Origin of the sequence: Hyalangium sp., from assembly GCF_045802625.1 — a bacterium.
Classification (GTDB): domain Bacteria; phylum Myxococcota; class Myxococcia; order Myxococcales; family Myxococcaceae; genus Hyalangium.
The window spans coordinates 1-85,855 of record NZ_JBJMQP010000157.1; the positions used below are offsets into that span (position 1 = coordinate 1).

Genomic DNA, 85,855 nt, shown 5'->3' on the forward strand with positions numbered 1-85,855 from the left:
CGAGACATTCCTACGGACGCTGGCGCGCGTGCAGCGGCTCTCCTCGGGGCTGGTGCACGAGTTCGCGCTCTGCTTCGAGGGACGGCTGAGCCGGGAGCTTCGCGAGGCGGGAGCCACGGTGCACCTGCTGGGCGAGGTGAGGGTGAGCCGCCCGTGGACTCTGTGGCGCGCCCGAGGCGAGCTGTCGCGGCTGCTGGAGCGGGGCGGGTACGCGGCGGTGGTCTGTCACGCGGCGTGGCCCCAGGCGCTCTTCGGCCCGGTGGTGCGTTCGAGCCAGGTGCCGCTCATCTTCTGCCAGCACGATGCGATGGCCGGGCGCCATTGGCTGGAGCGCTGGGCCCGAGTCACCGAACCAGATCTGGTCATCACCAACAGTCACTTCTCGGCGGGGACGCTGGCGAATGTCTACCCACGGGCCCGATACAAGGTGAGGTATCCCCCGGTGCCCGCGCCTGAGCCCGTTGCCGCGAGCGAACGGGCCCGGGTTCGCGCCGAGCTGGGCGCGGGGGAGCGGGACGTTGTCATCGTGCAGTGCTGTCGGATGGAGGCGTGGAAGGGGCACCGCCTGCTGCTGGAGTCGCTCGGGCGGTTGAGGAGTCTGCCGGGCTGGGTGCTCTGGGTGGCCGGAGGCGCGCAGCGCCCGATGGAGGTGCGCTACCTGGCGGAGCTGGAGGCGCTGGCCTCCAGGCTGGGCATCCGCCAGCGCGTGCGGTTCCTCGGTCAGCGCGCGGATGTGCCGCGCCTGTTGGCAGCGGGGGACATCCACTGTCAGCCCAACACGAGCCCCGAGCCGTTCGGCCTGGCGTTCATCGAGGCACTGCATGCGGGACTGCCCGTGGTCACCACTGCCATGGGCGCGCCGCTGGAGACGATTGACAGCTCGTGCGGCGTCCTCGTGCCGCCAGAGCCTGAGCGGCTGGCCGAGGCGCTTCAGCGGCTGATCCAGGATGGAGAGGAGCGGCGTCGGCTGGGGGCGGGAGGTCCCTCGCGCGCCGCGGCGCTGTGTGGTCCCGCGGTCTTCCTGCGCGGGCTGGCCGAGGACATCCGTGTCTTCACGTCGAAGGAGCACGCATGAGAGGCCCCAGGCCCGGAGTGCCCTCGGTATTGGCGCGCCCACTCCAGGGGCCGGGCGTCCTACGACAGCGCTATACACGCTCCAGGCTGTCTCGAGCGGAGCAGCCGGCCGCTGGCGAGGATTACACCTCTGCCCCCGTGGGGCCGGTGGCCGCCAGCAGCGAGGCGCCCTCCGGCGCTCCGGCGCGCCAGCGCTTCTTGGGCTCGAGCCACATGGTCACTGGCTTCCTCTGCCTCCAGATCGTCTGCCAGCTCGCGCTGCTGGTGGAGGCCATCTCGGCGATCCGCGTAGTTGTACGCATCCTCATGTTCGGCGTGAGCCTGGCGCTGCTCGTGCTCGTACCTGGCCGACGCCTGCGGCACCCGGCGACGCCGTTCCTGATCGCCTCGATGAGCATCACCGCGCTGAACATGTTCAACCCGGGGACCAACAGCGTCCTGGCCGGGGCGGCGCAGCTCGGCATCCAGCTCGCCATCCTCGGGCCGCTCTTCTGGGTGACACGGTTGCGCATCGACGCGGCGACGTTCAGGCGCACGCTGGCGCTGCTGTTCCTCTTCAACGCGGCAAACGCCGCCACGGGTGTGCTCCAAGTGTACTTCCCCGGGCGCTTCCAGCCGGCGCTGTCCACGGCGATCGGGAACATGGGGGAGGAGTACACCAACAGCCTCCAGTTCGAGACGGCTACCGGCGAGCGCGTCTTCCGGCCCTTCGGGCTCACGGATGCGCCCGGTGGGGCCGCCACGGGAGCCTTCTACGCGGTGCTGCTCGGCGCCGGCTTCCTGATCAGCTCGCGGGGTGGGCTCGTCAGGGCACTGAGCGTGGGGGGCATCTTCCTGGGAGTGGTCAGCCTCTACCTCTGCCAGGTGCGCGCCATCGCGCTGATGCTCCTGGTGTGCCTGCTGGCCATCGCGGCGGTGCTCGCGCTCAGTGGCCGGCTGCTGCGGCTGACGAAGCTGCTGGCCGTGGTAGGTGGACTGGCCGTGTTGGGCATCGGCTGGGCCACCAGCGTCGGAGGTGACGCCGCCATGGCCCGCTGGAACAGCCTCGTCGAGAAGGACGCGGCCGACGTCTACTACAACAACCGCGGCTACTTCCTCGAAGGCACCCTCAACTACTTCGTCCCCGAGTACCCGCTGGGCGCGGGGCTGGGGCGCTACGGGATGGCGAACGCCTACTTCGGCGACAACAGCGATCCCTCGCGCAGCTCACTCTGGGCGGAGATCCAGTGGACGGCGTGGGTCTTCGACGGCGGGGTGCTGGTGCTGTTGCTCTACCCGCTGGCGTTGCTGGCCACGGCCCTCTGGACGTTCCGGCTCGCGCTGCGCAGAGAGGAACTCGGCGAGTTGTGGCTGTGGGGCACCCTCATCTTCGCATATGACCTGGGGGCCATTGCCCTCACCTTTAGCTACCCCTTCTTCATGAGCCAGGCGGGCATGGAGTTCTGGCTCCTCAACGCCGCGCTCTTCGGCGCCTTCTTCCACGCGGCCCGGCAGGCTCCGCGTCCCCAACCGCATGAGACCCTACACCCTGATCGCCGGTGACTTCGTCGCCACCGGAGGAATGGATCGGGCCAACCTCGCGCTGGCGAGCTATCTGGCGCGCCAGGGAGTGCCTCTGCGCCTGGTTGCGCACCGAGTGGCGGACGAGCTGCTGGGCTTCCCGAACGTGCGCTTCGTGCGCGTGCCCAAGCCCGCGGGGGCGTACATGCTGGGCGAGCCGCTGCTGGATGTGGCGGGGCGGCTCTGGGCGCGGCGCACGCTGGCCGAGGGCGGACAGGTGCTGGCCAATGGAGGCAACTGCGCGGTGCCCGCAGCCAACTGGGTCCACTACGTCCATGGGGCCTATGCCTCTCAGGGCACCGGCTCCATGCTCCGCCGCCTCAAGGGCCAGGTGAGCCACCGGCTGTACCTGCGCGGCGAGCGCCAGGCGCTGCGGCGCGCGCGAGTCATTATCGCCAACTCGGAGCGGACCAAGGCGGACCTGGTGGCTGCCACGGGCGCGCCGCCCGAGCGGGTCCATGTCATCTATTACGGCATCGACCCGGAGCGCTTCCGCCCGCGCGCGCCCGAGGAGCGGCGGGAGGCGCGCGCGGCGCTGGGGTGGCCCGAGGGGCGGAGGGTGGCGCTCTTCGTCGGCGCGCTCGGGGACAAGCGCAAGGGGTTCGACACGGTCTTCCCAGCGTGGGCGCGGCTGTGCTCGCGCGGGGACTGGAATGTGGACTTGAAGGTGGTGGGCGTGGGGGCCCAGCGCGAGGTGTGGGAGCGCGAGGCCCGGCAGCGCGGGCTGGGCGAGCGCATCCAGTTCCTGGGCTTCCGCAAGGACGTGCCCGAGCTGATGGCCGCCGCGGACCTGCTGATCTCTCCCACGCGCTACGAGGCATATGGGCTGGGCGTCCACGAGGCGCTGTGCACCGGGCTGCCCGCGCTGGTGAGCCGCACGGCCGGCGTCGCTGAGCGCTACCCCGCCGAGCTGAGGGTGCTGTTGATCGATGATCCGGATGACGCCGAGGAGCTGGTGAGGCGCCTGGAGACGTGGAGAGCGCACGAGGCGGAGTTGCTCCCTCACACCACTCGGCTGGCGGGGGAGCTGCGCTCGCAGACGTGGGATGGCATGGCCGCCGCCATCGTGGACCTGCTCGAGCGCGAGCGAGCCAGGTAGGCCCGTCAGCCGAGCACCGACTCGAAGAAGTCGAGGTGCTCTCGGGCAACCACGGGCCAGGCGAACCGAGTCACCGCGCGCTCGCGGCCTCGCTCGGACAGCTCTCGGCGGCGGTCCGGGCTCTCCAGCAACTCCGACAGCGCCGCGGCCCAGGCCGAGTCGTCCGCCTCCGGCAGCACCCGCCCCGCGTCCCCCGCGGTGTGAGGGATTTCTCCGGAGTCGCTCGTCAGCACTGGCACTCCGCACGCGAACCCTTCCGCCAGCATCCGGCCAAACTGCTCCTTCCACCGGGGCGTCGTCTGGCTCGGCGCGCAGAGCACATCCATCGCGTTGAGCACTTGGGGCACCCGGGCGTGCGGCACGCCGGTGATGACTCGAACCCGGTGGCCTTGGCGTTCGGCCCAGGCGCGCAGGCTCGGCTCCAGCGGGCCTCCTCCCACGAAGAGCGCTCGCCAGGGCGTGGTGAGCCGCTCCAGCACGCGGCGCAGCAGCTCCACACCCTTCTCCGGCACGAAGCGCCCGAGGTACCCCACCACGGGTGGACCCTCCGCTTCCCACCCGAGCTCCCGCAGGAACTCCGCGCCCGCCGCCCGATTCGGTTGGAAGAGCTCCACATCCACGCCCATGGGGATATAGCGCGCCGGCCGCTGCGCATACCCGGGCCTGCCGAGCAGGTTCTGCTTCACCGTCTCCCCGAAGGCCACCCAGCCCGCCGAGCGCGACACCACGAAGCGCTCGAGCTGGGCGAACGGCGGCGGGTAGCGCTTGAACAGGTTCTGCGCCGTGGAGAACACGAGCGGCACGCGCCGGGGCGTCAGCAGCGCCACCTCCGCGCCCGCGAAGACGTAGGGCTCCTCCCACGAGTGCACCAGGTCCGCTCCGCTCGCCAGTTTCCGCCGCAGCTCCGGACCATAGAGGAACATGTGCGCCGAGCGGCTGAAGAGCGCCCGCACGGCCTCGATCTGGCTCGCCTCGCTGGCCTCGGGCTGGAGCGTGATGGGGCTGAGATCTCCATGGAAGAAGCGCGGCGCCACCGCCGTCACCTCCCAGCGCCCCGCGCCCACCCGCGCCATCTCGTTGGCCAGGCGCCGGTTGAGGGTGACCACGTACGAGTGCGAGACGCTGATCAGCCGGCGTGGCCGCTTCACGACGAGCCCTCGGTGCGCGGGAGCGCGCGGTAGATGTTCAGGATCTCCCGGGCGTAGCGCTCTCGGGAAAACCGCTCGGCCGCCGTCCGTCGCGCCGCCTGCCCCAGCCGCTCGCGCAGCCCCGCATCCCCCACCAAGGTCCGCATCGCCGCCGCCAGCGCTTCCGCGTCCCCCGAGGACAGCGTCAGCGCATCCACGCCCTCGGTGAGCTGCTCCGCGGCGCCGCTCGCGCGAGAGATGATCGCCGGCCTGCCGCACGCCAGCGCCTCCGCGATGGTGAGGCCGAAGGGCTCTCGGCGGGTGCTCGCGTGCACGAAGATGTCCAGCGCCCGGTACACCGCCGCGGGCTCGCGCTGGAACGGCACGAGCCCCACTCGCCCGCTCAGCCCCAGTTGCTCCACGAGCCCGCGCAGCTCCTCCTCGGAGAACTGGGAGTCCGGCGTGCGGTAGAGCGGCGCGCCCACGAGGTAGAAGCGCACGGGCCGGGTGGGCCGCTCTCGAACCAGGCGGGCCGCGGCCTGGAGAAAGAGGTCGTGGCCCTTCCAGCGCGCATAGGTGGCCACCAACCCGAGTCGCAGCGTACCCTCCGGCGCCGGTGGCAGCCCCGCCAGCGCATCCAGCCGTGAGCCCTCGCCCGGCCCCGGCGCGAAGCGCTCCACATCCACGCCGTTGTAGACGACATGGATGGGGACGGAGCCCAGCACCTCGCCAGCGTCCGTGCCCACCGCGCGAGAGTTGGCGATCGCCGCCGTCGCCAGGGCCCGCAGGCCCCGCAGGGCCCGGCGCACCAGCGGGCGCTCACCGATGAAGTCGTGGATGTGCCACACCCTCGCCACCGGCAGGCCCATCGTGGCGGGGCTCAGCAGGTGGGTCTTGATGCCATTGGAGTGGAGCAGCTGGGGCCGCAGCGAGCGGACCTCGCGACGCAGCGCATGCAGGTACCCCGCGAGCAGTCCCGGCACAGGCGCGAGGCCGCGAGCCAGTCCCCAGAGGGCCCCAGCTCCCTGCCCGCGAAGGCCACTGTCTCCCAGGGCCGAGAGCCGCTCGGGCAGCGGCAGCAGCCGCGAGTCCACCCCGAGCGCCCGCGCTTCATCCAACAGCGGCCCCTCGGTGCCGGCGAGCAGGTGCAGCGACAGCGCCGGATCAAGCCGGCGCAGGCACGCGAGCAGATCCAACAGCGCGCGCTCGGCCCCGCCCAGCACTCCCACGGGATTGAGGAAGAGGATGCGCAAGGCCCGGTGACCGAATCAGAGCGGCACCGGGCGGTCAAGCGGGACGCTAGTTGCAGTCCACGTCATTGTTGGAGTTGAACGGCTCGCCCGCGGCGATGTGCTCCATGACACCGCCCGTGCTCGGGCAGGCGGGCTCGAGATCGCCATCCGACGAGGAGATCAACCAGGTGTCCGCCGAGTCGCCCAGGTTGTTGTCCACGTCACCGGCGGCGTACACCAGGAAGGACCAGGTCTGCTCGTCACCGAAGAGGCCCGCGTTCACGTTCATGCCGTTGGCCATGCCCTTCGCGTCCCACCCAGTGCTGGTGGGGGGCACCACGGCAAACGTCACCGGGAAGTCCGAGAAGCGGAAGGTGTCCACGCCGACGCACTTGTCCACGGGGTGCAGCACCGCATCCACCTTGCTTCGGTCCTCGCTGGAGGAGCAGTTGTTCTCCAGGTGGTAGCTGTAGCGGTTGCCGCGCTCGGCGGCGAAGCCCGTGGAGTGGATGTCATCCGTGGGCTTCTTCTGCAGCGTGCGCATGCTGGTGAAGAGACTCTTGAGGTTGGTGGCCACCTCGGACTGCCGCGCGCGCGCCTGGAGTCGCAGGAAGCTCGGGATTGCGATGCTCGCCAGGATTCCGATGATCGCCACGACGATCATCAGCTCGATGAGGGTGAATCCACGGTGGGAGTGGCGGGTCGCCATGGGGGCTCCTTGAGAGGGACAAAGAACGTCGTGCCCTGTCGAGGGAGCAAGCGCCGAGCCATACGCTTTGTGTCAGCGGCCCGCGCGCGGTGGCGGAAACAGGCGATTTTCCGCGTCCAGCGCGCTTGTGTGAGATCCAACTGCCTTGCACGGATGATCCGATCGCGCGCCGCCGGATCCGTGGGGGCTGTCGTATGCACACTGGCTCTGCACAGTGCGTCGGAGCCGTTGTGTGTTCACCGTGGACTCAGACCCGCGTCGCACGCCGATGAGTGCCAGTGAACGACATGACCAAATTTGTCAGGAGGTGACACTTTTTGTCGGCGCCTCCAGGAGCGTGGCTCCACTGGAGGGCAATCTTTCCACTCGCGCCGCACGAGATGATCCGCGAGTGGATCCGCGCGGCGCGCTGGTGAGAACCGTATTACCCGATGGCCGCGCTTTTCGCAACAGCGCGGGGAGCCTTGCGTAGCCAGTGTCGAGCAGGCTCCTCGACGCGGTGGAAGAGCAGGAGGGAGAGGGCCACGGCGAGGGGCGCCACGAGCAGCGCGACGAGGTTGTGAGGCAGCGCCAGCGTGCGGGTGTTGAGGGCGAGCGCGTAGTTCATCATCGAGCCGTGGAGCAGATAGAGCGCGTAGCTGGCGCCGCCGAGCCGCACGAGCAGCCGCGTCCCCAGCGTCAACCCGTTGCCGGAGACGCCGCACGCCAGCAGCCAGATGCACACGGCGAACAGCGGGACGAGCACCCCCATCTGCACTCCCGCCGAGGGCTTGGGCGGCAGCCAGATGATCACCGCGGCGATGACCGCGCACGTGGCGAGCAGCCCCACGGTTCGCCAGCCCTGGCTGCCCTGGGAGGTGCGGCGGCAGAACAACAGCCCGAGGCAGATGCCCATGACGAACTCGTGCAGCCGGCCTACCGGCAGGGCGGACTCGGGCAGCAGGCTCCACACGCGCAGCGCCTGGACCACGAGCTGTGGAGCGCCGTGTGTGGAGAGCATCGAGGCGAGCTCTCCCGAGATGAAGTTCATCGTCCCCACGAGCCAGGCGCCCACGGCCACGCCCAGCAGCCGGCGTGAGCTCTGCCGCGCGAGCCAGGGGCCCAGGAAGGGGAACACCGCGTAGAAGAACGCTTCAATCGAGAGCGTCCACGCCAGGATGTTCCAGGTGGGGCGGCTCAGATCGAACCAGGACTGCGTCAAGGTGAGCGTGGTGACGGAGATGCGAGCCGCCTCCGTGGGGGTGGCGGCGGGCTGGGCCAGGTGCAGGAAGTGGATGAACAAGGGAAGGTCCACCACGAGCGCCAGGAGGTAGATGGGATAGATGCGCGCGAAGCGGGCCCGGTAGAAGTCCCACGCGGTGCCCATGAAGCCGCCCCGCTCGCCCAGGTAGTTGTAGGCGAGGATGAAGCCAGACAGGACGAAGAACAGGCTGACCGTGGTGAAGCCCGCCTCGAGCAAGCGCCCGAGGAACACCGGCGCGCTGGGCTCACAGGGAGGGCAGTAGAAGTGGTAGCCGACCACGCTCAACGCGGCGAAGAAGCGCAGCCCGGTACAGGCATCGAGCGCGGGGCGTCGGAGGGTGGGAGAGGGCGAGGAGGCCATGAATGAAAGCGGGCGCATCGTAGCAGCCCCGTGCCATCAGCGCGGGACGAGCCGCTGATATGCCTCAAGCACCGTGCGCGCGTGTGCCTGCCAGGTGAACCGACGAGCGCGCTCGAGCCGGACCTCGCGAGCGGGTGGGAGCTGCCGCTCGGAGAGCAGCGCGTCCAGGGTCGCCACCCACGCCTCCACATCACCGGCAGGACAGTAGAGGCAGGCGGTGTCTCCCACTTCGCGCAGGACGGGGAGCGCGCTGGCCACCACGGGAGCGCCACACGCGAGCGCCTCGATGACAGGCAGCCCGAAGCCCTCCGCCTCGCTGGTGACGAGCACGGCGCGCGCCCCGCGGTAGAGCCCCGCCAGCGTCGCCCGGTCCAGCTTCGGCGGCTGTAGCAGCGCATCGCTCATGCCCAGCCGTGCGACCTGCTCGCGCTGCGCGGGAGTCAGAGCACCGCCCTGCTGGACGAGCCGCAGCTCCGGGTGCCGGGCGCGCAGCGCGGCGAATACGGCGAAGAGCACATCCAGGCGCTTGCGCGGAATGGAGCTGCCCACGTGCAGCAGGTAGGGCCGTCCCCCAAGCGGTGCGAGGACGGTGCTGCTCGTGTCTCCTGGAGCGGGGTCGGGGCGGTACTCCGGAGACACTCCAGGCGGAGCCCAGACGAGCCGGCTCGGATCCACCACGCCGTGGGTGAGCAGCTCCGCGCGCACGGCCTGCGTGCCGTGGAAGACGACGGCCGCGCGCTCCAGGCCGAGGAGGGTTGCGCGAGCCATGAGCCGGAACCAGGCGGGGCGCGGCTCGCGATGCGGCTCGAGCACTGAGCGGAAGGTATCCAGGTCGTGGCAATAGACACCGGTGCGCCGCGCGGGCAGGGCGTGGACGAGCTGCGCGTATGAGTGATCCACCACGTGGAAGGCGTCATACCGGCCTCGCTCCAGCAGGGCGCGTGCGGGGTACGCACCGAAGCGCGTGAGCAGCCGATCCGCGTTGAAGGCCGTACGCCCGGGGAGTCTTGGCAGGCGCTGGATGAGGCGCGGGATGGGCGGGCGCACTGCCGCTACCTCCACCTCCGAGCGCAGCGCGGACAGCTCTTCCTCCAGCGCTTCGCCCACGAGGTCCATGCTGGGCCAGCCCTCCTCGCGCGGATCCATCAGCAGCGCGAGCTTCAGCGGAGCACCGGACCTCATGGGCGCCCACCTCCCTCAGGTGGCGCGGAGCCCAGCAGCGCCTCCATCGTGCGCTCCAGGGAGAAGCGCTCCCGGTACACCTCGGCCGCGCGAGAGCCCAGCGCCGCACGCTCCTCGGGCCTAGCCAGCAGTCGCTCGGCGGCCTCAATCAACGGCGCGGGATCCGTTCCCTCCACGAGGGCGACGGCGCCTAGCTCTCGCCAGAGGGGCTCGGTGAGGTGCCCGGTGTTGGTGACGAGCGGGCGGCCCAGGCCCAGGCTCGCCATGGTGGTGCCGCGCCGCGTGCTCACGCCATCCACATAGGGCTGGACGAGCAGCTCACAGGCCATCAGGTGCGCCGCGAGCGCATCGGACGCCAGGGAATCGCGGGAGAGGAGTTGGCGAGCCAGCTCGGGGTGGCGCTGAGCCAGTCCCTCCCGCCAGGCGTGGCTGCCCCGGCCCAGCAGCAGCACGCGGCGGCGCGGATCCGCGCGCAGCAGCGGGACGAGCACGCGCTCCAGCGGCCCCGAGAGCAGGGCGCCGTAGGTGCCGAAGTGTCCGAGGAGCAGCCCCTCGCCCAGCTCCGCGCGCACGCGAGCGGCAGCCTCGGCGGGCACCTGCGTGGGGAAGTTGCTGGGTACGGGGCGCCACTCGGCGCGGCGGCGGATCCGCGCGGGCAGGTGCTCGGCCCAGCTGGGAATGGACACGAACAACCGGTCCGCCGCTTGGGCCACCAGCCGCACCATCACCCGCGTGGTGCCCGCGAGCACCTGGTGGCGCAGCGGAGCGCGCGGGCTCCACGGGTACACCACCTCGTGGAAGAAGACCCAGCGCTCATCCTTGCGGCGCGCGGCGAACCACGCGCAGAAGGGCACGTTCATCGCCTTCAGTCCAAACGCGTGCGGCACGTACTGGAGCAGCAGCCGCCTCGGCGCCCGGCAGCGCTCCAACCCCCGCGACAGCCGGATCAGCCCCGCGGGCGTGAAGAGGCCCGGCGCGCGGTGCACGGTGACACCTTCCTCCCGCGTCTCCCCGGCCTTGCCGGGAGCCCACACGTGGACCTCCAGGCCTCGGCACGCCAGCTCCCGCGCGATCAGCCGCGTGTAGTCGCTGACGCCACCGGGCTCGGGTGGGTACTCGCCCGTGAGCAGGTGCCAGGCGACCTCCGAGGCAGGCGGGGGGGGACGGCTCAGGAAGCCTCCATGTCCCGGATGGCCAGGAGCTGGAAGGCATGTCTCGGGAATCGGGTGGCAAACGGCTCGGTGAGGCGTGACAGCAGGCCCCCCAGCCGGTGCGGGCGGATCCGGGGCAGGGCGTAGTCGCCGCGCAGGGGCTTCCACCCGCTCATGCCGATGACGCGGTAGCCGCGCAGCTCGAAGTCATACACCTCCCAGCCCGAGCGGTGGTGCTGGTGCACGTTGCCGTCCCACTCGTCCTGCGGCAGGAAGCCGTTGGGCGTGAAGAGGATGACCCGCTTGCGGGCGATGGACTCAAGCGTCTCCAGCAGGCGATAGCCGTCCGGCTTGTCGAAGTGCTCGATGACATCGAGCGCGATCGCCGCATCGAAGCTCTTCGGCCCGAAGAACTCCCCCACCTTCAGCAGATCCATGCAGTGGTACTCCTGGTGGATCCCCGCGGCACGGCTGCGCTCGATGGCCTTGTCGTAGCCATCCACGCCCACCGTGCGCGGGATGAGGTGCGAGAAGTGCTGGAGCGGCGAGTTGAACCCACACCCCACGTCCAGCACGCTGTCACACGTCCCCACGAGCGCGTCGCGCAGGGTGCGGTGAAACACCTCGTGCTCACCTACCAGCACCTCGCTCCGGAGGAAGTTCAGGATGGGGCCCGGTTGCATGCGGCGCGGGACCGTAGTCCTCGCGCTCCGGGAGTGTCAAAAGACTCGAACGGCTCTGGGGCGCGCCTCGCTCGGAAGGGGAGCGGGCACGCCGGCCCGTGCTTGAGAGCAGCGCCAGCCGCCGGTAGCATTCGAGGCTCGCGCGCGCTTCAGGCCTCGGCGGGCGCGGCCTGTCTCCGGATGAACGCCACCGCCGCCCCAGAAGTCGCAGTCACCGCCGCCGAGGTGAAGGCCCGCGCTCAGAAGGGAGTGTTCGTCCTCGTCGCGCGGACTCTGGCTTCCCAGGGCCTGCGCGTGGTCAGCGCCCTGGTCCTGTCGCGCCTGCTCTTCCCCAAGGACTATGGCGTCTTCGGCATCGTCTCCTATGCGGCCAACCTGGGCGTCTTCCTCGGAGACCTGGGGCTGAGCGCCGCCCTCGTGCACCAGTCCCACGAACCCACCCCGGAAGAGACCTCCACCATCTTCTGGGGCCACCAGCTGCTGACGGCGCTCCTCGTCGCCATCGTCGTCGCGCTGGCCCCCGGCCTCGTCGCGGGGTACGCCCTGGGGGCCCAGGCGCTCCCCATGGTCTACGTCCTGGCCGCGAGCCTGTTCTTCTTCTCCCTGCGCATCATCCCCCTCATGGCGCTGGAGCGGAGGCTGGCCTTCCCCGTCATCGCCCGCGCCGAGCTCATCGAGAACGTGGCGCAGGTGGTCACTACCCTCTCCCTGGCGGCGCTGGGGTGTGGGGCCTGGTCGCTGGTGGGCGGAGGTCTGGTGCGCGGCACCGTCGGCCTGCTGTGTATCTGGCAGGCCTCTCCCTGGCGGCCCCGGCTCACCTTTCATGGCTCCATCATCCGGCGGCTGCTGAGCATGGGACTGGCGTTCCAGCTCCCACCTTTGGTGGCCGCTTTCACCGCGGGCTGGGTGCCCCTCGTGGTGGGGCGCTACCTGGGCAAGGACGCGGTGGGCCTCGTCAATTGGGCCTGGGCCCTGGCCTCCACGCCGATGCTGATCAGCGTCATCCTCAACCGCGTGGCCTTCCCCGCCTACTGCCGCCTGCAGGAGGACCCTGTGGGCTTCGCCGAGTATCTGCGCACCTCGCTGCGGCGCCTGTCCGCCGCCTTGTGCCTGCTCATCCCCTTGGCTGTGCTCGCCGTGCCCGTGGCCGTGCCCCTGTTCTTCGGTGAGCGCTGGGTGCCCGCCGTCCCTCTGGTGCAGTGGTTCAGCATGGAGTGCATCCTCACCACGCTCATCGGCTTGCTCGCCACGGCGCAGAATGCCGGAGGCCAGCCCTGGCAGCGGCTTGCTGTCACCGTGGGAGTGGGCGTGTCCAAGTGGGCGCTGGCACTCTGGCTCGTTCAGCGCTTCGGGCTGATGGGCGTCGGACCCCTGGGGAGCATCGTCAGCCTGGGCGAGCTGGCCGCCACCGCCTGGCTCGTCACAGGGCTCAACCCCGCGCTCCGGGGACTCGTGGTGGAGGTGGTGGAGCCCGTTGTCACCGTGGGCCTGCTGCTGCTGGGAGTGCTGCTCGGCACGCCGTATCTCGTCCGCGAGGGAGTGTGGGCCCAGGGCTTCGCCGGCGGGGCGCTGTTCTGCGGCCTGGTCCTCGTGCGCGAGCGTTTGCCTGGGCCGCTGCCGCTGGTGGCCGAGCTGCGTACCATTGTCGCCCTCGTGCGGGCCCGGTTCCGGGGCGCGGTGCCTCGGGAGTCTTCGCCATGACGAAGCCCGATCTCGCCATCTCCATCGTCAACCACAGCAACCCGGAGCTGCTGCACGACTGTCTGCGCACGCTGTTCGCGACGACGAAGCAGTGCTCCTTCGAGGTGTGGGTGGTGGACAACGCCACCGATGGGCGCGGCGTGGAGGCCATGCGGCGCGACTTTCCCCAGGTGCGCTGGCTCTTCAACACGGAGCGCAAGGGCTTCTCCGCCAACCACAACCAAGTGCTGTCCCAGGCGCGGGCTCGTTACATCTGCGTCTTCAATGACGACACGATTGTCCACGAGGGGGCGTTCGACTCACTGGTGCGCTTCATGGACGCGAACCCCCGCGTGGGCATGGCCGGGGCCAAGCTGCTCAACGCGGACGGCACCGTGCAGAACTGCGCCTTCCGGGAGATGACGCTCGCCTCGGCGCTCTGGGACATCTGCTTCCTGCCGCGCCCGCTGCACTTCCTCAAGGTGCGGCACATCCACCCGGCGCAGTACGGCTACGAGCAGGCGCGCGTGAGCTGGGTGCTGGGCGCCTGCATCGTCGTGCGCGCGGAGTGTCTGCGCGAGGTGGGCCTGCTGGACGAGCAGCTCTCGCCGCTGGGCAACACCGAGGACACGGACTGGTGTGTGCGAGCGGGGAAGGCCGGCTGGGAGGTGGCCTTCTGCCCAGATGCCGTCATCACCCACCTCACGAGCCGCTCCTTCCGGCCTTCGGCCTCGGGCCCGGACAAGATCCGCGTGGAGCTGTGGCGCACGCGCCTGGCCTTCTTCCGCAAGCACCACGGCCGGCTCCACGAGCAGCTCTTGCGCTTCATCCTCGTGGGCACGCTGCCGTGGAACGCGTTCGTGCTGACGCAGACGTTGCTGCGGCGGCGCGTGAGCCTGAGCGATTACAAGCGGCAACTCTCCACCTTTGTGCGCATCTCCGAGATGGGGCTGCGCGCGCGCGTGGGGTAGGCGGCCATGCCCTTCTTCTCGATCGTCATCCCCACCTACAACCGGGCCCGGCTGCTCGAGGAGTCGCTGGCATCCGTCTTCGCTCAGGAGCTCACCGACTTCGAAGTGCTCGTGGTGGATGACGGCTCCACGGATGACACGCAGGCGGTGCTCGCGCGGTACGGCGAGCGCGTGCGCGCGCTGCGCCAGACGAACCAGGGGCAGGGCGCCGCGCGGAACCTGGGCATTCAGCACGCCACGGGCCGGTACATCGTCTTTCTGGACAGCGACGACTTGTGGTTCCCGTGGACGCTGGAGACGTACAAGCAAGCCATCGGCATGTACGGGGAGCCCTCGGTGGTGATGGGCACTCCCGCGCCCTTCCATCACCCGGAGGAACTGGGCCGGGTGCGCCGCGAGACACTCCGTGCTCATGCGTTCGCGGACTACTTCGCCACCGCGGAGGAGTCCTTCGTCCGCACCGCGTGTGTCATCGCCGTGCGCGCCGAGGCGCTGCGCCGGGTAGAAGGGTTCACGGCACGGCGCATCAGCGGCGAGGATCATGATCTGCTCTACCGCCTGGGCACGGAGCGTGGCTTCGTCTGCGTGGAGGCGCCGCTGGCGGTGGGCTACCGCCAGCACGGAGGTTCCTCCTCGAGGGAGCTCGAGCGGGGCTTCGAGGGGCTGTGCTACCTGCTCGAGCAGGAGCGGCTCGGCGGCTATCCAGGAGGAGCGGCTCGCAAGCGGGAGCGGCTGATGCTGATCCTCCACAATGCGCGGCACGTGACGCGGTGGCTGGTCGAGGGCGGGCGGCCGGAACTGGCGCTGGAGCTGTATCGCCGGAGCTTGCGAGGGCACCTCTCCGTGCCTCGCTGGCGTTACATGCTAGGCTTTCCACCGTGGATGGTCGCGTCGGTCCTGCGGCAACTCCGGCGTTGATGCCGCGCGGGTCTCAGAATGGATCTCTACTCTCTCTATGAAAGAGCCCAGTCCCGGCTGCGCGTCCAGGCGCTGGTGCTGCGCGGCTACCGCGGCTCCCGGCGCCTCCACGTAGGGCCAGGAGTCCGTATCAGCCGGCCGGATCTCCTGGAGATCGCCGACCGTTGCATCCTGGGCGCTCATGTCTCACTCCACATATCCGCGCTCTCGGCTCAGCACTCCCTGGGCCGTATCCAACTCGGCGCGCACGTCTTTCTGGGCGCCCAATCCATCATCGAGAGCACGAGCTCCGTCCAGATTGGCGCGGACACGATGCTCGGGCCCAATTGCTACGTCACCGACACCAACCACGGCATGAGCCTGGGCACCCCCATGCGCCTCCAACTGGGAACCACCAGTCCCGTGGTCATTGGAGAGGACTGTTGGTTGGGCGCGGGGGTCATCGTCCTCAAGGGAGTCACCATTGGCCGGGGGACGGTGGTCGCCGCCGGCAGTGTGGTGACCCGGAGCCTGCCGGAGAATGTCGTGGCCGCTGGCACTCCCGCGCGTGTGGTCCGGGCCAGGACGTGAAGTATTGGGCCGCTCAGCGGTTCGTCCCGAGCAGCCAGCGCCTCAGCCTCAGCCCCGGCTTCTCCACCAGCCGGTACGTGAGCGCCGACACCAGCAGCGTCGCCCCGATGAATGCCAGCAGATTCAGCCCCCAGCCGCCCAGCGTGAAGTGGCTTCGCTCGAAGACTCGCACCACCAGACCGTGCCAGAGGTACGCCCCGTAGGACGTCACCGCCACTGCGTAGACGGCTCGCCTCACGGGGGCCGGCAGCCGCACGGACTCCATTCCCACCAGCACCAGCCCGAAGCCCACGCTGAGCCCCGTGAAGACCCACAGCCGTGCAGCTCCCAGCAGCGTTGGGCCGCACAGCGCCAGCGTCATCGCCAGCACTCCAAGCCCCATGGCGGCGCTCGCCACCTTCCGCCACACGGCCCAGCCTTGCCAGCGTGGCGCCGTGCACGCCAGGAAGACGCCCACGGCCAGTCCGTCCAGGTGCAAGTGCGTGGGCCACTGGAGCACGGGGATCAGCTCCAGCACCGGCGTGTCCATGGGCAGCGTCCGCGAGACGAGCACCCGCCCCGCCAGGCTCGCTATGGCCGGCACCAGCCAGACCCACGCCGGCCACGCTCGGGCGCGCAGGCCGAACGCCAGCAGCGGGAGCACCAGGTAGAAGTGCTCCTCTACGCACAGCGACCAGCTCTGCACGAAGTCCCGCAGCGGGCGGTAGTTCTGCAGGAAGAGCGCGTAGTGCCAGCCGCCTCCCACGAAGGGCGCTCCGAGCAGCCGCGGCTTGATGAACGCGTAGGTGCCCAGCACCAGGAAGTACAGCGGCAGGGTGCGCGTCCAGCGCTTCACCCAGAAGTGACGGAGCTGCGTCCCCAGTGGCGCATCCGCCCTTGCTGAGAACACCTGCCGCCCGATGAGGTACCCCGACAGCACGAAGAAGAGATCCACCCCCACCCAGCCGAACCGGGTGGCGCGTTGCAGAAGCGGGGGCAGCGCCTGGTAGATCTGCTCGGGAGCGTGGAAGAACAGCACCGGTAGGATCGCCAGCGCTCGCAGGACATCCAGCCCGTCCTGGCGCGCCTCGGCGGGCACGGAGGGCACCTCAGCCGATGCCCGCACGAGAGCAGGCGCTTGAGGAGGCGCATCTGAGTCCAGCGCCGGAGCCGGGCCGTCACTCCGCACGGGCTTCTCCCGGAAGCAACCGAACCAGCAGTGCCGGCGGCGAGTGCTTCAGCTGAAGCGCTCGCTTCTCCACAAGGTGCCACGACAGCGCCGCGAGAGCCACCACCACCGGTAGCGACACCGCCGCATTCACCCACCACACTACGTGGCCACCCATCAGCGCAGTGACCAGTTGCTGCACCGGGAACGCGTAGATGTACACGCCGTAGGACAAGTCCCCACGACGCGCGAAGCCCGCGAGCCGGCTTGGTAGGAAGGCCAGATACAGCACCAGGTACGCGCCGCAGCACCCCAGCGCGTGCTGGAACCCCACTCCCAGCCGCGCAGTCACCAGCAGCGCCACCCCGCACCCCAGTGCTACCCACGGGCTCAGCCTCACTCGCTCCCTGAACAAGTACAGCAGCAGGCCTCCGCCGAAGTAGAGGTACAGCTCCGGCCACAGGTTCAACCGGGGCCCCACATGCGGCACGAAGGGCACCAGCGCCGCTGCCACCCAGCCCGCCAGTGCCACCTGGCGCCGCAGCAGTCTCGCGGCTCCCAGGCCCGCCACGAGCAGGTAGAAGCCCACCTCGTACTTCAGTGTCCACAGCGAGCCATTCACTGCGCCAGGGTACGCATTCCCCTGGAACACCCCGGGCAGGTTCCACTGCGGCGCGTAGAGCGTGAAGTTACGCAACAGGTACAGGTACGTCTCCGGCGCTTGGAAGTATGTCCCCAGGGGCAGCCTCGTCAGCGCAGGCCCGAGCAGCAACGCACTTGCCAGGAGCACCACCCCCAGCCCCGGGAAGATGCGCAGTACTCGCGCCCACGAGTAGCGCGCCAGGTTCGGCGAGCGCTCATAGCTTTGAGTGATGAGCAGCCCGCTGATCACCAGGAACACCGCCACGCACAGCCGCCCCAGCGTCACTTGCCCCCGCGTGAAGTCCTCCAGCGGCTCTCGTGTCCCCAGGCCCTGGCCCAGTGGAAACGCATGCGAGAAGATCACCCCCGCCGCCGCCACGAACCGGATGAAGTCCAGGTTGTTACGCTTCCCGTCCAGACACTGCCGCAGGGTGGGGTAGGGAGACGAGGGGAGCATAGGACGGTGCAGTGCGCCGCGGCGCATTCTGGCCCGGTCTCCCTGCCCCTCAAAGCATCCAGGGAGCCGACCCCTCGATTTCAAGTGCCACCCCTCGAGAACCCTCCGTGCTATCCAGCACCTGGGCTGTCTTCTCCTCGGTGACGGCGTGTCTGGCCTTCGAGTCCTCCTCGGTATCCATCACCAGCTTGATCCGAACCTCGGCGCTCCCGGCGTCACCCTGGCCCTGGGGAGCGCGCTCGCCGAGCTCGGCTGCAACGTCTTCTACTACGGCTTTGATCAGGCCTTCCCGGGCGTCACTGCGTACTCCGCCTGGCACAACGTGCGCTTCCCCTGGGCGCTGTCCGCGTGGCTCGCGCGCAACGCCGGGCGCTTCGATGTGCTCGACATCACCACCGGCGACAACTGGCCCTGGGCGCGCCTGGGCCGTCCCGGTGCCCGGCGCCGCCACGCCCTCCTCACCCGCAGCCATGGCCTGGAGCAGGTTGTCTCCGAGCAGCTCCGCGCGGACGCTCGCGCGGGCCTGGCGCGCCTGAGCTGGAAGTACCCGCTGTACCACGGCGGCTTCCGGCTCTGGGAGGTGCGCCAGTCGCTCCTGCTCGCGGATCATGTGGTGCTCCTCAACCCCATGGACCGCGACTACGCGCATGAGCGCCTGGGCGTCCCCGGTGGCCGCATCTCTCTCATCCCCCACGGGCTGCCCGAGTCCTTCCGCGCGCTCCCGCCGCCCGAGCCCTTCGACGAGAGCCCCTTGCGCCTTGCCTTCGTGGGCTCGTGGATTCAGCGCAAGGGCCGGGAGGATGTCGTCGCCGTGGCGCAGGCGCTGGTGGAGCAGGGTGTGGCCTTCTCGCTCACGCTGCTGGGTACAGGCATGAGCGAGGCAGAGGTGCTCGCGGCCTTCCCCGCTCCCGTGCGCGAGCGCCTCCGCGTGCTACCTCGCTACCGCCACGCGGAGCTGCCGGAGCTGCTGCGCGCGCAGGAGGTGCTGCTCTTCCCCAGCCACGCCGAGGGTTATGGCATGGCGCTCGTCGAGGCCATGGCCTGCGGGCTCGCGCCCCTCTCGACGCCCGTGGGCGTGGCGCCGGAAGTCATCCGCGACGGAGAGACCGGGCGGCTGCTGTCCATCGGCGATGTGCCTGGCTTCACCTCCGCCGTGCGCGCCTGCGCCGAGGACCGGCGCTGGCTGCTCGAGGTGCGGCGGGCGGCGCAGGTCGCCGTACAGGGGATGACATGGAGGGAGGTGGCTCTGCGAACCCTGCGAGTCTACGAGTCGGTCCTCCGAGGCGAGGGGGAGCAGGCAAGCGAGCCACGCGCAGCCGGGTAATTTTCTGGAGCGAACATTGACGCGCCACGCCGCCCGCCGTCACCATGGCGATTGGCTCGGCCTCGATGATCACCTTCTTCGTCACCTTCCTCCTCTCGCTGATGGTTGCGCTGGTGCTCACGCTCGTCGTGCGCAACCGGGCCCTGGCGTGGGGCTGGGTGGATCAGGCCAACTCCAGCCGCAAGGTGCACGTCCGCCCCATTCCCCGTCTGGGCGGCATCGCCATCGTCGCCGGCTTCTTCGCGCCCTTGTGCGCGTTGTTCCTCGTCGACTCAGGCGTGGGCTACCTGTTCCGCTCCTACGAGACGCTCGTCTGGGGCCTGTTCTGTGGTGGCACCGCCATCGCCATGCTCGGCCTGTATGACGACCTGCATGGGGCGGGCGCCCGGCTCAAGTTCGGCGTCCAGTTCGGCGTGGCCATCGCCCTCTACATGCTGGGCTTCCGCGTCGAGCTGATCGCCAACCCGTTCGGGGCGGAGTTCTCCCTGGGCGTCCTCAGCCTGCCGTTCACGCTGCTGTGGATCGTCGGGGTCATCAACGCACTCAACCTGATCGACGGGCTGGATGGGCTGGCCGGAGGCGTGGCCTTCTTCGGCGTGGGCACCAACTTCATCCTCTCGCTGGTGCGCGGGGATGTCGTCATGTGCCTGCTGATGGCGGCGCTGGCCGGCGCCATCCTCGGGTTCCTCGTCTTCAACTTCAACCCGGCCTCCATCTTCATGGGCGACACCGGGAGCATGTTCCTCGGCTTCGTGCTCGCTGCCGTCTCCCTGAAGACGTCCACCAAGAGCGGCACCGCAGTGGCCATGCTCGTGCCCGTCATCGCTCTGGGCCTTCCCATCATGGACACGCTGCTGGCGATGATCCGCCGCTCCATCATGGGCCGACCCATGTTCAGCGCGGACAAGGAGCACATCCACCACCGCCTCATGAGCCGGCTGGTGCTCAGCCACCGCTCGGCCGTGCTGGTGCTCTATGGCCTGTGCGCCCTGTTCACCCTCACCGCGCTGGGCCTCAATTTCGCCAACAGCGCCCAGAGCGCCATGCTCCTGGTGGGCATGGCCGTGGTCATCTTCGTGCTCATGCGCAAGCTGGGGTACCTGGACCTGCGCCGGGCCGGTGCGGTGGGAGAGGCGCGGCGCAAGAACATCCGCCTGCGCTCGCTGGTGAAGGAGTACTCCCGGGCGATCCGCGCCGCCCCGTCGCTCCCGGCGGTGTGGGACGCCGTGCGCCCGCTCGCGGAGGCGCTGGATGTGGCCCGGCTGGAGCTGCGCCTCCAGCACCAGCGCGACGGGCACACCGAGGGCATCGTCTTCGAGACTCTGCGTCCCGCGGGCTCCGCCCTGTCGCTGGACATGCGGGTGGAGATCAAGGAGGCGGAGCAGCCGCTCGGTTGGCTCAGCCTGTCCTGGAGAGATGGGCGCGCGGAGCTGAGCCGGGATGAAGAGCTAGCCGTGGAGCTCGTCGCCGATGCCGTGGCCGAGCGCGCCGCCAGCCTCATGGCCCTCGCCGAGGCCGAGCCGGGCCGTGTCGTAGCGCTGAGGCGGTGACGCGCGTGGGCGCGCGGGACTTCCTGGCGCTGCTCCACGCGTGGCCGGAGGCTCCGGCGGGCACTCCTCCAGTGGAGGCCGAGGCCTTCGTTCGAGCCGCCGCGCGTCACGGGCTCGCGGGCTTCGCCGTGCATGCCTCGGAGCGGGCGGGGTGGGTGTTGCCAGCGGGCGCCCGCGAGCTGCTGCGCCGCGAGTCCCAGAGCAGCGCCGCGCGTGCCATCCGGGTCCATGCGCTCCTGCTGCGCTCGCTGGATGCGCTCGCCGCGGTGGGGGTGGTGCCCGTGGTGCTCAAGGGCACGGCGTTGGCGCGGCGGCTGTACCCGGAGCCCTTCCACCGGGCCACCACGGATGTGGATCTGCTCGTGGCCGGAGCGCAGGTGGAGACGTCCTCGCGCGCCTTGGAAGGCCTGGGGTTGAGGCGGGCGCCTGAGAAGCCAGGGCATGGGGGAGAGCACTCGCATCACCTCGAGTTCGAGGGCCCCGCCGGGCTCGTGGAGCTGCACTTCCGAGCGCTCGTGGGGTACGGACAGGCGCTGGAGGCCGATGCGCTGCTCGCCCAGGCCGAGGAGGGTGAGCTGGAAGGGCGGCGCGTGCGCTACCTGCGCGCGGAGGAGGAGTTGGTGTACCTGTCGCTCCATGCGAGCAACCACCTGCTCCAGCGGCTCGCGTGGCTGTTCGATTTGAAGCTGCTGGTGCTAGCGAACCCGCGGCTGAGCTGGCCCCGCGTGGTGGAGGTGGCGCGTGCCACGGCGCTGCCGCAGCTGGCGTGGTACGCGTTGGAGGCCGCGAGCCGGCTGCTGGGAGCGCCTCTTCCGCCGGAGGTGCTCGCGGAGCTGGCCCCCCCGCGCTGGCAGCGGCTGCTGGCCTCCCGGTTCTTCTCCGAGGAGCAGTTGCTGGGCACCTCGCTCGTCGAGCACCGGGCGGGGTGGGCCGCCGCGAAGCTCCTGCTCGCGCCTCGTGCAGGCCCGATGGCTCGCTACGCGCTGTGGCGGCTCGGGGAGGCCCTCCGCGCGCGGCTCCCGAGGGCGCCGCGACGGTGAGGCCTCAGCTCACTGCTTCTTCAAGACGAAGATGTGGCAGTCCCCGCCCTTGAGGCCGCGCAGCAGGGGGCCCACGAGGCGGGTGATGAGCTGGTAGAGCGGGCGGCTGCCCGTGGGATGGGGCTGGTTGAAGGTGTGCTCGACGAGCTGGAACCCCGTGTCACGCAGCATGCGCTCGAGCATGAAGGTGTGGATCGGGGTGATGTGGGTCGGGTCGTTGAAGCGCGGGTTCCGGCCGAACATCCGCAGGTTGCCGGTGGCGAGGAACTGCAGGCGCGCGGGCACGTTCTCGATGTTGGGCGTGGTGAGCACCATCACCCCGTGGGGCGCGAGCAGCTTGTGACACTCGCGCAGGAAGGCGCGCGGGTTCTCCAGGTGCTCGATGACCTCGATGGCGGTGATGCCCTCGAAGGGGCCTGGGACATGGGCGCTGAAGGGCTCGTTGAGATCCGCGACGCTGAGGGGCGCGCCGCTGAAGCGGTAGAAGGAGGTGTCCCGCTCCACGGCGGTGACGCTGTAGCCCAGGGAGACGAGGCGCGAGGCCCAGGCACCCGAGCCGGCACCGAGATCCACCACCCGCGCAGGGGCGGGCAGGTGGCGCTGGAAGACAGCCGTCACGGCCTCGTGCATTCCGGGGACGGTGCGGGCCTGGAGTTCCGAGTGATTCTCCGGAGCCTGGGCAGAGGATGTGCTCATGGAGCCTCCTGCGGCGGGGAGCATTGGGCGGTGGATGAAACCATGGCTCAGCGGCATGTCCAACCCAGCTCCGCCAGGACGCGCGAGCGCTCTTCGGGCGGGCGCTCCCGAGCGCGAGTGTCACCTGCCGAGGAAGGGAGCGCACGCACGCATTGCGCCCTGGGAGGTGTCTCGCTAAAGGTCTGCCACCATGGCTCCGAGCCTGTTCGATACCTTTCGCACCCTGGCCTCCTTCGATCCTCCGCGCCGGTCGCTGAAAGGCGCGCCGTGGGAGGAGTACACGGATTGGGCCATTGCCCAGGGGCTGGCGCCGCTGGCGGCCTACAACCTCGAGTACCGGCTGGGCGGTGCGGACTCGCCGGAGTGGGTGCGCGATCGCCTGCTCTCCATCTACCAGGGCTCCGTCAACGACAACGTGATGAAGCTCGTCAACTTCAAGCAGATCGTCGACGAGCTGGAGGGCCGCAAGCTGCTGGTCATGGGCGGGGCCGCCTTCGCCGAGGCCATGTATCCGCACGTGGGCTTCCGGCCGGTGCTGGACATCCACGTGCTGCTCAAGCGCGTGGATGTGGACGGCTTCTCCGGCTACCTCTCCCAGCACCACTTCAAGCCGGAGAAGGATGAGACCCACAGCGGCGCAACCCGCCTGCTGTCGGACGGGCGCACCGCGATTTATCTCTTCGCGGACGTGCTCGGCCCCAACCGGCGCGAGGAGTTCCAGGGCATCTTCGACCGGGCCAGGCCGTGGAAGGTGTACGGCCCCTCCATCTACCGGCCGGACCTGGAGGACGCGCTGCTGCTGCTCTGCCTGGAGCACGCGCGCCAGGGCTACCAGGTGCCGTGGCTGTCCTTCGTGGACCTGCGGGAGCTCGCCACCGGCGCCACCTCCATGGGCGGCCTCTACTCGCGGCCGCTGGATCTGGCGGCGCTCCAGGAGCGGGCTCGGGCCTGGCGGCTGGAGCGAGCGCTCTACACCTCGCTGTCCATCGTCGCGCGGCTCTTCCCCGAGACGGCGGGGGCGGTGGAGGCGGCTCGTCCGCAGCTGCGCCGCGCCACGCAGCAGCTGCTGAACCGGCTCGTGGTGGAGCCCGTGAGCGTGCCGGGCAGCCTAGGGGTGCTCCGTGGCGCGGATCGCCTCCGCCGCCTGCTCACCGGGCAATGAGCCCTCGCCCGCCTTCCTGACAGGCGCTGGAGGCGGTCACTGGCTTTCCCTGGTCGCGCGCTCGTCGTAAGAGACGGGGGCGCCAGTTGCCACGGGAGTCTCATGCGCATCGCCATCATCGGAACGGGTTATGTCGGGCTCGTCGCGGGTACCTGCTTCGCGGACTCGGGCAATGACGTCACCTGCGTGGACATCGACGAGCGGAAGATCCGCGCGCTCCAGGCGGGCGAGGTGCCCATCTACGAGCCGGGCCTGGAGGAGCTCATCCGCAAGAACGTGCGCGAGCGGCGGCTCTCCTTCACCACGGAGCTGGCGCCCGCGGTGGGGCCGGCGCAGGTGGTGTTCATCGCCGTGGGCACTCCCGAGGGCGAGAGCGGGGACGCGGATCTTCAGTACGTGCTGGCCGCCGCGGAGCAGATTGGCCGGGCCCTGCGCCAGTACACGGTGGTGGTGGACAAGAGCACCGTGCCGGTGGGCACCGCGGACAAGGTCCGAGAGGCCATCTCCCAGGTGACGAAGGTGGAGTTCGACGTGGTCTCCAACCCCGAGTTCCTCAAGGAGGGCGCGGCGCTGGAGGACTTCCTCAAGCCGGACCGGGTGGTCATCGGCGCGGACTCCGAGCGGGCGCGCCGCCTCATGGGCGAGCTGTACGCGCCCTTCGTGCGCACGGAGAACCCCATCTTCTACATGGACACGCGCTCGGCCGAGCTGACGAAGTACGCAGCCAACGCGATGCTGAGCACGCGCATCTCCTTCATGAACGACATGGCCGCGCTCTGCGAGAAGGTAGGCGCGGACGTGGACTTCGTGCGCAAGGCGCTGGGGGCGGACCGCCGCATCGGCTACCCGTTTCTGTTCCCGGGCGTGGGCTACGGCGGCTCGTGCTTCCCCAAGGACGTGAAGGCGCTGGTGGCCACCGCTCGCGAGCATGGGCTGGAGCTGGATCTGCTGCGCGCCGTGGAGCGCACCAACGAGCGGCAGAAGAAGCTGCTGGTGAACAAGGCGCTCAAGCACTTCGGCGGCTCGTTGGCGGGGCGCACCTTCGGCGTGTGGGGCCTGGCCTTCAAGCCGAAGACGGACGACATGCGCGAGGCGCCCTCCATCGAGGTGATCGAAGGGCTGCTGGGCAAGGGCGCCCAGGTGGTGGCGCATGACCCGGTGGCCGAGCGCACCGCGCGGCGCTACTTCGGAGACCGGATCCGCTACGCCTCGTTTCCCTACGAGGCGCTGGAGGGTGTGGACGCGCTCTTCATCGTCACCGAGTGGAACGAGTTCCGCCACCCGGACTTCGAGCGGATGAAGGCGCTGATGAAGGCGCCCATCATCTTCGATGGCCGCAACATCTACGATCCGGCCCGGATGCGCGAGCTGGGCTTCACCTACCAGACCATCGGCCGCCGATGAGGCGAGGCGAGACACGAGGGCCGCGCCAGGTTTCGCGGGCCTGAGGGCTCAGCGGGCCAGGCCGCAGGCCACCTTGCCCTCGTCGGTCTGGTAGTTGTCGCAGGTGCACTGATTCGCGTTCAGCAGCTCGTCGCACTTGTCCTCGTCCGAGGAGGTGGGCTCGATGACGGCCTCGTCGTTGGCGGCGCGGCGGACACACAGCTCACGCTCGACGGAGTTGGTGTTGCAGTCGCACAGCTTCTCGGACAGCTGGCGGCAGGCGCTCTTGCAGCCAGTGAGGCCAAGGAGGGCGAGGGAGAGCACGGCGATGGCGACAGGACGGCGCATGGGTGGGCGGAACATGCCAGATGGGACCCGGGATGCAAGCCGAGTCCCACGCGAAGCGTCAGCCACCAGCCCAGGTTGCCTGCCTGCTCCTGTCCTGGGGTGAAGGCGGTTTTCCCTCGCTCCGTGCGATAGTTCCGGGGCGTTCATGGCCCCAGCCTCTCGCCTCACCTCCCGGTACATCCTTGGCGCCGAAGCAGTGCTGGCGGGGCTCGTCGTGTTCTGTCCGCTCGCGTTGGGCGGAGCGCCCTCGTGGGTGCTCGGGCCAGTGGTGGGGATGGCGACGCTGGCCTTCGTGCTGGCCGCGGTGGGCGCACGGCGGCAGGGCCACGCGCTGCATGTGCCGTGGCTGGCGCTCCCGTTGGGGGTGGGCGCGGCGCTGTGCCTCGTGCAGCTCCTCCCGTTGCCCGCGGGCCTGCTCGGGAGGGTGAGCCCGGAGGCTGCCTCGTTGCGCGAGTTCGCGCTGGTGCCTCTGGGCCTGTCATCCGCGCGTCCTGTCTCGCTGGATCCGCCGGCCACCTGGCGCGAGCTGGCCCGCTCCCTGGCGTACGCGCTGCTCTTCATCGCGGCGGTGGAGGTGTCACGCTCCCGGCGCTCGCGGCGCAGGCTGTTGGCCACGCTGGCCCTCACGGGAGCCTCGGTGGCGTTGATCGGAGTGCTGCACGAGCTGCTGAACCTCACGCTCCTGTTCGGCGTTCTTCCCTTTGCCTACGCGCGGCCCCCGCTGGTGACGCCCTTCGGCAATCCCAACCACCTGGCGGGCTTCCTGGGGCTGTCCTCCACGGTGGCGCTGGGCCTGGCGCTCACCAGCGAGCGGCGAGGGCGCGCGGTGCTCTTCGCGGCGATGGCGTTGCTCTCCGGCGCGGGAGTGCTCCTGTCCCTGTCACGAGCGGGGATCCTCTTCTTCCTGCTGGGGCAGGGAGTGCTGGCGGTATGGGCGCTGCGCGAGCGCCAGGGCTCGCGGAGAGGGGAGCGCGGGCCGCGGGCGTGGGGCCGGGGAGCCGCCGCGCTGCTCGTGCTCGGCGCGACGCTGGCGGTGGGGGGCTACGTGGCGTGGGAGAAGCTGGTGGAGGAGGCCGCCAGCGCGGACAGCGTGGAGAAGCTGCGCCAGAGCAAGGTGGACCTCTGGCCGATGATGGCCGGCGCGGCGCGCGCCTTCCCGGTGCTGGGCATGGGACGCGGCGCCTTCGAGGCTGCCTTCCCGCGCTACCAGACCGAGCCCAATCCGAACACGCTGACACACCCGGAGAACGCGGTGCTGCAGCTCGGGGCGGAGTTCGGAGTGCCGGGGCTGGTGCTGCTGGCCGGGCTGGTGTGGGGCTTCGTGCGGCTGCTGCGCCGGGAGCGGCTGGGGCGCTCGGACGTGGCGGTGCTCGCGGGAGTGGCGGCGCTGGGGCTCCACAACCTCTTCGATTTCAGCCTGGAGCTGCCCGCCTGCGCGGTGGCGGTGTGGGTGTCGCTCGCGACGGTGGCCCGGCCGGAGGAGCGCGAGGGCGCTGAGGCGTCCGGGGGAACGTGGCGGCTGTCTCCCATGAGGGGGCTGGGCATCGCCGCGGTGCTCGCGGTACTGGCCGCGGTGGCGCTGGGGCCCGGGCGGTACACGCTCTCGGCGGCGGAGGAGGAGCTGGCAGGGCTCATCCGGGCCCGCGCGCCGCTGGCCGATGTTCGGGCGCGGGCGCTGGTGCTGATGGATCGGCACCCAGCGGACTATCTGCTCTATGGCCTCGTGGGCTCGGCGTATTCGACGGGAGGGAAGGCCACCGCGGGGGATGCATTGGCCTTCGTGAACCGCGCGCTCTACCTGAGGCCGATGGATGCCGCCGCGCACCGCGCGGCCGGGCGGGCACTGCTGACGCTGGGGCGTCGGGGGCAGGCCTTCCTGGAGTACCGGCTGGCCTACGAGTCCGGAAACTCCGAGGTGTTGGGCCGCGAGGCCTTGGATCAGTCGCGCACGTTGGAGGAGTTGCAGGTACTCAGTCCCGCTCAGCCCCGAGAGGTGGCCTCGCTGGCCGCGGCGCTGATGGCGCGCCCGGGACGCCAGGAGCAGGCACTGGCCTGGCTCGAATGGGCGCGCGAGCACTTCGAGACGATGCTGAGCGACCACTCGCCAGAGGCCCCGCGCCTGCGCTTCGGCGAGCGGGACCTGGATGTTCTGTGGGACCAGGAAGCGCGGCTGCGAGTGGCGCGCGGTGAGCTGAGCGAGGCGGAGGCCCTGTGCGCCGAGCTGGAGCGCCGGGCCCCCGACGCTCTCGAGCCTTCGTTGCTGCGGGCCGAGGTCCTCCGGGCTCAGGGCCGGCGAGAGGAGGCGATCCAGCTGCTGGAGCGGCTTGCGCCTCGGTTCCCGGGGAAGGTGGAGCTGTCCTTCCAGCTGGCGAATCAGCTCCTCGATGCGGGGCTGACGCGGCGGGCGAGGGAGGTGCTCCAGCAGGCCAGCCCCTTTGTCGCGGACTCCGCGCGGCGGGCGCGGCTGCTGTACCTGGAGGGCTTGAGCTACGAGCGGGAGGGACTGTTCTCACGCGCGCTGGAGCGCTACCAGACGGTGGCGAGGCTCATGCCCGCGCCGGAGACACACTTCACGGTGGCGCGGCTGCACGAGTCCCTCCATCACTACGGAGAAGCGGCCCGAGAGGTGAGAGAGGGCTTGCACCTGCTCCCAGCGGGAGCGCACCAGGACGAGGAGACATGGGTGGCGCGGCTGGAGACGGAGGAGCGCAAGCTGCTGGAGACCCAGCGGCAGGAGTTGCTGGAGGATCCGCACAAGCAGGACATGGTGGAGCACCTGCTGGAGACGACCTCCGACACGCCTTGAGGGTGACGCTGAAGGCTCGTCATTGATCAACTCTGCCGGTCATGGGTGAGCTCGGTCCGTCATCCCTCACCCAAGCTCGAGGGCCTGGCTCGAAGCATGTCTCGCCAAGCGGGCCTCACTGCTGGAAGTCGTAGACGCTGCCGAGCTGGAGGAGGCGGGTCAGCTCATCGAGCGCCGTCATCGTCTCGCGCACGAGCTTCGGATCCTGCAGATCCTTCGGGTACAGCGTCTCGCGGTAGTGCTTCTTCACCCAGGTGGCGAGCGACTCGTGGAGCGCCTGAGAATAGAAGACGTTGGCCTTCACCGCGGCGCGCTCGGCGTCCGTGAGCCAGATGCGCTGGCGCAGGCAGGCCGGGCCACCGCCGTTGTTCATGGACTGGCGCACGTCCAGGTAGTGCACCGCCTTGACCGGGTTCTCCTCGGCCACCACGCGCTCCAGGAAGCGCCGCGCTGTCTCCAGCTCCCGGCTCTCGATGGGTGCCACGATGGCCATCGTGCCGTCCGGCAGCGTGAGCACCTGCGAGTTGAACGGGTACGCCTTCACCGCGTCCTTCACCGGCAGCTCCGCCTGCGTGGCGACGATGGAGGTGAAGCCAGAGCCCAGCTTCTCCCGCAGCGTGTTCAGCAGGCCGGGGACGTCCACGAACGCCAGCTCATGGAGCATCAGGAAGCTGCCATTGCCCACGCCCAGCACATCCGTGTGGAACGCGCCCGAGTCGATGCCCTCCGGGTGCTGCTGCGGGAAGAGGGCGCGCTCCGGCTCGATCTTGTGCAGCCGGGCCAGCGCCTGGCTGGCCTCCAGCGTCTGCCGGGCGGGGAAGCGCTTGGGTCCGGCAATGTCCTTCCATGCACTGCGCCCCCAGGCGAGCAGGTGCACCGCCGCATGGCCAGGCGTCGCGAGCCGGGTATGGTTGGCGGCGCCCTCGTCCGCGAAGTGGCCGCCGCCGGGCAGGGGCGCGTGCACGGCGAACCGCGCCTCGTCCGCGAAGATGGACCGCAGCACCGAGTACGTCGTCTCCGCCTCGATGGCCCGGTGGAACATCTGCTGGAGGTTGGCGGGCGTCAGGTGCATCCGGTGGTCCGCCGTGTCCTCGGAGGGCGCACACGTGGCGGCGTTGGCCGTCCACATGGCCGCGGCGCTGGAGGTGAGGCGCAGCAGGTGCTCGCCCTCGCGGGCGGCGCGGGTGATGACCTCCTCGTCCGTGCCGGTGAAGCCCAAGAGCCGCAGCGCCCTCAGCGAGGGACGCGGCTGGGGCGGCAGCACCGCCTGGCCCACCCCCAGGCCCGAGACGAAGCGCATCTTCTCCAGGCCCTGGAGGGCTGCCTCGCGGGGGTAGCTCGCCTCGCCGCTGTGGGAGGTGGAGGCCAGGTTGCCGACCGAGAGGCCGCCGTAATTGTGGGTGGGACCGACGAGACCGTCGAAGTTGTACTCGCGCATTGGGATATAGAACCGCGGCTGTGGAGCACCCACCCTTAGCAAAGCGGCTGAAGCGTTTCCTCCGCTACCTGCTCGTCCGGGCCGCGTTGGCCCTGGTCCACCCCATTCCCCTCGGGGTGGCGCGGTGGCTGGGTGTGCGCTTCGGGACACTCGCCTTCCTCGTGGCCGGGGGCGAGCGCCGCAAGGCCCTCAAGTCCCTGGCTCGGGCCTTCCCCGAGAAGACCGAGGCGGAGCGGCTCGCCCTGGCCCGCGCCAGCTTCCGCCACCTGGGCGCCGCCATGTTCGAGGTGGGCTGCACCGCCGCGCTCGATCGGGAGCTGAAGCAGTTCGTGGCGTGGCCAGAGGCGGACCGGAGGGTGCTGGAGGCGGCGCTCGCCCGGGGCAAGGGCGTGGTGTTCGTCTCCGGGCATGTGGGCAACTGGGAGCTGCTGGCCCGCCGCGTGGCCTGCGAGGGCTTCCCCTGCCAGAGCATCGCCAAGGAGACCTCGGATCCGCGGCTCACGGCGCTCGTGGAGCGCTTCCGGGAGCGCGGCAAGGTGCGCAGCATCTGGCGCGGGCAGGACGGCGCGGCGCGGCACATGCTCCGAGCCCTGAAGAACGGCGAGATCCTGGGGCTGCTCATCGATCAGGACACGAAGGTGCAGTCCTTCTTCGTGCCCTTCTTCGGAGAGCTGGCGGCCACGCCTCGGGCTGCGGCGGATCTGGCCATCCGCACCGGAGCGGCGGTGGTGGTGGGCTTCTGCCAGCGCGGGGACGCGGGCTATCGGCTGACGATGGAGGAGGTGCCCCTGCCCGCCGAGCAAGACCGGGAGGCCGCGGCGCTGGCGCTCACGGCCGCGCTCTCCCAGCGGATTGAAGCGGCCATCCGCCGCGCCCCCGAGCAGTGGGTGTGGATGCACCAGCGGTGGAAGACCCGGCCCGAAGGTCAACCCGCGACACTGCCCACGGGAGCGGCAGCGCCCGCTGCGGCCCGGTGATAGGAAGAGCCCTGTGCCGCGCCTCCTGCTCCCCAGCCTCCTGGTTCTCCTGGCCGCCTGTGGCCCGCGCCACGAGCCGGCCGGCACGGCCGAGGCTCCACCTCAGGTGGTGCTCCACGGTGTTCAGCTCCAATCCTTCGAGGGCGATCAGCTCGTCCTCGCGGGCCGGGCGGCGAGCCTCACCTACCAGCGCACCGAAGGGGCGGTGTCGGCCACCGACACGCTGCTGCGCATCCCCGGCCAGCGAGGCGCCGAGCAGCGCGCTCCCGCGGGCCCGCGAGGTGGCATGGAGATCCGCGCCCCGCTGATGGAGGGCAGCCTCTCCTCGCACCAGCTCACCGCCTCCGGAGGCGTGGTCATCCGCACCGCCGAGGGCATGGTGGCGCGCACGCCCCAGGCCACCTATGACGCCCCCGCCAGGCGAGCCCGAGGCAAGGATGGTGTGGCGGTGCAGGGGCCGGACTACGCCCTGCGGGCGGACAGCTTTGATCTGTCCTTCGCGGACGGGACGTTCACCTTCGAAGGCTCCACGCGGACCGTGGTGGGAGGGGCCCAGTGATCTCGTTCCTGGCGATGGCGTTCTTCCTCGCGCAGCCCACGGCCCCAACGGGCGCGACGGACGGCGGGACGCGGCCTCCCATGCTCGGCAACGTGGCGTTGAACAACCCGGTGGAGATCACCGCGAAGCTCATCACCGGGGAGCGCAGCTCGGCCACCTTCACCGGGGACGTGCACGTGAAGCACCGCACCCTGGATCTGCACTGCGACAAGATGGTGGCCTACTACACCGCCTCCCGCGAGGTGACTCGCGTGGAGTGCACCGGCAACGTGCAGGCTCAGGACGGCGACCGCCTCGCCAAGGGCGAGCGCGCCGACTACGACGTGCCCAGCGGTGTGCTCGTGGTGACAGGCTCGCCCGAGGCCCGCCAGGGCACCACGTACCTGTCGGGCACGAAGGTGCGGCTCACGCTGGGCAGCGAGCGGCTCGAGGTGGAGAACGCGCGCATCATCGTCGAGACGGCCCCCACGGGCGCCCTGAAGAAGGGCGGCAAGACAGGCGCGAAGAAGCCATGAGCGGCGCGCGGCTGTGGGCCGAGGGCCTCCAGAAGAGCTACCGCAAGCGCCAGGTGGTGCGCGGCGTCTCCTTCAACGTGGCCCAGGGCGAGGTGGTGGGCCTGCTGGGCCCCAACGGCGCCGGGAAGACGACGAGCTTCAACATGGTGGTGGGGCTCGTCACCCCGGATGCCGGCCGCGTGCGCGTAGAGGACGAGGAACTCACGCACCTGCCCATGCACCGGCGCGCCCGCCGCGGCCTCGGCTACCTGCCGCAGGAGGCCTCCATCTTCCGCAAGCTCTCGGTGCGCCGGAACTTCCTGGCCGTGCTGGAGCTCCAGAAGGGGCTGGACCGCAAGGCCCGCGAGGCGCGCGCCCAGGAGCTGATCGACGAGTTCGGCCTGGGCCACGTGGCGGACGCGCTGGGAGAGACGCTCTCGGGCGGCGAGCGGCGGCGCGCGGAGATCGCCCGCTCGCTCATCCCCAACCCCCGCTTCATCCTCTTCGACGAGCCCTTCGCCGGCGTGGACCCCATCAACGTGGGAGACCTCCAGCGGCAGATCGCCCTGCTCAAGCAGCGCGGCCTGGGCGTGCTGATCACCGACCACAACGTGCAGGACACGCTCGGCATCTGCGACCGCGCCTACATCATCGCCCAGGGGCAGATCCTCGAAGAGGGCACCCCCACCGCCATCGCCGAGTCCCCTCGGGCGCGCGCCGTCTACCTCGGCGAGCGCTTCCGCCTGCAAGCGCCGTGAAACCTGGCCCGAAGGGGAGCCGAGCCCCAGCCCCAGAGCGGGCGTGCGCGCCTCGCCACACCGCCTCTGCGCAGGTTGGCCTACCCTTTGCGTCGACGGTTGAACACCTTCGGGAAGACCCCAAAGGTCCGCTAAATCCATGATTCGATTGTGGAAATCCGTCAATGCAAGCAAGGGGCCATGTTCTTGGGCACTAGACGAATGGAGGGGGTCTTGCTAGGTTGGCACGGTCCTTGATGGAAGCTACGTCAAGGCCATGTTTCGTTTGGCTGGGAGCCCTAGTCCATGGCGATGGAACTCAAGCAAAGCCTGAAACTCTCGCAGCAGCTGGTGATGACACCGCAGCTGCAGCAGGCGATCAAGCTCCTGCAGCTGTCGAGGATGGAGCTGCTGGAGCAAGTCCGCGAGGAGATGGAGCAGAACCCGCTCCTGGAGCAGCCAGACGAGCAGGCGCCGCTGGATGTAGCCGAGAAGGAGCCGGGCGAGGCCTCGCTCGAGGCGGCCAACGTCGAGGTTCCCCGGGATCCCGAAGCGTCGATGGTGGGCGACAGCACCCCCGAGTTCAAGGGCGACTCGGACAACCCGCCGGAGATCGACTGGGAGGCCTACCTCAACAGCTACCAGTTCAGCGAGCAGACCACCGCCTCCAACAAGGGCAACGTGGCCACGGAGGACATGCCGTCCTTCGAAGCCAACATGGTGAAGAAGGAGGACCTGGTCGATCATCTCCAGGCGCAGCTCGGCATGTTGAAGCTGAACGAGGCCGAGCGCCGGGTGGCGATGCTCATCACCGGCAACCTGGATGATGACGGCTACCTGAAGCTGCCGGACGTGGAGGGAGATCCGCTGATCCGCCTGTGCAACGAGGCGGATGTGCCCATGCACGTGGCGGAGCGGACGCTGCGGCGCATCCAGAGCCTGGACCCGAAGGGCTGCGGCGCTCGGGACTTGCAGGAGTGCCTGCTGATTCAAGTGCGGGCGCTGAAGGAGAAGCACGCCTCGCTGCTGGGGATGATGATCAAGCGGTACATGAAGTACCTGGAGAGCAAGAACCTGCCGGCCATCGCCAAGGAGCTGAAGATCACCCTGGAGGAGGTGGTGGAGGCGACCCGGCTGCTGCCCAAGCTGGATCCGAAGCCGGGGCGCAACTTCAGCGGGGATGACGCGCCGTACATCACCCCGGACGTGTTCGTGTACAAGATGGGGGACGAGTACACGGTGGTGCTGAACGATGACGGCCTGTCCAAGCTGCGCATCTCCAGCACGTACCGGAACGCGCTGAGGAACGGCGCGGTGTCGCCGGGGCAGACCAAGGAGTTCATCCAGGACAAGCTGCGCAGCGCGCAGTGGCTGATCCGCTCCATCCACCAGCGGCAGCGGACCATCTACAAAGTCACCGAGAGCATCATCAAGTTCCAGCGGGACTTCCTGGACAAGGGCATCGCCCACCTCAAGCCGCTGATCCTCCGGGACGTGGCGGAGGACATCGGGATGCACGAGTCCACGGTGTCGCGCGTGACGACGAGCAAGTACGTGCATACCCCGCAGGGCATCTTCGAGCTGAAGTACTTCTTCAACTCGTCCATCGCTCGCGTGTCGGGCGAGGACACCGCGAGCGAGGCGGTGAAGCACCACATCAAGCAGCTCGTGTCGCAGGAAGATCCGCGCAACCCGTACTCGGATCAGAAGATCGTCGAGCTGCTCAAGGCGCAGGGCACCGAGATCGCGCGGCGCACGGTGGCCAAGTACCGCGAGGTGCTCGGCATCCTCCCGAGCAGCAAGCGCAAGCGCTACTTCTGACCGGGTGCGGCCAGGGACGTGGTAGACAGCGTCTCGCCTGGTGCGTGCGCTGAAGCGGCAGGCGCGTCCTGGAGAAAGCGATGCTCACCCGCCTCTACATCGACAACTACAAGTGCCTGGTGAACTTCGACCTGCGCCTGGGCCGAGAGCACCTGCTGATGGGAGGCAACGGGTCGGGCAAGTCCACGGTGCTGGAGGTGCTCTCCGCACTTCGCCGGCTGCTCCAGGGTGGGGGCATGGTGAAAGAGTTCTTCCCCGCCACGACCTTGACGCGCTGGCAGCAGAGAACCCGGCAGACCTTCGAGCTCGAAGTCTCGCTCGACGCGCAGTCACAGTATCGCTACCGGCTGGAGGTTGAGCACGACCTGGAATGGAGCAGCAGCCGAGTCGCTCGGGAAGAACTGCACCTGAACGGATCGCCTTTGTACGCGAGCGATCGAGAAGGAGCGGTGCAGCTCTATCAGGCCGCTCACCCAGACGCGCTGTTTCTCAGAAGCGCTTTCGAGCCGGTGCTGCCCTACATTCCTGAGTCGTACCAGGACATCAGACGCTTCCAACGCTGGCTCAGCCGCCTCTTCGTGGTGCGCATCGACCCGAAGCGGATGACGGGACGGAGCGAGAGGGAGGAGACCGCCCCTGCGGAGGATCTCTCCAACTTCGCCTCCTGGTACCGCCAGCTCACGCAAGAGCGTCTCGACGCAGTGGTGAGCTTGCGCGACAGCCTGCGAGAAATCTTCGACGGCTTTGATGGACTGGTCCTCAAGTCGGCAGGCGAGGGAATCCGGACCCTGCGCTCGCTCTGGAAGCGGAGCGAGGGAGGCTCTGGCTCCCATGCCACCGATGAATACGCCTTCGAGGAGCTCTCCGACGGGCAGCGGGCGCTGATCGGGCTCTACACGCTGCTCCAGGCCCTCTCAGAGGGGGGCGGGACACTCTGCATCGACGAGCCCGACAACTTCGTGGCGCTTCGGGAGATCCAGCCGTTTCTCCAGGCCCTGCGCGAACAGGAACGCACCCAGACGCTGGTGATCTCCCACCACCCGGAGATCATCAACCTGCTCGCAACCGGTGCAGGACTTCGCTTCGAGCGAATCTCGGGAGGCCCTGTCCGCATCAACCCGTTCAAGGCACCATCCGGCGCGGCTGTGACGCCTGCGGAGCTCGTTGCCCGAGGCTGGGAAGATGGGCAATAGCGCGCAGGTCGTGGTGCTCGCGGAGGACCAACAGCACCAGACCTTTATCGGTCGGTGGCTTCGACAGCGGGGTTTTGGGCACCGTCAGATCCGGCTGCTTCCGGTCGTCGCGGGCCGTGGCGCGGGCGAGCAGGACGTCCGCGAGCGCTACCCTCAGGAAGTCTCCACGCATCGGCAGCGTGTGCACCGGATGAGCTGCTGGCTTGTCGTGCTCATCGACGCGGATCTCCTTTCGACTCAAAAGCGGAGCGAGCAGCTTGATCAGGCGCTCGTCGCCGCGGGGTTGGCCCGGCGTGCGCCAGACGAATCCATCTGCGTACTCCTCCCCAGGCGCAACATCGAGACGTGGATCCACTTCTTTGTCACGGGCCCCGTGGATGAAGAGGCGGATTACAAGCGGCCGGAGAAGACGCCGGACGAGTGCAAACAGGCTGCGGACAAGCTGGCGGACACCTGGCCTCGAGAGTCGCCGCCCGTGGAGTTTCCACCTGCGCTTCGGGAAGGCTGGCAGGAACTGAAGAAGACCTTCGCTCCGACGTGATGCACGGGACCCGAGCTGGTCCATCCGATTTGTGAAAACCGGCCCTGTCGGCTGGACCAGCGTGCGGGCACGATGAGCCCATGAGCACGTACGCGACGGACTCGCAGCTTCCCCACCGAGACCTCATCCCGCTGGTCGTCCCGCCCGTCACCTTGGAGGGGCGAGCGGTGCGGCTGGAGCCGCTGCGCCTGGAGCACGCCGCGGCGCTGGCCTCCGTCTGCGAGGAGCCGGTCTTCGAGTTCCTCTCCGTGGTGCTGCGCACGCAGGCCGACGTAGAGGCGTACATCTCCGCGGCGCTGGAGGCCGCCAGTCGCGGCACCGAGCAGCCGTTCTTCATCCGAGACCGGGAGACGGGCGCGCCCCTGGGCACCACGCGCTACATGACGATCTCCCGCAACGATCGGAACCTGGAGATCGGCCACACGTGGCTCGGGCGGCGGGCCTGGCGCACGCGCGTCAACACCGAGTGCAAGTTCCTCCTGCTGCGCCACGCCTTCGAGCAGCTCCACGTCATGCGCGTCCAGCTCAAGACGGACCGGCGCAACGCCCGCTCGCGGGCCGCCATCGAGCGGATCGGCGCCAAGTTCGAGGGCATCCTGCGCAACCACATGCTCGTGCGCGGTGGCGTGGTCCGGGACTCCGCGTACTACAGCATCCTCGACACCGAATGGCCCGAGGTGAAGGAGCGGCTGGAAGAGCGTCTGACGCGGGAGTGATAGGGTCGCGGGACGTATGTTCCGCTCCCCTCGCCCCCTGCGTTCCCTTCCTGTCGTGCCATCTCTCGCCGTGCTCGGGCTGCTCGCTGGCTGCGGGCGCACCCCGACCACTCCTGTCTCCCTCGGAGATCTCTCCACCCGGACGATCACCTATGCGCTCGTGGACATCGACTCGCTGGAGAGCCCGGATGCGGCCGGCTCGCACCGCTTCACCGTGACGCTCTCGCAGGCGGATGACGGCTGCACGCGGCTCGTCGATGGCGTGACGGCCACCTTCAATGGCCAGCCCATGAAGCTGGAGCCCGGCGGTGTCTCGGACTCGGGCGGGCGCGAGACGTGCGATCCGACTCGCGCGTGGTTCGACTTCGATCCCGCCGTCTGGGACTCCGAGCCCATCGAGGACGCTCGGATCTTCTTCCAGGGGCAGGACGGCAGCCGCAGCCTGTCGCTGATCGTCCAGAGCGCCAAGGCCAAGCGCCACTTCACGTTCCAGGGCGCGGGCACCGGGGCGACTCTGCGCCAGGGCCAGACGTACACGTACCGCTGGGAGCCGGTGGAGGAGACTCCCGACACGGTCAACGCCAGCTTGTTGCGCGAGGGCGGCCGGGCGCCTGGGACCCTCCAACTCACCCAGGATGGCAGCAACGTGAGCTTCACGCTGCCCCAGGCCACGCCCGTGGCCAACCACCTGCTCACGCTCAGCGGCAGCCTGCCGGGCCTGGCGCTCGAGTGCGTGGGCGTAGCCGGTTGCGAGGGGACGATCTTCCACTCCACCGACTTCCAGGTGGCCGTGGCGCCGTGAGGTAATGGCTGCTCGGCCTGACGGCTCGGCTGTGGGGGGCTCCTGGGACAGCCCCTGTCTGCTTGTCTGGGCTTCCTGGCTCGCTCGCCTGATGTTCGGGCGATAGAGCCCTTGAACCTGGGGGTAGCCAGCGCCCCTGACAGTTGCCACGCCCGGAGGCCGAACCCACCGTGCCTGGGTACCTCACGGAGGACCCATGCCGCGCAATCCTGATCCCCGCAAGACTGGCCAGAAGACGCCGTTCAACGAGCAGCCGCAGCCGCATCCCGGCATCGAGGAGCGGATGCAGGAGGCGCCGGACTATGGCGAGGGCTCCTACAAGGGGCTCGGCCGGCTGAAGGAGCGGGTGGCGCTCGTCACCGGCGGCGACAGCGGCATCGGCCGAGCTGTCTGCCTGGCCTTCGCCCGTGAGGGCGCCGACGTGGCCTTCGCCTACCTCAACGAGTACGAGGACGCGGAGAAGACGCGCCGGCTCATCGAGAACGAGGCACGTCAGGCGCTGGCCATGGCGGGGGATCTCGCCATCGAGGCGCAGTGCCGCAAGGTGGTCGAGGACACGGTGAAGCGCTTCGGCCGCATCGACGTGCTGGTGAACAACGCCGCCTTCCAGGGCAAGGAGGTGGAGAAGTTCGAGGACCTCGATCCGGAGCGCATCGAGCGCACCTTCCGCGTCAACATCCTCGCCATGTTCCACCTGGTGCGGTTGGCGCTGCCGCACATGAAGCCGGGCAGCGCCATCATCAACACCGCCTCCATCCAGGCGTATCAACCCTCGGCGTCCATCCTCGACTACGCGAGCACCAAGGGCGCCATCGTCACCTTCACCAAGGGCCTGGCGCAGTCGCTCATCGAGCGCGGCATCCGCGTCAACTGCGTGGCGCCAGGGCCCGTGTGGACGCCGCTCATTCCGCAGTCCTTCAGCGGCGAGCACCTCAAGAAGTTCGGCGAGAGCAACCCCATGGGCCGGCCCGCGCAGCCCGCGGAGCTGGCGCCCTCGTACGTGTTCCTCGCCTGCGACGAGTCCCGCTACGTCAACGGAGAGATCCTCGGCGTCACCGGAGGCAAGGTCCTCGCGTGAGCCGTTGTCCAGGGTGCTGATCATCGCGGCCGCCAGGAGTGCCCGGGCGGCCGCGGCTTCCCCACGTCTCCGCGCGTCGGGAACTGTGCAGGACCCAACCCATCACGTGGCTCTCCTGTCTCGGGCCGCGAGCGCGTGGAAGTGGCTGAATCCTCTGAGGATTAGAGCGGGAATAGCGCGGCGTGTCCACCTGTCGGAACCACAGTGCTCCCAGGCTCTGGGAGTGCTCTCGACAGGACATTCCGGGGGCCGGGTTGCTTTTGTCCCCCCAGACCGTTTCTGATCGGGAATGCAGCACCGTCCTACCCACAGAGGAGGCAGCTACACATGCAGATGAACATCACCTTCCGCCAGTTCGGCACGTCGGATTCCCTCAAGGAGTACGCGAAAGAGAAGGTCGAACGGGTGAATCGGTTGCTGGACCGGGCAGGTGAAGCGCATGTGGTGCTCTCGCTCGAACGCCATCTGCACCACGCGGACATCACCATCCACTCGGGTTCATGGGTGCTGCGAGGCCGGGAGAAGAGCGAGGACATGTACGCGTCCATCGATCTCGCGATGGACAAGATCGAGCGGCAGCTGCGCCGCTACAAGGACAAGCTCAAGAGCCACCACGGCCGTGAGCGCGTGCACCACCGGCAGGAGCTGGTGAACCAGCTGTCGCGCGTGCGCCACGCCGTCTTCGAGATGCCCGGGGAGATGGAGGAGGCCGCGTCCGAGGCTCAGGCCGCCAGCTCCGCTCCGGCGCCCGAGTCCGCCAAGCCGCAGACGGCTGACGCCTCGCCGCGCATGCTCCGCACCACGCACCTCACCGTGAAGCAGCTGAAGGTGGAGGATGCGGTGATGCAGATGAACCTGATGAACAACGACTTCTACGTCTTCCACAACGTGGAGACGAACGCGATGAACGTGCTCTACCGCCGCAAGGATGGGCAGTACGGCCTCATCGAGCCGCACGAGCCCGAGGCTCAGGGCACGAAGTAGCGGACGGCTGAAACACGAGCGCTCCGCCTCCCGGAGGGGTGAGGCGGAGCGCGGTGGATGCGCCTTGTGAGAACCTCCGAGGCTGCTCCGCTACTGGCTCCTGCGGCAGTTGGACAGCGGCACACGCTGGGTGCGCTCGCGCACGGCGGTGAAGCGGGCCGGAGAGAGGGCCGGAGAGTAGGTGTCCGTGTAGCTCACGAGCGTCAGGGTGAGCAGCGTGGCCATCTGGCCCAGCGGGCGTGCCTGGAGGCTCTCGGGGAAGTCCACGTAGAACTGCTCCTCGAGCGGACCCGCGCAGTCCCGCTTGCCGGAGAAGCCCCCGTCCACCTTCTTCATGTAGTACGAGCAGGCGCCCACGCGCGCTAGCAGCAAGTCATCCTTCAGGAGCATGTCCACGCGGGCGCCGCCGAAGCTGCCGGAGGCGCGGGTGTCATCTCCCTCGGAGAGCTCCAGCTTCGTCGGCTGCGCGCCGAACACGCCCGTCACCCGCTGGTAGTCCCACCGCAGATCCACGGGCTGATCCCGGAAGCGACCGCGCATTCCACTCTCGCTCAGCGCCAGCGACGAGGAGGGGCCAGTGACGGAGTGAGCCGAGACCACCATGGGCTCGGCGGAGCGCTGGCCCATGCGAGCACCTCCGCTCTCCGCGCGCAGGCCATTGCCAGCACCCGCACACCCCACGGCGAGGACCAGAAGAGACGACAGCACCAGTGAGCGCGACATGACTTCCTCCGTTCGTTCGATGGCGTTGACGAGAGGAAGAACGAGGCGCTGGAGAAGACATATCGCGCCCGTCTTGCGTGGCGGGCTCGCACAGCAGGGCGCGTGTGAATCAGCGCGCGGCGCCCTGGAGGGCGTGAGCGGACTTGCCCAGGCTCATCGAGCCCCCCGAGGCGGCGGCATGCTGCTCCCCCACGGGATCCAATCCGTAGCCGAAGGTGAGCGTGCGCAGGTTCACGGGCAGCCGCCCCGGCGTGCCGATCTCCCCGAAGAGGGCGGCGGCCGCGGCGGCGGTGGAGGCGGGCTGGTACGAGTAGACGGCGAGCACCACGCGGGCCTCTTCCACCGTCTCGGCCAGGTACGGCAGCCCCATGGACACCACCACCACGGGCTTGCCGGTGGCGGCGGCCATGGTGACGAGCTCCAGCTGGCGCGAGTTGATCATCCCCACCACCACCACGTCCGCGGCGAGCGCGGCCTGCCGGGCCTTCTGGCGCAGCGCGAAACGGCGGGCCTCCGAGGGGTAGGCCGGCACCGAGAGCACGGAGGTCCTCGGAACGCGAGCGCGGATGGCCTCGCCCAGCGAGGGCTCGGCGGTGATGACGGCGATGCGCTCGTGCCCGGTGAGGGGGAAGTGCCGGCCATCGGTGCGCAGCAGGGTGACGGAGGCGCGGGCGATGAGGTGGGCCACCTCGCCATTGCCGGGCGGGGGCGGGGTGGCCAGCCGCTCCTCGAGCACCGGCGGAGTCTCGAAGAGGCCCCGGCGCAGCTTGGCGATGAGGATGCGGCGCACGGCCTGCTCCAGCCGGGCGGGCGGCAGCTCCCCGCTGCGCGCGGCGGCGAGCAGGGCCTCGTACACCTCCGTCTTCTTCTCCGCCCGCCAGGGCACCAGCACCATGTCCGCGCCGGCCTTCATCGCCAGCACGGCGGCGCGGCCCACGCCGTAGCGCTGGGCAATGGCGTCCATCTCCATCTCGTCGGTGAGCACCAGCCCGTCAAAGCCCAGCTCCTTGCGCAGCAGCCCGTCCAGCACCTGGGGGTTGAGGGTGGCCGGCACGTTGTCCCCGGTCAGCCGGGGAATGGCCACGTGCGCCGTCATCAGCCCGTCCAGCCCGTCCTGGATGGCGGCGCGGAAGGGCTCCATCTGCGCGAGCACCTCCTCGCGCGTCGAGCGCATCACCGGCAGCGCCGTGTGGCTGTCCGCGTCCGTGGCGCCATGGCCGGGGAAGTGCTTGGCCACCGTCACCATCCCCGAGTCCTGCTGCCCCCGGACGAAGGCCCGGCCCAGCTCGGAGACCAGCGGCACGCTGTCCCCATAGGAGCGCACGCCGATCACCGGGTTGTGCGGGTTGAGGTTCACATCCAGCACGGGCGCCAGGTTCATGTTGAAGCCCAGCCGCCTCAGGTCCTCTCCCTGAGCCCTACCCGCCGCGTAGGCCAGCTCGGCCGAGCGGGTGGCTCCCAGGGCCATGTTGCTGGGCAGCACCACCACCTGATCCCGGACGCGGACCACGTTGCCCCCCTCTTGATCCACCGCGAGGAAGGGGGGGATGTGGTCGATCAGCAGCCGGCGCAGCCCGTCGTTGAGGCGCGCCACCTGCTCGGCGTCCTGGATGTTGTGCTTGAAGAGACACACCCCACCCACCTGGTGGCCTCGGACCAGGGCCTCCACGCCCTCGTCCACCTCGGTGCCGATGAAGCCCACCATCATCAGCTGGCCCACCCGGGCCTCCAGGGGGAGGCTGGCGAGCAGGCCGTCCACGCGATCCGCCGACACCGGGGGCAGGCCCACGGTGGGGGAGGGCGGCGCGGACACCGCTCTCGGAGCGGGCGCGGAGGCGCACACTCCCAGGGCCAGCAGCAGGGTGAGGGGGGTAAGAGGACGGGCGGACACGCTGGCCCCGAATGCTAGTCGAGAGACGGAACCCCCTCCACCTTGCTACCTGGTGAGCGAAGCCGTCCGGAAGCTGCTCAAGGCGGGCAAGCGACCCTTGCGCTAAACAGAGTCGAGGAGTAATTGCCCCTCGACGTCGAGCGCCACTGCGGGAGCGCCAGTGAGAATCTCCGAGTTCCTCAGCCCCCAAGCCGTCATCGCGGACATGCAGGCGCGCACCAAGCCCGAGGTGCTGCGCGAACTGAGCACTGCGCTCGTGCGCGCCCACCCCCAGCTCCACGAGGAGCGGCTGGTGGAGGTGCTGCGCGAGCGCGAGAAGCTGGGCTCCACGGGCATCGGCGAGGGGGTGGCCATTCCCCACGGCAAGCTGCCGGGGATGACGCAGCTGCTGGCCACCTTCGGGGTGTCCCGCCAGGGCCTGGACTTCGAGGCAATTGACGGCAAGCCCACCCACCTCTTCTTCGCCCTGGTCGCCCCGGAGAACAGCGCCGGTGTGCACCTGAAGGCCCTGGCCCGCATCTCCCGGCTCTTCAAGAACCCGCGCTTCCGGGCCGCCATCCTCGAGGCGTCCACCGCCGCGGACATCCACGCGCTCATCGTCCAGGAAGACGCTCGGCCCTGAACGAGGGCCCGGCCCGGGGGGGCGCATGGAGATTGTCCTTCGTCCTGTCCATGATCGGTTCTTCCAGGAGGCGGTGCTGCCGTTCTTCTCGCGCGCCATGGGTGATGCGCCCGGAGCGCTGGAAGGGCTGGCGGGGCTGCTGGGAGACGAGCAGGCCCGCTTCCTCTGTGAGCAGCTGGGAGGCTCGGCTTCCCGGGGCGGGCTGAGCGGGCTCGAGCCCGAATCCTGGGCGGAGCTGGTGGATCGGCTCGTGTTCCAGCAGTGGCGCGAGGGCGAGGCGGGGTGGGAGATCGAAGGCCAGCGGGCCGGCTACGCCGGAGACTGGGACGAGGCGCTGCACCTGGCGCTCATGGTGGAGCAGCCGGACTACTCCTATGCGAACGCTCGGGAGGCGCGGGCGGCTCGGGACGCGTTCCGGCTCAAGCCCCGGGCGGAGCTGGGGCTGGCGTCGCTGGTGGCCGGGGTGTGGGAGCCCTTCCCGGCGTTCCCTCCGGATCAGATCTTCTCCACCCAGGGCCGGGGCGCCTACGTGCCTCGGGGCAGCTTTGCCTTCGCGGACTGGGCCTGGCGGTCGGCGCGCGAGGTGGCGCTCTGGAACGCGGGCCTGTCGCGCAAGCTGGATCGGCTGCTGACGCGGGAGCAGGAGCGGCTGAAGCTGTCCTCCCTGCCGGAGCGGGACGAGCTGCTGGCCTGGTGGGCGGGCAAGGCCTCCCAGCCCCCTCCGCTGGCGGTGGTCTTCTCCGGGCTGGGGCCTCGCGCTCCCAGCTGGATCCAGGAGCTGGGCGTGCTCTGCGCTCACGTGCGCGAGGCGACCCGGGAGCACGCGGCCCTGGTGTCCCTGGTGACCAAGGGCGTGGAAGTCCGCATCTGAGTCCGCTCAGGCGCTCGGCCGGGCCGCGCCGCCCGAGGGGCCCGGGCTCTCGAGCAGGATGGTGACGGGCCCGTCATTGATCAGCGCCACCTTCATGTCCGCCGCGAACACGCCGGTGCCCACCGTGAGGCCCCGGGCGCGGAGCTGCTCGCAGACGCGCTCGTAGAGCGCCTTGGCCGCCGCGGGCTCCATGGCGTCGATGAAGCTGGGGCGCCGGCCCTTGCGCGCATCTCCATATAAGGTGAACTGGCTCACGACGATCAGCTGCTTGTGCGTGTCCTCCAGGGAGAGGTTCATCTTGCCCGCCGCGTCCTCGAAGATGCGCAGCGTGGCCAGCTTCTCCACCATCCACGGCACGTCCGCCTCCGTGTCCCCCTTGCCCACGCCCAGCAGCACCAGCAGCCCCGGACCGATCTGGCTCACCTTTTCTCCATTTATGGTGACTGACGCCTCGAGCACCCGCTGCACCACTGCCCGCATCGCATCCTCCTGATTTCCTTGGGACTACTATGTAAGTCCCTGTCACACAAAAGGTGATTATTCCTCAGCACGCAACCTTATTTCCCGATCAGCGAGAATGCCTATGTACACAGCGGCGCACCCCCGCCCCGCTCATCCGACTTATAGGAGTCAGCCATGGGCCTTCCGATCGACAACCGTTCCCGCAGCTACAGCCGCTCTGTCCAGGTTGACCGCCGCCCCGAGGCGGCCCGCGCCAAGGACGTCGCCAAGGTGAAGTCCAAGGCCGAGCGTGGCGAGCACCTCACCGCGCACGAGCAGGGCCTGCTGCGCAACGAGCGCGTCACCCACTCCACCGAGTCCAAGAGCGAGAAGACCCGCGGCATCAAGCCGGACGTGAAGAACGACGGCGTGAAGGCCAAGGGCGAGGTGGAGCTCTACAACAGCAAGTTCGAGGTCGAGAAGAACGCGGCCGAGGCCAAGGGCAGCTTCGGCAAGGACGGCTCGGCCATCTACGGTGAGGGCCAGGTGAAGGCCCTGTCTGCCGGCGCCAACGGCGAGGCCAAGGTGACGGCGGATCTGGCCCACGGCGAGGTGAAGGCCGAGGGCTCCGTGGAGGCTCACGCGGACCTGGTGAGCGCCGAGGGCAAGGTCTCCTCCAACTACGGCATCGGCAGCACCGAGGCCGAGGCCAAGGGCAGCGTGGGCGCCGAGGCCTCCGCCAAGGGCGAGGTGACCATCGACCCGCTGCACGGGGATGTGGCGGCCTCCGCGGGCGGCGAGGCCTTCGCGGGCGCCAAGGCCTCCGCCGAGGTGAAGCAGACGGTGGGCCCGGCCACGGCCACGGCCACTGGCGAGGTGACGGCGGGCATCGGCGCCGAGTTCAAGGCGGACGCGGGCCTGAAGGACGGCAAGCTGTCGGCGAACTTCGATATCGGCGCCACCCTGGGCATCGGCGCGAACATCAAGTTCGGCGTCAGCGTGGACCTGGGCAAGGCGGCCAGCGAGGTCAAGGACGCCGGCAAGTTCGTGGCGGACAAGGCCAGCGACGCGGTGCACGCGGTGGGTGACGTGGCCAACAAGGCCAAGGACGCCATCGGCGACGTGGCCAGCAAGGTGTTCAGCGGCTGGTGATTTCCGCCCGGCGGCCTGTCGCGCTCGATAAGAGAGCGACAGGCGCCCCCGCTTGAGGGAGAATCCAGCGCCATGAGCGTGCTGGAGCAACTCCTCGAGTCAGGTCAGGTAGCAAAGGCAAAGACGGCGGCGGAGCAGGCCCTGGCGAAACAGCCCCAGGACCGCTCCGCCCTCGTCGTTTTGAGCAAGGTGCTCCTCATGGAGGGGCAGCTCGAGCAGGCCGAGCAGTACATCGCCCGCGCCGAGAAGCTGGGCGCCACGGCCGAGACGCTGCTGCTGCGAGCCAACGTGGCCGCGCAGCGGGGCCAGCTGGAGCCCGCGGCTGGGTACTACCGGCAAGTGATCGCCCAGGAGCCGCAGCGCGCCGAGGCCCACTTCGGGCTGGGGCTCGAGCTGATCAAACAGAACAAGACGGCGGAGGCGCTCGCCGCGCTGGAGAAGGCCGCGCAGCTGCAGCCGCAGCACCCCGTCTTCATCTACCGGCTCGGGCAGGTGAGGCTCGAGGCTGGGCAGACGGACAAGGGCATCCAGGCCATCGCCCAATCCATCACCTTGAAGCCTGACTTCCTCGCGCCGTACATGGCGCTGGTGCAGGCGCTCGTGGACCAGAATCGAGTCGTCGAGGCGCGCCGGGTGCTGGCCGAGGGCTTGAGGGCCATTCCCAATCACCCGCGGCTGCTGGCCATGCTCACGGCGATCTCGCTGGGGATGGGGGATGCGAATACCAGCTACCGCGCGGCCTCGACGCTGGCGGCCCAGCGCCCGAAGGATCCGCAGGCCCAGGCCAACCTCGCCCTTCTGTTGGTGCTCCGGGGGCAGCGCCAGGACGCGCTGCACCTGTGCCGCACCATGGAGAGCCTGGGGCTGGCCACCGCGGACCTGAAGATGATCGAGGCCACGGCGCACGAGGCGGACGAGCCCCCAGCCTACGAGAAGGCGGTGGCGGCCTACGAGGAGGCGATGGCGCTGGAGCCAAGCGGGTGGAAGGCGGCCAACAACCTGGGGCAGCTCTTGATGCGCTGGCCCGCCGAGCCTGAGCAGAAGCACATTCCTCGCGCCATCACCGTGCTGGAGGAGGCGGTGCGCCGCAAGCCGGACCAGGCGGAGCCTCACCTCAACCTGGCGCTGGCGTACACGCGCACGGGCGACAAGGCGAAGGCCCAGGCCCAGGCGAAGGCGGTGCTCGCGGCCAACCCGCCTCCGCACGACGATGTCCGCGAGCAGGCCGAGCGGCTCCTCAAGGCGCTGGGCTGATCGCCTTGCTCCCGCTCAGAAGCCGTAGCGTCCGGGGGAGAGAATGCCCGCCGGGTCCACGGCCTCCTTGAGGCGCTTGAGCAGGGCGCGCGAGTCATCTTGCACGGGCAGCTCCTCGGGGAAGCCCGGCAGGCCGAGCCGCATCGGGTAGTAGCCGGCTTGGACAAGCTCGCGCTGGAGCGCCTGGTAGCAGGCCATGGCGCGCTCGTCGTCTCCGGGCTCGTCGCGATCGTACGCGAGCGCCACCACCAGGTAGAGGCAGCGCGGGGAGACGGCCAGCAGCGCCACGTTGGGCTCCAGGGAGAACATGCGCGGCACCCGGGTGGCGATGGCGCTGGCTTCGCGGGCCTCCTCGCTGGTGAAGGGCACGGCCACCGAGCACCAGATGAAGCCGCACCGGTCTCGGTCCGGGTGGGGGTTCTCGGGCACGGGGTGCTTCTTGCGCCAGTACGTCATGGCCAGGTTGGCGTCACTGGGCTTGCCGTGGAATGAGCTCTCGTAATCCGGGGGCCGGGGACCGAAATCGAGGCGCCGGGCCAGCCCCTCCAGGGCCTTGTCCACGCGGCGCTCGAGCAGTGTGCCCAGCTCCTCGTCCTGGGCGGAGATGGCGCCGCTGATGGCCCACCGGCCGAACTCCTCGCGGAAGCCCTCCAGCATGAAGCCGGGCAGGGGCGTGCGCCCCCCGGTGACCTCGTAGGGGAACTGCCGCATCACGCTCAGCGCCTTCACGTCGTTCCAGAAGAAGAAGCTGTTGCGCAGGGTGCCCTCCAGCGCGAGCTGCTGGAGCCGATCCATCGCCTCCCAGAGCTGGGAGTCTTCCTTCACGGTGAAGACGAACTCGTTCAGGTAGGGCGCCTTCTTCACCAGCCAGAACGTCATCCGAGTCACCACGCCGAGCGCGGACTGGCTGAACAGTCCATCCAACGAGGGGCCAAGCCCCCAGCGGTTCACGGGCGCGGCGTGCGCGTTGGCGAAGCGCGCCATGCCTGTCTCCACGCGCTCGCTGTTGGGGAGCACCACCTCCAGGCCGCAGACGTGGTTGAAGATGTCGGAGTGGGGCCCGCGGCCGTCCCCGCGCTCGAGCGCATTGCCAATGAGGCTGGCCTCGGGCGAGCCGCCGATGGTGGTGATGAACAGCGGGCTGCCGCGCTCCTTGAGCCAGGTGTACGCCTGCCGGAAGGTGACGCCGGGCTCGACGGTGAGGTAGGCCAGCCGCTCGTCGTACGCGAGGATGCGGTTCATCCGCGACAGCTCCATCAGCGCGCACCCATCCCGAGGCGGCACCCGCGAGCCGTAGCCCCAGTTGCGTCCGCCGCTGACGGGGTAGACGGCGACACGGTGCGTCTGGGCCACGCGCAGACAGGCCTGCACCTCGGCGGTGCTCGAGGGGCGGAGGATGGCGGGGATGCGCTGGGTGGTGGCGAAGGTGGCCGTCTCGGCGGACGTGAGCGCCTCGGGCTCGGTGAGGACATTCGCTTCGCCCAGGGCGGCACGCCACTCGGTCAGCGCGGCTTCCAGGTTGGGAGGATTCACGCGCCCAGCTTGCCAGTGGACGCGGGCTCACGGCTATGGCCTGAGGTTCCCGCAAGAGAGGAAATTTGAAGAGTGCTCTCGTTTTTCAGGAGAGGCACGCAACTCTTCCTCGCGAGGTCCGAGAATGTCGCTGTCGCCGGCGTCACGGCCGGCATGAGGTACGGGGAAGTTCAGGAGCCTGGCATCCCACGACGGGGGGATGCCGGGCTCCATTTTTTTCAGCGTGCGTTCTCGTGGAGGTCAGTGCATGCGCTGGGGATCCAGCGCGTCGCGCACCGCGTCGCCGAGGAAGTTGAAGCCCAGCACGCAGAGGGCCAGCGCGAGCCCGGGGAACAGCGCCACGTGCGGCGCCACGAGCAGGTACTGCGTGCCCTGGTTCACCAGTGCGCCCCAGGACGGCGTGCCCGGAGGAGCGCCCAGGCCCAGGAAGCTCAACGAGGCCTCCGCGAGGATGGCCCCGGGAAAGGCGAACGTGGCCTGGATGAGCAGCGGCCCGGCGGCGTTGGGCAGCAGGTGGCGGAAGAGGATGCGGGTGGTGCCGCTCCCGAGCGCCCGCGCTGCTTGCACGTAGTCGCGCTCGCGCAACGTGAGCACCTGGGCGCGCGTGAGCCGCGCGTAGCCTGTCCATCCCGTGAAGGACAGGGCGAACACCACGTTGGCCAGGCTCGGGCCCAGCACCGAGGTGATGAAGATGGCCAGCAGGATGCCCGGGAACGCGAGCAGCACGTCCACCACTCGCATCAGCCCTTCGTCCAGCAGGCCGCCCAGGTATCCCGCGAGCCCCCCGAGCGTCACTCCCACGAGCGCCGATACCACCACGGCGAAGAACGCGACGATGAGCGACACCCGCGCTCCGTAGAGGACATGGGTGAGGACGTCGATGCCGTTCTCGCCCGCGCCCAGCAGGTGGGCCGTGCTGGGCGGAGCCAGCTCCGCGGACAGATCAATCGCCTCCGGTGCATACGGGCTGAGCACCGGTGCCAGCAACGCGGTGAGCACCAGCAGCACGGCCACTCCCAGCCCGAACCTTCCTCCGAGCGTCCGCAGCCGGAAGCCCCGGCGCGGAGCCACCTCGGGCGCAGCAGCGGCCACTGGCAAGGCCTCGCTCACGAGCGCCTCCGCACGCGCGGGTCCACCAGCGTGTAGGCCACATCGGTCAGCGCATTCACGACCACGTAGCACAGCGTGAACACGAGCACCGTGGCTCGCACGGTGTTGTAGTCGCGCTTCTCGATGGAGGTGAGCAGCAGCGTCCCCATGCCCGGCCATGCGAACACCTTCTCGGTGACGATGGCTCCTCCCAGCAGCGTGCCGAACTCCAGGCCGAGCACCGTGAGGATGGGCAGCAGCGCATTCCGGAAGGCGTGCTTCCACAGCACCACGCGCGGATGCAGCCCCTTGGCTCGTGCCACCGCGACGAAGTCCTCACGGAGCGTCTCCAGCATCGCCGCCCGCGTCATCCGCGACAGGAACGCCGCCAGCGCCGTGCCCAGTGTGATGGAGGGCAGCACCAGGTGGCTCCAGGACTCGGCGCCGGACACGGGCAGCCAGTCCAGCCACAGCGCGAACACGATGATCAACATCGGCCCGAGCCAGAAGCGCGGCAGCGCCACTCCCGCCACCGCCACGCCCATCGCCGCCGAGTCCACCGCCGTCCCCTTGCGAGCCGCCGCCGCCACGCCCAGCGGAATCGCGATGATCACCGCGATCAACAGCGAGGCCACCGTGAGCTGCAGCGTCTTCGGCAGCGCCGCTCCGATGGCGGGCAGCACCTTTCTCTGGAACGGAGGCAGGGAGGTGCGCAGCTCGCCCGTGGCGAAGTCCTTCGTGAACGTCCAGAGCTGCGCGTACCAGGGCTGATCCATGCCCACCGCGTGGCGCAGGGCCTCGCGATCCACTTCGGCGGATTGCTCGCCCAGCATCACGTCAATCGGATCGCCCGGCACCAGGTTGAGGAAGAGCGAGATGAGCAGCAACGCCCCCACCACTGCGATGGCCGCGGAGACCACTCGCCTCATGGCGCCACCCTCCGCGCGTGGGCCAGCGAGCTGAGGAAGCCATGCGCGCTGGGCTCGAAGCCCTCGAGCCGCCGGGACACCACCGCCACGCTGCTCTCGTGCCACAGCGGCGCGTAGGGGAGCAGCGCGTCCAGCCGCTCCTGCGCCGCCGTGTAGAGGGCCTTGCGCTCCGAAGGTTCCACCTGGCTGGCCTTCTCCAGCAGCGCGTCCAGCTCCGAATCCCTCAGCGCGCCCCGGTTCAGGCCGCCCCAGTGGTTCTCCGCCGTGGGCACGTTCTTCGAGTCGTACGCCCCTCGCATCAGGTCCGGCTCGATGACCGATGCCCACTTGAGCGTCACCATCTCGAAGTTGCCTCGGCGGATGTCGTTGAAGAGCGTGCCGAACTCCAATGCGCGCACCTCCACCGCGATGCCTCCTCGGGCCAGTTGCTCCTGGAGCACCAGCGCCACCGACTTGCGGAACCTGTCCGTGCTCACCTTCAGGCTCAGCGTCAGCCGAGGCTGGCCTCCCGGCCCGTCCGGATCCGGGTAGCCCGCTTCGTCCAGCAGCCGCGAGGCCTCGGCCGGATCGTACCGGCAGCCCGGTTCCGGCGCGTAGGCCCAGTGCGTGGTGGGCAGCATGCCCGTGGCCGGCTCGGCCAGACCGTGGAGCTTGTGCTCCACCACGGGCTTCACGTCCAACAGATGGCACACCGCCCGCCGCACCCGCACGTCCGCCAGCGGCCCCGAGCGCAGGTTGAATCCCAGGTACGCGTACCCCGTGCCCGGCTTCACCAGCACCCGCAGGCCCGGCTCCTTCCTCAGCAGCGGCAGCACCGCCGGAGACACCGCGTTGGTCACCAGGTCCGCCCGCCCCTTGAGCAGCTCCAACACCCGCGTCGTCTCGTCGCGGACGACTCGGAAGTACAGCCGGGGGATGGCAGGGGGGCCTTCGTAATACCCCTCGAAGGGCACCAGCGTGAGGTGCTCCTCATCTGGTTGGGACTCAAAACGAAAGGCACCTGCTCCCACCGGGTGCGCTGCCTGCAACGCCACGCCGTCCGGTCCCGCCCGCTCCGCGGGAACGATGCTCAGGGACAGCTCCGCCAGCAGCGGTGTGTACGGCCGCCGCAGGTGGAAGCGGACGGTGAGATCATTGACCACCTCTACCTGCTCAATGGGCTCGTACCTGTCCGCCCGGGGGCTCTGGAGGGCCCGGGCTCGCACACCGTCATAGGTTGCCTTCACGTCCTCGGCCGTGAGCGCCGTGCCGTCATGGAAGGTGAGCCCCGGGCGCAGCGTGAACTCCATGACGGTGGGGGACAGCGCGCGGAAGGACTCGGCCAGCGCGGGCACCGGCCGGCTCGTGTCGTCGAAGGTGATGAGCCCCGGAGCAAGGAGCTGGGCGATGCGCTGGCCAATGGCCGTCAGGGCGAAGCGGTCATCCAGGCTGTCCGGAGGAGACTCGACCAGCACGGTGATGCCATCGGGCGGCTCCGCACGGCAGCCTGCCGACAGTGCGAGCAGCAACCCCACGGCGGCGCGTTGGAGTACCCGGCGGCCATTTCCTGGTTCTGTCATACCCGAGTAGTAGGGTCGGCGATGTTGCGCTCCCCCGTCAGCCCCTTATTTGTCCTGAGCGCTCATGGCAGCGCTGGCATGACAGGTCGGTCCACGGAGTCACAGGTACGCGTTGCTCGCCGCTCCATGAAGAAAAGTCCACACCTTCGGCCCCACAGTTTCGCCTGCTGAATGAGCGAGCGCTCAACCATGGACGTGCTTCCTCTTCCGCTCTTGCTTCTGAGGGATCGGCTTCTCATGATGGCCCGCGACTTCCCCGGAGCCCTTGTGCAGGTTCACCGAGCCAGAGCCCTTTTGGCCGCGACGGCCGCGATCATTCTTTCGCTTCCCACGGCGTATGCCGCCCCGGCGGACAAGAAAGCCGAGCGCGAGGCGTTGAAGACGGCGCTCGTGGACGTGCTCCAACGCACGCCGCTCAAGGCCAGCCGGGTGGGCATCTACATCCAGAGCCTGGATGATGGGGCCGTGGTGTTCAGCCAGAACCCGGACGATCTGCTCAACCCGGCGTCCAACGTGAAGCTGGTCACCTCGGCCGCGGCGCTGGCGAGCCTGGGGCCCGAGTACCGCTTCGACACCGAGTTCCTCGTGGACCCGGATCTGCCGGCCGACGGCAAGGTCAAGACGCTCTATGTGCGCGGCAAGGGCGACCCGTCCATGACCACAGAGCGCCTGTATGGTGTCGTCGCCGAGCTGTCCCACGCGGGCCTGCGCGAGGTGCAGGACATCATCATCGACGACTCGTGGTTCGACTCCGAGCGCACGCCGCCGGGGTATGACCAGGAGGAGTCGGACCGGGCCTACATGGCGCCCACCGGCGCGGTGAGCCTGAACTGGAACGCGGCGGCCATCTTCCTGCGGGCCGGCGAGGCACCGGGCGCCAAGGGCACGGTGGAGATGGAGCCCAACAGCGAGTACTTCGTGGTGGAGAACGGGCTGAGCACGGGCACCCGCCGGGCGCGCCGAGTCTCCGTGGCCAGCAAGCCTTTCGGCGAGAAGCAGCGGATTGTCGTGAAGGGGCAGCTGTCGCCGGACCAGGGCACCGCCAGCGTGTGGAAGAAGATCGACAACCCGCCCCTGTACTTCGGCTACACGCTGAAGGAGCTGCTGAAGGCGCGCGGCATCAAGGTGAAGGGCAAGGTGAAGCTGGGCCTGGCGCCGCCGCGGGCGAAGCTGGTGCACGTGGCGCAGTCGGACACGTTCGACATCATCCTCAAGCGGCTCAACAAGCTGTCGAACAACTTCGTGGCGGAGACGCTCATCAAGACGATGGGCGCCGAGCTCAAGGGCGCTCCGGGTAGCTTCCAGAAGGGCATCGAGGTGGTGGAGGCCTTCCTCGAGCGCGACGTGGGCATTCCCAGCGGCTCGTACGTGATGAAGAACGGCAGTGGTCTGAACGACACCAACCGGTTCTCCCCCACGCAGCTCGCCCGCATCCTGCGCTTCATGTACCAGCACTTCCCGCTGGCGCCCGAGTACGTGTCCTCGGTGGGGATCGCCGGCAAGGACGGGACGCTGAAGTACCGCTTCGAGGGCAGCGAGGCCGTGGGCCGGCTGCGTGCGAAGACGGGCACGCTGGAGAACGTGTCCGCGCTGAGCGGCTTCGTGCAGGCGGCGGGCGGGGAGATGTTCGTCTTCTCGATGATGGTGAATGACTACCCGGGACGCTCGGGCCCCGTGGTCCAGGGGCTGGATGCGCTGGGCGCGGCGGTGGCGGCTACGGGCTCGTCGCTGGGGCCCTCTCGCGCGGTGGCGGCGCTCTCGGACACTCCGCGTCCGGGCGGTGAGCTGGCGGCGGTGGCCGCTCGCGTGAAGACGTACCTGGAGCTGGGTAAGCAGCGCGACCAGCGCAACATCAGCTTCCTGCGCACGGCGTGGCGCAGCGAGCGGGATCCGGCGGTGCGCGCGGTGCTGGCGGATAGCCTCTACCAGTCCAACCCGAGCGACTACCTGGGTGCGCGCACGCTGCTGGACAGCTACGCGGCGAACGGTGACGTGTACGGCCGGCTGAGGGCCGTGGCGCGCGAGCTGTCCGTGGAGGTGCCGGGGGTGGGCAGCATGGTGGAGCTGGCCGCGGGCGGCAACGCGGAGGCGCTCTCTCGCGTGGTGGAGCTGGCGGGGGCGTCTCGTGGGGATGGGCAGGCGGAGACGGAGCTGTCCGAGGCGCTGGGCGAGGTGGCTCGCACCGCGCCGGAGGAGCTGGTCGTGGCGCTGCACCAGGCCGGGACGCCGGAGCGGGAGGTGGCCGTCTCGCTGCTGGCCCGAGGGCTGGTGCAGGCGGGCGATGCCGACCATCCGTTCTGGAAGTCGCTGCACAAGCAGCTGACGGCTTCGGATCCGGCGCTCGTGACGTTCGTGAAGACCCTGGATGCCATGCTCTCGCAGAAGGTGGCCGAGCAGAAGACTCCCCGGTCGCCGGATGCGGCGGAGGCGGTGGCTCCGGGCGCGGCGGCTCCGGTGGGGCCAGGGCCTTCGAGGACGGCGGAGACCCGCCCCGGCGGGTAAGGCTTCGGGAGTGTTCTTGCCGCGGAGCAGCGCTCGCCGCGGAGCACCCGCGTGATGGGCGGCTCACATGTGAGTCGCCGTGCGCCCTGCCGCTCCAAGTGATTTCGCGGCTCTCCCGCGCCGGGCAGGCGAGCGGGCGCCCCCCGCTGGCCTCCACATCAACGCACGCGCGCGCGGCGGGCTCATCGTGTATACCTGTCAAGTATTCCGCCAGGTGATGAACCTGCGGGATGGCGCCGATCCGTGGTGGATCGGCTACCCAAGGAGCCGGTCCGAGGTGGACTGGCTATAGAAAGGGCAGTCATGGCTGGAGGCGTCAACAAGGTCATCCTCATCGGCAACCTCGGAGCGGACCCCGAGGTGCGCTTCACCCCGGGCGGTCAGGCGGTCGCCAACTTCCGCATCGCCACCAGCGAGAGCTGGAACGACAAGAACGGGCAGAAGCAGGAGCGGACCGAGTGGCACCGTATCGTCGTCTGGGGAAAGCTGGCCGAGCTGTGCGGCGAGTACCTCAAGAAGGGCCGCCAGTGCTACGTCGAGGGCCGCCTGCAGACGCGCGAGTGGACCGACAAAGAGAACCGGAAGAACTACACCACCGAGGTGGTGGCCACCTCTGTCACCTTCCTTGGCGGCCGTGATGGCGCGGGCGCGGGCGCGGGTGAGGGCGCGGGTGGCCGGCGCGGCGGTGGTTCGTTCTCGCGCGGCGGAGACGCGGACTACGGCGCGCCTCCCCCGGGCCTGGACGACGGCGGCATGAACCAGAGCGGCGGCGGCGGCAACGGCGGGGAAGACGACATCCCGTTCTAGCCTCACTCGGGTTGTGGGGCGTGGGCGAGAGCCCGCGCGATCGGGCGGTGCCTGACCGCCTGCATCCTTTGGAGCGCCTCCCTCCGCTTGTATCGTGGCAGCCCTGAAAAAGGGCCGAGCCATGCAGCAGTCGCTTATAGGGAGAGTGGCGCTCCACCTGCCTGTTGTCTTGTGCCTCCTCTTGGTACCTGCCTGCGCCACGACCGATGGCGCTGTACAGAGTGAGGCCCCAAGTCCCGAGTCCGGGTTGCCCCGCGTGGGCGTGAGCGAACTTTCGGATGGGAGGCTCCAGCTCACCTTCCCTCGCGTTCCTCTGGACCCGACTTTGCGCCGGTTCTCCGTGGAGGACGCCCGGCGTGTCCTCGCGGAGTTCCATGAGGCCCTGGCTCGGATTGACCCACGGCTGCTCCAGGCTGCGGCAGGTGAAGTCTGCTCCGGCCGAGCTGAGCCCGCGCTCTGGAAGCACACTCCAGGCAAGCTGCTCGCTGATGCCTCCGGTGTGGGTACGCCTTCTCCGCTGGAGCGCACGCTGCGCGAGCAGTACATCGAGCGCTACGGTCCTGCCACGGTCCCGCTGCCTCGCTGCCTGGAGGACAGCCCCCTGGTCATGGCCCTCCGCTTGTCACCTCGGTACATGCCAGAGGGCGTGCGCGAGGGGTTCGAGCAACTGGTTCATGACCCGGCGTTCCTCGCAGGCCTTGCCACCTCGCTGGTCATCTACGTCGTTGCCTGGGCAGCTCCCGAGCCCCTCTTCAGCAAGGCCTTCGCCGCCTCCGTCACCCTCGTGTTGTCGCTCACCTTCGGCGTGGCGGAGCTCACCCACGTGGGCCTGGTGGCCTTGCGGCTGTACCGGGACACGGAGGGTTCTCGGACGCTGGAGGAGATTGAGGCCGCGGCGGAGCGCTTTGGCAAGGCGCTGGGAGGAGCGGGGGCGCGAATCCTGGCGTACGTAGCGTGCCGGGGCCTTGCCCGGAGTGTTCAGACGCCTAAAGGAGGGCTCGGATCCTTACTGACACCGCGCCGGTTCGCTCTGCCGGGAGGATGGAGTTGGGGCACGGCGACGTTTGCGCAGGCTGTGACGGGGGAGGGAGCACTGGTGGTGGCAGGGGTGGCTGCGGGCGGAGTGAGCGGTGCGCTCCGCAGCGCCTGCACGGATGGGACGACGAAGCCGCCGGGCTACCAGACCCACCACCTCGCCACTGGCGAGAATGAAATATCATTCGCGCGAGGAGGCCCGTGGACGCCTGCCTTCGAGGAAATCTTCGCCAAGGCAGGGATGAGTCTCGAAGACAAAGCGAACAAGGTCACCCTCTTGGGTCACTTTGGCCCTCATCCCGAGGAGTACCATGCAGAGATTTTCAAGCGACTCCAGGAGGTTATTGAGCGCTGCGGGACGCAACAAGAATGCAAGGGCAAGTTGGTGGAAGCGCTCAAGAAGATCGCCGACGAGGTCTGCACTCCCGGAACCAAACTCCATCGGCTGATAACAAAGCCGCAACAGTGAAGCGGAGGGAGTGTGAGATACTTTGAGCTGTTCGACAACATGCGCATTCCCGGGCGCTGGGCACTGAGAAGCCCGGTGGATGAGCATGGTCTGGAGATCGACCCCTGGCAGTTTCGTGAAGGGCGCTCACTCGACCAGCAAGGCACGCCTCGTCTTCCTCTGGCGCGTTCCGGGCGTGCACTTGACTTCAGTCACACGGGCTTGGCCATCCCTGTGGTGTCTCGCCGTGTTGTGGCCCTGTTCGAGCGACTGGGCCTTCAGCAGCAGGTGCAGTTCTTCCCCGCCCATGTGGAGGGCCATGCTGAGCCTTACTTCATCCTCAACGTTCTCCGCATTATCCGCTGCATTGATGAGGCACGCAGTGAGGAAATACACCATTGGAAGCCGGAGGACGGAAATCCCGAGAAGGTAGGGCAGTACCGGGTCGTCTCCGGGATGTGCATTGATCCCAGTCAGGTCGGCGACGCACACATCTTCCGGCCCTGGGGGTGGCGTGTGGTCATCATCGTCTCTGAGCGCATCAAAGAGGCCTTGGAAGCGGAGGGGATCACCGGGCCCCGCTTCACTGAAGTCTGAGGCACGTCCGCGGCTCGGAGCAACCCGCGCTACATGTCGATCGAGTGCCCGGGGCCGGGGCCGAACCCCTCGCCCGCCTGGTAGAGCGCGAAGATGGTGCCCCACGCCATGGCCAGCAGCACCAGGAAGAGGATGATGACGACGGGCTCGAAGCGGCGCATGGAGCGCTCGCTGGCGAAGATGCCCCAGGCCATGCCGAAGTTCTGGAGGCCGTTGGCCAGGTGGTACGCCACGCCCACCGTGCCCACCAGGTAGACGCCCAGCGTGGGCCCGTGGAAGCGCATCTCCCGGGCGATGTCCGCGAAGGCCTCGGGGCCATGGCCCAACAGCCGCGGCGCCAGGAAGGCCTTCCACAGGTGCGCGCCGAGGAACAGCAGCACGCCCACCGCGGTGATGCGCTGGAGGATGTACTTGAGGTTGCCGTAGTTGTTGTAGGCGAGGTTGTTGGGCCGGAAGCTGCCCAGCCGCACCAGGCCCCACGCGGTGTGGATCAACAGCGGCACCAGCGCGATGAAGAAGCCAAACGCCTGCGAGAACGGGTGCGCGTACACCGTCACCGCGTTCTGCCACGCGTCCGGGCCGCTATAGGCGGCCAGGTTGTCCCACAGGTGGTTGATGGTCCACAGGGAGAGGGGAACCACCGCCAGGAACGAGCCCAGGCGGGACTGGAGCATCGGGTTCTTGCGAGGAAGGGCAACGGCTTCGGTACTCATCGGGACTCCGGCAACGCGCAGGTGGGGCGACCCCGCGGGTAGGTGGGTCGGACCAAGCTTTATAGCCCGTCCCGGCGGCCGAGCGGCTGGGATCCGCCAGCCGGGGTGGCAGCCGGTACGCTCGGAGGCATAAGCCGGGCCGATGCCTCGGTCCAGAACTCCCTCCTGGAGCGAGCGGGGGGCCGGGCCCCTTCTTCATTGGCGGGCGCGGCGGTGTTGGGCACGCTACAGCCTCTCTTTATGGCCGATGAACTCGTCAGTGGACTGTTGAAGGACGTGGACGTTCGCGTGGTGCTCGCCCTCACGTCGGAGCTGTCGCGCCAGGCGCGGGCCACGCACAAGAGCGAGGCGGCGTCGGCCGCGCTGCTGGCCCAGGGCTTCACCGCCGCGGCGATGATGGCGGCGCTGCAGAAGAGCCAGTCGCGCATCAACGTGCAGCTCGAGTGCGACGGGCCCCTGCGCGGCTTCTTCGTGGATGGGGACGCCACCGGGCTGGTCCGCGGCTATACGAAGAACCCCTATGTGGCCCACGTGGGCGCCGAGGGCGAGTACCGCTGGCGTCCGGTGCTCGGCAACAAGGGCTACATCTCCGTGCTGCGGGACATTGGCGCCGGCGAGTACTACCGCTCCTCCGTGGAGCTGGAGCGCTTCGACTTCCCGGAGGATCTGGAGCGCTACTTCACCATCTCGGATCAGGTGGCCACCCAGCTCAAGCTGGAGCAGCTGCCCGTGGCCAAGGACGGCACCTCGGAGCCGCTCGGGGTGGTGGCGGGCGTGCTGCTCCAGCCCCTGCCGAACGGGGACCGGGAGGCCTTCGAGCAGCTCGGCCGGCAGATCAAACAGGGGTTCCGCGGCGCGCTCCAGGCCCACGCCTCCGAGGGCGGAGCGGCGGTGCTCAAGGCGCTGCTGCCCGGGCGGACGGACCTGGAGATCATGTCCCGCTACCCGCTGCGCTTCGCGTGCACGTGCAGCCGCGACCGGGTGAAGAACGCGCTGCTCGCCATGGGGCGCGAGGAGCTGACGGACCTGCTGGAGAAGGAAGGCAAGGCGGAGGCCACGTGCCAGTTCTGCACGACACAGTACGTCATCTCCGGAGACGAGATTCGGGAGTTGTTGTCAGCAGCAACGAACTGAGGCGCGCAGTCCGGGCCATCGGCTCGGCCTACGCTGGAAGTAGCCCCCAGGCGCCGCCCAAGATATGAAGCGGGCGCACCCAAGCTGGAGTCTCCAACCGTGGCCACGAAGAAGGCAGTGCCTGCCAAGGGCAAGGCCTCCAAGAAGGGGAAGCCCTCGCCCAAGCCGCTCGCGAAGAAGGTGGAGAAGCTCGTCTCCATCCCTTCGGACATGGTGCTCGCGCCCCAAGTCGAGGCGCCGCGCACGCCCACCGGGCGCGATCAATCCCGGCAACGCTCCGCCGTGAAGGAGCTGTCGTGGGCGGACTTCGATCGCGCCGTGCAGGAGCTGGCGCGCGCCATCGGCAAGGCCTTCAAGGCCGAGGCGGTGGTGGGCGTGGCGCACGGCGGTGTCTTCGTGGGCGGGGCGCTCGCCAGCGCGCTCGGCTGCGAGTTCTTCCCGGTGCGTATCACCCGGCGCAGCCGCGATCGCGGCGACGCGAACAGGCCGCAGATCTCCGGCGAGATGCCGCGCGAGCTGAAGGGGCGCCGCGTCCTCATCGTGGATGACGTGGCGGCCAGCGGCGAGACGCTGGAGCTGGCCACCTCCCTGGCTCGCAAGGCGGGGGCCGGCGAGGTGATGACGGCGTGCATGGTGGCTCGGCCCGAGGGCTACGCGCCGGACTTCTGCGCGCTGTCCACCCAGGCGTTCCTCGTCTTCCCCTGGGATTACGAGCCGGTGGCGGGGCCCGATCGCTCCGATGTGGACCCGGATCTGGCGGGGGCCTAGCGCGCTTCAGGCGTGCGAGGCCGCCCGGTGTTTTCGCTGCTGGACAAGTCCATGGGCCAGCCGTCTGAGCCGGGTGAAGCGCTGGCTGCTGCGCGTTGCGCGGACCCGACCTGTCCCGTAGTCTCCTCAGGCATGGAGGACTCCTTGTCTCCTTTGGCTGCCGCCGGGGACGGGGAGCTCATGCGCGGGGTGCAGGCGCTCCACCGTGAGGCAGCAACTGGCGGGCGCATGAGGAGCGAGCCGGCGCGATGATCATCGGGACGGCGGGGCACATCGACCACGGCAAGACGTCCCTGGTGAAGGCGCTCACCGGTATCGACACGGACCGGCTGAAGGAGGAGAAGCGCCGGGGCATCACCCTGGAGCTGGGCTTCGCCCACCTGAAGCTGGAGGACGGCACCGTCGCGGGCGTGGTGGACGTGCCCGGCCACGAGCGCTTCGTCAAGGCCATGGTGGCCGGCGCCGGTGGCGTGGATCTCGCGGTGCTCGTGGTGGCCGCGGACGAGGGCGTCATGCCCCAGACGCGCGAGCACCTGGACATCTGCCGGCTGCTCGGCGTGAAGGCCGGCGTCATCGCGCTCACCAAGAGCGATCTGCTGGCGGAGCTGGGCGAGGAGTGGTTCACGCTGGTGAAGGCGGACCTGGTGGCGCTCACCGCGGGCACCTTCCTGGAGGGCGCGCCCGTGGTGCCGTGCTCGTCGAAGACGGGCGAGGGGCTGGCGGAGCTGCGCGCCGCGCTCACCCGAGCGGCCCAGGGGCTGCCCCAGCGCCCCTCGGATGGGCCGGTGTTCCTGCCCGTGGACCGGGTGTTCACCATCAAGGGCTTCGGCACGGTGGTGACGGGCACGCTGCTGTCCGGAACGCTGGGGGTGGAGGAGAGCACCTCACTGCTCCCAGGCCGCCCGGGGCCGTTCCGCGTGCGAGGCATCCAGGTGCATGGCGAGGCCGCGCAGAAGGTGCAGGCGGGCCAGCGCACCGCGGTGAACCTCACCGGTGTGGAGCCCGAGGAGATCGATCGCGGCATGGTGCTGGTGCGCGCCGGCGAGCTGCCCGAGACGCGGATGCTGGATGTGGAGCTGAGCCTGCTGCCCGCCGTGGAGGACCCGCTGCCCCGGCGCCGCAAGCTGCTGCTGCACCTGGGCACCGCGCAGGTGGAGGCCACCGTGGCGCTGTTGGATCTCGACAAGCTCGAGCCCGGCGAGACAGGGCTGGCCCAGCTCCGCCTCTCCGGGCCGCTGGCCGCGCTCGTGGGGCAGCGCTTCATCCTCCGGGGCTCGCAGGCGCTCCCGGGGCGAGGCGCCACCGTGGCGGGAGGCCGGGTGCTCTCCATCGCTCCGCCGCGCCGCCGGAAGGGGGCCTCCTCCGTGGTGGCGCCGCTGCTGGAGGCCAACGCGGACGGGCACGTGGCGTGGCTGCTGCGCCAGGCGGGCTACCGTGGGCTCACCCAGGTGGAGCTGTTTGGCCGCTCGGCGCTGACGCCCAAGGTGCTGGCCCGCTCACTGGAGTTGCTGGGCGCGCGGGGTGGGGCGCTGCTGGTGGATCGGGAGAAGCGCCTCTACCTCTCCGGCGAGGTGTTCGAGGGGCTCCAGAAGCGGGCCCTCGCGCTGCTGGCCGCCTTCCACGAGCGCGAGCCGATGCGCGAAGGCCTCTCCCGCGAGGAGCTGCGCCAGCGGCTCTCCGCGGAGCTGGATCCGCGCATCTTCCAGCGCGTGGCGCAGGCGCTGGTGGACACGGGCAAGGCGGAGCTGGACAAGGAGGTGATGCGGCTCAAGGGCCGGGGCCGCACGCTCACCGTGAGCGATGAGGGCGCCCGGGCGCGCGTGGCGGCGGAGCTGGCCGCGGCGGCGCTCGCGCCTCCCACCTTCAACGAGCTGGCGCAGAAGCTCCAGCTTCCCGCGCCCCGCCTCCAGGAGCTGCTCAAGGTGATGGTGGCCGAGGGGGCCATCGTCCGCGTGAGCGAGGAGCTCTGCTTCGACGCGGGCGCGCTGGCCGCGCTGCGAGAGCGCCTGGTGGCCTGGCTGCGAGAGAAGAAGGAGATCTCCACCCAGGCATTCAAGGAGATGGTGGGCCAGAGCCGGAAGTTCGTCATCCCCTTGTCCGAGTACTTCGATCGGGAGAAGGTGACTCTCCGAGTCGGAGAGAAACGGGTGCTGCGACGCGGATGAGCCAGATGCCTTACAGCGAGGCGTCCCTGCGCGCCCTGATCGACACCTTCGGCAGCCCGATGATCGTGCTGCGCCACCAGGAGGTATGGCTGGCCAATCCGGCCTTCCTCCAGCTCATGGCGTGCCCTCGGGAGCAGGTGGAAGGCCGCCCGATCCAGGAGCTCATCAACCCGGAGGGGCGCAGCCGGATCGCCCTTCGCCACGAGCAGATCCTCGCGGGGCGGTTGCCCCTCTCGTCCCACACCTTCCGGCGCCGCGTCACCGACGCGGAGGGGCGAACGCATGAGGTGGCCGTCTACACCCAGGAGCTGAAGCTGGAGGATGGCCAGCAGGGGCTGCTCGTCAACCTGCTCGAGCTGCCGGACTCCGCGCCCGCGGTGGCCGTCGCCGGACGCCTGGTGGAGACCTCCGCTCGGCTGGTGGGGGCGCGCTCCGAGGCGGACGTGCGCCAGGTGGCGGTGGAGGGCCTGGCCTCCATAGGGCTGCGGGCGCGCTTCTTGCGCTGGGAGGAGATGGACAGCGCTCCCGCCGAAGGACGCTCGCCACCGGTCGACACGGCGCGGGCGGCCGAGGCGCTCGGCGAGGGACGCGCCATCTTCGGAGGGTTGGACACCACCGAGGCCAGCCACGTCTACCTCCCGCTCGGGGACATGCGGCACGGCGTGCTGTGGGTGGAGGGCCCGGGAATCGATCCGTCCCACGGCTCCGCGCTGTCGCTCTTCTCCAAGGTGGTGGGCACCGCGCTCTCCGAGGCGCGCGTGCAGGCCGAGCGCGTGCGAGGGCAGTGGGAGCTGCAGACGCTGGCGGAGGTGGCGCGCTTCGTCGCCCAGCCCGTGCCGCCCACCACCGAGGCCTTCCTCGAGCGTCTGGCGGGGCTGCTGTCCGCCGACGCGGCCCTGTTGATCCTCCAGGAGGAGCCGGGCGCTTCCCTCACGCTCACCGCCCAGGTGGGGCTGCCGGAGGCGCAGAGCGGCGAGGCCGCGCTGGCCCTCGGCAGTGTCCTGGGGGAGCTGGCCATGAAGGCCGAGCACGGAAGGCTCTCGGGCCAGGCCGAGGCTCGGGCGCTGAGCGAGGGCTCGGGCGGGAGATTCGGTACGGGCGCGGCGGTGCGCATCACCCGCGGAGGCCAGCTGTGTGGCACCTTGCAACTGCTCCGCTCGCCGGGCCGGCCCTTCCAGGAGGCGGATCTGCGGCTCCTGGGGACGATGGTGGAGCTGCTCGTGACGTTGCTGGAGCAGCACCGCCTGCGCGCCGAGTCCGCGCGGCAGCTCTCGGAGACCCGCCTGTTGCTGGATCTGGCTCGGACCACGGCGGGCGTCCTGGACGCGGGGGGGATCCTCGACGTGGCGGCGGACTTCCTGGTCCGCCTGCTGGACGTGTCCAACTGCCACATCCTGCTCTACGACGAGCCGGGCAAGGTGCTGCGAGGGGCCGCCGGCTCCGCCACCCACCGCGAGTTCATCCGCGGTCTGGCCATCCCGCTGGAAGGCAGCGGCCTCGCGGCCCGCGTGGCCCGCGAGCGCCTGCCCGTCGTCATCGAGGACGTGGACAAGGCCCCGGGCAGCTACATCTCGGAGCTGGTCCGCCGCTTCGAGACCAAGGCGCTCCTCGGCCTGCCGCTCACCTCCCGCGACGAGCTCATCGGCGTGGTGGTGATGGATGACTCCCGCGGTCCGCGCGGCTTCGGGCCCGCGTTCATCGAGCTGGCCGAGGCCACCTGCGGGCAGATCGCCCTCTCCATCGCCAACGCGCGCCTCTATGAGTCGCTCTGGGGCTCGTACGCGGAGCTGGCCGCCGCCCGCGCGGAGATGGTCAAGCGCGAGCGCCTGGCCGCCCTGGGGGAGCTGTCCGCCATCGTCGCCCACGAGGTCCGCAATCCCCTGGGCGTCATCTTCAACGCGGTGACGTCCCTGCGCCGCCTGCTCAAGGTGGAGGGGGACGCGGCGATGCTGCTGGACATCCTCTCCGAGGAGAGTGACCGGCTCAACCGCATGGTGGCGGATCTGCTCGACTTCACCCGGCCGAGAGAGCCGATCCTCCAGCCGGAGGACATGGGCCGTGTGCTGATGGACTCGGTCGAGGCCGCGCGTGTCCAGAGCGGACCGGACGCCCAGTCCGTCACCTTCAAGGTCGAGGTGGAGCAGGCCCTGTCGCCAGTCCGCATGGATCGGCGGCTCATCCGCCAGGCCTTCATCAACGTGTTCGTCAACGCCATCCATGCCATGCCCCAGGGAGGCCTGGTGACGGTGCTCGCCCGCCGGGAGCAGCATGAAGGCCGCGACTGGCTGCGCACCGACGTGACGGATCAGGGCATGGGTATCCCCTCGGAGCTGATCCACCGCGTCTTCGAGCCCTTCTTCACCACCAAGGCCCAGGGCACCGGGCTTGGCCTCGCCGTGGTTCGGCGTATCCTCGATGAGCACGGCGGCGAGATCTCCGTGGCGAGCACCCCTGGCCGCTCCACCACCTTCACCATCCGTCTTCCTCTTCTCCCCCCTCCAAGCCCGTGACTGACGCCAGCACTCCCACCAGCGCTCCTCCCGCCCACCGCGGCCGCGTGCTCGTCGTGGATGACCAGCGCAACATGCGCACCACCACGGCCCTGGTCCTGCGCACCGAGGGCTACACCGTCTCCGAGGCCGCCACCGGCCAGGAGGCGCTCGATCTGCTCACCAGCAACAGCGTGGACGTGCTCCTGACGGACTTGAAGATGGAGCCCATGGACGGCCTCACGCTGCTCAAGAAGGCGCTGGAGGTGGTGCCCCGGCTGCAGGTCATCATGATGACGGCCTTTGGCTCCATCGACAGCGCCGTCGAGGCCATGCGGCTGGGCGCGTACGACTACATCACCAAGCCCTTCAAGGACGGGGTGCTGCGCCACCGCGTGGAGCTGGCGCTGGAGCGCGCGCGGCTGATGTCCCAGGTGGACCTGCTCTCGGACGAGTTCAACCAGCGCCACAACCTGACGGCGCTGGTGGGCGGCAGCTCGGCGATGCGCGAGCTGAAGAACCGCCTGCTGCGCGTGGCCCAGAGCGACGCCACCGTCCTCATCCAGGGCGAGAGCGGCACCGGCAAGGAGCTGGTGGCCCGCTCGCTGCACACCCACAGCCGGCGCAGCGGCAAGCCCTTCGTGCCTGTCAACTGCGCCGCCATCTCCGAGAGCCTGCTGGAGAGCGAGCTGTTCGGCCACGCCAAGGGCGCCTTCACCGGCGCGGTGAAGGCCCGCCGCGGCCTCTTCGAGGAGGCGGACGGGGGCACCCTCTTCATCGACGAGGTGACGGAGACCAGCCCCGCCTTCCAGTCCAAGCTGCTGCGCGCGCTGCAGGACGGAGAGGTGCGCCGCGTGGGCGAGTCCACCTCGGTGCGGGTGGACGTGCGCATCGTCGCCGCCACCAACCGCGATATTGAGACGGAGGTGCGCGAGAAGCGCTTCCGGCAGGACCTGTACTACCGCCTCAACGTGGTGACGCTGCGAGTGCCTCCGCTGCGCGAGCGCCTGGAGGACGTGCATGACTTGGCCCGGCACTTCCTGGAGCGCGCCAACGCTCGCAACCTGCGGCCCAGGCGGCTGTCCGGCTCGGCCGTGGCGCACCTGATGGACTACACCTTCCCCGGCAACGTGCGCGAGCTGGAGAACCTGGTGGAGCAGGCCGCCGCGCTCGCCGAGAGCGATGAGCTGATGCCCGAGGACTTCCCGCTCCGGCCGCAGGCCCAGGTCGCCCACTCCGCGGGGGACCTGGCCTCCATGGGGAGCTCCGGCGCTCCGATCATGACGCTGGCCGAGGTGGTGGACGAGGCCGAGAAGCGTGCCATCCTCCAGTCCATGGAGCGCAACCAGAAGGACCTGGCCCGCGTGGCGGATGAGCTGGGCGTCTCCTCCACGACGCTCTGGCGGAAGATGAAGCGGTTTCGCGGGTTGGATGCTGGGCCGGGGAGCGATTCCCAGGGGAAGTAGGAGCGCGGCGGCGGGCTGAAACACCAGTGACTCCCACTGGATGGAACAAGCGCTGGGAATGACAGTGCGATTTCAGTCTTGAAAAACAGGGCCGGATTGTAGCAGCCTGTAGAGGCCGGATGCTTTCTCAAGCCCTTGAATCCACTGAGTTTTTCCTGGGAGAGGGGCCGTCTCCGACACAGGGGCGCGATTTCAAATATGAAATCAGCGGGGCGGGATTGCAGATCTGAGACCCCATTGCAGGGCTGAAAGCCGACTTTGCAATCAGAGCCACCCCCCCGTGTTGGCTCTTTCTCCAAGCACTTGAGAAAACAGTAGGTTAGCGCACCGCGTCCGGTGGCACGGGGACTGCTAAGACTCCAGCCGGGACGCATCGAAGCGAGGCTGAAGGAGGTTCCCCCCCACCCCTTCAGCACTTCCGGTGAGTCACTTGAAGAAGACCCGCGGCCCGGTACCCTTCTGGGGTATCGGGCCGCCTTCTTTTGTACGTTTGCCCCTGCCGCCGGGTTTCATGGCCGGGAGCACGTTCCGCTAGTGCACCGCGCGCCCCTCCTGGCTCTGCCGGTAGGTGGGGAGGCGCAGGGCGTGGACGAAGCCCACCGGGGTGACGCCGCGCCCGTTGCGGTAGGGCCAGAAGCGCAGCGTGGCCGGGTTCAACGTCACCTGCTCCAGCAGCCGCAGCTCGGCCAGCGGGTACCAGCGGCCGGCGGCCTCGCCGCGCCGGGGCAGCACCTCGAAGGTGAAGCGGGCCTGGCCGGCTCGCAGCGCCGCCTCGAGCCGCTCCACGCGGCTGTGGCCCAGCGCATCCGCGTGGCTGGCGATGACGCGCAGCTTCGCCCGGCCGAGCCCTCTCACCCGGAAGGGGGAGACCGCGTAGTAGTCGTTCTCCAGCCAGTCATGGGTGTCGGTGGACAGCGGCGCCAGCCCCAACGTCCACGGGGAGCGCACCGTGGCGAAGAGCAGATCCTGATCTCCGGAGGAGGGCTGCTCGGTGACGGTGTCCTCCGAGCGCAGGCGCACCGCGAGGCCGAGGATGTCCGGCCACTCGCGCTGCCCGCGCCAGAGCGCGGTGGACAGGCGTACCAGCGCGGGCCCGGAGAGCCGCGAGGCCAGGGGCAGCAGGCTCTCCCGCTCCGTTATGGCCTTCACCTCGGCGCGGTAGGTGACACCCTCGGGGTGGAAGAAGCGCGCGTGGCGGAGCGTCGCCCCGGCCCGGATGACCGGCCCCCACAGCGCGCCCACGGCGCGGCCCAGCTCCTCCGAAAGCGACATGCGGCAAACCCCTCCCGGGCCATAAGGTGGAGCAGGTGTCGGGCAGGGAAAAGAGGTGTGGGGCGCCGAGCCCGCCTGCCTGCTCGCAGGGTGAACGCCGGAGGCTGGAAACACGACGCCCGCCCGAGCGAGGCGCTGGGGCGGGCGTGGGGTGCCGCGGAGGGCGGTGGGGGGCGCGAGAGGCTACTGGCCGCTGAAGAGGCTGCCGGCCTGGGTGAGCCACTCGGTGAGCGAGCCGGGGAGGATGCCCAGCACCACCACGGCCACGGTGGAGAGCACCAGGGTGAGCTCGGTGCCCCAGCTGCGCTCCAGCACGTGGGCACCCTCGGGCACGGGGCGCATGAACATGTAAACGACGACGCGCAGGTAGTAGTACACGCCGGCGGCGCTGGAGAGCACGCCGACAATCGCCAGGCCGATGAGGCCGGTGTCCACCGCGCTGCGGAAGATGAGCAGCTTGCCCATGAAGCCCATGGTGGGCGGAATGCCACCGAGCGACAGCATGAAGGCGGCCATCGCGAAGGCCCAGCCCGGCCGCCGCTGCGCCAGCCCGCTGAAGCGGTCCAAGTCCCAGGCGGTGCCCTTGTCCTCGTCCTCGCGGCGCTCCAGCGCGGAGACGAGCGCGAAGGCGCCCACCGCCGTGACGGTGTAGGCCAGCAGGTAGAAGAGGATGCCGCGCAGCGCGTCCGCCCGCGCCACATCCAGCGGCGAGCCCGCCCCCAGCGCCGTGGGGCCCAGCAGGCGGAACGCCTCGCCCGGCTTGGTGACGAAGAGCGCCGCCACGCCCACCAGCAGGTAGCCGGCGTGAGCGATGGAGGAGTAGGCCAGCATGCGCTTCACGTTGCGCTGGGGGATGGCCAGCAGGTTGCCGACGATCATCGTCAGGAACGCGAGCGTGGAGAAGATGGTGAGCGGCACCTGGGGATCCATGCCCTTGGCCACCGCGAGGAACACGCGCACCAGGGAGGCGAAGGCGGCGGCCTTCACCCCGGCGCTCATGAGCGCGGTGACGGGGGTGGGAGCGCCCTCGTACACATCCGGCGTCCACATGTGGAAGGGCACCGCGGCCACCTTGAAGGCGAAGCCGGCGGCCACCAGGATGATGCCGCAGTACACCAGCTCCTTGTGCTCGTTGAGGCCCCGGCCCAGCTGCTGGCTCAGCATGGTGAGCTGCGTGGTGCCGGTGGCGCCGTACAGCAGCGCGGCCCCGTACAGCAGCACCGCCGAGGAGAAGGCGCCCAGGATGAAGTACTTGAAGCCCGCCTCGCTGGGCCGGGTGCCGCGCCGCAGGTACGAGGTGAGCGCGTAGGTGCCAATGGAGAGCACCTCGATGTTGACGAAGACGGTGATGAGCTCGTTGGAGATGGCCAGCAGGCTCATGCCCGCCGAGGCGAACAGCATCAGCGCGTAGAACTCACCGCGCTCGGCGCCGCGCTTGTGCAGGAAGGAGGCGGCGCTGAGGGCGGCCAGCCCCAGGCCCACGCAGATGGTGAGCGACAGGAAGCTGGAGAACGGATCCAGCACCGCATAGCCGAGGAACACCTGCCGCGGCGGCTGGAACATCAGCCACACGGAGACGATGCCGCCCAGCGCCGCGGTGGCGGCGGTGAACACCGCCTGGTAGCCGCGGGACGAGGTGGCGGAGAGGAAGACCTCCGAGATGAGCAGCACGCTGGCTCCCAGCACCATGAGGAGGGCGGGCAGCAGCGGGAGGAAGTCTGCCGAGGTGATGTTGGGCAGGTTCATGGCGGGAGGGGCCTCTTACTGCCGGGGCGAGGGGAGAGCGGCCGCCGGCAGGACGGCGAGCGGACCGGAGGGATGGGAGGGGGCCGCCGCGGTCTTCTCCGTCAGCGGCATGACCTCCACCTGGAGCTTGGAGGCGTCCGGGGTGGCGCCCGGAGTGCCCACGCTGGCGCGGGCGATGAACCGGTCGGTGGAGGGGGCGAGCCGGTCCAGGAACGGCTGCGGCATCAGGCCCATCACCAGCACCAGCGCCAGGAAGGGCGCCGTGGTGATGAACTCGCGCAGGTTCATGTCCTTGAGGAACTGGTTCTCGCGGTGGGTGAGGCTGCCGAAGAACACCTTCTGCACCATCCACAGCATGTAGGCCGCGCCGAGGATGACGCCCAGCGCCGCGAGCACGCCGAAGATGGAGCCCAGGCTGCTCTTGAAGGTGCCCAGCAGGACCAGGAACTCGCCGATGAAGCCGTTGGTGCCCGGCACCGCCACCGAGGAGAAGGTGATGATGAGGAACGAGGCCGTGTACACCGGCATGACCTTGGCGATGCCGCCGTAGTCTGCCATGAGGCGGGTGTGGCGGCGCTCGTAGAGGAAGCCGAACAGGAGGAACAGCGCGCCCGTGGACACGCCGTGGTTGAGCATCTGGTACGCGCTGCCCGTGGCGCCCTCGGCGGTGAGCGCCAGCATCCCCAGCATGCAGTAGCCCAGGTGGCTCACGGAGGAGTAGGCGATGAGCTTCTTGATGTCCCGCTGCGCCAGGCACATCAGCGCGCCGTAGACGATGCCCACCACCGACAGCGTGGCGAGGAACGGCCGGGCCTGCTGGGTGGCCACCGGGAAGAGGGGAATCGCGAAGCGCCAGAAGCCGAAGGTGCCCATCTTCAGCATCACGCCGGCCAGGATCATCGAGCCGGCCACGGGCGCCTGCACGTGCGCGTCCGGCAACCACGTGTGCACCGGGAACATCGGCACCTTGATGGCGAACGCCAGCGCGAAGGCGGCGAACATCACCGGCCCCCAGGTGTGCAGCGTCCTGGCGAGGCCCGTGACACTCTCACACGAGCCCGCGGCGGTGCACCGGGCCAGCTCCTGGTTGGCGCTCAAGAGGCCGTTGTAGATGGAGGCGTAGTCGAACGAGCGGCTGCCGGCGGGCCCGCTGAGGAAGTACAGCGCGACGATGGCCACCAGCATCAGCAGCGAGCCGAAGAGGGTGTAGAGGAAGAACTTCACCGCCGCCATCTGGCGATCCTCGGCGCCCCACACGCCAATCATCAGGTACATGGGGATGAGCATCGCCTCGAAGAAGACGTAGAACAGCAGCACGTCCAGCGACAGCAGCGCGCCCAGCATCGTCGTCTGGAGCACCAGCAGCGCCAGGTGGAACTCCTTGATGCGGTGGCTGATGTACGTGGTGGAGGCCAGCACCACCAGGGGGCCCAGGAACACGGTGAGCAGCAGCAGGCTCGCGGCAATGCCGTCCATGCCGATGTGGTAGCTCAGCCCGAACTCGGTGAACCAGGGCACCCGGTACTCGAGCTGGAACTCGGAGCCGCCCGGCACGTACTTCGTATAGGCCCAGACCCCGAACACCAGGTCCACCAGCATGCCAATCAGCGTGGCGGTGCGGATCTGCCCGTGCTCGCTGGCCGGCAGCAGCAGCACCAGCAGCGCGAAGATCAGCGGCAGGAAGATGACGATGTTCAGCAGGTGCGTGTCGAAGAAGCCCATTAGAACACCCTGACGATTGCGTAGATCACGCCGCCCAGCAGCGCCAGCGCCATCACCGCGGCGTAGGCCTGCGCATCACCCGTCTGCACGTAGCGCAGCGCGCTGCCGACGCGGGCCGTCACCCACGCCACCCCGCGCACCGCCACCGTGTCGATGAGCAGCGCATCCACCACGCGGTAGAACACGAAGCTGATGAACTTCACCGGGCGGATGATCAGGAACTCGTACAGCTCATCCACGTAGAACTTGTTCTGCGCCACCCGGCGCACCCAGCGCGCCGCGGCCGGAGCCGGCTGGCCCGCCCGAGCCGGGAAGAAGCTCAGGTACAGGAACGCCGCCGCCGCGCCGCCCAGCACCACGATGATCCACGCCACCCCGTAGTCGGCGATCGACGGGCGGCTGCTCTCCAGCTCCACCGTGGCCGCCGTGTGGGCGATGCGCCCGGCCCCCTGGAACACCGGGCTCAGGAAGTTCTCCATGAGCGTCTGGTCCGAGTTGGGCAGCAGCGGGAAGGCGTACGCCGCGGACACGATGCTGAGCACCGCCAGGATGACCAGCGGCAGCGTCATCTGCCAGGCGCTCTCGTGCGCATGCGCCACGCGGGCCTCGGAGGAGCGCTTGCCCTCGAACGTCAGCAGGTACAGGCGCGACATGTAGAAGGCCGTGCACACGGCGATGAGCATGCCCACCGGGTAGAGCAGGTGGTTGACCCACTCCAGCTCGTGCAGGTGGTTGTGGTGCACGCCGTGGAGGATGGCGTCCTTCGAGAAGAAGCCGGACAGCGGGATGATGCCGGTGATGGCCGCCGTGGCGATGAGGAAGGTGACCCACGTCCAGGGCATCTCCTTGCGCACGCCGCCCAGCTTCTTGATGTCCGTCTCGTCCCCGTTACCGTGCATCACGCTGCCGGCGCCCAGGAACAGGCAGGCCTTGAAGAAGGCGTGGGTGACCAGGTGCAGCACGGCCGCCCAGAAGATGCCCATGCCCACGCCCATGAACATGATGCCCAGCTGGGACACCGTGGAGTAGGCCAGCACCTTCTTGATGTCGTCCTGCGCGAAGGCGATCAGCGCGGCCAGCAGCGAGGTGGCCGCTCCGATGATGGCGACCGTGGCCATGGCCGTGGGGCTCATCACCAGCAGGAAGCTCATGCGGCTGAACAGGTACACGCCCGCGGTGACCATCGTCGCCGCGTGGATGAGGGCGGAGACGGGCGTCGGGCCGGCCATGGCGTCCGGCAGCCACACGTACAGGGGCAGCTGCGCGCTCTTGCCCGCCGCTCCCAGCAGGAACAGCAGCAGCGCCACCGTCAGCATGCCGCCGTAGGTGTGGCCCTCGAGCGGCCCCGAGTTGATGGCCGTGTCCAGCTTCACCGTGCCGCCAGCCTCGGGCAGCGAGCGGGCCATCGTCTCCAGGCCCTGGAAGGTGAGCGGACCGCGCTGCTCCAGGCCCGCGCTGTAGCGCGCCACGGTGCTGCCCACCGGCTGCAGCGTCGCGTCAGAAGCCTGCTTGGAGAAGGCCCCCACCATCAGGACGATCAGGAACGTGCCGATGAGGAAGGCGAAGTCACCCACGCGGTTGGTGATGAACGCCTTGCGGCCCGCCCACGCCTTGGCGGCGTCCGTGTACCAGAAGCCAATGAGCAGGTAGCTGGCCATGCCCACGCCCTCCCAGCCCACGAAGAGCAGCACGAGGTTGTCGGCCATCACCAGCGTCAGCATCATCGCGACGAACAGGTTGAGGTAGGCGAAGTAGCGCCAGTACCCGTCGTCGTGCTCCATGTAGCTGGTGGAGTACAGGTGGATGAGGAAGCCCACGCCGGTGATGACCAGCAGCAGGGTGCCGGACAGGTGGTCCACCAGCAGGCCGAAGTTCACGCGGAAGCTGCCCGCGCTGAACCAGGTGCCCAGGTCGTTCCACAGCGCGTAGCGCGCGGCCGGCCCGCCGAAGGTGTTCACCACCGAGGGCACGCCCTGGCTGGAGTCGCTGGTGGCCCAGAAGGCCAGCACCGCCAGGACGAAGGAGCCGGCCACCGCGGCGCAGGCCACCAGGTGCACGTTCGCGCGGCCCATCATCCGGCCGAACACGCCGCAGACGAACGCGCCCAACAGCGGCAGGGCGATGATCATCCACAGCGATTGGGACAGGATTTCCGGGGCGATGGGCGCGGTCTTGAGGAGGCTAGGGAGGTCCATGCGGAGGCTCTCGAAGGGCGGGGGACCGCGTCAGTGCTTCATCGTCTTGATGTCTTCGATGTTGATGCTGCCTCGGCTTCGGAACACGGCGATGACGATGGCCAGGCCAATGGAGGCCTCGGCCGCCGCCACGGCGATGACGAAGAAGGCCGACACGTGGCCAATGCTGTCACCGTGCATGCGCGAGAAGGCGAGGAACGTCAGGTTCGCCGCGTTGAGCATGAGCTCCACGCACATGAAGACCACCAGGGCGTTGCGGCGCACCAGCACGCCGAACATGCCCAGGCAGAACAGCGCCGCGGCGAGGAACAGGTAGTAGTTGATGGGAACCATGGCTCAGATCCTCGACTTGGCGACGACCACCGCGCCCACCATGGCCACCAGCAGCAGCAGGCTCACCGCCTCGAAGGGCAGCAGCCAGGTGGTGAAGATGGCGCGGCCAATGGTCTCCAGCGTGCCGAAGGCGTGCGCTGACAACTGCCCGTCCTTGCCCGTGAGCGGCGCCGGCGCGGTGTGCACCCGGGCGATGGACAGCGCCAGCACCACGAACAGGCCGATGGCCGACCCACCTCCGAGGATGCGGCCGAACGTCATCCGCGGCCCCGGGGCCTCTTCGCCCAGGTTGAGCAGCATGATGACGAAGAGGAAGAGCACCATGATGGCGCCCGCGTAGACGAGGATCTGCAGCGCCGCCACCGTGTGCGCCCAGAGCAGCACGTAGATGCCGGCCAGGAAGAAGAAGCAGGACACCAGCGCCATGGCCGAGCTGATGGGGCTCCTGGCGGAGATGACCAGCGCCGCCGACAGCAGCGTCAGCACCGCGAACGCCCCGAAGAGGACCTGTTCGATGTTCAAGACCAGTCTCCGAACGCGCCCCAGGGCTTGTCGCCGAACGGGCAGCGCTTCTCGTGGATGTGCGCCTCGAACTCGGCGCGCCAGCGCATCAGGAAGGAGTGCGTGGGCAGCGCCGCCGCGTCACCCAGCGCGCAGATGGTGTTGCCCAGGCCGATCGGCGGGTAGGGCGCGATGGAGGCGGCCACGTTGCTGAGCAGCTCCAAGTCGCTCATCTCGCCGCGGCCCTCTTCGATCTTGCGCAGCAGCCGCGTCTGCCACGGGGTGCCCTCGCGGCACGGGGTGCACTGGCCGCAGGACTCCTCCGCGTAGAAGCGCGCCACGCGCCACAGGCAGCGCACCATGCAGGAGCTGTCGTCCATGACGATGACGCCGCCGGAGCCGGCCATCGTCTGCTTCACCTTGAGGGCCTCGAACTCCAGCGCCACGTCCAGCTCGTCCGCGCCCAGCACCGGCGCCGAGGAGCCACCGGGGATGACCGCCTTCACCTTGCGGCCCTGCGGCATGCCCCGGCCGTACTTATCGTCGAAGATGAGCTGGGTGATGGTGCACTCCAGCGGCACCTCGTAGACGCCGGGCCGGTTCACCGTGCCGGACAGGCACACCAGGCGCGTGCCACCAGACTTGTCCGTGCCCAGCTTGGCGTACCAGTCCGAGCCGCGCGAGAACACGTGCGGCACGCTGGCCAGCGTCTCCACGTTGTTGACCACCGTCGGGGCGCCGAACAGGCCCACCACCGCGGGGAACGGCGGCTTGAGGCGGGGCCAGCCCTTCTTGCCCTCGAGGCTCTCCAGCAGCGCCGTCTCCTCGCCGCAGATGTACGCGCCCGCGCCGCGGACGATGTAGCAGTCGAGCTGGAAGTCCTTGCCCAGCATCGTCTTGCCGAAGATGCCGGCCTTGTACGCCTCGTCGATGGCCGCCTGCGTGCGCTCGGTGGGGAACTTGAACTCGCCGCGGATGTAGACGTAGCAGGTGTGCACCCCCAGCGCGTACGCCGCGATGGCGATGCCCTCCAGCATCATGTGCGGATCCAGCTCGAGGATGTAGCGGTCCTTGAAGGTGCCCGGCTCGGACTCGTCCGCGTTGACGGCCAGGTACTTGGGCTTGGGGCTGTCCTTGGGGACGAAGCTCCACTTGAGGCCCGTGGGGAAGCCCGCGCCGCCGCGCCCGCGGAGGTTGGACTTCTTCACCTCGTCGATGATCGCCGCGGGCGCCATCTCCAGCGCCTTCTTCAGCGCCTCGTAGCCCCCGCGCTTGCGGTAGTGGTCCAACGTCCAGGACTTGGGCTGGCCCCAAGCGCTGGAGATGATCGGTTCAAAGGCCGTTGTCGCCATGTGCGGTTCCTTGGAGGAGTGCCGATCAGGAGAGCTTCGCCAACAGCTCGTCCAGCTTCGCCTTCGTCAGGCTCTCGTGGTGCTCTTCATTGACCTGCAGGCAGGGGGCGGTGCCGCACGAGGCCAGACACTCGGTCTCCCGCAGGGTGAACTTCTCGTTGGACTCGCCCGCCTTCAGCCCGAGCTTGTCTTCCAGGTAGCCGAGCATCTTCTCCGCGCCCCACAGCGCGCAGGAGAGGTTGGTGCAGACGTCGATGACGTACTTGCCCGGCTTCTTCAGGTGGTACATCACATAGAAGCTGGCCACCTCGTAGGCGCGCTCGGGCGACACTTCCAGGTGCTTGGCCACCAGGCGCATGCCCTCGGGCGGCAGCCAGCCTTTCAGGTCCTGCAGCAGGCGCAGCGCGGGCAACATCCCCGCGCTCTTCCGATCGGAGGGGTAGTGGGAGAGGATTTCCGCGATCCCCGCGTCGAACTTCTTCTGCTCTTCAGAGGTGAACAGGGGCTCCGCCATGGCGGGCGCTACGTATTGCCCCAAAGGCTGCGTTGTCAACATAAACCCTCGAAGTTCCTCGGGGTGCCCATCAGCGGATTTCCGAGCGATTTCAAGCCCTTGTTATGGGCGGGCCCGTACTGGGGCTGGGGCGCTCGGATCAGCCCGGAGGCCATGCACGCGCCCCGGGCGAGCGTTCGAGGTTCGAACGGGCGGGGCTGGCACTTTCTTTTCCGGGGCTTCCGGATCCGGTACAAGTCGGCGCCTGGGTGAACTCGTGAGTGCGGCAGGACCTCAAAACGGTGGGCAGCTCCCCGCGGGCGTCAATCCCGAGGGGTACCGTGTGCTCATCGTCGAGGACAACCCGCACATCATCGAGATGTACGCCTACGTCCTCAAGAAGCTGGCCAGCGGGGAGCTTGCGGGCAAGGTGCCGCTGGAGGTGCACTTCGCGCCGGACGGGCACCACGCGCTGGCGCTGCTGCACGAGCAGCGCTTCAGCCTGGTGATGACGGACCTCTATATGCCGGTGATGGACGGCTTCGCCCTGGTGGAGCGCATCCGCGAGGAGGAGAAGCTGCGCACCATCCCGATCATCGCCATCTCGGCGGGGGGCAAGGAGGCGCAGGACCGGGCCATGCAACTGGGGGTGGACATCTTCCTGCGCAAGCCGGTGCGCTTCGTGGAGGTGCTGGAGACGGTGAAGCAGCTGCTACACATCGGTAAGTAGCTCTCGGGGCAGAGGGGGGCGGCCGGGCTGTTTTCATTGCACCGAAATTTGACGCCGGGGCGAGGGGACGACGTAAAGTCGCGCACCCATGCTCAAGCCCGCCGTCAACCGCGACACCGTGAGTGGCGAGGCGCTGTTCATCCTTCGCAACCTGAGGGAGAACGGGCGCCTGGGACGCTCGAACAAGCTGGCCGATGTGAAGGCCGCGCTCGAACCGTCCGTGTCACTCGAGTTCGACAGCTACTTCTTCTTCCTGCGCAAGTTCCACTACATCGCGATGGATCGCGAGGCGCAGCTCAAGCTCACCGATCAGGGCGAGCGCGTGGTGGACGGGGACGCGCTGGACAAGTTCACCCTGGAGGTGGGCGAGTTCTTCGCCGATCAGATCGTCGGCGAGGACGAGGCCACCCAGGCGGGCAGCCTGGATGATCTGGGGGCGATGCCGCCGCCGCCGCCGGAGCTGACGCTGGATGAGTCGGAGGTGGCCCGGTCCTCGTCGCCGCCGCCCATTCCGCTGCCTCCGGCTCGGGCCTCGCGGGTGGGGCTGCCCTCGGTGGAGCCGGTCATTCCGCCGATGCCCTCCGTGGCCCCGGTGAACGCTCCTCCTCCGGTGGCCGCCGCGCCGGTGGCCGCTCCGATGCCCTCCATCACCTCTCCCCTGGCGTCTTCCTCCATGCCTCCTCCCGCCTCTCCCGCCGTCGCCGCGCCGGCCGCCCCGAAGGGGACCGAGCTGGACATGCGCTACCAGAAGTTCGATCCCATCGGCAGCGGGCCGCTCGGCACGGTGTTCAAGGGCCGCTTCAACGCGCTGGGGCTGGACATCTCCATCAAGGAGCTGAAGGACATCTTCGGCTACTTCTCCTTCCTGCAGCGCGGCGAGGTGCTCAAGCGGCTGAAGAGGGAGCTGTGCGCGCAGGCCCAGGTGCGCCACCCGGCCATCGCGCAGATCGTGGATCAGAACGTGGACTCGCCGCGGCCGTACTTCGTGGTGGAGCTGCTGCGCGGCAGCCTGAAGGAGAAGCTGGAGGCCGGTGGCGGCAAGGGCGTGCCGGTGCCGCTGGCGCTGCGCTGCTTCCTGCAGCTGGCGTACGGGCTGCGGGCGGCGCACGCGACGGGGCTGACGCACCACAACCTCAAGCCGGAGAACATCCTCTTCGACGCCTACGGCAACGCGAAGCTGGCGGACTTCGGCATGGGGCGCGTGGTCGAGGTGGATGCGGCCAAGGGCATGCCGCAGGTCTTCATGGGCACGGGCGGCATGGTCTACATGGCGCCGGAGCTGATTGGCCGCACGAAGGAAGCGGGCCCGGCGGCGGACGTGTACGGGCTGGGCATCCTGCTCTACGAGATGCTGACCGGTCAGATTCCGGGCCGCCGCTCGCCGCTGCCCTCCGAGGTGAACTCGGATGCGCCGTCGGGGCTGGACTCCATCTTCGACCGGATGACGCAGGACAAGAAGGATCAGCGCTACCCGGACATCGAGGCGATGCTCGAGGACGTCTACAAGGCCTTCCCGGACAAGGAGCACCTGGAGAAGGGCGACCTCATCCTCTCGTCGGAGCCGCAGCAGGGCTGAGGCGGAGGGAGGTTTCCGGCCGGCCAGCATCGCGAGCGCCCAGGTTCGTGAGGCGTGCGGTGCTGGCGGCTGGTGAGGGTTCCACGAGGAGCGAGCGTGGAACCCTTCGCCTTCCGCGAGCTACCGGTGCGCGGCGGGTAGCCCCCGCGCGCCAGTCACGGCTCAGGAGCGCATCCGGGACGCCAGCTCCTTCTGGGAGAGCGCCCCCTTCTCCAGCAGCAGCTCCAGCAGGGCCCGGAGGATCTTCGAGCTCTTCTCCTGATTGACCCGCACCGTGTCGAGCCGCTGCATCTCCTCCGGGCTCAGCCCCGCGGGAGCCGAGCCGCCGGCGAGGATCTCATCGAGCAGGTCCCCGGCGCTCGAGCTGACGCCCGAGGAGACAGGCTCGGCGGCCATCGAGGGCGCCACATCGGCCACACGCTTCACCACCGTGTTGCCGCTCATGTCGACGACCTTGAACTCGTCCTCATCCCCGGGGGAGGTGGTCTGAGAATCCTGCCGCTCGGACTCGCCGGTGTAGCGCGAGCTCATGGCCGGCTCCTGGCCTCGGTAGTGGCGCAGGATGGCGGTCTCGATCTCCCGGTCGCTCGCCACCACCACCACCACGCGCGCGCGAGCGCGGGCCGCCACCTGATCCACCGTGTTCAGATCCGTGGGATCCGACATCGCCAGCACCAGCGTCTTGCCGTTGTCCTTGAGGGACACCGGGAAGATGCCCTTCTGCTCGGCGAGGCTCACGTCCACCTTGGCCAGCGCGCCCGGATCCTTGGGGATGTTGCCCAGGTGCAACCGCTGCGTGCCCGTCCCCTGGGCAATCGCGTTGATGACGGTCTCCTCCTTGGCGATGCCCATGTCCGTGATGACGCGGGACAGGCGCCCTCCCCACTGATCATGCCGGGCGAGCGCGCTGCGAAGCTGCAGCTCGTCGATGACGCGAGCCTTGACGAGAAGTTCCCCAATACGGTTGCGCGGTGGTGCGGCCATGGCCCCAGTGTAACGTCAGGAGCGGGCGAACGATGAATTCTGGCTTCCACGAGTGCCTGGCCGGGGGGGTGGCCCTGTTCAACGCTGGCCAGTGGTACGAGGCCCACGAAGTCTGGGAGGAGGCCTGGAAGCGCGAGTCCGGCCCCCGCCGCGTACTCCTCCAGGGGCTCATCCTGGTGGCCGCCGGCTGGGTACAGCGCGGCCGGGGCCGCCACCAGGGTGCTCGGGTGCTCTTCGGCCGGGCGCTCGAGCGCCTGGAGCCCCTGCCCGCCATGTATGAGGGAGTCGACGTGGGTGTGTTGCTTCCCCAGGTGCGCCAATGGCGGGAGGGCGGCACCGGCGAGCCCCCTCGCCTGGCCTTCACCCCCGCCCAGGAGGACTGAGCGATGCAACCCTTCGCGGATGGATGCGACCAGAGCTGCCCCTACTGTGGGGAGGAGGTGGAGCTCCAAGTGGACGGGCTGGGGCCGGCCTCGGAGCGGTACGTGGAAGACTGCCCGGTGTGCTGCCGGCCGTGGACCGTCTCTATCTCCCGCGAGGAGCAGGAGGTCTTCGTCAGCCTCGCCCGGGATGACGATTGAGGCCTCGCCTTGACACGTTTCAAAGCATGGTTCTCTTGAGTCTAGCGAGGCGCTGAACCCCCGGTGGGACGGGGGCAGGCCGAGAAAACGACAACTCAAGTTCATGAACCGTCCGCTGCTCGCAGCGGAACGCACAGGAGAAGACCATGCTGAATCGTTGGAATCCGTTCGAGGTTGGGAATGGCGCGGTGGTGGCGGGCCCCTTCCTGCGGGATTTTGATCACCTGTTCCAGGAGCTGTCGGGCCAGGCGGTACGCCAGGGCCGCGAGCTCGCTCCGGCCACGGACATCTACGAGACCGAGAGCGGCGTCACCCTGCAGGTGGACCTGCCGGGGCACGATCCGAAGGCCATCGAGGTGAAGGTGGAGAAGGGCGTGCTGACCCTGCGCTCCGAGCGCAAGGCGGACGCGAGCGCCAAGGAGGGCGCGCGCAGGCTGGAGCGCGGCTTCGGCGTGTACACCCGCTCCTTCAAGCTGCCGGACACGGTGGACACGCAGAACGTGGAGGCGCGCTACGAGAACGGCGTCCTCACGCTCTCACTGCCCCGCAAAGAGGAGTCCAAGCCCCGCGTCATCGAGGTGAAGGTGCAGGGCTGAGCGGGGACTCGCGGCCAGGGGCGTAGCGGCTGACGTGATACACGCGCCCCGGCCCTCTCGCTGAGGAGAGGGAAGGGCTCGAAGGGAAGGGGGCTTCGCCGGGTGGCGGAGCCCCTTTTCTACTTCTTGGTGCCGAGCGCCAGCGGGATGCGGAACAGCTCCAGCACCTGCTGCACGTCCAGCGGCTTGGCCAGGCACGCGATGGCGCCGGCCTGCTTGGACTGCTCGACCACCTCGGGCGAGTGGTTCGACGTCATGGTGATCAGCCGCACGCTCTCCATCTGCTTGCGAGCGCGGATGCGGCGGCACACCTCGAGACCATCGATGTCCGGCATGTTGAGGTCGATGAGCATGCCGTGGGGCTTCTGCTCGGACACGAGCAGGAGCGCCTCCACGCCGCTGCTGGTGGTCTGCAGCTCCACCTGCGCCGCGTAGGGCTTGAAGGCACGCTTGATGGCGTCCAGCACGGGACGCTCGTCATCCACCACCAGCAGCTTCACCGTCCCGCTGCCCAGCTCATCCGGCACCGGCATCTGGTGGGTGATGAGGAAGGCTCGCAAGTCCGCCGAGCGCACGCGCCTGTGCCCGCCCGGCGTGCGGAAGGCCATCAGGATGCCCCGGTCGATCCACTTGCTCACCGTCGATGGATCCACCTGCAGCAGGCGACTGATGTCGTGGGTGGTGTACAGCTGATCCGTCGTGCCCGACGGCAGCAATTCTTCCTTTGGCTGTCCCGAACCGGTGCTCATGGAATTAAACACCTACCTTGAAACCGAGGTGACTTCAACCTACCTGACTGCTCAACCTACCCGGACTGCTTTTCTATCAAGACCTTTTCATCAAACCTAGCACGTCTTCCCAGCGACCACTGGCCTTCAGACACAGCTCGACCAGCTCCCGTGCGGCGCCCTGCCCTCCGCGGCTCTGGGCCACGAAATGCGCCTCCTGCCGAACCTCCGGCACAGCATCGGCCGGGCAGGCGGATAATCCTACCCGGGACATAGGACCCAGGTCGTTCAGGTCGTCCCCCATATAAGCACAGGACTCAGCGGGTATGGAGAACTGGGTGAGCAGTTCGTCCAGGGCCGGCCCCTTTTCCTTCTTTCCCTGGAGGATAGCGGCTAACCCCAGCTCTCGCCCACGGACATCGACGATGGCCGAGCTCCGGGCCGTGAGGATGGCCGCCGGGAGGCCCACCAGGCGGGCCATCACCAGGGCGTGGCCGTCCTTCACGTCGAAGCGCTTCAGGGCCTCGCCGGTGGCGCCGTAGTAGAGGCCGCCGTCGGTGAGCACCCCGTCCACGTCGAACACGAGCAGCCGCACCTGGGCGGCCCGGGCGGTCAGCTCCTGCTTGTTCGGCTTGGGAAGCGCCTCCGTCATGACCGCTTCAAGCCCCCTCCTCGACGCTCATACCGCCGGCTCGTGCCCCAGCGCTCTCCGGATAGCCAGAACACTTCGTATCACGTCTTCGAACATCTGGGGATTCAGCGAGCAGGGACCGTCGCACAGGGCACGGTCCGGGTCCTCGTGGACCTCGGTAAAGAGCGCGTCGATGCCGGCGGCGGCGGCGGAGCGGGCCAGCAGGGACACGAACTTGCGCTCTCCGGCCGTCTCCCCGTTGCCCGCCGAGGGCAGCTGGACCGAGTGGGTCGCGTCGAAGCACACGCTCAGGCCCGCCTCGCGCATCAGCAGGAAGCCGCGCATGTCCACCACGAGGTTGTTGTAGCCGAAGGAGGCGCCGCGCTCGGTGACGAGGACGTTGGGGTTGCCCACCTCCATGGCCTTGCGCGCCGAGTGGACGATGTCCTTGGGCGCCACGAACTGGCCCTTCTTGAGGTTGACGCCCCGGCCGCTCTTGGCCACGGCCTCCACCAGGTCCGTCTGCCGGCAGAGGAAGGCGGGAATCTGGATGATGTCCACCACCTCGGCGGCGGGGCCCACGTGGCTCGTCTCGTGGACGTCCGTGAGGATGGGCACGCCCACCTCCTCGCGGATGCGCCGCAGCACGCGCAGGCCCTCCTTGAGGCCGGGGCCGCGGAAGGACTTGCCGCTGGTGCGGTTGGCCTTGTCGTAGGAGCACTTGAAGGCGTACGGCACGCCCAGCTTCTGCGTAATGCCCTTGAGCAGGTGGGCGTGGCGCAGCGCCAGCTCCTCGGACTCGATGACGTCCGGCCCGGCGATGACGAACAGCTTCTGGCCTGGGCCCACCTGGTGGCCCGCGAGGGTGATCATGATGCCTTGTCCTGCGAGGCCCCACGCGCGGTGTCACGCTGGGTGAGCGCCGCCTTGATGAAGCCGGAGAAGAGAGGGTGGGGAGCGAACGGCTTGCTCTTGAACTCGGGGTGGGACTGGCAGCCGATGAAGAAGGGGTGATCCTTGAGCTCGATCATCTCCACCAGGTTGAGATCCGGGTTGTGGCCGGAGATGAGCAGCCCGGCCTCCTGGAGCCGGCCGCGGTAGGTGTTGTTCACCTCGTAGCGGTGGCGGTGGCGCTCCTGGATGACGTCCTGGCCGTAGAGCTTGTGGGACAGCGTGCCCGGCTGGAGCGCGCAGGCGTAGCTGCCCAGGCGCATGGTGCCGCCCTTGTCCTGCACCTTGACCTGGCTCTCCATGAGCGACACCACCGGGTGCGGGGTGTGCTCGTCGAACTCCAGCGAGTTGGCGCCCTGCAGCCCCAGCACGTCGCGGCTGAACTCCACCACCGCCATCTGCAGGCCCAGGCAGATGCCGAAGAAGGGCAGCTTCTTCTCGCGGGCGTAGCGCACCGCGGAGATCTTCCCCTCGGTGCCGCGCACGCCGAAGCCGCCGGGCACCAGGATGGCGTCCACTCCGGACAGCAGCGTGTCGGCGCCCTTCTCCTCCACCGCCTGCGAGTCCACGAAGAGCAGGTTCACCCGCACGTCGTTGGCGATGCCGCCGTGGAGCAGGGCCTCGTTCAGGCTCTTGTAGCTCTCCTTGAGGTCCACGTACTTGCCGACGATGCCCACCTTCACCTCGCCGCGCGCCGGCTGGTAGATGCGGCGGGTGATGTTCTCCCAGCGCTCCAGGTGGGGCGCGCGGCTCCAGATGTTGAGCACCTCGGCCAGCCGCTCGTCCAGGCCCTGGCGGTGCAGCTCCAGCGGCAGCTCGTACACGCTCTTCACGTCCGGCGAGGTGAACACGTTGCCCGTGTCCACGTTGCAGAACATGGCGATCTTGTCCTTGAGCTCGCGGGAGATCTCCCGGTCCGTGCGGCACAGCAGGAAGTCCGGCTGGATGCCGATCTCCCGCAGCTTCATCACCGAGTGCTGGGTGGGCTTGGTCTTCACCTCGCCGGCCGCGCTGATGTAGGGCAGCAGCGTCAGGTGCACGTAGACGGCGTTCTGGCTGCCCACGTCGTAGCGCATCTGCCGGATGGCCTCGAGGAAGGGCAGCGACTCGATGTCACCCACCGTGCCGCCCACCTCGACGATGGCCACGTCCACGTCCTGGGCCGTCTGGCGGATGCTGGCCTTGATCTCATCGGTGATGTGGGGAATCACCTGGACGGTTTTTCCCAGGTACTCGCCCCGCCGCTCCTTCATGATGACGGAGTAGTAGATGCGGCCGGAGGTGTAGTTGTTCAGCCGGCTCATCCGAGCGTTGGTGAACCGCTCGTAGTGGCCCAGGTCCATGTCGGTCTCGCCCCCGTCCTCGGTGACGTAGACCTCGCCGTGCTGGAAGGGGCTCATGGTGCCGGGATCCACGTTGATGTACGGATCCAGCTTGATGAGGGTGATGTTGAGCCCGCGGTTCTCCAGCAGGGCGCCGATGGACGCGGAGGCAAGTCCCTTACCCAGGGAGCTGACCACGCCGCCGGTCACGAAGATGTACTTGGTCTTCTTCGAGCGCATGACCCTTCCTGCCAAGGAGGTCGGGATGCGTCAACGATTCTGTGAGGCGGCGGGTCGGTTGGTGAGCCAGCGGCTTCAGGTGCCGTCCGGGCCGCGGGGGCGGGCGTGGGCGTAGTCCCGGGCCTCGGGCTCTCCGACGCGGAAGTCCCTCAGGGGGCAGTGGCGGCAGCTCCAGCCATCCCAGCCGCGCTTGACGGCCAGGTGCAGGCATCGGTCGTACAGGGAACAGAAGAGGTTGCGTTGGGCCTCCACCGCCTCCTCTTCGCGAATGGCCGAGGGCAGGGGCGTGGGGCAGGGTGTAATGGACACGGCAGGGCTTCTCCAGAGAAGTCGGGACGGCTTCCCCTCCGGCTGCAAACAGGGAGGTGGCGCGCTCATTCCCGAGAGGGCACCTGGGCGTGGGGCCAATAAAAAACCCGCTCTCCCCGTGCGCCCCTTTCGGGTACTGCGCGCGCGGGAGGAGCAGGCTTCACTGCTGGCTCCACATCCGCTGGGTGGCGTTAGCGCGCCATGCCAGCGGAGGTGGATGCCTGACTGTTGTCGGTCAAGGCATCACCTCCTTTCGTCTGCGGCACCAGTGTTAATCGGGAGGGTGGTGCGTGCGCTAGGGATCGATGTGGGTTTTGTTGGCCGGTGGGCTGCCCGGCCGCTGCTCAGGCGGTCATGTCGCGCGGGGTGTCCGAGCGCGTACGGCCCGGGTGGTATCGCTGGCTCTCCCTCTTGTTGCGCACCCTGCCTGCTCACAGGGCGCCGACCAGGTTCGTCAGTACCTGGGTAGCTCGGCTTGCTGCTGAGGAGGTTCGCTCCACGTGACATTCAAGAGTGTAGGGGCGCTGCTGCTGCTGTCCTGGGCGGTCAGCTCCTGCGAGGGGGAGCCGAGTGCGCCCGGGCCCCTGCCGGCGCGGGCGCCTGTGCGCACGGCGCGCCAGGAGGTCCGTAGCGGGAACAAGGTGCTCATCCTGGGCAGCAGCGTGGCCGACGGACTGAACAGCCCCGAGGCTCAGGCGGTCTACGCCTGGGGGGGGCTGACGCCCGAAGTGGTGACTCCGGCGCAATGGCACGACATGACGGCCGATCAGTTCATGTCCTATCAGGCCCTCATCATTGGCGATGCGGCGTGCGAGGCCGGCCCGGCCGCATACCAGGTGGCGATCGACACCCGCGCCACCTGGGGCGCCATCGTCGACGGCGACGTGGCCATCGTTGCCGCGGCCCCGAGTTCCAACGGCCAGGTTGATCTGGTGAACAGCGCCGTCACCTTCGCGCTCAACACCGTGCAGTACCGCACGGGCATGTACATCGCGCTGGGCTGCGCCTACGACAGCGCCCCGCCCAACACGGCGGTAGACCTGCTGGAGCCGTTCGGCACCTTCAAGGTGCAGGGCCTGTCGACGTGCGCCGACAACGGGCACATCTTCCAGATGAGCAACGACGTCATCTCCCGGAACATGTGGGACGGGTTGCTCGTCGGGAACGACGGGTGTTCGACACGAACGGTCTTCACCAGCTATCCGGATCGCACCTTCTCGTATGTGGCGCTGGCTCAGTACTACGACCCCTCGGTGCCCATCCCCGGCCAGAAAATCTATAGCGACTTCACCTGCGACTATGGCAACGAGACGCCTTTCGTGGGCACGCCGTACGTCCTGGTGCGCGGCGCCATGCCCTACGGCGGTGGCTGCGGTGCGCCCGACTGGATTCCTTCGGGTGAGGAGTGCGATCTGGGCGACGGCATCAACGGCGCGCCCGCCACTAACGGTGGGCCGGCCGATGGGACGTGCTCGTGGTCGTGCCGCCAGCACTGGTGCGGCGATGGCCATGTGGACACGGAGTTCGGTGAGGAGTGCGACAACGGGAGCAACAACGGTCGCTCGATTGACACCTCCGGCAACCTCGGTGCGTGCTCCTCGTTCTGCAAGATCCCCCACATTCCGTCGACCAACCATCCGCCGGTCGCGGTCTGCGCGAACAGGACGGTGTCGGCGACGAACCAGTGCGGCATGACGGCCGACATCAATAACGGCTCGTCTGATCCGGACAACGATCTGGTGGGCTGCGTGCAGAGCCCGGCCGGGCCGTACAACATCGGCAACACGACGGTGACGCTGACGTGCACGGACCAGAAGGGCAACTCAAATGCGTGCTCGGCCACGGTGACGGTGCTGGACAAGGTGGCGCCGGTGGTGACGCTCACCGCGCCGGTGAACCAGTCGCTGGAGTGCACCAAGGGCGGCACGTACACCGACCCGGGCTACAGCGC

The 85,855-nt window shown here is 69.0% G+C and carries 76 protein-coding genes and 1 pseudogene; 43 read left to right on the forward strand and 34 right to left on the reverse strand.

Annotated elements, in window-relative coordinates:
* From ACJ8AT_RS28565 to ACJ8AT_RS28575, 3 genes are all read left to right on the forward strand, one after another.
* On the forward strand, positions 1–1,075 hold a 1,075-nt coding region (locus tag ACJ8AT_RS28565), incomplete at its 5' end, for a glycosyltransferase (RefSeq protein ID WP_407741058.1).
* A 212-nt stretch (positions 1,076–1,287) separates the two neighbouring features.
* Positions 1,288–2,616, forward strand: coding sequence for a hypothetical protein (locus ACJ8AT_RS28570; protein ID WP_407741059.1), 1,329 nt, complete (start codon positions 1,288–1,290; stop codon positions 2,614–2,616).
* Positions 2,588–3,733, forward strand: a complete 1,146-nt coding sequence (locus tag ACJ8AT_RS28575) for a glycosyltransferase family 4 protein (protein WP_407741060.1) — start codon at positions 2,588–2,590, stop codon at positions 3,731–3,733. Before ACJ8AT_RS28570 ends, ACJ8AT_RS28575 begins: the two co-directional genes overlap by 29 nt.
* Before the next feature lie 5 nt (positions 3,734–3,738).
* Here the strand turns inward: ACJ8AT_RS28575 and ACJ8AT_RS28580 are convergent, their stop codons facing one another.
* The 7 genes from ACJ8AT_RS28580 to ACJ8AT_RS28610 all read right to left on the reverse strand — a co-directional run bounded on the left by ACJ8AT_RS28580 (position 3,739) and on the right by ACJ8AT_RS28610 (position 11,420).
* The gene (locus ACJ8AT_RS28580; protein ID WP_407741061.1) at positions 3,739–4,881 is read right to left on the reverse strand and encodes a glycosyltransferase family 4 protein; all 1,143 of its coding nucleotides are present in this window, start codon (positions 4,879–4,881) and stop codon (positions 3,739–3,741) included.
* Positions 4,878–6,113: a glycosyltransferase family 4 protein gene (locus tag ACJ8AT_RS28585; RefSeq protein WP_407741062.1), complete on the reverse strand. Its 1,236-nt coding sequence runs from the start codon at positions 6,111–6,113 to the stop codon at positions 4,878–4,880. The genes ACJ8AT_RS28580 and ACJ8AT_RS28585 overlap by 4 nt, the downstream gene beginning before the upstream one ends.
* A gap of 46 nt (positions 6,114–6,159) precedes the next feature.
* On the reverse strand, positions 6,160–6,801 hold the full coding sequence (locus tag ACJ8AT_RS28590; RefSeq protein WP_407741063.1) for a prepilin-type N-terminal cleavage/methylation domain-containing protein: 642 nt from the start codon (positions 6,799–6,801) through the stop codon (positions 6,160–6,162).
* 424 nt (positions 6,802–7,225) lie between these two features.
* Positions 7,226–8,404: an acyltransferase family protein gene (locus tag ACJ8AT_RS28595; protein WP_407741064.1), complete on the reverse strand. Its 1,179-nt coding sequence runs from the start codon at positions 8,402–8,404 to the stop codon at positions 7,226–7,228.
* Positions 8,405–8,440: 36 nt separating this feature from the next.
* Entirely contained in the window at positions 8,441–9,586 is a 1,146-nt protein-coding gene (locus tag ACJ8AT_RS28600) for a glycosyltransferase family 4 protein (RefSeq protein ID WP_407741065.1), read from the reverse strand.
* The gene (locus tag ACJ8AT_RS28605; RefSeq protein WP_407741132.1) at positions 9,583–10,809 is read right to left on the reverse strand and encodes a glycosyltransferase family 4 protein; all 1,227 of its coding nucleotides are present in this window, start codon (positions 10,807–10,809) and stop codon (positions 9,583–9,585) included. Before ACJ8AT_RS28605 ends, ACJ8AT_RS28600 begins: the two co-directional genes overlap by 4 nt.
* Positions 10,755–11,420, reverse strand: coding sequence for a class I SAM-dependent methyltransferase (locus tag ACJ8AT_RS28610; protein WP_407741066.1), 666 nt, complete (start codon positions 11,418–11,420; stop codon positions 10,755–10,757). The genes ACJ8AT_RS28605 and ACJ8AT_RS28610 overlap by 55 nt, the downstream gene beginning before the upstream one ends.
* 180 nt (positions 11,421–11,600) lie before the next feature.
* On the opposite strand from ACJ8AT_RS28610, the gene ACJ8AT_RS28615 reads away from it, so the two are divergent.
* The 4 genes from ACJ8AT_RS28615 to ACJ8AT_RS28630 are packed head-to-tail and all read left to right on the forward strand — an operon-like array spanning position 11,601 to position 15,559.
* On the forward strand, positions 11,601–13,121 hold the full coding sequence (locus ACJ8AT_RS28615; protein ID WP_407741067.1) for an oligosaccharide flippase family protein: 1,521 nt from the start codon (positions 11,601–11,603) through the stop codon (positions 13,119–13,121).
* A complete protein-coding gene (locus tag ACJ8AT_RS28620; protein WP_407741068.1) occupies positions 13,118–14,071 on the forward strand; it encodes a glycosyltransferase family 2 protein in 954 nt (317 codons plus the stop codon). The genes ACJ8AT_RS28615 and ACJ8AT_RS28620 overlap by 4 nt, the downstream gene beginning before the upstream one ends.
* 6 nt (positions 14,072–14,077) lie before the next feature.
* Positions 14,078–14,989, forward strand: a complete 912-nt coding sequence (locus tag ACJ8AT_RS28625; RefSeq protein WP_407741069.1) for a glycosyltransferase family 2 protein — start codon at positions 14,078–14,080, stop codon at positions 14,987–14,989.
* A gap of 18 nt (positions 14,990–15,007) precedes the next feature.
* On the forward strand, positions 15,008–15,559 hold the full coding sequence (locus tag ACJ8AT_RS28630) for an acyltransferase (protein WP_407741070.1): 552 nt from the start codon (positions 15,008–15,010) through the stop codon (positions 15,557–15,559).
* A 13-nt stretch (positions 15,560–15,572) separates the two neighbouring features.
* Here ACJ8AT_RS28630 and ACJ8AT_RS28635 read toward each other — a convergent pair whose 3' ends face one another.
* Together ACJ8AT_RS28635 and ACJ8AT_RS28640 are read right to left on the reverse strand one after the other, a co-directional pair.
* Entirely contained in the window at positions 15,573–16,664 is a 1,092-nt protein-coding gene (locus ACJ8AT_RS28635) for an acyltransferase family protein (RefSeq protein WP_407741071.1), read from the reverse strand.
* A gap of 52 nt (positions 16,665–16,716) precedes the next feature.
* Positions 16,717–17,805 (reverse strand): acyltransferase family protein, encoded by a 1,089-nt coding sequence (locus ACJ8AT_RS28640; protein WP_407741072.1) that lies wholly within the window; start codon positions 17,803–17,805, stop codon positions 16,717–16,719.
* 148 nt (positions 17,806–17,953) lie between these two features.
* Between ACJ8AT_RS28640 and ACJ8AT_RS28645 the strand changes: the two genes are divergently transcribed.
* The 3 genes from ACJ8AT_RS28645 to ACJ8AT_RS28655 all read left to right on the forward strand — a co-directional run bounded on the left by ACJ8AT_RS28645 (position 17,954) and on the right by ACJ8AT_RS28655 (position 21,719).
* Positions 17,954–19,129: a glycosyltransferase family 4 protein gene (locus ACJ8AT_RS28645; protein ID WP_407741073.1), complete on the forward strand. Its 1,176-nt coding sequence runs from the start codon at positions 17,954–17,956 to the stop codon at positions 19,127–19,129.
* Positions 19,130–19,194: 65 nt separating this feature from the next.
* Entirely contained in the window at positions 19,195–20,679 is a 1,485-nt protein-coding gene (locus ACJ8AT_RS28650; RefSeq protein WP_407741134.1) for an MraY family glycosyltransferase, read from the forward strand.
* Entirely contained in the window at positions 20,676–21,719 is a 1,044-nt protein-coding gene (locus ACJ8AT_RS28655) for a nucleotidyltransferase family protein (RefSeq protein WP_407741074.1), read from the forward strand. The genes ACJ8AT_RS28650 and ACJ8AT_RS28655 overlap by 4 nt, the downstream gene beginning before the upstream one ends.
* A gap of 9 nt (positions 21,720–21,728) precedes the next feature.
* Here ACJ8AT_RS28655 and ACJ8AT_RS28660 read toward each other — a convergent pair whose 3' ends face one another.
* Positions 21,729–22,415, reverse strand: a complete 687-nt coding sequence (locus ACJ8AT_RS28660; protein WP_407741075.1) for a class I SAM-dependent methyltransferase — start codon at positions 22,413–22,415, stop codon at positions 21,729–21,731.
* 190 nt (positions 22,416–22,605) lie between these two features.
* Here ACJ8AT_RS28660 and ACJ8AT_RS28665 point away from each other — a divergent pair, with 190 nt between their 5' ends.
* Both ACJ8AT_RS28665 and ACJ8AT_RS28670 read left to right on the forward strand, forming a co-directional pair.
* Positions 22,606–23,577: a nucleotidyltransferase family protein gene (locus tag ACJ8AT_RS28665; RefSeq protein WP_407741076.1), complete on the forward strand. Its 972-nt coding sequence runs from the start codon at positions 22,606–22,608 to the stop codon at positions 23,575–23,577.
* Between the two features lie 102 nt (positions 23,578–23,679).
* Positions 23,680–24,981: a UDP-glucose dehydrogenase family protein gene (locus ACJ8AT_RS28670; protein ID WP_407741077.1), complete on the forward strand. Its 1,302-nt coding sequence runs from the start codon at positions 23,680–23,682 to the stop codon at positions 24,979–24,981.
* Positions 24,982–25,029: 48 nt separating this feature from the next.
* Here the strand turns inward: ACJ8AT_RS28670 and ACJ8AT_RS28675 are convergent, their stop codons facing one another.
* Positions 25,030–25,308, reverse strand: a complete 279-nt coding sequence (locus tag ACJ8AT_RS28675; protein WP_407741078.1) for a hypothetical protein — start codon at positions 25,306–25,308, stop codon at positions 25,030–25,032.
* A 145-nt stretch (positions 25,309–25,453) separates the two neighbouring features.
* Between ACJ8AT_RS28675 and ACJ8AT_RS28680 the strand changes: the two genes are divergently transcribed.
* Positions 25,454–28,114 carry an O-antigen ligase family protein gene (locus ACJ8AT_RS28680; protein WP_407741079.1) on the forward strand — a complete coding sequence of 887 codons (2,661 nt, stop codon included), beginning with the start codon at positions 25,454–25,456 and terminating at the stop codon, positions 28,112–28,114.
* A gap of 115 nt (positions 28,115–28,229) precedes the next feature.
* Here ACJ8AT_RS28680 and astB read toward each other — a convergent pair whose 3' ends face one another.
* Positions 28,230–29,552: an N-succinylarginine dihydrolase gene (astB, locus tag ACJ8AT_RS28685; protein ID WP_407741080.1), complete on the reverse strand. Its 1,323-nt coding sequence runs from the start codon at positions 29,550–29,552 to the stop codon at positions 28,230–28,232.
* Between the two features lie 20 nt (positions 29,553–29,572).
* Between astB and ACJ8AT_RS28690 the strand changes: the two genes are divergently transcribed.
* From ACJ8AT_RS28690 to hpf, 11 genes are all read left to right on the forward strand, one after another.
* Positions 29,573–30,529 carry a lysophospholipid acyltransferase family protein gene (locus ACJ8AT_RS28690; protein ID WP_407741081.1) on the forward strand — a complete coding sequence of 319 codons (957 nt, stop codon included), beginning with the start codon at positions 29,573–29,575 and terminating at the stop codon, positions 30,527–30,529.
* A gap of 13 nt (positions 30,530–30,542) precedes the next feature.
* Positions 30,543–31,088, forward strand: a complete 546-nt coding sequence (locus ACJ8AT_RS28695; RefSeq protein WP_407741082.1) for a hypothetical protein — start codon at positions 30,543–30,545, stop codon at positions 31,086–31,088.
* The gene (locus tag ACJ8AT_RS28700; protein WP_407741083.1) at positions 31,085–31,603 is read left to right on the forward strand and encodes an LptA/OstA family protein; all 519 of its coding nucleotides are present in this window, start codon (positions 31,085–31,087) and stop codon (positions 31,601–31,603) included. Before ACJ8AT_RS28695 ends, ACJ8AT_RS28700 begins: the two co-directional genes overlap by 4 nt.
* A complete protein-coding gene (lptB, locus tag ACJ8AT_RS28705) occupies positions 31,600–32,340 on the forward strand; it encodes an LPS export ABC transporter ATP-binding protein (RefSeq protein ID WP_407741084.1) in 741 nt (246 codons plus the stop codon). Before ACJ8AT_RS28700 ends, lptB begins: the two co-directional genes overlap by 4 nt.
* A 285-nt stretch (positions 32,341–32,625) precedes the next feature.
* The gene (rpoN, locus tag ACJ8AT_RS28710) at positions 32,626–34,140 is read left to right on the forward strand and encodes an RNA polymerase factor sigma-54 (protein ID WP_407741085.1); all 1,515 of its coding nucleotides are present in this window, start codon (positions 32,626–32,628) and stop codon (positions 34,138–34,140) included.
* 80 nt (positions 34,141–34,220) lie between these two features.
* The gene (locus ACJ8AT_RS28715) at positions 34,221–35,333 is read left to right on the forward strand and encodes an AAA family ATPase (RefSeq protein WP_407741086.1); all 1,113 of its coding nucleotides are present in this window, start codon (positions 34,221–34,223) and stop codon (positions 35,331–35,333) included.
* A gap of 10 nt (positions 35,334–35,343) precedes the next feature.
* Complete coding sequence (locus ACJ8AT_RS28720; RefSeq protein ID WP_407741087.1) at positions 35,344–35,874, forward strand: hypothetical protein; 531 nt, start codon at positions 35,344–35,346, stop codon at positions 35,872–35,874.
* Between the two features lie 80 nt (positions 35,875–35,954).
* Positions 35,955–36,590 (forward strand): GNAT family N-acetyltransferase, encoded by a 636-nt coding sequence (locus ACJ8AT_RS28725; RefSeq protein ID WP_407741088.1) that lies wholly within the window; start codon positions 35,955–35,957, stop codon positions 36,588–36,590.
* Positions 36,591–36,645: 55 nt separating this feature from the next.
* Positions 36,646–37,392 carry a hypothetical protein gene (locus tag ACJ8AT_RS28730; RefSeq protein WP_407741089.1) on the forward strand — a complete coding sequence of 249 codons (747 nt, stop codon included), beginning with the start codon at positions 36,646–36,648 and terminating at the stop codon, positions 37,390–37,392.
* Between the two features lie 196 nt (positions 37,393–37,588).
* Positions 37,589–38,470 (forward strand): SDR family oxidoreductase, encoded by an 882-nt coding sequence (locus ACJ8AT_RS28735; protein WP_407741090.1) that lies wholly within the window; start codon positions 37,589–37,591, stop codon positions 38,468–38,470.
* Between the two features lie 327 nt (positions 38,471–38,797).
* Positions 38,798–39,454, forward strand: a complete 657-nt coding sequence (gene hpf, locus ACJ8AT_RS28740; RefSeq protein WP_407741091.1) for a ribosome hibernation-promoting factor, HPF/YfiA family — start codon at positions 38,798–38,800, stop codon at positions 39,452–39,454.
* 90 nt (positions 39,455–39,544) lie between these two features.
* Here hpf and ACJ8AT_RS28745 read toward each other — a convergent pair whose 3' ends face one another.
* Positions 39,545–40,177 carry a hypothetical protein gene (locus ACJ8AT_RS28745; protein ID WP_407741092.1) on the reverse strand — a complete coding sequence of 211 codons (633 nt, stop codon included), beginning with the start codon at positions 40,175–40,177 and terminating at the stop codon, positions 39,545–39,547.
* 109 nt (positions 40,178–40,286) lie between these two features.
* On the reverse strand, positions 40,287–42,068 hold the full coding sequence (gene nagZ / locus ACJ8AT_RS28750; RefSeq protein WP_407741093.1) for a beta-N-acetylhexosaminidase: 1,782 nt from the start codon (positions 42,066–42,068) through the stop codon (positions 40,287–40,289).
* Between the two features lie 160 nt (positions 42,069–42,228).
* Here nagZ and ACJ8AT_RS28755 point away from each other — a divergent pair, with 160 nt between their 5' ends.
* Both ACJ8AT_RS28755 and ACJ8AT_RS28760 read left to right on the forward strand, forming a co-directional pair.
* Complete coding sequence (locus ACJ8AT_RS28755) at positions 42,229–42,690, forward strand: PTS sugar transporter subunit IIA (RefSeq protein ID WP_407741094.1); 462 nt, start codon at positions 42,229–42,231, stop codon at positions 42,688–42,690.
* 25 nt (positions 42,691–42,715) lie between these two features.
* Entirely contained in the window at positions 42,716–43,561 is an 846-nt protein-coding gene (locus tag ACJ8AT_RS28760; RefSeq protein WP_407741095.1) for a hypothetical protein, read from the forward strand.
* A 6-nt stretch (positions 43,562–43,567) separates the two neighbouring features.
* Here ACJ8AT_RS28760 and dtd read toward each other — a convergent pair whose 3' ends face one another.
* Positions 43,568–44,041 (reverse strand): D-aminoacyl-tRNA deacylase, encoded by a 474-nt coding sequence (dtd, locus tag ACJ8AT_RS28765; RefSeq protein ID WP_407741096.1) that lies wholly within the window; start codon positions 44,039–44,041, stop codon positions 43,568–43,570.
* A gap of 156 nt (positions 44,042–44,197) precedes the next feature.
* On the opposite strand from dtd, the gene ACJ8AT_RS28770 reads away from it, so the two are divergent.
* Positions 44,198–45,154 carry a hypothetical protein gene (locus ACJ8AT_RS28770; protein WP_407741097.1) on the forward strand — a complete coding sequence of 319 codons (957 nt, stop codon included), beginning with the start codon at positions 44,198–44,200 and terminating at the stop codon, positions 45,152–45,154.
* A 72-nt stretch (positions 45,155–45,226) separates the two neighbouring features.
* A complete protein-coding gene (locus ACJ8AT_RS28775) occupies positions 45,227–46,408 on the forward strand; it encodes a tetratricopeptide repeat protein (RefSeq protein ID WP_407741098.1) in 1,182 nt (393 codons plus the stop codon).
* Between the two features lie 15 nt (positions 46,409–46,423).
* On the opposite strand, the gene ACJ8AT_RS28780 is transcribed toward ACJ8AT_RS28775, so the two are convergent.
* The 4 genes from ACJ8AT_RS28780 to ACJ8AT_RS28795 form a co-directional block, all read right to left on the reverse strand.
* Positions 46,424–47,941, reverse strand: a complete 1,518-nt coding sequence (locus ACJ8AT_RS28780; RefSeq protein WP_407741099.1) for an FAD-binding oxidoreductase — start codon at positions 47,939–47,941, stop codon at positions 46,424–46,426.
* Positions 47,942–48,181: 240 nt separating this feature from the next.
* Positions 48,182–49,051: an ABC transporter permease gene (locus tag ACJ8AT_RS28785; protein ID WP_407741100.1), complete on the reverse strand. Its 870-nt coding sequence runs from the start codon at positions 49,049–49,051 to the stop codon at positions 48,182–48,184.
* Positions 49,048–49,959, reverse strand: a complete 912-nt coding sequence (locus ACJ8AT_RS28790) for an ABC transporter permease (protein ID WP_407741101.1) — start codon at positions 49,957–49,959, stop codon at positions 49,048–49,050. The genes ACJ8AT_RS28785 and ACJ8AT_RS28790 overlap by 4 nt, the downstream gene beginning before the upstream one ends.
* On the reverse strand, positions 49,956–51,518 hold the full coding sequence (locus ACJ8AT_RS28795) for an ABC transporter substrate-binding protein (protein ID WP_407741102.1): 1,563 nt from the start codon (positions 51,516–51,518) through the stop codon (positions 49,956–49,958). Before ACJ8AT_RS28795 ends, ACJ8AT_RS28790 begins: the two co-directional genes overlap by 4 nt.
* 267 nt (positions 51,519–51,785) lie before the next feature.
* Here ACJ8AT_RS28795 and dacB point away from each other — a divergent pair, with 267 nt between their 5' ends.
* From dacB to ACJ8AT_RS28815, 4 genes are all read left to right on the forward strand, one after another.
* Positions 51,786–54,020, forward strand: a complete 2,235-nt coding sequence (gene dacB, locus ACJ8AT_RS28800) for a D-alanyl-D-alanine carboxypeptidase/D-alanyl-D-alanine-endopeptidase (RefSeq protein ID WP_407741103.1) — start codon at positions 51,786–51,788, stop codon at positions 54,018–54,020.
* A 303-nt stretch (positions 54,021–54,323) separates the two neighbouring features.
* Positions 54,324–54,827, forward strand: coding sequence for a single-stranded DNA-binding protein (locus ACJ8AT_RS28805; protein WP_407741104.1), 504 nt, complete (start codon positions 54,324–54,326; stop codon positions 54,825–54,827).
* 607 nt (positions 54,828–55,434) lie between these two features.
* Positions 55,435–56,331 carry an AHH domain-containing protein gene (locus ACJ8AT_RS28810; protein WP_407741105.1) on the forward strand — a complete coding sequence of 299 codons (897 nt, stop codon included), beginning with the start codon at positions 55,435–55,437 and terminating at the stop codon, positions 56,329–56,331.
* Between the two features lie 12 nt (positions 56,332–56,343).
* A complete protein-coding gene (locus ACJ8AT_RS28815; RefSeq protein WP_407741106.1) occupies positions 56,344–56,907 on the forward strand; it encodes an imm11 family protein in 564 nt (187 codons plus the stop codon).
* 29 nt (positions 56,908–56,936) lie between these two features.
* On the opposite strand, the gene ACJ8AT_RS28820 is transcribed toward ACJ8AT_RS28815, so the two are convergent.
* The gene (locus ACJ8AT_RS28820) at positions 56,937–57,620 is read right to left on the reverse strand and encodes a succinate dehydrogenase (RefSeq protein WP_407741107.1); all 684 of its coding nucleotides are present in this window, start codon (positions 57,618–57,620) and stop codon (positions 56,937–56,939) included.
* Positions 57,621–57,860: 240 nt separating this feature from the next.
* Here ACJ8AT_RS28820 and ACJ8AT_RS28825 point away from each other — a divergent pair, with 240 nt between their 5' ends.
* From ACJ8AT_RS28825 to ACJ8AT_RS28845, 5 genes are all read left to right on the forward strand, one after another.
* Positions 57,861–58,754: an Hsp33 family molecular chaperone HslO gene (locus ACJ8AT_RS28825; protein WP_407741108.1), complete on the forward strand. Its 894-nt coding sequence runs from the start codon at positions 57,861–57,863 to the stop codon at positions 58,752–58,754.
* A gap of 99 nt (positions 58,755–58,853) precedes the next feature.
* Positions 58,854–59,522 carry a phosphoribosyltransferase gene (locus ACJ8AT_RS28830; RefSeq protein ID WP_407741109.1) on the forward strand — a complete coding sequence of 223 codons (669 nt, stop codon included), beginning with the start codon at positions 58,854–58,856 and terminating at the stop codon, positions 59,520–59,522.
* 248 nt (positions 59,523–59,770) lie between these two features.
* Positions 59,771–61,687, forward strand: a complete 1,917-nt coding sequence (gene selB / locus ACJ8AT_RS28835; protein WP_407741110.1) for a selenocysteine-specific translation elongation factor — start codon at positions 59,771–59,773, stop codon at positions 61,685–61,687.
* Positions 61,684–64,197, forward strand: a complete 2,514-nt coding sequence (locus tag ACJ8AT_RS28840) for an ATP-binding protein (RefSeq protein WP_407741111.1) — start codon at positions 61,684–61,686, stop codon at positions 64,195–64,197. The genes selB and ACJ8AT_RS28840 overlap by 4 nt, the downstream gene beginning before the upstream one ends.
* On the forward strand, positions 64,194–65,642 hold the full coding sequence (locus ACJ8AT_RS28845; protein WP_407741112.1) for a sigma-54-dependent transcriptional regulator: 1,449 nt from the start codon (positions 64,194–64,196) through the stop codon (positions 65,640–65,642). The genes ACJ8AT_RS28840 and ACJ8AT_RS28845 overlap by 4 nt, the downstream gene beginning before the upstream one ends.
* 531 nt (positions 65,643–66,173) lie before the next feature.
* Here ACJ8AT_RS28845 and ACJ8AT_RS28850 read toward each other — a convergent pair.
* From ACJ8AT_RS28850 to nuoE, 8 genes are all read right to left on the reverse strand, one after another.
* Entirely contained in the window at positions 66,174–66,914 is a 741-nt protein-coding gene (locus ACJ8AT_RS28850) for a hypothetical protein (protein WP_407741113.1), read from the reverse strand.
* 183 nt (positions 66,915–67,097) lie between these two features.
* On the reverse strand, positions 67,098–68,660 hold the full coding sequence (locus ACJ8AT_RS28855) for an NADH-quinone oxidoreductase subunit N (protein ID WP_407741114.1): 1,563 nt from the start codon (positions 68,658–68,660) through the stop codon (positions 67,098–67,100).
* Positions 68,661–68,675: 15 nt separating this feature from the next.
* A complete protein-coding gene (locus ACJ8AT_RS28860) occupies positions 68,676–70,382 on the reverse strand; it encodes a NuoM family protein (protein WP_407741115.1) in 1,707 nt (568 codons plus the stop codon).
* The gene (gene nuoL, locus ACJ8AT_RS28865; RefSeq protein ID WP_407741116.1) at positions 70,382–72,577 is read right to left on the reverse strand and encodes an NADH-quinone oxidoreductase subunit L; all 2,196 of its coding nucleotides are present in this window, start codon (positions 72,575–72,577) and stop codon (positions 70,382–70,384) included. Before nuoL ends, ACJ8AT_RS28860 begins: the two co-directional genes overlap by 1 nt.
* Before the next feature lie 30 nt (positions 72,578–72,607).
* Complete coding sequence (nuoK, locus tag ACJ8AT_RS28870) at positions 72,608–72,910, reverse strand: NADH-quinone oxidoreductase subunit NuoK (protein WP_407741117.1); 303 nt, start codon at positions 72,908–72,910, stop codon at positions 72,608–72,610.
* Positions 72,911–72,913: 3 nt separating this feature from the next.
* Positions 72,914–73,432, reverse strand: a complete 519-nt coding sequence (locus tag ACJ8AT_RS28875; RefSeq protein ID WP_407741118.1) for an NADH-quinone oxidoreductase subunit J — start codon at positions 73,430–73,432, stop codon at positions 72,914–72,916.
* A complete protein-coding gene (gene nuoF, locus ACJ8AT_RS28880; RefSeq protein WP_407741119.1) occupies positions 73,429–74,763 on the reverse strand; it encodes an NADH-quinone oxidoreductase subunit NuoF in 1,335 nt (444 codons plus the stop codon). Before nuoF ends, ACJ8AT_RS28875 begins: the two co-directional genes overlap by 4 nt.
* 25 nt (positions 74,764–74,788) lie before the next feature.
* Positions 74,789–75,277: an NADH-quinone oxidoreductase subunit NuoE gene (gene nuoE / locus ACJ8AT_RS28885; protein ID WP_407741120.1), complete on the reverse strand. Its 489-nt coding sequence runs from the start codon at positions 75,275–75,277 to the stop codon at positions 74,789–74,791.
* A 256-nt stretch (positions 75,278–75,533) separates the two neighbouring features.
* Between nuoE and ACJ8AT_RS28890 the strand changes: the two genes are divergently transcribed.
* Both ACJ8AT_RS28890 and ACJ8AT_RS28895 read left to right on the forward strand, forming a co-directional pair.
* Positions 75,534–75,986 (forward strand): response regulator, encoded by a 453-nt coding sequence (locus tag ACJ8AT_RS28890; RefSeq protein WP_407741121.1) that lies wholly within the window; start codon positions 75,534–75,536, stop codon positions 75,984–75,986.
* An 88-nt stretch (positions 75,987–76,074) separates the two neighbouring features.
* Positions 76,075–77,562 (forward strand): serine/threonine-protein kinase, encoded by a 1,488-nt coding sequence (locus tag ACJ8AT_RS28895; RefSeq protein ID WP_407741122.1) that lies wholly within the window; start codon positions 76,075–76,077, stop codon positions 77,560–77,562.
* 162 nt (positions 77,563–77,724) lie between these two features.
* Here the strand turns inward: ACJ8AT_RS28895 and ACJ8AT_RS28900 are convergent, their stop codons facing one another.
* Positions 77,725–78,546: a hypothetical protein gene (locus ACJ8AT_RS28900; protein ID WP_407741123.1), complete on the reverse strand. Its 822-nt coding sequence runs from the start codon at positions 78,544–78,546 to the stop codon at positions 77,725–77,727.
* Between the two features lie 32 nt (positions 78,547–78,578).
* On the opposite strand from ACJ8AT_RS28900, the gene ACJ8AT_RS28905 reads away from it, so the two are divergent.
* The 3 genes from ACJ8AT_RS28905 (at position 78,579) to ACJ8AT_RS28915 (ending at position 79,723) form a co-directional block, all read left to right on the forward strand.
* A complete protein-coding gene (locus ACJ8AT_RS28905) occupies positions 78,579–78,929 on the forward strand; it encodes a DUF309 domain-containing protein (protein ID WP_407741124.1) in 351 nt (116 codons plus the stop codon).
* Positions 78,930–78,932: 3 nt separating this feature from the next.
* Positions 78,933–79,127 (forward strand): CPXCG motif-containing cysteine-rich protein, encoded by a 195-nt coding sequence (locus ACJ8AT_RS28910; RefSeq protein ID WP_407741125.1) that lies wholly within the window; start codon positions 78,933–78,935, stop codon positions 79,125–79,127.
* A gap of 146 nt (positions 79,128–79,273) precedes the next feature.
* Positions 79,274–79,723 (forward strand): Hsp20/alpha crystallin family protein, encoded by a 450-nt coding sequence (locus ACJ8AT_RS28915; protein WP_407741126.1) that lies wholly within the window; start codon positions 79,274–79,276, stop codon positions 79,721–79,723.
* A 119-nt stretch (positions 79,724–79,842) separates the two neighbouring features.
* On the opposite strand, the gene ACJ8AT_RS28920 is transcribed toward ACJ8AT_RS28915, so the two are convergent.
* The 5 genes from ACJ8AT_RS28920 to ACJ8AT_RS28940 form a co-directional block, all read right to left on the reverse strand.
* A complete protein-coding gene (locus ACJ8AT_RS28920; RefSeq protein ID WP_224361295.1) occupies positions 79,843–80,472 on the reverse strand; it encodes a response regulator in 630 nt (209 codons plus the stop codon).
* A 76-nt stretch (positions 80,473–80,548) separates the two neighbouring features.
* Complete coding sequence (locus ACJ8AT_RS28925; protein ID WP_407741127.1) at positions 80,549–81,103, reverse strand: KdsC family phosphatase; 555 nt, start codon at positions 81,101–81,103, stop codon at positions 80,549–80,551.
* Positions 81,104–81,130: 27 nt separating this feature from the next.
* Positions 81,131–81,955, reverse strand: a complete 825-nt coding sequence (kdsA, locus tag ACJ8AT_RS28930; protein ID WP_407741129.1) for a 3-deoxy-8-phosphooctulonate synthase — start codon at positions 81,953–81,955, stop codon at positions 81,131–81,133.
* Positions 81,952–83,595 carry a CTP synthase gene (locus tag ACJ8AT_RS28935; protein ID WP_407741130.1) on the reverse strand — a complete coding sequence of 548 codons (1,644 nt, stop codon included), beginning with the start codon at positions 83,593–83,595 and terminating at the stop codon, positions 81,952–81,954. The genes kdsA and ACJ8AT_RS28935 overlap by 4 nt, the downstream gene beginning before the upstream one ends.
* A gap of 75 nt (positions 83,596–83,670) precedes the next feature.
* Entirely contained in the window at positions 83,671–83,904 is a 234-nt protein-coding gene (locus ACJ8AT_RS28940) for a hypothetical protein (protein WP_407741131.1), read from the reverse strand.
* Positions 83,905–84,404: 500 nt separating this feature from the next.
* Between ACJ8AT_RS28940 and ACJ8AT_RS28945 the strand changes: the two are divergent.
* Positions 84,405–85,855, forward strand: a pseudogene (locus ACJ8AT_RS28945) (surface protein); the annotation flags it as partial.

Excerpts from the sequence above, each read along its gene's own strand:
- ACJ8AT_RS28570 (WP_407741059.1), top strand. The coding sequence starts at position 1,288 with ATGGTCACTGGCTTCCTCTGCCTCCAGATCGTCTGCCAGCTCGCGCTG.
- ACJ8AT_RS28575 (WP_407741060.1), top strand. The coding sequence starts at position 2,588 with ATGAGACCCTACACCCTGATCGCCGGTGACTTCGTCGCCACCGGAGGA.
- ACJ8AT_RS28590 (WP_407741063.1), bottom strand. The coding sequence starts at position 6,801 with ATGGCGACCCGCCACTCCCACCGTGGATTCACCCTCATCGAGCTGATG.
- ACJ8AT_RS28595 (WP_407741064.1), bottom strand. The coding sequence starts at position 8,404 with ATGGCCTCCTCGCCCTCTCCCACCCTCCGACGCCCCGCGCTCGATGCC.
- ACJ8AT_RS28600 (WP_407741065.1), bottom strand. The coding sequence starts at position 9,586 with ATGAGGTCCGGTGCTCCGCTGAAGCTCGCGCTGCTGATGGATCCGCGC.
- ACJ8AT_RS28610 (WP_407741066.1), bottom strand. The coding sequence starts at position 11,420 with ATGCAACCGGGCCCCATCCTGAACTTCCTCCGGAGCGAGGTGCTGGTA.
- ACJ8AT_RS28615 (WP_407741067.1), top strand. The coding sequence starts at position 11,601 with ATGAACGCCACCGCCGCCCCAGAAGTCGCAGTCACCGCCGCCGAGGTG.
- ACJ8AT_RS28620 (WP_407741068.1), top strand. The coding sequence starts at position 13,118 with ATGACGAAGCCCGATCTCGCCATCTCCATCGTCAACCACAGCAACCCG.
- ACJ8AT_RS28625 (WP_407741069.1), top strand. The coding sequence starts at position 14,078 with ATGCCCTTCTTCTCGATCGTCATCCCCACCTACAACCGGGCCCGGCTG.
- ACJ8AT_RS28630 (WP_407741070.1), top strand. The coding sequence starts at position 15,008 with ATGGATCTCTACTCTCTCTATGAAAGAGCCCAGTCCCGGCTGCGCGTC.
- ACJ8AT_RS28640 (WP_407741072.1), bottom strand. The coding sequence starts at position 17,805 with ATGCTCCCCTCGTCTCCCTACCCCACCCTGCGGCAGTGTCTGGACGGG.
- ACJ8AT_RS28650 (WP_407741134.1), top strand. The coding sequence starts at position 19,195 with ATGATCACCTTCTTCGTCACCTTCCTCCTCTCGCTGATGGTTGCGCTG.
- ACJ8AT_RS28660 (WP_407741075.1), bottom strand. The coding sequence starts at position 22,415 with ATGAGCACATCCTCTGCCCAGGCTCCGGAGAATCACTCGGAACTCCAG.
- ACJ8AT_RS28665 (WP_407741076.1), top strand. The coding sequence starts at position 22,606 with ATGGCTCCGAGCCTGTTCGATACCTTTCGCACCCTGGCCTCCTTCGAT.
- ACJ8AT_RS28670 (WP_407741077.1), top strand. The coding sequence starts at position 23,680 with ATGCGCATCGCCATCATCGGAACGGGTTATGTCGGGCTCGTCGCGGGT.
- ACJ8AT_RS28675 (WP_407741078.1), bottom strand. The coding sequence starts at position 25,308 with ATGCGCCGTCCTGTCGCCATCGCCGTGCTCTCCCTCGCCCTCCTTGGC.
- ACJ8AT_RS28680 (WP_407741079.1), top strand. The coding sequence starts at position 25,454 with ATGGCCCCAGCCTCTCGCCTCACCTCCCGGTACATCCTTGGCGCCGAA.
- astB (WP_407741080.1), bottom strand. The coding sequence starts at position 29,552 with ATGCGCGAGTACAACTTCGACGGTCTCGTCGGTCCCACCCACAATTAC.
- lptB (WP_407741084.1), top strand. The coding sequence starts at position 31,600 with ATGAGCGGCGCGCGGCTGTGGGCCGAGGGCCTCCAGAAGAGCTACCGC.
- rpoN (WP_407741085.1), top strand. The coding sequence starts at position 32,626 with ATGGCGATGGAACTCAAGCAAAGCCTGAAACTCTCGCAGCAGCTGGTG.
- ACJ8AT_RS28715 (WP_407741086.1), top strand. The coding sequence starts at position 34,221 with ATGCTCACCCGCCTCTACATCGACAACTACAAGTGCCTGGTGAACTTC.
- ACJ8AT_RS28725 (WP_407741088.1), top strand. The coding sequence starts at position 35,955 with ATGAGCACGTACGCGACGGACTCGCAGCTTCCCCACCGAGACCTCATC.
- ACJ8AT_RS28735 (WP_407741090.1), top strand. The coding sequence starts at position 37,589 with ATGCCGCGCAATCCTGATCCCCGCAAGACTGGCCAGAAGACGCCGTTC.
- hpf (WP_407741091.1), top strand. The coding sequence starts at position 38,798 with ATGCAGATGAACATCACCTTCCGCCAGTTCGGCACGTCGGATTCCCTC.
- ACJ8AT_RS28745 (WP_407741092.1), bottom strand. The coding sequence starts at position 40,177 with ATGTCGCGCTCACTGGTGCTGTCGTCTCTTCTGGTCCTCGCCGTGGGG.
- ACJ8AT_RS28760 (WP_407741095.1), top strand. The coding sequence starts at position 42,716 with ATGGAGATTGTCCTTCGTCCTGTCCATGATCGGTTCTTCCAGGAGGCG.
- dtd (WP_407741096.1), bottom strand. The coding sequence starts at position 44,041 with ATGCGGGCAGTGGTGCAGCGGGTGCTCGAGGCGTCAGTCACCATAAAT.
- ACJ8AT_RS28770 (WP_407741097.1), top strand. The coding sequence starts at position 44,198 with ATGGGCCTTCCGATCGACAACCGTTCCCGCAGCTACAGCCGCTCTGTC.
- ACJ8AT_RS28775 (WP_407741098.1), top strand. The coding sequence starts at position 45,227 with ATGAGCGTGCTGGAGCAACTCCTCGAGTCAGGTCAGGTAGCAAAGGCA.
- ACJ8AT_RS28790 (WP_407741101.1), bottom strand. The coding sequence starts at position 49,959 with ATGAGGCGAGTGGTCTCCGCGGCCATCGCAGTGGTGGGGGCGTTGCTG.
- ACJ8AT_RS28795 (WP_407741102.1), bottom strand. The coding sequence starts at position 51,518 with ATGACAGAACCAGGAAATGGCCGCCGGGTACTCCAACGCGCCGCCGTG.
- ACJ8AT_RS28805 (WP_407741104.1), top strand. The coding sequence starts at position 54,324 with ATGGCTGGAGGCGTCAACAAGGTCATCCTCATCGGCAACCTCGGAGCG.
- ACJ8AT_RS28810 (WP_407741105.1), top strand. The coding sequence starts at position 55,435 with ATGGCCCTCCGCTTGTCACCTCGGTACATGCCAGAGGGCGTGCGCGAG.
- ACJ8AT_RS28820 (WP_407741107.1), bottom strand. The coding sequence starts at position 57,620 with ATGAGTACCGAAGCCGTTGCCCTTCCTCGCAAGAACCCGATGCTCCAG.
- ACJ8AT_RS28825 (WP_407741108.1), top strand. The coding sequence starts at position 57,861 with ATGGCCGATGAACTCGTCAGTGGACTGTTGAAGGACGTGGACGTTCGC.
- selB (WP_407741110.1), top strand. The coding sequence starts at position 59,771 with ATGATCATCGGGACGGCGGGGCACATCGACCACGGCAAGACGTCCCTG.
- ACJ8AT_RS28840 (WP_407741111.1), top strand. The coding sequence starts at position 61,684 with ATGAGCCAGATGCCTTACAGCGAGGCGTCCCTGCGCGCCCTGATCGAC.
- ACJ8AT_RS28850 (WP_407741113.1), bottom strand. The coding sequence starts at position 66,914 with ATGTCGCTTTCGGAGGAGCTGGGCCGCGCCGTGGGCGCGCTGTGGGGG.
- ACJ8AT_RS28855 (WP_407741114.1), bottom strand. The coding sequence starts at position 68,660 with ATGAACCTGCCCAACATCACCTCGGCAGACTTCCTCCCGCTGCTGCCC.
- ACJ8AT_RS28860 (WP_407741115.1), bottom strand. The coding sequence starts at position 70,382 with ATGGGCTTCTTCGACACGCACCTGCTGAACATCGTCATCTTCCTGCCG.
- nuoL (WP_407741116.1), bottom strand. The coding sequence starts at position 72,577 with ATGGACCTCCCTAGCCTCCTCAAGACCGCGCCCATCGCCCCGGAAATC.
- nuoK (WP_407741117.1), bottom strand. The coding sequence starts at position 72,910 with ATGGTTCCCATCAACTACTACCTGTTCCTCGCCGCGGCGCTGTTCTGC.
- nuoF (WP_407741119.1), bottom strand. The coding sequence starts at position 74,763 with ATGGCGACAACGGCCTTTGAACCGATCATCTCCAGCGCTTGGGGCCAG.
- nuoE (WP_407741120.1), bottom strand. The coding sequence starts at position 75,277 with ATGGCGGAGCCCCTGTTCACCTCTGAAGAGCAGAAGAAGTTCGACGCG.
- ACJ8AT_RS28895 (WP_407741122.1), top strand. The coding sequence starts at position 76,075 with ATGCTCAAGCCCGCCGTCAACCGCGACACCGTGAGTGGCGAGGCGCTG.
- ACJ8AT_RS28900 (WP_407741123.1), bottom strand. The coding sequence starts at position 78,546 with ATGGCCGCACCACCGCGCAACCGTATTGGGGAACTTCTCGTCAAGGCT.
- ACJ8AT_RS28905 (WP_407741124.1), top strand. The coding sequence starts at position 78,579 with ATGAATTCTGGCTTCCACGAGTGCCTGGCCGGGGGGGTGGCCCTGTTC.
- ACJ8AT_RS28910 (WP_407741125.1), top strand. The coding sequence starts at position 78,933 with ATGCAACCCTTCGCGGATGGATGCGACCAGAGCTGCCCCTACTGTGGG.
- ACJ8AT_RS28915 (WP_407741126.1), top strand. The coding sequence starts at position 79,274 with ATGCTGAATCGTTGGAATCCGTTCGAGGTTGGGAATGGCGCGGTGGTG.
- ACJ8AT_RS28920 (WP_224361295.1), bottom strand. The coding sequence starts at position 80,472 with ATGAGCACCGGTTCGGGACAGCCAAAGGAAGAATTGCTGCCGTCGGGC.
- ACJ8AT_RS28925 (WP_407741127.1), bottom strand. The coding sequence starts at position 81,103 with ATGACGGAGGCGCTTCCCAAGCCGAACAAGCAGGAGCTGACCGCCCGG.
- kdsA (WP_407741129.1), bottom strand. The coding sequence starts at position 81,955 with ATGATCACCCTCGCGGGCCACCAGGTGGGCCCAGGCCAGAAGCTGTTC.
- ACJ8AT_RS28935 (WP_407741130.1), bottom strand. The coding sequence starts at position 83,595 with ATGCGCTCGAAGAAGACCAAGTACATCTTCGTGACCGGCGGCGTGGTC.